At 63.8% G+C, this 115,343-nt stretch carries 99 protein-coding genes and 1 tRNA gene (2 of these 100 cut by a window edge); 47 read left to right on the top strand and 53 right to left on the bottom strand.

From position 1 onward, the window contains the following. Positions 1 to 163, bottom strand: partial view of a sugar transferase gene (locus tag J2X53_RS07435; RefSeq protein WP_349036841.1) — the 5' portion only. The gene continues 521 nt to the left of window position 1, outside the view; the window shows 163 of its 684 coding nt (coding positions 1-163); its start codon is at positions 161 to 163; the stop codon falls past the left edge of the window. 947 nt (positions 164 to 1,110) lie between these two features. On the opposite strand from J2X53_RS07435, the gene J2X53_RS07430 reads away from it, so the two are divergent. From J2X53_RS07430 to J2X53_RS07350, 17 genes are all read left to right on the top strand, one after another. Then, positions 1,111 to 2,250, top strand: coding sequence for a glycosyltransferase family 4 protein (locus J2X53_RS07430; protein ID WP_349036840.1), 1,140 nt, complete (start codon positions 1,111 to 1,113; stop codon positions 2,248 to 2,250). A 68-nt stretch (positions 2,251 to 2,318) separates the two neighbouring features. Next, the gene (locus J2X53_RS07425) at positions 2,319 to 3,419 is read left to right on the top strand and encodes a polysaccharide biosynthesis/export family protein (protein WP_349036839.1); all 1,101 of its coding nucleotides are present in this window, start codon (positions 2,319 to 2,321) and stop codon (positions 3,417 to 3,419) included. Further along, on the top strand, positions 3,416 to 4,735 hold the full coding sequence (locus tag J2X53_RS07420) for an oligosaccharide flippase family protein (protein WP_349036838.1): 1,320 nt from the start codon (positions 3,416 to 3,418) through the stop codon (positions 4,733 to 4,735). Before J2X53_RS07425 ends, J2X53_RS07420 begins: the two co-directional genes overlap by 4 nt. Then, positions 4,728 to 5,705 carry a glycosyltransferase family A protein gene (locus tag J2X53_RS07415; protein ID WP_349036837.1) on the top strand — a complete coding sequence of 326 codons (978 nt, stop codon included), beginning with the start codon at positions 4,728 to 4,730 and terminating at the stop codon, positions 5,703 to 5,705. Before J2X53_RS07420 ends, J2X53_RS07415 begins: the two co-directional genes overlap by 8 nt. After that, on the top strand, positions 5,702 to 6,760 hold the full coding sequence (locus J2X53_RS07410; RefSeq protein ID WP_349036836.1) for a glycosyltransferase: 1,059 nt from the start codon (positions 5,702 to 5,704) through the stop codon (positions 6,758 to 6,760). The genes J2X53_RS07415 and J2X53_RS07410 overlap by 4 nt, the downstream gene beginning before the upstream one ends. Before the next feature lie 19 nt (positions 6,761 to 6,779). Further along, positions 6,780 to 7,823, top strand: coding sequence for a UDP-glucuronic acid decarboxylase family protein (locus J2X53_RS07405; RefSeq protein WP_349036859.1), 1,044 nt, complete (start codon positions 6,780 to 6,782; stop codon positions 7,821 to 7,823). Then, the gene (locus J2X53_RS07400; protein WP_349036835.1) at positions 7,816 to 8,649 is read left to right on the top strand and encodes a sugar phosphate nucleotidyltransferase; all 834 of its coding nucleotides are present in this window, start codon (positions 7,816 to 7,818) and stop codon (positions 8,647 to 8,649) included. The genes J2X53_RS07405 and J2X53_RS07400 overlap by 8 nt, the downstream gene beginning before the upstream one ends. Then, positions 8,646 to 9,545: an NAD(P)-dependent oxidoreductase gene (locus J2X53_RS07395; protein ID WP_349036834.1), complete on the top strand. Its 900-nt coding sequence runs from the start codon at positions 8,646 to 8,648 to the stop codon at positions 9,543 to 9,545. Before J2X53_RS07400 ends, J2X53_RS07395 begins: the two co-directional genes overlap by 4 nt. Continuing rightward, complete coding sequence (gene rfbG, locus J2X53_RS07390; RefSeq protein WP_349036833.1) at positions 9,542 to 10,651, top strand: CDP-glucose 4,6-dehydratase; 1,110 nt, start codon at positions 9,542 to 9,544, stop codon at positions 10,649 to 10,651. The genes J2X53_RS07395 and rfbG overlap by 4 nt, the downstream gene beginning before the upstream one ends. Then, the gene (locus tag J2X53_RS07385) at positions 10,638 to 11,888 is read left to right on the top strand and encodes a DegT/DnrJ/EryC1/StrS family aminotransferase (RefSeq protein ID WP_349036832.1); all 1,251 of its coding nucleotides are present in this window, start codon (positions 10,638 to 10,640) and stop codon (positions 11,886 to 11,888) included. Before rfbG ends, J2X53_RS07385 begins: the two co-directional genes overlap by 14 nt. Next, the gene (locus J2X53_RS07380; RefSeq protein ID WP_349036831.1) at positions 11,888 to 13,090 is read left to right on the top strand and encodes a glycosyltransferase; all 1,203 of its coding nucleotides are present in this window, start codon (positions 11,888 to 11,890) and stop codon (positions 13,088 to 13,090) included. Before J2X53_RS07385 ends, J2X53_RS07380 begins: the two co-directional genes overlap by 1 nt. Beyond that, positions 13,087 to 15,126 (top strand): hypothetical protein, encoded by a 2,040-nt coding sequence (locus J2X53_RS07375; protein ID WP_349036830.1) that lies wholly within the window; start codon positions 13,087 to 13,089, stop codon positions 15,124 to 15,126. The genes J2X53_RS07380 and J2X53_RS07375 overlap by 4 nt, the downstream gene beginning before the upstream one ends. A gap of 10 nt (positions 15,127 to 15,136) precedes the next feature. Further along, a complete protein-coding gene (locus J2X53_RS07370) occupies positions 15,137 to 16,144 on the top strand; it encodes a glycosyltransferase (RefSeq protein WP_349036829.1) in 1,008 nt (335 codons plus the stop codon). Beyond that, positions 16,145 to 18,247 carry a hypothetical protein gene (locus J2X53_RS07365; protein WP_349036828.1) on the top strand — a complete coding sequence of 701 codons (2,103 nt, stop codon included), beginning with the start codon at positions 16,145 to 16,147 and terminating at the stop codon, positions 18,245 to 18,247. Continuing rightward, positions 18,244 to 19,710, top strand: a complete 1,467-nt coding sequence (locus J2X53_RS07360) for an O-antigen ligase family protein (protein ID WP_349036827.1) — start codon at positions 18,244 to 18,246, stop codon at positions 19,708 to 19,710. The genes J2X53_RS07365 and J2X53_RS07360 overlap by 4 nt, the downstream gene beginning before the upstream one ends. Next, positions 19,707 to 20,747: a glycosyltransferase family 2 protein gene (locus tag J2X53_RS07355; RefSeq protein WP_349036826.1), complete on the top strand. Its 1,041-nt coding sequence runs from the start codon at positions 19,707 to 19,709 to the stop codon at positions 20,745 to 20,747. Before J2X53_RS07360 ends, J2X53_RS07355 begins: the two co-directional genes overlap by 4 nt. Beyond that, complete coding sequence (locus J2X53_RS07350) at positions 20,744 to 21,808, top strand: acyltransferase (RefSeq protein ID WP_349036825.1); 1,065 nt, start codon at positions 20,744 to 20,746, stop codon at positions 21,806 to 21,808. The genes J2X53_RS07355 and J2X53_RS07350 overlap by 4 nt, the downstream gene beginning before the upstream one ends. Positions 21,809 to 21,863: 55 nt before the next feature. Here the strand turns inward: J2X53_RS07350 and J2X53_RS07345 are convergent, their stop codons facing one another. The 4 genes from J2X53_RS07345 to J2X53_RS07330 are packed head-to-tail and all read right to left on the bottom strand — an operon-like array spanning position 21,864 to position 26,581. Next, complete coding sequence (locus J2X53_RS07345; protein WP_349036824.1) at positions 21,864 to 23,318, bottom strand: FGGY family carbohydrate kinase; 1,455 nt, start codon at positions 23,316 to 23,318, stop codon at positions 21,864 to 21,866. Next, positions 23,315 to 24,277 carry a transketolase C-terminal domain-containing protein gene (locus J2X53_RS07340; RefSeq protein WP_349036823.1) on the bottom strand — a complete coding sequence of 321 codons (963 nt, stop codon included), beginning with the start codon at positions 24,275 to 24,277 and terminating at the stop codon, positions 23,315 to 23,317. The genes J2X53_RS07345 and J2X53_RS07340 overlap by 4 nt, the downstream gene beginning before the upstream one ends. Further along, positions 24,277 to 25,101 carry a transketolase gene (locus J2X53_RS07335; RefSeq protein WP_349036822.1) on the bottom strand — a complete coding sequence of 275 codons (825 nt, stop codon included), beginning with the start codon at positions 25,099 to 25,101 and terminating at the stop codon, positions 24,277 to 24,279. The genes J2X53_RS07340 and J2X53_RS07335 overlap by 1 nt, the downstream gene beginning before the upstream one ends. A 13-nt stretch (positions 25,102 to 25,114) precedes the next feature. Then, positions 25,115 to 26,581 carry a fucose isomerase gene (locus J2X53_RS07330; protein ID WP_349036821.1) on the bottom strand — a complete coding sequence of 489 codons (1,467 nt, stop codon included), beginning with the start codon at positions 26,579 to 26,581 and terminating at the stop codon, positions 25,115 to 25,117. Between the two features lie 339 nt (positions 26,582 to 26,920). Here J2X53_RS07330 and J2X53_RS07325 point away from each other — a divergent pair, with 339 nt between their 5' ends. The 5 genes from J2X53_RS07325 (at position 26,921) to J2X53_RS07305 (ending at position 32,088) form a co-directional block, all read left to right on the top strand. Further along, positions 26,921 to 27,862 (top strand): D-ribose ABC transporter substrate-binding protein, encoded by a 942-nt coding sequence (locus tag J2X53_RS07325; RefSeq protein ID WP_349036820.1) that lies wholly within the window; start codon positions 26,921 to 26,923, stop codon positions 27,860 to 27,862. A 60-nt stretch (positions 27,863 to 27,922) separates the two neighbouring features. Then, positions 27,923 to 28,567, top strand: a complete 645-nt coding sequence (locus J2X53_RS07320; protein ID WP_349036819.1) for a DUF2291 family protein — start codon at positions 27,923 to 27,925, stop codon at positions 28,565 to 28,567. Next, positions 28,564 to 30,126, top strand: coding sequence for a sugar ABC transporter ATP-binding protein (locus J2X53_RS07315; RefSeq protein ID WP_349036818.1), 1,563 nt, complete (start codon positions 28,564 to 28,566; stop codon positions 30,124 to 30,126). The genes J2X53_RS07320 and J2X53_RS07315 overlap by 4 nt, the downstream gene beginning before the upstream one ends. Further along, positions 30,123 to 31,202, top strand: coding sequence for an ABC transporter permease (locus tag J2X53_RS07310; protein ID WP_349036817.1), 1,080 nt, complete (start codon positions 30,123 to 30,125; stop codon positions 31,200 to 31,202). Before J2X53_RS07315 ends, J2X53_RS07310 begins: the two co-directional genes overlap by 4 nt. 76 nt (positions 31,203 to 31,278) lie before the next feature. After that, positions 31,279 to 32,088 (top strand): DeoR/GlpR family DNA-binding transcription regulator, encoded by an 810-nt coding sequence (locus J2X53_RS07305; protein WP_349036816.1) that lies wholly within the window; start codon positions 31,279 to 31,281, stop codon positions 32,086 to 32,088. 285 nt (positions 32,089 to 32,373) lie between these two features. On the opposite strand, the gene J2X53_RS07300 is transcribed toward J2X53_RS07305, so the two are convergent. After that, positions 32,374 to 32,449: transfer RNA gene (locus J2X53_RS07300), tRNA-Lys, on the bottom strand. A 97-nt stretch (positions 32,450 to 32,546) separates the two neighbouring features. On the opposite strand from J2X53_RS07300, the gene dapF reads away from it, so the two are divergent. Together dapF and mtaB are read left to right on the top strand one after the other, a co-directional pair. After that, the gene (gene dapF / locus J2X53_RS07295) at positions 32,547 to 33,389 is read left to right on the top strand and encodes a diaminopimelate epimerase (protein ID WP_349036815.1); all 843 of its coding nucleotides are present in this window, start codon (positions 32,547 to 32,549) and stop codon (positions 33,387 to 33,389) included. After that, complete coding sequence (gene mtaB, locus J2X53_RS07290; protein ID WP_349036814.1) at positions 33,386 to 34,654, top strand: tRNA (N(6)-L-threonylcarbamoyladenosine(37)-C(2))-methylthiotransferase MtaB; 1,269 nt, start codon at positions 33,386 to 33,388, stop codon at positions 34,652 to 34,654. Before dapF ends, mtaB begins: the two co-directional genes overlap by 4 nt. 63 nt (positions 34,655 to 34,717) lie before the next feature. On the opposite strand, the gene J2X53_RS07285 is transcribed toward mtaB, so the two are convergent. From J2X53_RS07285 to J2X53_RS07260, 6 genes are all read right to left on the bottom strand, one after another. Next, complete coding sequence (locus tag J2X53_RS07285) at positions 34,718 to 35,827, bottom strand: glycoside hydrolase family 88 protein (protein WP_349036813.1); 1,110 nt, start codon at positions 35,825 to 35,827, stop codon at positions 34,718 to 34,720. Further along, positions 35,821 to 37,293 (bottom strand): glycoside hydrolase family 28 protein, encoded by a 1,473-nt coding sequence (locus J2X53_RS07280; protein ID WP_349036812.1) that lies wholly within the window; start codon positions 37,291 to 37,293, stop codon positions 35,821 to 35,823. Before J2X53_RS07280 ends, J2X53_RS07285 begins: the two co-directional genes overlap by 7 nt. Before the next feature lie 62 nt (positions 37,294 to 37,355). Continuing rightward, the gene (locus J2X53_RS07275) at positions 37,356 to 38,612 is read right to left on the bottom strand and encodes an ABC transporter substrate-binding protein (RefSeq protein WP_349036811.1); all 1,257 of its coding nucleotides are present in this window, start codon (positions 38,610 to 38,612) and stop codon (positions 37,356 to 37,358) included. A 12-nt stretch (positions 38,613 to 38,624) separates the two neighbouring features. Further along, positions 38,625 to 39,725, bottom strand: coding sequence for a sn-glycerol-3-phosphate ABC transporter ATP-binding protein UgpC (ugpC, locus tag J2X53_RS07270; protein WP_349036810.1), 1,101 nt, complete (start codon positions 39,723 to 39,725; stop codon positions 38,625 to 38,627). Positions 39,726 to 39,729: 4 nt separating this feature from the next. Continuing rightward, the gene (locus J2X53_RS07265) at positions 39,730 to 40,584 is read right to left on the bottom strand and encodes a carbohydrate ABC transporter permease (RefSeq protein ID WP_349036858.1); all 855 of its coding nucleotides are present in this window, start codon (positions 40,582 to 40,584) and stop codon (positions 39,730 to 39,732) included. 63 nt (positions 40,585 to 40,647) lie between these two features. Beyond that, entirely contained in the window at positions 40,648 to 41,523 is an 876-nt protein-coding gene (locus tag J2X53_RS07260) for a sugar ABC transporter permease (protein WP_349036809.1), read from the bottom strand. A 255-nt stretch (positions 41,524 to 41,778) separates the two neighbouring features. Between J2X53_RS07260 and J2X53_RS07255 the strand changes: the two genes are divergently transcribed. Continuing rightward, a complete protein-coding gene (locus tag J2X53_RS07255; RefSeq protein WP_349036808.1) occupies positions 41,779 to 42,726 on the top strand; it encodes an AraC family transcriptional regulator in 948 nt (315 codons plus the stop codon). A gap of 6 nt (positions 42,727 to 42,732) precedes the next feature. On the opposite strand, the gene J2X53_RS07250 is transcribed toward J2X53_RS07255, so the two are convergent. The 11 genes from J2X53_RS07250 to J2X53_RS07200 all read right to left on the bottom strand — a co-directional run bounded on the left by J2X53_RS07250 (position 42,733) and on the right by J2X53_RS07200 (position 55,562). Beyond that, entirely contained in the window at positions 42,733 to 43,869 is a 1,137-nt protein-coding gene (locus J2X53_RS07250) for an OpgC domain-containing protein (RefSeq protein WP_349036807.1), read from the bottom strand. Next, the gene (gene mdoH / locus J2X53_RS07245; protein WP_349036806.1) at positions 43,859 to 45,637 is read right to left on the bottom strand and encodes a glucans biosynthesis glucosyltransferase MdoH; all 1,779 of its coding nucleotides are present in this window, start codon (positions 45,635 to 45,637) and stop codon (positions 43,859 to 43,861) included. Before mdoH ends, J2X53_RS07250 begins: the two co-directional genes overlap by 11 nt. Before the next feature lie 3 nt (positions 45,638 to 45,640). Further along, complete coding sequence (locus tag J2X53_RS07240) at positions 45,641 to 45,838, bottom strand: hypothetical protein (RefSeq protein WP_349036805.1); 198 nt, start codon at positions 45,836 to 45,838, stop codon at positions 45,641 to 45,643. Positions 45,839 to 45,852: 14 nt separating this feature from the next. Then, on the bottom strand, positions 45,853 to 47,454 hold the full coding sequence (locus J2X53_RS07235) for a glucan biosynthesis protein G (RefSeq protein ID WP_349036804.1): 1,602 nt from the start codon (positions 47,452 to 47,454) through the stop codon (positions 45,853 to 45,855). Between the two features lie 322 nt (positions 47,455 to 47,776). Further along, positions 47,777 to 49,312 carry a M81 family metallopeptidase gene (locus J2X53_RS07230; RefSeq protein ID WP_349036803.1) on the bottom strand — a complete coding sequence of 512 codons (1,536 nt, stop codon included), beginning with the start codon at positions 49,310 to 49,312 and terminating at the stop codon, positions 47,777 to 47,779. A gap of 3 nt (positions 49,313 to 49,315) precedes the next feature. After that, a complete protein-coding gene (locus J2X53_RS07225; RefSeq protein ID WP_349036802.1) occupies positions 49,316 to 50,287 on the bottom strand; it encodes an ABC transporter ATP-binding protein in 972 nt (323 codons plus the stop codon). Beyond that, the gene (locus tag J2X53_RS07220; protein WP_349036801.1) at positions 50,271 to 51,260 is read right to left on the bottom strand and encodes an ABC transporter ATP-binding protein; all 990 of its coding nucleotides are present in this window, start codon (positions 51,258 to 51,260) and stop codon (positions 50,271 to 50,273) included. The genes J2X53_RS07225 and J2X53_RS07220 overlap by 17 nt, the downstream gene beginning before the upstream one ends. Next, positions 51,260 to 52,141 (bottom strand): ABC transporter permease, encoded by an 882-nt coding sequence (locus tag J2X53_RS07215; RefSeq protein ID WP_349036800.1) that lies wholly within the window; start codon positions 52,139 to 52,141, stop codon positions 51,260 to 51,262. The genes J2X53_RS07220 and J2X53_RS07215 overlap by 1 nt, the downstream gene beginning before the upstream one ends. Beyond that, positions 52,138 to 53,064 carry an ABC transporter permease gene (locus J2X53_RS07210; protein WP_349036799.1) on the bottom strand — a complete coding sequence of 309 codons (927 nt, stop codon included), beginning with the start codon at positions 53,062 to 53,064 and terminating at the stop codon, positions 52,138 to 52,140. Before J2X53_RS07210 ends, J2X53_RS07215 begins: the two co-directional genes overlap by 4 nt. Before the next feature lie 6 nt (positions 53,065 to 53,070). Then, positions 53,071 to 54,636: an ABC transporter substrate-binding protein gene (locus J2X53_RS07205; protein WP_349036798.1), complete on the bottom strand. Its 1,566-nt coding sequence runs from the start codon at positions 54,634 to 54,636 to the stop codon at positions 53,071 to 53,073. A 41-nt stretch (positions 54,637 to 54,677) separates the two neighbouring features. Then, positions 54,678 to 55,562 carry a MurR/RpiR family transcriptional regulator gene (locus tag J2X53_RS07200; RefSeq protein ID WP_349036797.1) on the bottom strand — a complete coding sequence of 295 codons (885 nt, stop codon included), beginning with the start codon at positions 55,560 to 55,562 and terminating at the stop codon, positions 54,678 to 54,680. A gap of 155 nt (positions 55,563 to 55,717) precedes the next feature. Here J2X53_RS07200 and menC point away from each other — a divergent pair, with 155 nt between their 5' ends. Both menC and J2X53_RS07190 read left to right on the top strand, forming a co-directional pair. After that, entirely contained in the window at positions 55,718 to 56,851 is a 1,134-nt protein-coding gene (gene menC / locus J2X53_RS07195) for an o-succinylbenzoate synthase (RefSeq protein ID WP_349036796.1), read from the top strand. After that, entirely contained in the window at positions 56,848 to 57,552 is a 705-nt protein-coding gene (locus J2X53_RS07190) for a GNAT family N-acetyltransferase (RefSeq protein WP_349036795.1), read from the top strand. The genes menC and J2X53_RS07190 overlap by 4 nt, the downstream gene beginning before the upstream one ends. A gap of 21 nt (positions 57,553 to 57,573) precedes the next feature. Here J2X53_RS07190 and J2X53_RS07185 read toward each other — a convergent pair whose 3' ends face one another. The 9 genes from J2X53_RS07185 to J2X53_RS07145 form a co-directional block, all read right to left on the bottom strand. Next, complete coding sequence (locus J2X53_RS07185) at positions 57,574 to 58,632, bottom strand: sn-glycerol-3-phosphate import ATP-binding protein UgpC (protein WP_349036794.1); 1,059 nt, start codon at positions 58,630 to 58,632, stop codon at positions 57,574 to 57,576. Then, positions 58,633 to 59,502, bottom strand: coding sequence for a sn-glycerol-3-phosphate ABC transporter permease UgpE (gene ugpE, locus J2X53_RS07180; protein ID WP_349036793.1), 870 nt, complete (start codon positions 59,500 to 59,502; stop codon positions 58,633 to 58,635). It abuts the gene before it with no gap. After that, positions 59,495 to 60,376, bottom strand: coding sequence for a sn-glycerol-3-phosphate ABC transporter permease UgpA (gene ugpA / locus J2X53_RS07175; RefSeq protein ID WP_349036792.1), 882 nt, complete (start codon positions 60,374 to 60,376; stop codon positions 59,495 to 59,497). Before ugpA ends, ugpE begins: the two co-directional genes overlap by 8 nt. Positions 60,377 to 60,451: 75 nt before the next feature. After that, a complete protein-coding gene (gene ugpB, locus J2X53_RS07170) occupies positions 60,452 to 61,747 on the bottom strand; it encodes a sn-glycerol-3-phosphate ABC transporter substrate-binding protein UgpB (RefSeq protein WP_349036791.1) in 1,296 nt (431 codons plus the stop codon). Between the two features lie 306 nt (positions 61,748 to 62,053). Next, positions 62,054 to 62,878: a sulfate ABC transporter permease subunit CysW gene (cysW, locus tag J2X53_RS07165; RefSeq protein WP_349036790.1), complete on the bottom strand. Its 825-nt coding sequence runs from the start codon at positions 62,876 to 62,878 to the stop codon at positions 62,054 to 62,056. After that, a complete protein-coding gene (gene cysT / locus J2X53_RS07160; RefSeq protein WP_349036789.1) occupies positions 62,878 to 63,720 on the bottom strand; it encodes a sulfate ABC transporter permease subunit CysT in 843 nt (280 codons plus the stop codon). Before cysT ends, cysW begins: the two co-directional genes overlap by 1 nt. After that, positions 63,717 to 64,718, bottom strand: a complete 1,002-nt coding sequence (locus J2X53_RS07155) for a sulfate ABC transporter substrate-binding protein (RefSeq protein WP_349036788.1) — start codon at positions 64,716 to 64,718, stop codon at positions 63,717 to 63,719. The genes cysT and J2X53_RS07155 overlap by 4 nt, the downstream gene beginning before the upstream one ends. Then, entirely contained in the window at positions 64,715 to 65,812 is a 1,098-nt protein-coding gene (locus J2X53_RS07150) for a sulfate/molybdate ABC transporter ATP-binding protein (protein ID WP_349036787.1), read from the bottom strand. The genes J2X53_RS07155 and J2X53_RS07150 overlap by 4 nt, the downstream gene beginning before the upstream one ends. 221 nt (positions 65,813 to 66,033) lie before the next feature. Beyond that, complete coding sequence (locus J2X53_RS07145; RefSeq protein ID WP_349036786.1) at positions 66,034 to 66,669, bottom strand: helix-turn-helix domain-containing protein; 636 nt, start codon at positions 66,667 to 66,669, stop codon at positions 66,034 to 66,036. A gap of 159 nt (positions 66,670 to 66,828) precedes the next feature. Here J2X53_RS07145 and J2X53_RS07140 point away from each other — a divergent pair, with 159 nt between their 5' ends. The 3 genes from J2X53_RS07140 (at position 66,829) to J2X53_RS07130 (ending at position 70,037) form a co-directional block, all read left to right on the top strand. Then, positions 66,829 to 67,788, top strand: a complete 960-nt coding sequence (locus J2X53_RS07140; protein ID WP_349036785.1) for a dihydrodipicolinate synthase family protein — start codon at positions 66,829 to 66,831, stop codon at positions 67,786 to 67,788. Further along, positions 67,779 to 68,705: a proline racemase family protein gene (locus tag J2X53_RS07135; protein WP_349036784.1), complete on the top strand. Its 927-nt coding sequence runs from the start codon at positions 67,779 to 67,781 to the stop codon at positions 68,703 to 68,705. Before J2X53_RS07140 ends, J2X53_RS07135 begins: the two co-directional genes overlap by 10 nt. A gap of 66 nt (positions 68,706 to 68,771) precedes the next feature. After that, positions 68,772 to 70,037 carry an FAD-dependent oxidoreductase gene (locus J2X53_RS07130; RefSeq protein WP_349036783.1) on the top strand — a complete coding sequence of 422 codons (1,266 nt, stop codon included), beginning with the start codon at positions 68,772 to 68,774 and terminating at the stop codon, positions 70,035 to 70,037. A 21-nt stretch (positions 70,038 to 70,058) separates the two neighbouring features. On the opposite strand, the gene J2X53_RS07125 is transcribed toward J2X53_RS07130, so the two are convergent. After that, positions 70,059 to 70,409 (bottom strand): DUF1304 domain-containing protein, encoded by a 351-nt coding sequence (locus J2X53_RS07125; protein WP_349036782.1) that lies wholly within the window; start codon positions 70,407 to 70,409, stop codon positions 70,059 to 70,061. Between the two features lie 189 nt (positions 70,410 to 70,598). Here J2X53_RS07125 and J2X53_RS07120 point away from each other — a divergent pair, with 189 nt between their 5' ends. The 6 genes from J2X53_RS07120 to J2X53_RS07095 all read left to right on the top strand — a co-directional run bounded on the left by J2X53_RS07120 (position 70,599) and on the right by J2X53_RS07095 (position 76,316). Then, entirely contained in the window at positions 70,599 to 71,393 is a 795-nt protein-coding gene (locus J2X53_RS07120) for a UDP-2,3-diacylglucosamine diphosphatase (RefSeq protein ID WP_349036781.1), read from the top strand. Continuing rightward, positions 71,390 to 72,520 carry a ceramide glucosyltransferase gene (locus J2X53_RS07115; protein ID WP_349036780.1) on the top strand — a complete coding sequence of 377 codons (1,131 nt, stop codon included), beginning with the start codon at positions 71,390 to 71,392 and terminating at the stop codon, positions 72,518 to 72,520. The genes J2X53_RS07120 and J2X53_RS07115 overlap by 4 nt, the downstream gene beginning before the upstream one ends. A gap of 4 nt (positions 72,521 to 72,524) precedes the next feature. Then, complete coding sequence (locus tag J2X53_RS07110) at positions 72,525 to 73,097, top strand: VTT domain-containing protein (protein ID WP_349036779.1); 573 nt, start codon at positions 72,525 to 72,527, stop codon at positions 73,095 to 73,097. Then, positions 73,094 to 73,894: a glycosyltransferase family 2 protein gene (locus J2X53_RS07105; RefSeq protein ID WP_349036778.1), complete on the top strand. Its 801-nt coding sequence runs from the start codon at positions 73,094 to 73,096 to the stop codon at positions 73,892 to 73,894. The genes J2X53_RS07110 and J2X53_RS07105 overlap by 4 nt, the downstream gene beginning before the upstream one ends. Positions 73,895 to 74,026: 132 nt before the next feature. Then, positions 74,027 to 74,923 carry an NAD(P)-dependent oxidoreductase gene (locus J2X53_RS07100; protein WP_349036777.1) on the top strand — a complete coding sequence of 299 codons (897 nt, stop codon included), beginning with the start codon at positions 74,027 to 74,029 and terminating at the stop codon, positions 74,921 to 74,923. A 136-nt stretch (positions 74,924 to 75,059) separates the two neighbouring features. Then, positions 75,060 to 76,316: an MFS transporter gene (locus J2X53_RS07095; protein WP_349036776.1), complete on the top strand. Its 1,257-nt coding sequence runs from the start codon at positions 75,060 to 75,062 to the stop codon at positions 76,314 to 76,316. Here the strand turns inward: J2X53_RS07095 and J2X53_RS07090 are convergent. After that, the gene (locus tag J2X53_RS07090; RefSeq protein WP_349036775.1) at positions 76,313 to 77,365 is read right to left on the bottom strand and encodes a DUF4424 family protein; all 1,053 of its coding nucleotides are present in this window, start codon (positions 77,363 to 77,365) and stop codon (positions 76,313 to 76,315) included. The two genes, J2X53_RS07095 and J2X53_RS07090, sit on opposite strands and share 4 nt — an antisense overlap. Before the next feature lie 150 nt (positions 77,366 to 77,515). On the opposite strand from J2X53_RS07090, the gene J2X53_RS07085 reads away from it, so the two are divergent. Further along, a complete protein-coding gene (locus J2X53_RS07085) occupies positions 77,516 to 78,682 on the top strand; it encodes an MFS transporter (protein WP_349036774.1) in 1,167 nt (388 codons plus the stop codon). 111 nt (positions 78,683 to 78,793) lie between these two features. Then, positions 78,794 to 79,816 carry an aspartate-semialdehyde dehydrogenase gene (locus J2X53_RS07080; RefSeq protein ID WP_349036773.1) on the top strand — a complete coding sequence of 341 codons (1,023 nt, stop codon included), beginning with the start codon at positions 78,794 to 78,796 and terminating at the stop codon, positions 79,814 to 79,816. A gap of 59 nt (positions 79,817 to 79,875) precedes the next feature. Here J2X53_RS07080 and J2X53_RS07075 read toward each other — a convergent pair whose 3' ends face one another. From J2X53_RS07075 to J2X53_RS07065, 3 genes are read right to left on the bottom strand one after another with little or no spacing between them, the layout of a single operon-like run. Then, a complete protein-coding gene (locus J2X53_RS07075) occupies positions 79,876 to 80,184 on the bottom strand; it encodes a transcriptional regulator (RefSeq protein WP_304876304.1) in 309 nt (102 codons plus the stop codon). A 3-nt stretch (positions 80,185 to 80,187) separates the two neighbouring features. Further along, positions 80,188 to 81,168: a sodium-dependent bicarbonate transport family permease gene (locus J2X53_RS07070; protein WP_349036772.1), complete on the bottom strand. Its 981-nt coding sequence runs from the start codon at positions 81,166 to 81,168 to the stop codon at positions 80,188 to 80,190. 51 nt (positions 81,169 to 81,219) lie between these two features. After that, on the bottom strand, positions 81,220 to 81,864 hold the full coding sequence (locus J2X53_RS07065) for a carbonic anhydrase (protein ID WP_349036771.1): 645 nt from the start codon (positions 81,862 to 81,864) through the stop codon (positions 81,220 to 81,222). A gap of 144 nt (positions 81,865 to 82,008) precedes the next feature. On the opposite strand from J2X53_RS07065, the gene J2X53_RS07060 reads away from it, so the two are divergent. The 3 genes from J2X53_RS07060 to J2X53_RS07050 all read left to right on the top strand — a co-directional run bounded on the left by J2X53_RS07060 (position 82,009) and on the right by J2X53_RS07050 (position 84,705). Continuing rightward, positions 82,009 to 82,398, top strand: coding sequence for a hypothetical protein (locus tag J2X53_RS07060; protein WP_349036770.1), 390 nt, complete (start codon positions 82,009 to 82,011; stop codon positions 82,396 to 82,398). A 77-nt stretch (positions 82,399 to 82,475) separates the two neighbouring features. Continuing rightward, positions 82,476 to 83,867 carry a leucyl aminopeptidase family protein gene (locus J2X53_RS07055; protein ID WP_349036769.1) on the top strand — a complete coding sequence of 464 codons (1,392 nt, stop codon included), beginning with the start codon at positions 82,476 to 82,478 and terminating at the stop codon, positions 83,865 to 83,867. 13 nt (positions 83,868 to 83,880) lie between these two features. After that, positions 83,881 to 84,705, top strand: a complete 825-nt coding sequence (locus J2X53_RS07050) for an NlpC/P60 family protein (RefSeq protein ID WP_349036768.1) — start codon at positions 83,881 to 83,883, stop codon at positions 84,703 to 84,705. A 56-nt stretch (positions 84,706 to 84,761) separates the two neighbouring features. Here the strand turns inward: J2X53_RS07050 and J2X53_RS07045 are convergent, their stop codons facing one another. Both J2X53_RS07045 and J2X53_RS07040 read right to left on the bottom strand, forming a co-directional pair. Next, a complete protein-coding gene (locus J2X53_RS07045) occupies positions 84,762 to 85,109 on the bottom strand; it encodes a DUF2794 domain-containing protein (RefSeq protein ID WP_349036767.1) in 348 nt (115 codons plus the stop codon). A 261-nt stretch (positions 85,110 to 85,370) separates the two neighbouring features. Beyond that, positions 85,371 to 86,363, bottom strand: a complete 993-nt coding sequence (locus J2X53_RS07040) for an asparaginase (protein ID WP_349036766.1) — start codon at positions 86,361 to 86,363, stop codon at positions 85,371 to 85,373. A gap of 172 nt (positions 86,364 to 86,535) precedes the next feature. Between J2X53_RS07040 and J2X53_RS07035 the strand changes: the two genes are divergently transcribed. The 4 genes from J2X53_RS07035 (at position 86,536) to J2X53_RS07020 (ending at position 90,864) form a co-directional block, all read left to right on the top strand. Beyond that, a complete protein-coding gene (locus tag J2X53_RS07035; protein ID WP_349036765.1) occupies positions 86,536 to 87,060 on the top strand; it encodes an invasion associated locus B family protein in 525 nt (174 codons plus the stop codon). A 162-nt stretch (positions 87,061 to 87,222) separates the two neighbouring features. Then, complete coding sequence (gene rlmN, locus J2X53_RS07030; RefSeq protein WP_349036764.1) at positions 87,223 to 88,410, top strand: 23S rRNA (adenine(2503)-C(2))-methyltransferase RlmN; 1,188 nt, start codon at positions 87,223 to 87,225, stop codon at positions 88,408 to 88,410. A gap of 144 nt (positions 88,411 to 88,554) precedes the next feature. After that, positions 88,555 to 89,601, top strand: coding sequence for a fatty acid desaturase (locus J2X53_RS07025; protein WP_349036763.1), 1,047 nt, complete (start codon positions 88,555 to 88,557; stop codon positions 89,599 to 89,601). Positions 89,602 to 89,652: 51 nt separating this feature from the next. Then, positions 89,653 to 90,864, top strand: coding sequence for a crosslink repair DNA glycosylase YcaQ family protein (locus J2X53_RS07020; protein WP_349036762.1), 1,212 nt, complete (start codon positions 89,653 to 89,655; stop codon positions 90,862 to 90,864). Here the strand turns inward: J2X53_RS07020 and uvrC are convergent. From uvrC to J2X53_RS06965, 11 genes are all read right to left on the bottom strand, one after another. Continuing rightward, positions 90,848 to 92,722: an excinuclease ABC subunit UvrC gene (uvrC, locus tag J2X53_RS07015; RefSeq protein ID WP_349036761.1), complete on the bottom strand. Its 1,875-nt coding sequence runs from the start codon at positions 92,720 to 92,722 to the stop codon at positions 90,848 to 90,850. The genes J2X53_RS07020 and uvrC overlap by 17 nt on opposite strands. Positions 92,723 to 93,042: 320 nt before the next feature. Further along, complete coding sequence (locus J2X53_RS07010) at positions 93,043 to 93,816, bottom strand: SDR family oxidoreductase (protein WP_349036760.1); 774 nt, start codon at positions 93,814 to 93,816, stop codon at positions 93,043 to 93,045. Between the two features lie 3 nt (positions 93,817 to 93,819). Next, a complete protein-coding gene (locus J2X53_RS07005; RefSeq protein ID WP_349036759.1) occupies positions 93,820 to 94,002 on the bottom strand; it encodes a hypothetical protein in 183 nt (60 codons plus the stop codon). Next, positions 94,003 to 94,797 carry a S49 family peptidase gene (locus J2X53_RS07000; RefSeq protein ID WP_349036758.1) on the bottom strand — a complete coding sequence of 265 codons (795 nt, stop codon included), beginning with the start codon at positions 94,795 to 94,797 and terminating at the stop codon, positions 94,003 to 94,005. A 60-nt stretch (positions 94,798 to 94,857) separates the two neighbouring features. Further along, complete coding sequence (locus J2X53_RS06995) at positions 94,858 to 95,067, bottom strand: hypothetical protein (RefSeq protein WP_349036757.1); 210 nt, start codon at positions 95,065 to 95,067, stop codon at positions 94,858 to 94,860. A 102-nt stretch (positions 95,068 to 95,169) separates the two neighbouring features. Continuing rightward, positions 95,170 to 95,790 (bottom strand): 4'-phosphopantetheinyl transferase superfamily protein, encoded by a 621-nt coding sequence (locus J2X53_RS06990; protein ID WP_349036756.1) that lies wholly within the window; start codon positions 95,788 to 95,790, stop codon positions 95,170 to 95,172. Continuing rightward, a complete protein-coding gene (locus J2X53_RS06985; protein WP_349036755.1) occupies positions 95,783 to 100,288 on the bottom strand; it encodes a MupA/Atu3671 family FMN-dependent luciferase-like monooxygenase in 4,506 nt (1,501 codons plus the stop codon). Before J2X53_RS06985 ends, J2X53_RS06990 begins: the two co-directional genes overlap by 8 nt. A gap of 24 nt (positions 100,289 to 100,312) precedes the next feature. Continuing rightward, a complete protein-coding gene (locus J2X53_RS06980) occupies positions 100,313 to 101,290 on the bottom strand; it encodes a glycosyltransferase family 2 protein (RefSeq protein WP_349036754.1) in 978 nt (325 codons plus the stop codon). Positions 101,291 to 101,292: 2 nt separating this feature from the next. Beyond that, positions 101,293 to 107,700 (bottom strand): beta-ketoacyl synthase N-terminal-like domain-containing protein, encoded by a 6,408-nt coding sequence (locus J2X53_RS06975; protein ID WP_349036753.1) that lies wholly within the window; start codon positions 107,698 to 107,700, stop codon positions 101,293 to 101,295. Positions 107,701 to 107,776: 76 nt separating this feature from the next. Beyond that, positions 107,777 to 109,069: a glycosyltransferase family 4 protein gene (locus J2X53_RS06970; RefSeq protein WP_349036752.1), complete on the bottom strand. Its 1,293-nt coding sequence runs from the start codon at positions 109,067 to 109,069 to the stop codon at positions 107,777 to 107,779. Further along, positions 109,066 to 110,541 (bottom strand): hypothetical protein, encoded by a 1,476-nt coding sequence (locus tag J2X53_RS06965; protein ID WP_349036751.1) that lies wholly within the window; start codon positions 110,539 to 110,541, stop codon positions 109,066 to 109,068. Before J2X53_RS06965 ends, J2X53_RS06970 begins: the two co-directional genes overlap by 4 nt. A 177-nt stretch (positions 110,542 to 110,718) precedes the next feature. Here J2X53_RS06965 and J2X53_RS06960 point away from each other — a divergent pair, with 177 nt between their 5' ends. Further along, the gene (locus J2X53_RS06960) at positions 110,719 to 111,018 is read left to right on the top strand and encodes a hypothetical protein (protein ID WP_349036750.1); all 300 of its coding nucleotides are present in this window, start codon (positions 110,719 to 110,721) and stop codon (positions 111,016 to 111,018) included. Between the two features lie 48 nt (positions 111,019 to 111,066). Here J2X53_RS06960 and J2X53_RS06955 read toward each other — a convergent pair whose 3' ends face one another. The 3 genes from J2X53_RS06955 to J2X53_RS06945 all read right to left on the bottom strand — a co-directional run bounded on the left by J2X53_RS06955 (position 111,067) and on the right by J2X53_RS06945 (position 114,552). After that, positions 111,067 to 112,365 (bottom strand): MATE family efflux transporter, encoded by a 1,299-nt coding sequence (locus J2X53_RS06955; protein WP_349036749.1) that lies wholly within the window; start codon positions 112,363 to 112,365, stop codon positions 111,067 to 111,069. 183 nt (positions 112,366 to 112,548) lie between these two features. Beyond that, complete coding sequence (locus tag J2X53_RS06950) at positions 112,549 to 113,202, bottom strand: GntR family transcriptional regulator (RefSeq protein WP_349036748.1); 654 nt, start codon at positions 113,200 to 113,202, stop codon at positions 112,549 to 112,551. A 99-nt stretch (positions 113,203 to 113,301) separates the two neighbouring features. Further along, on the bottom strand, positions 113,302 to 114,552 hold the full coding sequence (locus tag J2X53_RS06945; RefSeq protein ID WP_349036747.1) for an enolase C-terminal domain-like protein: 1,251 nt from the start codon (positions 114,550 to 114,552) through the stop codon (positions 113,302 to 113,304). 160 nt (positions 114,553 to 114,712) lie between these two features. On the opposite strand from J2X53_RS06945, the gene ugpC (J2X53_RS06940) reads away from it, so the two are divergent. Continuing rightward, positions 114,713 to 115,343, top strand: the 5' portion of a protein-coding gene (gene ugpC, locus J2X53_RS06940; RefSeq protein WP_349036746.1) for a sn-glycerol-3-phosphate ABC transporter ATP-binding protein UgpC. It continues 473 nt past the right edge of the window; only the first 631 of its 1,104 coding nucleotides appear in the window; it begins with the start codon at positions 114,713 to 114,715; its stop codon lies off the right edge, out of view.

Here is a 115,343-nt window from a genome sequence, read left to right as displayed (position 1 = left end):
TAATAAGCATGATCGGGCTGACTGCAATCAAAGCCGCGATTGCAAAGACCCTGTCAAACCACGGCTTGAGATAGACCCAAGTCCCTGCATTCACATGAGCGAAAGAGTCATAAGCGTGGCGTGATGCACCCGGTATAACACCGAGGTTATCTTCTCTGAGCATAACTTTATCCAGCGTGACCGGAAACCATTTTTAAATATGCCCTAGGTTATCGGTAGATGCGCGTGAGTCAAGGAAATGTTAACCAAATCTTAACGATCATTAACCGTAGATTGATTGCATAAGCTTTGCTCACCTTAAAGCTGTGTCATGACTTTGTGGTGTAGCCACGCAGACAATATCATTGGTATAGGGATCGCTACATTAGTATGCCCTTTTACCAATGCCAACCTAGGCTGTCTCGTGTCCATCGTGCATGCTGCCTGGCAACCTCAACAGCCGTTCACACCTGCGCCCCGTAGTAAAACCGTTTTAAAACAAGTACTAAGATGGCTATACCTGCACGAAGTATCCGAAACTTAATACACGCGATCTCCAAAAGTACGCCATCGCGCCTGACGTCTCAGGATTTTCCCGTATTATCGACGGTCTGAGTGCAGGTTCGCCCGGCGTCACCCTGCGAAGAAATGGCCGATCAGAAACTTCGACTCAAAGATTCACTGATTCGTATAGCCCATACCCAGGAGCTGGCATTCAACCACAGCATGTAATTGCATTCTTGGCTTCACCTGACTTTGAAACGCGACGCCATGCCCGTTCGGTGGCAGGAATGCCCAAGATGCAGATCGACGTGACACTGAGGAAGACATGTAGAATCAAAGATGTCTGGCAGGGGATGCCGCAAAAGCGGGTTTGTGGCAGAGCCTTTGATGAGCAATAAGTTTTATTGATCTCCATCCCTGCACCGCCCAGGAACAAATGAAGTACATAAAAACTGTTTTGCAGAAAATGAATAAAATGCTACTGTTGTTAAAATAAGATCACATAAGAACGATTCCATACGCCAACCTCCCGGAGCCAAACACTCTTGGGGAACGATACCGAATTTCTTTCGAGCCGTGCATTTTAACGCGGTCACTCAATTTTAGATTGCATCAGGGCAGTCCTTCATGCGCTTTGCTATTACCCATCCTACTTCCTGGCCTTGGGTTCGGAGAGGATCTGAAAGACTTTTGAATGATTTGTCAGTCTATCTGGCAGCGCGGGGGCATGATGTCACTGTCATTACCTCGTCCCCGGAGGGTGCGGGGGAAGATTGCACTGGTGGGATCAGGCGTATTCTGTTGCCTCAACGGCTTGGAAAGCTCGGAAAATTCAGGCAAATCAACGGCTTTCATGCCTTTGCCTTTGATTGTGCGCGTGTGGTGCGCGAGGGCAACTTCGACAGCGTTCATTGCCTCGGATATCATGAGGCGTGGGGGATTCTGCGACAGTATCGCGGCAAACCCCGCCCCCGGCTTGTCTATCAGATGACCGGCATTCCACTGGCGCGGTATTTTCGCGCGGTTCCGTTTGACCGTATCATGTTTGACCAGGTGATGCGCGGGGCGGATGAGGTGATCTGCCTTTCTGAATTCGCGCGTGACAGCATGAAACGTGACTTTGGGCGCGACAGTATTCTGATACCCTCACCCACCGACACGGCCCCCTTCAACGCACAGCAGCGCATCATACCGGACCGCCCTCGCATCCTGTTTTGCGGCGATGCTGACGAGCCGCGAAAGGGCGCGATCCTGCTGGCGAGGGCGTTTGCTCGGCTGGACCACCCGGATGTCGAGCTTCATCTGTCGGGACGCTGCTCGCCAGAGACAGAGCGCCGTATCAGGGCCTGCCTGCCGATGGCCATGCAAAACCGCGTTATCTTTCATGGTCTTGGGAAGGTTGAAGATCTGCCTGCGCTTTATGCGTCGGCGGCAGTCGCCGTAAATCCGGCGGTGTGGGAGGCGCTGGGGAATGTACTGATCGAAGCCTTGGCGACGGGAACGCCGGTGGTTGGCTGCGATCACGGTGGCATTCCTGACATCATTACCACCGATGAGGTTGGTGCGTTGTTCGCGCCGCAAATGCAAAAGGGTGTCGCAACAGACGCCCGCGCGCTGTGCAAAGCGCTGGCGCATGGGCTGGACCTGTCCACACGGCGGAAAACGACAGCGATCTGCCGCGCCCGCGCCGCCGCATTCAGCTGGGAGCGGCTTGGACCGCAGTACGAAGCAGCCTTGACCGGCAACCGGGCAGAGGTGGCCGCATGAGGCATCTGAAAGCAACATTTGCATTTTGCAGTCTTCTGCTGGCGGAAGCCGCACAGGCACAGGAACACATGCCACGCCTTGCTCCCGGTGATGTGCTGACCATCCGGGTGGCGCGTCTGCCCGAACTGGACCGCGACGCCATGATCGGGCCGGATGGCAGCATCCGCATTGCAGGGCGCGCAGTGGCCGTGTCCGGGCTGGATCTCGACGCCGCGCACAACGCCATTGTGGCCGCTGTAAAGCAGGAAACCGGGGCCGAACCGCCTTTCGTTCTGGTCGATGTGCTGGAATGGCGGCCGGTGGCGATTTACGGTGCCGGGGTACGCAGCGGGGATGTTCCCTGGCGGCCCGACATGACCGTGCGCCGCGCCGTTGCGACGGTTGACAGCCGCCTGCGCGACGACGACAGCCCGCAGCTGATCGAAATTCTCGAAGGTCAGCGGGCAGCAACCCGGATTCTGGATGAAACCGACCGGCTGGCACGCGCGCTGGTGCAGATCTCTATCCTCAGGGCTGAGTTGGGCGATACGTCTGCCTTGGCGGATGCGGGCGCAGATGAGCTTGATCCCGCCGTGCTGGACCGGATCCGCGTGATCGAAGCCGAGGTTCACGCCCTGCGGCGCGAGCGTCTGGCACAGCAACGGGAAAACCTGTCCTCGCAGCGGCTTGCGGTCACCCGCCAGATTGAGTCGATGGCCGAAGAACTGGATCTGCAGCGCAGTCGCGTCGGCCTGTTCGAAGAGCAGCTGGTGACGGCGGAAACCCTTTCCGCACGTGGGCTTTCCACTCAGGATCGCGTCAGCAACCGTCAGGCAGACCTGATGAACGCCCAGCTTCTGGTGGTGCGTCTGATATCTGAACGGGCCGAGGCCGAGTCGCGGCAGATTCTGATCGACAGCCTGATCAATGAACTGGGCACAAACTGGACCCTCGATCTGACGACCGAGCTGAATACGGCGCAGGCAACCGCGATCTCTGCACGCAACGCACTGGCGCTTGCCCGTCAGGATCTGGCGGCCAGCGAACAGATCCTTGGAACGGTCATCCTTGAACCCGCCAGGACGGCCTATGCGATCCATCGCAAGGGCGACTCCGGGTTTACGGCACTTGCCGCAGATCCTGACACAGCGGTTCAGCCGGGCGATATCATTCAGGTCATCCGCAAATGACCGCCCGGACCGGATCCGCGCGGGCCGGGGCGCTGGCGTTGATCGCCAAACTCGCCGGCGCGGGCCTCGGGATTGTCGTGAACATCGTCCTTGCCCGCCTCATGGGGCCCGAAAGCTTTGGCCTTTACGCCTTGGGCATTGCCTTGGGGACTGTGGTGGCCGTCGTTGCGTCGGGCGGAATGCCCTTTGGTGCGGTTCGGTTCCTGCCGGACTATCTTGCGCGCGGCGATTTCGCGGCGTTGCGGGGGTTCTTGCGGGCCAGCCTTGTGGTCACGGTTCTGGGCGGGGCGCTTTGCATGGCTGCGATGCTGCTATCTGCGTCGCTACTTGATCAGAACACCCTGATGGTGCCGGTCCTGCCATGGGCGGCACTCATGGTGGTGCCCGCAGCGCTGGCCCAAAGCCTTGCGTCCCTGCTGCAAGCCCGCAGTCACGTGGCCGGGCCAGAGATCGTGCAAAGTCTGGTGCGGCAAGGGGCCACTCTGGGTCTGATCGGGGTGTGGATCGCGCTTGGCGGGGTGCTGGAGTTCCGCAGCGCCCTCGGGCTTGCGGCCTTGGCCGTCGCGCTGGCCGCCCTTGCGCTGTGGCTGCACCTCATGCGGCTGGGGCGCGACGAGCCACGCCCTGCCGCAGCCACGCGCGAAGGCCTGCGGCTCTGGATGGGCGCAGGGGCCGGGATTCTGGTGATCCTGATTATGGCCGCGCTGAATGAACGGGTGGATCTGTTTGTGCTTGGCTGGCTGGCAACCCCCGCCGAACTGGGCATCTACTCCGCTTCCGTCCGAATCGCATCGGTTGCGATCCTTGCACTGGCCGGGCTGGGCGCGGCCTACACGCCGCGTATCGCCGCCGCGTGGGCAAGGCGTGACCGCCGTGAAGTCGAACGGCTGTGCCGTGAATGCGCGCTTGCAGGCACCGCGCTGACGGTTGCGATGACGCTTGGCGCATATGTTGCCGGCGGATTCGTGCTGTCGCTGTTCGGACCAGAGTTCCGGGCAGGCGCCACAGTGCTGACGATCCTGCTGGCGGCGCAGGTCGCCGTCGGGGCAATGGGCATGGCCAGTGGTCTGGCGGTCATTTCCGGAAATTCACACATCGCTCTGACCGGGGTGGCCATCGGGCTGGTGGTGAACGCGGTGACCGGCGTTCTGCTGGTTCCGCAGCTTGGAATGACTGGCGCGGCAATCGGCGTGGTTGCCGGGTTTGCGATGTCTCAGGCGGTGATCGGCATCTGGTGCAGTCTGCGTCTGGGCTTGCGCGCCACATTGCTGCCCATTGGCCGCAGGGTGTCAGGCGTGGGGGTGGGTCATGCCTGATCGTCCCCCCTTTGTCAGCGTGATCGTGCCCACCCATAACCGGCGCGAGTCGCTTGTGGCCTGCCTGAACGGTCTGCTTGCCCAAGACTACCCGTCTGACCGCTTTGAGATCCACGTGGTGCACAACTGGAGCGATGACGGGACGGATGCCGCCGTCGCCGCCATCGCGCAAACCACCGCTGTGCCGATCCACTACGCCCGCCGCAACGGTCGCGGTCCGGCCCCGTCGCGTCAGTTCGGGGCGCAGGCGGCGATCGGATCAGTTTTGGCCTTTGTTGACGACGACTGCGTGCCGCTACCGGGCTGGATCACCGCCGGGGTTGCCGGATTTGGCACAGCAACGGGCTTTGTGCAGGGGGCAACCTACCCAAACCCGGCACATCGTCGGCGGATCTTTGAAAAAACGGTTCATATCCCTGCACCATCCCCATGGTTCGAAACCTGCAACATCTTTTATCTGACCGAAGCCTTTCAGGCGGTTCAGGGCTTCACCGGCCCCTTTGGCGACCTGTTCTACGGCGAGGATACCGATCTTGGCCGCCGGGTTTTGGCGGCAGGCTATGTCGCAGGCTTTGCGCCGGATGCCGTTGTGTATCACGACATCACCGCCCAGTCCGTTCGTCGCTGGCTGATGGAATGCTGGCATCTGCGCAATATCCCGATGCTGGTGCGCCGCTGGCCGGGGCTGCGTGACGCCCTGTTCCTGCGGATCTTTCTGAACCGGCAGACTGCGGCCTTTGATCTTGGTCTGCTGGGTCTGCTGTCGGTTCCGCTGACCGGCACGTGGGGCCTGCTGGCGTTTGTGCCGTTCTTCTTCGTGCGGATGCTGGAACCCGGGCGGTATCGGAACCCGGTCGTGGTCGCATTGCGGGCGGCCTTTGGTCTGCCGCGATCCGCCGTGACCTTTGCCGCGCTGGTGACCGGATCGCTGCGCCACGGCTCCCTTCGCGCGGGGGGGATCGTGCTGTGACGCAGGTGCTTTTGATCCACGAACGCTTTGCGCCAGACAGTGGTGGTGGGGGCGAATATGTGGCGCTGGAACGTGCCCGCTGGCTGATGCGCAGCGGCTGTCAGGTCCGGGTGCTGTGTGCCGGGGATCCGTCGATCACCGAAGTTGACGGAATTCCGACGTGCCGTTTTGCGGTGCCGCGTCAGGCCATGCTGCTGTTGCTGCCACAGGCGGTGGCCGAGGCGCGGCGCGCCGACATCGTGCATGCCTTCACCTTTCACGCAGCGCCCCTTGCCTATGCCGCCGCCCGCCTCGCCCGGCGTCCGGTAGTGTGTGAACAGCTTGGTCTGTTCGGCCCCGCGTGGCGCGACATGCGCGCGGGGCTTGCGGGGCGCGTGCTGGAACAGGTCGAGCGCTGGCAGCTGCGGCTCCGGTTTGACGATCATCTTTTCCTCAGCCCGGCCTCGTTTGATCTGGCCCGCCGGCTCGGGTTCGGCGGGACCGGCAGCATCGTCACGCCGGGCATAGATGCGTCCTCTGCTGTGGCGGGGGACAAACCTGCAGCGGCCCCGGTGCTGTTTGCGGGCAAACTGGATCGGCGCAAGGGGTTTGACCGTCTGTGCGCCGTGGCAGAGTCGATGCCTGACATCCGGTTCGAGGCGGTCGGCTGGACAGACGGCACATTGCCCTGTGCGCCGGGTAATGTCGCCATCATCGAAGGGCGCGGCGCAGTCTACCATGCCGCTCTGGCGCGGGCGTCGGTGCTGTTCATGCCGTCGCGGGCCGAGACCTTTGGCCTTGTCATCTTCGAGGCGATGCAGGCCGGGTGCAGCATCGTGTCGACCATTCCGGCGGATTACCACGGTGTCCTGCTGGACCCATGGGATCACGACGCAGCGGTACGCGCGATCCGGGCCCGCACCGATGACCCCGGGCTCGCCCTGACCGAAGGGCACCGCAACCGAACCAAAGCCAAAAGCCTGTCGTGGCAGGCCAGCAGCGATGCTGTGCTCGCCATCTACCGAAAACTTCTTTCAGAACCCAAATTCAAAGGATCAGCCAATGAGCCCCAATGATAGCGGCGATATTCGTGCGATGTCACGGCCTGACACACGCTGGGTGAACGGAGCCTCTCGCAAACGCATTCTGGTCACCGGCGGGGCGGGTTTTCTGGGCAGTCACCTTTGTGAACAGCTGTTGAGCGAAGGCCACGAGGTTCTGTGCGTCGACAGCTACATTACCGGCCGGCGCAGCAACATCGCCCATCTGATGGAGCATCCGCATTTTGACACGCTGCGCCACGATGTCATCAATCCGCTCTATGCCGAGGTGGACGAGATCTACAATCTGGCCTGTTCCGCCTCGCCCATGCATTACCGGGCCGATCCGGTGCAGACGACAAAGACCTGCGTGCTGGGGTCGATCAACGTGCTGGGTCTGGCAAAGCGGCTGAAGGCAAAGGTTCTGCAAGCCTCGACCTCCGAGGTATACGGCGATCCTGTCGTTCACCCGCAGACCGAAGACTATTGGGGCAACGTCAACCCGATCGGCCCCCGGTCCTGCTATGACGAAGGCAAGCGCTGCGCTGAAACGCTGTTTTTTGACTATCACCGCCGACACAATGTCGAGATAAAGCTGATCCGCATTTTCAACACCTACGGGCCGCGCATGCACCCCAACGACGGGCGCGTGGTGTCGAATTTCATCGTTCAGGCACTGACCGGGCAGCCCATCACCATCTTTGGTGATGGCAACCAGACGCGGTCGTTCTGTTACGTCGATGATCTGATCCGCGGCATGATCCGGCTGATGAACACCCCCGCCGACGTGACCGGGCCTATCAATGTCGGAAATCCCAACGAGTTCACCATGAACCAGCTGGCATCGCTGGTGCTGGAGATGACCGGCTCGCAGTCGCAGATCATTCGCATGCCGCTGCCAGAGGACGACCCGGTGCAGCGGCGCCCCGACATCACCCTGGCAGGCCGCACCCTCGACTGGGCGCCCACCATCGAGCTTGCCGAGGGGCTTCAGCGCACCATCGACTATTTTGACGGGCTGCTCTCAGCCCCACACGAAATGCTTGCCTATCAAGACACGTCCAAAACCACTTTCAACGCAGGAGCTCATCATGGCTAAGCCCGTTTCAAAGGAGCGTTCCGACATCCCCGTGGTCATTTTGTGTGGCGGCGAAGGGACGCGCATGCGCGAAATGACCGATCGCATTCCCAAACCGCTGGTCGATATCGGCGGCAAGCCGATCCTGCTGCACATCATGGAAATCTATTCCCGCCAGGGCTTTACCAACTTCATCCTCTGCCTCGGCTACAAGGGTATTCTGATCAAGGAATCCTTTCTGGATTACGAAGTCCGCAGCCGCGATATGGTGCTCGATTTCCGTCAGGGTGAACGCAAATTCATCGGCAATGAAACGTCGGCCTACAAGGATTGGCGCATCACCTTTGCGGAAACCGGCGAAACCACCCAGACCGGCGGCCGTGTCGCACGCATCGCGCCCTATGTAACGGGCGACCGCTTCATGCTGACCTATGGCGACGGCCTGTCGGACATTGATCTGCATGCCGCACTGGATTTTCACGAAGCCCATGGTCGCGTCGGCACGGTCACAGGCGTGCAGCCGTCGTCGCAGTTCGGGGTCATGGCGGTCGAAGGCGACCGGGTTAAATCCTTCGCCGAAAAACCACGCTCGCCAGAGATGGTGAATGGCGGCTTCTTCATTTTCGAGCGCCGGTTTCTGAATTACGTGAAACCCGAGGTGAACTGCATTCTGGAGCGTGAGCCGCTGGAGCGGCTTTCGGCGGATGGCCAACTCAAGGTCTATACCCACCGTGGCTACTGGCGCTGCATGGACACCTTCAAGGATTACCGCGAGCTGAATGATGGCTATGCGGCCGGGGTGACTCCATGGCTGCCCGCAGTTGCCCAGCAAAGCGTCGCCTCATGAAGACTGCGATTGTCACCGGGGCTACAGGGTTCATCGGCAGCCGGCTGATCGCTGCGCTGGTGCGTCGTGGTGTGTCGGTCACCGCCATCTCGCGGCGATCCTCCGGCCCATGGCCGGGGGTGATCCGGGTGGTGGCGCAGGAGTCAGACCTGAGCGCTCTGATCGCCGGCACCAATCCAAATGTGGTGTTTCATCTTGCGGGCATTTCCGAAGAGGCGGCGGCGCGCAAAGACCCTGCGCTGGCGCTGGAGGTCAATGGCCGGGCGGTCTGGCAGCTGATGAACGCCGTTCTCCAGTCCGGGCGGCGACCGGCGATTGTGTTGGCGTCATCCATCGCTGTTTATGGCGAAAACAGGGGTACCCCCGCGTCAGAGACAGACCGGCTGCTGGGCGACGGCCCCTATGAGCTGTCAAAGATCGCAGGCGAATGCGGCGCGCGCGCCTTTGCTGCCCTTGGACTGGGCGCACGCATCGCCCGGATCGGAAATGTCTACGGCCCGGCAGATCGCAAGGTGGGGCGGCTGATCCCCGATACCCTGGCCGCAATCCGCGACAACCGTGCCCCGGTTCTGCGTGCCCCGAATTCCTTGCGCAGCCATCTGCACGTCGAAGACTGCGTCAGGGGGCTGATCGCGCTGGGAAGCGAGCGGGGTCTCGCGCTCGACGGCCGGGCGGTCAACATCTGTGACGAGCATGGCATCACGAATCTGGATCTTGTGTCTTTGCTGCTGGCGCAGGCCGGGCGCGAAGATCTGCATCCAGAGCTTTCCAACAACGCTCAGGCCCAGTCGGTCCGGCTGGCCAGCGCGGCCTTTGCCCGTCAGGCCCTTGGCTGGCAGCCGGAAATCACGCTGGAACAAGGGCTTGGGGATCTGCTTGAAAGGTCGGCAGCATGACGAAGGCCTCGCCAATTGCACACACATACAACGGCTTGCGGGTCTTTGTGACCGGACACACCGGGTTCAAGGGCGCGTGGCTCTCGCTTTGGCTGTCCGAAATGGGCGCGCATGTGGCCGGTTTCAGCACGTCGGTTCCCACCACGCCCTCCGCCTTTGAGCTTTTCGGTGCCGGTGCCGTAAAGCGGGATCTGCGCGGCGACATCACCGATGCGCCCGCCGTCCTTGCCGCCATGCAGGACTTTGCGCCGGATCTGGTTTTTCACCTTGCCGCCCAACCCATTGTCCGGCGGGCGGTGCGTGATCCGCTGGAGAGCTTTTCGGTCAACGTGATCGGCACCGCTGCCGTGCTCGAAGCGGTGCGGCAAACGCCCTCGGTGCGGGCCTGTCTGGTGATCACCAGCGACAAGGTTTACCTCAACGACAATGCCGGCCGTGCCTTTACCGAAGACGACCGCCTTGGCGGGCACGAACCCTATGGGGCCAGCAAGGCGGCGGCTGAGATTGTCACCGCAACCTATCGGTCCGCAGGGTTTCATCGCGGTGCCGGGTCGGTCAACCCTTGTGTCGTTGCCACCGCGCGGGCGGGCAATGTGATCGGGGGTGGCGACTGGGCCGCCGACCGGCTGATCCCCGATGCTGTGCGCGCGATCACCGAGGGTACACCGATCATCATCCGCAATCCGCGCGCCACCCGGCCTTGGCAGCATGTTCTGGAACCCTTGGGCGGATATCTGTTGTTTGCGGACCGGCTGTTGTCATCGCCGGAAACGATGCCACCCGCGCTGAACTTTGGCCCCGGCGCCGAGGCGGAACAGGATGTCGAAACCGTGGTGCGACGCTTTCTGACCGAAATGCAGCCCTTTGCTGCGGACCTGCGGATCGAGCCGGACACATCCGGCGCCGAGGCCACCAGACTGATGGTCGACTCTTCGCTCGCGCGGCGCAGCCTTGGCTGGGCCCCGGCGTGGTCATGGGACCAGGCCATCGCCCGGATCGCAGACTGGCACCGCGCCCTGCTGTCGGGCGATGCCGACATCGCTGCACTGACACGTGACCAGATCAGGGCATACCGCGAGGGAGGAACCGTTGATGCGTTTAGATGACTGGCGCGGTGCTAAAAAGCACACCGTTGCGATGCCGGGCGTTACAGATCCGGCTCCCGGACCAAAGACACCCGTATATGTGGAGTATCCGCTTTGCATCGCCGATATCGGGCGCAAAGAGCGGCTGAATGCCTATAAATGTATGCAAAGCGGCATGGTCGGTCCCGCCGGGCCGTATCGGGATATGTTCGAGGCCCGTTTTGCCGACCTTGTAGGTGCGCGCCACGTTCTGGCGACATCAAACGGCACCACGGCGCTGCACCTTGCCTTGCTGTTGATGGGTGCAGGACCGGGGGACGAGGTGATCGTCCCGTCCATGACCTATGTGGCCACGGCCAATGCCATCCGCCATACCGGGGCGACACCTGTATTTGCAGATGTGTCACCATCGACCTGGTGCCTTGACCCAAAAGATGTCGCGGCAAGGATCACCCCGAACACCAGAGGCATCCTGCCGGTTCATCTGTATGGCAACATCGCAGATACAGAGGCACTGGAAGCCCTGGCCAAAGCCAGAGGGCTTTGGGTGGTCTACGACGGGGCCCATGCCGCCCTGTCCAGCCGCGACGGGGCCGGAAGCGGATCATTCGGCGGGCTTTGCACTTATTCGTTTCATCTGAACAAGACGATCACCTGTGGCGAAGGCGGGGCGATTGCCATCAATGACGACGCGCTGTTCGAACGCGCCCGCCGGTTGCGTAGCCACGGAATGGATTATCACACGCGCCACCTGCTGCATGAGGTGGGGTATAACTACCGCCTGTCGAACCTGCATTGCTCCATCCTTTGTGCGCAACTCGACCATGTCGAAGACATCCGCGACAGCCGTGACGCCGTGGCCGCCGCCTATAGCGCCGAGCTGGCAGGAACGCCCGGATTGCAGCTGCAACCGGTTCTCGCGGGCCAGCGCCGGGAAACATGGATGTACAGTCTGCTCTGCGACAAAGCCGCTGGCATCCCCCCGCGCGACGCCATCATCTCAGGACTGGCCCGGCTGGGAGTCGAGGCGCGGCCGTTCTTTCCGGCAATCCACCGGATGGCGTTTCATGGCCCGCCCAAGGGCCAACCCCTCGCCCACCTGCCCGTGACCGATCGTCTGGCGCGGGATGGCTTCAGCTTGCCGACATACAACACCATGACGCCCGAACACGCCCGCCAGATTGCGCGCCGCCTGCGGCACGTCCTCGCCGACCCCGCGCTCCGGCAAGGCGCGCCCGACCAGAGCGGGGTCGCTTGATGGCGCGGATCGCCCTGTATTACCCGTGGATCTACCTCAAAAGCGGGGTCGAGCGCACGATCCTTGAAATCCACCGGCGGTCGCGCCACGACGTGATCATCGTGACATCGCACTATGACCGCCACGTCACGTTCGAAGAGCTGGCCGGGTGCAACATCGTCCAGCGCGGGCAGGTATCGGTCAAACGCACCTATCTGCAGGCCGCCAAGGCGGCGCTGACCATGGCAACCCTGCGGTTTGACCGCGCCGAGCATGACGCGCTTGTGATCTGTTGCGACGGGCTTGGGCCGCTGCTGACGTTTCGCAACCGCGATATGCCGCTGATGAACCTGTGTTTCACGCCGCTGCGCGCGGTCTATGACATGGAGTATCGCGACCGCCTGTTGTCTCGCAACGGGCCACGGATGGCAAAGCTCGTGGCCGAACGCCTGTTCCGGCTGCTTGACCGCGCCGCATGGCGCAGGTTTGACAGCGTGATCTGCAACAGCCGCACCACACGCGCCCGCGCTGTTGATGGCGGCCTGCGCGCCAAGGGCGAGATGATCGTGGCCTATCCGGGCATCGCTGCTGCAGCGATCCGCCCCGCAGGACAGGTGGGTGACTACTTTTTCCTGCCCGGCCGCATCATGTGGACCAAAAATATCGAACTGGCGATTGACGCCTATCGTGACTACCGCGCGCGGGGTGGAACCCTGGGGCTGGTGATCGCCGGCATGGTCGACCGCAAAAGCCGTCCCTACTATGACTCCCTGCAAGCGCAGGCTGCGGATCTTGAGGGCATCCGCTTTGAAACCGAGGTCAGCGATGCCCGGATGCAAGAGCTGTACAGCGGCTGCCGCGCGGTTCTGCTGGCCGCCTTCAACGAAGATCAGGGGCTGACCCCGCTTGAAGGTATGGCGGTCGGCAAACCGACCATCGCCATCGACCGGGGCGGGCCACGCGAGTCTGTCATCAATGGGCAGACCGGCTTTCTGGTGGAACCCGAGCCGCAACCCTTTGCAAACGCCATGCTGCATCTGGACAAAAATCCCGACCTTGCCCGCACGATGGGTCAGCGCGGGCAGGACAGGGTAGCCCTGTTCACATGGGAAAACTTCATCGCCGTCTTTGATGACGAAATCGACCGGATCGTCGCCCAAAGGGCCACGGTCCGGTCGCCACAACGCGAAACCCCAGCGGAGAGTGTCAGGGCCGAGCAATGAATTATTCCCCGAACGAACCCATCACCACACCTCTGGAACATCGCATCGCCCAGCTTCAGGCGCTGACCCTGCACGATGTCATGTTCTGGGTCCGCAAATGGAAGTGGGAGTTTCTGGCTGTCACCGGCGCCACCATCCTTGCGACATTGCTTTATATCATGATCTTTCGCGATCCGGCCTTTGTCAGCGAGGCGCGGCTCTTTGTCCGGCTGAGTCAGGAACAGACCGCACCAAGAACGCTGGTGACACAGGAAGGCACCACGTTGCTGACCCCGGCGACCAGTGATGTCACGTCCGAGATTGATCTGTTCCTGAACTCTGATCTGGCCAATCAGGTGATTGATACGGCCCGTTTGCTGGAAGCGATGGAAACGCCGCCGCCGCCGCCGGAGACGTTGGTGGATCATCTGAAAGCCGCCTATAAATCGGCGTCTGAAACCCTGCGCAGCTCGGTCAACGAGGTGGCCTATGCTCTGGGCGTCAAGGTCAGGCTGACCCCGCGTGAAGCCCTGATCCGTCAGATCCGCATGTCGCTGGGGGTCGAAAACAGCCGTGGGTCCAATGTGGTTGTGGTCAGCGTGACATGGCCCGACCGCGACGTGCCCAAAGCGCTGCTGCAATATTACATTGATGCCTTCATGACTTTTCGTCTGAATGCCTTTCAGGGTGGCGATGCCGCGTATTTCGAACGTCAGGCCGATCTTGCCCGGAGCCGGGTCAATGAGCTGGAATCCCGGATCGTGTCTTTGCGCACCGGCAGCGGGATCGAAGATGTCACGGTTCAGCGCGGATTGTTGATCGGCGCGCGTGAACAGGCGCTGAGCCAGATCCATGACATCGAACAGTCCCTTGCCCGCATCCGCACCCGGATGACAGCGCTGGAGGCGCGGGGCGATGCGGGCGCGCCACTGGTGCTGGCCGATCTGCCCGACAATCCGATCCTGCGGCTGCTGGATGAACGCTCCATCGCCCTGCGCGACGAACGGCTGCGGCTTCAGTCCCAGCCCAGCCTTGATGGGGCGGCGCTGGCGGCACTGGATCAGTCCTTTGCCTCGCTGACCCAATCCACCCTGCAGTCGATCCGCGACCACGAGGCCCGCGTCACTGAAGATCTGGCGAGTGCGAGGGCCGGACTGGCCGAGACCGATGCCCGGCTTGCCGCGCTTTCGGAAAACGAGGCTGAATGGAACGCGCTCCGGGTCGAGCTTGATCTTGCCTCTGAAACCTATGAGGACACCGCGCGCCGCCTGTCCGAAGCCCGGCGCGCCGAGGATCTGCACAGCGAGCGGATCAGCAACGTCGTGATCATTCAGGACCCCACCGAACCCCATCTGGCGACAGGAACGCGCAACGCAGTGGTGCTTGGTGTCGGCGGGGTGTTTGCCTTGCTGCTCGCCGCCTCTTGGGTGGTGCTGCGTGAGGCATTGGATTCCAGAGTGTGGCGCCCTCAGGATATCAAAGAAATCAATGGCGTGTCATTGCTGGGCACCACCCGGCGACGCTGGCGCGGACCGGTGCGGGAAGATATGGCCCTGACCGCGGCCAGCATCGGATCGGTCTGTATCCGCCGTGGCTATCGCTCTGTCGCCTATATGGCCGTCTCAAGGGAAAGCCATAGTCCCGCGTTGCGGACCTGCGACCTTGCCAAAGGGCTGCGGTCCATGGGCCTGTCAGAGGTGCAGATCATCAACGCGGGCCGGTGGGACAAAGGCAAAGCCCCCTTTGATCCTACCGCATCTGTCAATGTCCGCGACATGACCCCGGATGATCTGATGAAGGAACTGGCAACCCTGTCAGACGAAGACAGCACCGCCTTCCGGGTGATCGCCACGCCACCTTTGTTCTCCAGCGTCCATTCGATGAAAATCGCGTGGACGGTGGATGCGGTCGTGTTCGACATCGCCGCCGGTTCCGAAGATCTGGCCAATGTCGAAGCCGCCGCGCGCTGGATCAAGCTGAACAACGCCCGCTCGGTCGGAATGATCCTGGCCGACGCACGCCCCTATGCGGTCTACGGACCGGCAGTCACCGTCTGAGGAGACGAAGATGGATACCGACATCAAACCCGATGTGACCATCGTTGTGCCCGTGCGCAACCGGATCGGGATGCTGACCGATCTGCTGGACAGCCTGATCGCCCAACAGTTTCCGCCCGGGCAGATGGAACTGATCGTCGTTGACGGCGACAGTGCAGAGCCGGTGCAGGAAACCGTGCTGGCCGCCGCAAGCCGTGCCCCGTTTGTCATCAGATACCTGAAGGTCGAAGAAGATCACGGCCCGGTGTCCAAGCGCAATCTGGGTGTGGCCAATGCGAGGGGTGCAATCATCGCGTTTACCGACAGCGATTGCCGCGCAACACCCGGCTGGTTGCAGGCGCTGACCGCGCCCATGGCCGATCCGGCGGTGGGGTTCGTGTCCGGGCCGGTGACCTACAAACCGGAACAGCCAAAGACGTTTTTCTCTAAGCTGACGGCGGAAACGCTGATCGAACATCCGACCTATCCCACGGCCAATGTCGCCTATCGCCGCGACCTGTTTCTGCAGATGGGCGGCTTTGACGAACGTCTTGGCGTGCGCGACTTTCTGGGTCGGGCCACGGAATGCGGTGACACGGATCTGGCGTGGCGGATCCGCAAAGCTGGCTGGAAAAACGTCTTCGCGCCAAAGGCGCTGATCCTGCACGAGGTCGAAGACCTGTCACCCCTGCAATGGATGCTGGAACCGACGCGGCTGATCCTGCTGCCGCTGCTGATCCGGCTGCACCCGGAAATCGCGCCGCGCCTGCTGCGCTGGAACATCATCTTTTATCCGGGCACATTGCGGGTCTACGGCGCCTTGATCCTGTCGCTGGTTCTGGTGCTGATTGATCCGTGGCTGTTTCTGACGGCTGTCGTCGTCGGTGTCTTGCTGCTGGCGCTGCTCAAGGCCCGCAGCCCCGATCCCCGGCGGATTTTTGCGGCCTTGCGCGATATCGGCCTGCATTTTTCGCGGATGGTGGTACTGGCGGCGACCTTGATCGCTGGCAGTCTGCGCTATGGTCGTCTGGTGCTGTAAATGCTGGCACGCTTCCTCCGCTTGACCGTGATCCTTGCCGGGCTGGTCCTGCCGGGCTGTGCCGGAGAGGGACAGGCCGGCACATTGGCAAACGGGGACTTCGCCACGGTCGAAAAGGATCGCCCGACCGGCTGGTCGCTGTCAGACGTGGCCGCAAGCAAGGGCACGGTTGCCGTGGTCGAAGGCGCCCTGATCCTGCAGCCCAACGACCTCAACACCCCCAGCGACACCCCCTTGGGCCTCGGGCAGGCGATCGACGCCACAGTGCTGCGCGGCCAGCGGCTGACCTTGTCGGCCCGGCTGTCGGGCGCTGATGGGGCGGTGGCCGTGGTCGGGGTGGCGGCATTGGACACGGCGGGGCAGGTCGAACGCTTTGTGGTGCTGCGCGCCGCGCCGGGCGATCCGCAAGACCAGACAACGACCGATGCAGAACCGTTGAGCGAGTCTGTGAAGACGCTGATCGTCTTTGTCTCCGCCGAAGGAACGACGGGAACCGCGACGATAGATGACGTGACCGTGGGCGGCCTGGCCGCGACTGCAGCAGCCGTGCAAGGCGAGGCTGCAGTCACTGTCTTTGCCCTGCAAGCCGACGGCACGGGCCGCACGATCCCGGGCGACATTCTTGGAACCAATGTGGAATGGATCCGCGACGGCAATGGATTGTGGAACAAGGCGCAGGGTCAGCTGGACACTGACATCATCGCCATGTCCGCGCAGGCCGGCATCCGGATGATCCGGTTTCCGGGTGGCGTGTGGTCTGACACCTATGACTGGCGCGACGGCATCGGCCCGCAATCCGCCCGCCCCACCAAGCGCCACATTCCCGATCAGGACGAAACCTCGCGCCATGCCATCGGCACGCCGGAAATCGTGAGCTTTGCCAAGCAGATCGGCGCGCAGCTGATGATCACCGTCAACGCAGGCCATGGCACCCCGGAACAGGCCGCCGCCTGGGCCGCGCATATCCGCGACACGCACGGCCCTGCCATCGCCCCGGTGTGGGAGATCGGCAACGAGCTGTACATGGAAAACGACATGTCAGGCGGCTCGATGACGCCCGAGGCTTATGCCGGAAAACTGCGCTCCTTTGCGGCTGCGATCCGCGCCGAACTGCCTGCTGCACGGATCGCCGGGATCGGGTTGGTGAACTATGGCCCCTATCGCTTTAACGCCCATGCCGACTGGAACCGGATCGTACTGGAACAGGCTGGCGATGTGATAGATGTGTTTGCCGTTCACAACGCCTATGCCCCGCTGGTGGTAGAGGCATCTCCCCGCAGGTGGGCAGAGGTATACCGGGCCATGCTGGCCGCGCCGGTGACGATTGCACAGAACCTGTCCGATACCGCAGCGCTGATAGATGCCAGTGTATCGCAAGCCAAACGCGGCAAGATTGCTATCGCGGTCACCGAATGGGGGCCATCCTATTCCTACGATCCAAAGAACCCGTACTTCGACCATGTAAAGACCATGGGCTCGGCTCTGTTCGTTGCCCGCACCCTGAATGTGTTCATGCGCGATGCGCGGGTAGACTCGGCCCAGTTCTTCAAACTGTCGGACTGGCTGAACATGGGGTGGATCGGTCCGGTCAAGGGCGGGGGCTGGCGCGAAACTCCGGCGCTTCTGGCACTTGGGCTGTACCGCGACGCGCCGGGCGCCACGCTGCTGCCGCTCGACCGACGTGACGGGCCGACCTTTGCCTCTTCCCACCTCGGCTTTCAGCCGGCGGTCGAGGCAGCGCCCTTGGTTGATGCCGTGGCATTTCGGGACCCGGCCGGAAAGATCACCATCATCGCCAGCAATGCTGACCTTGAGCACCCGCGCGAGGCCCGTTTTATCCTTGCCGGTGGCGCAGCGGACTACAAGATCACCGCGCAGAGCCTGTCTGGCCCGAGCGCTGTCGCCCACCGTGACACCATACATATCGACGTGCCCGGCGTTCCGTTTGCCGCACCGGGCCAGTTCGGCGACGGGGATTGGTTTGCCCGCGCAAGCGCCAAGAGCATAACATTGGATACCGGCACCGCCGGGTGGGCTGACGGCACGCTGACCGTGCAGCTTCCCGCTGCCGGGATCATGGCTGTCACAATGGTGTCCCCATGACGTGGGGCGCACAATCCCTGCGCCTGATCGCGCCGCTGACCCTGCTCTCGGTCGCGGCCTTTGGCACGGCGGCACTGTCTGCGCTGGCGGTGCAATCTGGCAGCCGTGCCATCGCGGCGGTCGGTCTGGTCTTTTGCCTGACAATCGCCGCGATGCTGGTGCGCAACCTGCTTGCGACGCTGCTCTTCACGCTCTGCATTGCACTGTCCTACAATCGCCAGTTCTACAGCTTTGACAACTTGTTGGGCGATTACGGGTCGTTTGGCCTGTTCTGGACCCTGTCCGATGCGATGATGCTTGTGATCATGCTGGCGGCTCTGGCCCGGCGCGGCGTTGGCGCGCGCACCTTGCCCAGCCCGCCGCGCCAGCTGAGCATCGAGATCCCGCTGCTATTGCTCCTCACCGTGATGGCGCTGTCGACCTTGCAGACCGATCCCCTGCCCCCCGCCGTGTTCGAAACGCTGCGGATCGGCAAGTATCTGATCTACTTTCTGGTTTTGCGGGCGGTTCTCGACAGGGATCTGGCCCGGGTGCTGCTGGTGGGGTTGGGTCTGATGGTGGCGCTCCAGTTCGCGCTTGGCGCGGTGCAGGTCGCCCTTGGCGCGGGCGGCAGCGGGATCGGGTCGCTGGATGAACAGACCGGCGAGCTGGCGCATCGGGCGACGGGCACCACGGGGCACCCGAACATGTATGCCCCTTTCCTGCTGATGCCCGCCCTTGGCTTTATCGCCATCGGGGCCAGCGGGCGCAGCCTGCTGGTGCATCGTCTGTCGCTGGGCCTTGGCGGGGCCGGTGCGCTGGCCATCGTGCTGTCGCAGTCGCGCGCGCCGGTCGCTGCCCTCTTGGTCGGTCTTGCCTGTCTTGCGGGCATGTTTCTGACCCGCCGCATCCTGCCCGCGCCACGCGTCATCGGCGCTGTGGTGATCTGCGCCATGCTCGGCCTGCTGGCTGTGGCACCCCTCGCCGGAAAGATCATCGACCGGCTGACCGGCGATCTGAAAGGATCGGTCGAATTCCGCGCCGATTACAACGCCGCCGCCATCGGAATCTGGCGGCTGGACCCGGTGCTGGGCGTCGGCCCCTCCGGGTTTGTGCCGAACCTGCCTGCGTTTCACCCAGATTACGCCCGCGTCAATGCCGACATCCAGCCCGCCCGAAAGGTGGCAAATGTGCGGGCGATTGCGCCGGTCCATAATGTCTATCTGTGGATCCTGGCCGAGCTTGGCATTCTGGGCCTGTCAGCCTTTGTGCTGTTTCTGGCATCAGCGGCCCGGTTGTTTTTGCAAGCCGGGCGGGGGGAGCGACCCGTGAACCGGTTTTTCATCGGCGTGTTCTGGGGGTTTCTGGGCCTTTGCGCCGTTCAGTTGACGGATTTTTCGCTGTGGTGGGATCACCAGCTGATGATCCTGACCTTGCTTTTGGCCCTCGCCGGCTTTGTGCGTGACGAAAGGAGAGTATCATGATCCGTGTTTCGGTGATCATTCCGACCTATAACCGTGCCGGTGATCTGCCGCGGGTTCTGGATGCGCTGGCCCGCCAGACCATGGCGGATTTCGAGGTGATCGTCGTTGACAACGGCTCGACCGATGGCACCGCCGCCCTGCTGTCGGCGCGCGCGCAGACAGACCGCCAGCCGCTGATCCACCTTCCGATTGCCCCAAGCGGGCCAGCGGGTGCGCGCAATGCCGGGATGAAGATTGCAAAGGGCGAATACCTTGCCTTTGTCGACTCCGATGTGGCGCTGGCCCCCGACTGGCTGGATCTGACACTGGCCGAACTGACCCGCACGCCATCGGTTCCCGCCGTGGGCGGGGTCGTCACCTATGAAAACGACCGCGATTTCGTGAACGCCTATGGCGGACAGCTCAGCCGCATCGGCCTTGCCTGGGACGCATGCGAAGGCGAGCCGGTCACCAGCCTGACTGCGCCCGCGACGCGGCTCTGGATCAACTGTTCCGCCCTGCTGGTCCGGGCGCAGGCGGCGCGCGCCGTCGGTGGCTTTGCGGCCGACTTCTTTTACGGGTTTGAGGACAGCGATTTTGGCTGGCGTCTGTCGGTGGCCTTTGGGCCGCAGCGGGTCATCCCGGCTGCGCGCAGCTATCACAACGTCGGCGACACCATCGGGCGCGCGGCTGGTCCGCTGGTGTTTCATGGCTGCAAGAACCGCCTTGCCTCGCTGATCGCGAACGCCCGCGCGCGCCATCTGGCATGGGCGCTTCCGGTGGCGGTGACCTATGGCGTCGCCGATGCCGTGTTGCGCGCGCCGCATGGTCCAAAATGGCGGGCGCTGCTGTGGAACCTGACCCATCTGCCCGCCACACTGGCGCGTCGGCGCGCGCTGGCCCCGCTGCGGCGGCATGACACTGCCCTTCAGGCGTTGTTCGCGGACAGCTGGTTTCCGGCGGTGCGGCTGAAAGGGATGCGCCGAAGACCAAACCGGCGGCAAAGCGTATCGGACTCTGCCCTGCGCGATGACCGTCTGACCGGGGGTGCGCGATGAGCGCCCCGGTGCAATCCCGGCTGGCCTGGCTCGACGCCCTGCGTGGGGTCACGATTGTCCTGATGGTTGCGGGCCATGTGGCGCGCGGTCTGTGGGCCGCTGGCAGGATCGATTCGCCCGAGTATCTTTTGTGGGATATGGCGCTTTATGCCTTTCATGGGCCGATGCTGTTCGTTCTGGGCGGTTTCACCTTCGCCTATTCGACCACGACCTCGCCCTATCTTGCAAACTGGCGCGCGCGTCTGCGCCGCCTGATCCATCCCTATGTCGTGTGGACCGTGATCGCGGCGGGGCTGACCCTTGCCATGGCAAGAGTCGTGAACCAGCCGCTGGGCACAAGTGACTTTCTGCGCACGGTCCTGGGCATGGTCATCTGGCCCTACAGCATCTTCTGGTTCCTGTATGTCTTTGCCATGTGCCAGATCGCGGCGGCCCTGCTGCGCGAGCGTGTTGGTCTGGGCAGCGGTCAGTTGCTGGCCGTTTCTGTCTTTGGCCTTGGCATCGGCTATATGTTGCGCGCTCGGTTCGGACCGATCGACGCGTTTCAGGTCTCGATGTTCCTGCTGTATTTCTTTTACTTCTGCTGGGGCAACTGGCTGAGCACACGGACCCATATTCTGGATCTGAACGTCCTTGGTGTTACGGCAATCGTGTCGCTGCTGTGCTGGTATGCGATCATCGGTCATGGCTGGAGCATTGATACGCCCTTTGGCGCGATCGCCGGGATCAGCATGACCACGATGTTTCTCGCCATCTTTCGTCTGGGCGAAAGCCGCGCGCCACGCGTTCTGCTGGTCCCTGCGGTCTATGCCGGTCTGCTCAGCATGGAAATCTATGTGATGCACCATATGGCAGCGGGCATCATGCGGATCGCGCTCGATCGGATGGGGCTGGAAACGTTGTGGATTTACGGGGTGGTGGGGTTGATTGCGGGCGTTTTTGGGCCGGTGGTCATGTTGCTGATCTTCCGCCGTCTGGGGTTGGCCGGGGTGCTTGGACTGGCAAAGTCACAAGCCCGGCCCCGCCCGCCGTCATCCACAACATCAATGGCTGTGCGCTGAGACGGGCCCCGACCGGACCGCAGGATCTGAGCGGTGGCCAAACAGGCCCGCCCCCTTAGCCGCGCGCCTGCGCGACGGCATGGGCCCAGCGCTGACGCGCAGCATCGCGGCGGGCAGCTGGCACGTCTGGCGCAAAGACGGTCACGCGTTCCGCTTCTGCAAGCCGTTCCGCGCCAAGCGCCGCAAATGCCATTGCGGCAACGCCCAATGCGCCCACCTCTTCGACCTCGGCCCGCAACACCGGGCGGCCCAGAACATCGGCCTGAAGCTGCATCAGAAACGCATTGCCCGTCGCCCCGCCATCGGCCCGCAGATCGGTCAGCGGGTGGCCAACATCGGCTTCCATCGCGGCAAAGACATCGGCGATCTGATGCGCAATCGCCTCAAACGTGGCGCGGGCCAGATGCGCGGGCGTGGTGCCATGGGTCATGCCGGTTATGATCCCGGTTGCACGGTCATCCCAATGCGGCGCGCCCAGACCGGCCAGCGCGGGCACAAAGGCCACGCCACCGGAATCGGGCACGCTTTGCGCCAGATCCGACAGCGCGTTGGCATCCCCAACCCCCAGCAACCCCGCCATGAATGCCGCCGCCTGAGCCGAGACCGTGATATTGCCCTCCAGCGCATAGGCGGTGCCATTGCGGTCACGCCAGGCAATCGTGCCCGACAGCCCATGGGCCGACGCCACCCGCGCAGGCATCAGCGTCATCAGCGACGACCCGGTGCCAAAGGTCGCCTTGACCGCACCGGGCGCACGTACGCCATGGCCATAAAGCGCTGCATGGCTGTCGCCCATCATCGCACGAACCGGAATCCCTGCGGGCAGCGCGGTCGTGTCAGCGGTCACCCCAAAGTTTGCATCCGATGCCAGAACCGTTGGCAAGGCCCCGACCGGCACCCCGAACAGCCCGCAAAGCTCAGCGCTCCACTCCAGCCTTTCCGTATCGAACAGCTGCGTGCGCGAGGCGTTTGAGGCGTCGGTCGCAAAGCTGGCCCCGCCGGTCAGGTTCCACAGCAGCCAGGCATCCACCGTGCCCGCGCGCAGATGGCCCGCCTGCGCCAGACCGGGCACGCCCGGCACCTGCGCCATCGCCCAGCCGAGTTTTGATGCCGGAAACAGCGGGTTGATGCCCAGCCCGGTCAACTCGACCACACGCGCGTCATGCCCCTGCGCCAGCAGATCCGCGCAGGCCGCAGCCGTGCGGCGGCATTGCCACAGGATCGCGGGCGCAACCGGTTGACCGGTGCGCGCATCCCACAGGACCAGCGTTTCGCGCTGGTTGGCGATGGCAATGGCCGCGATGCGCCCCGCCCCTTGCGGGGCCAGCGCTGCGATCACCGCCTTGACCGAGTCCCAGATCGCGCTGGCCGATTGCTCGGCCCAGCCGGGCTGTGGGTAATCGGTGGTCAGGGGTGCGGCGGCCCGGGCGTGGATCACGCCCGCCGCATCCACCAGCACCGCCTTGGTGTTGGTTGTGCCCTGATCAATGGCAAGGACGAGCGCGCTCACCGCTTTGCCCGCTCCAGCCCGGCAATAGCGCGGGCGGCGATGTTGTCAGCCGTCAGCCCGTATTCCGCAAACAGCCAGTCCGCCGATCCGGTGACGACAAAGCCGGGAAAGCCCACCCGTTCCAGCGGCACCGGGCGGTTGGCAGTGATCAGCTCCGCCACCGCGCCGCCCAGACCCCCGCGCACCGAGGCTTCCTCGACCGTGACAATCGCCCGGGTTTCATCTGCCGCCGCCAGCACGGCCGCGTCATCCAGCGGGTTGATGGTCGCCATGTTCAGCACCCGCGCCGAAACACCTTTAGCCGCCAGCACCTGTGCCGCCGCCAACGCAATATGGCTGGTGGTGCCCGCGCCGATCAGCGTCACATCGCTGCCCTGCTGCAGCAGCTCGGCCTTGCCGGGGCGGAACACCCGGTTTTCGACCACCAGATCCGGCACCGGCATCCGGGACAGGCGCAGATAGACCGGGCCATCGTGGCCAGCCGCCCATTTCACCGCCTCGGCGGTTTCCCAGGCGTCGGCGGGGGCAATCACGATCAAATTGGTCAGGGGCCGCAGCCAGGCAAAATCCTCGATCGAGTGATGCGTGGCCCCCAGCTCGCCATAAGCCACGCCCGAAGACTGGCCGACCAGTTTGACGTTGAAATTGGCGTAGGCAATGTCGGCCTTGACCTGCTCCAGCGCGCGCCCGGTCAGAAAGCAGGATGCCGCCGAAACGAATGGCACCTTGCCGCCATTGGCCAGCCCCGCGCTGACCCCGACCATCACCTGCTCGGCAATCCCCACGTTTATCAGCCGGTCTGGAAATTCCTTGGCAAAAGCATCCAGCTTGGACGAGCCAACGGAATCGTTCACCACGGCGACAATCCGGTCATCCGCCCGCGCAAGATCGGCCAGCGTTTTTGCCCAGGCATTGCGGCAATCCGACAGCCCGGCGGCGGTTTGGGTGGGCGCAGCCATCAGACCAGTTCCTCCATCGCTTGCGCGAATTGTGCGGCATTTGGCACGCCATGGTGCCAGCTTGCCTTGTTTTCCATGAACGACACGCCCTTGCCCTTGACTGTGTTGGCGATCACGCACAGCGGCTTGCCCCGCCCCTTGGGCGAAGCCGACAGCAACCGGTGCAGGGACGCCACGTCATGGCCATCCACCATTTCCACATGCCAGCCAAAGGCGCGGTATTTGTCATCCAGCGGGTCCAGCCCGATCGTCTCTTCCGTTCCCGCCCCCTGTTGCAGCCGGTTGCGGTCGATGATCAGCGTCAGGTTTTCCAGCTTGCGGTGCCCGGCATTCAGCGCGGCCTCCCAGTTGGAGCCTTCCTGCTGTTCGCCATCGCCGGTCAGCACAAAGGTGCGGAACGCCTGCCCCGACATCTGCCCGGCAATCGCGATGCCCAAAGCCACGGGAAAGCCATGCCCCAGCGGCCCGGTATTCGTCTCCACCCCCGGCAGATAATTGCGGTTCGGGTGGCCGTTGAGCATGGACCGTGGCTGCATATAGGTCGGCAGCCAGTCTTCGGGGAAATATCCGGCGGCGCACAGCACGGTATACAGCGCGCCGGTCGCATGGCCCTTTGACATGATGAACCGGTCCCGCTCCGCCCAGTCGGGCCGGGCCGCATCATACTGCATGACCCCGAAATACAGCGTGGCCATGATGTCGATGGCGGAAAAGTCGCCGCCCGGATGGCCAAGCCGCGACTCATACACCATCTGAAACGCGCGGCGGCGCATCCACAGCGCCTTTTCGCGGATCAGGTCGGTCGGGTCATTTGCGTGCGTCATGTGAGTCACTCGGTCAGAAACGGTTCGGATGGAAAAGCTGCGGCTCGGGCTCGGCGCCGTGATGATAGATCGGCCAGCGTAGATAGCGGGTGACAGCCTCGTTTACCACGTCGGCATGGGTGCCACGCACCATGGCGACGTGATGCTCGAACCCGTTCTGGCTGACAAAGCGCATCAACCGGCGCAGATCCGGCACGCGGGTCACGGCAATGCCGCCATCCATCGGAAAGGGATGGTCGGTGAACTCGCCTTCGCCCAGATAGCATTTCATCGTGCCCGCCCGGTCATCGGTGGACAGGCGGAAATAGGTCATCGGGCCGGGTTTGACCTTGCCCTTGACCGCGCCAAAGCACTTTGACTTGCCAATGGTCGCACCCAGCACATCCAGCTCGCTGATTTCCGGCGTATCGCCGATGAACGACTTGGGGTAATTGCCGCAATGGGTGCAGACGCACAGATCGGGTTCGTGGCCGTAATTGTTGTTCCAGTCAAGCAGCGCCGGCGGCGCGCCGGACGCCAAGGCCAGCGCATACATCGACACAGCACCAATCACATCGACCTCGCAGGCCGAGGGCAGCAACTCTTCGCCCATCATCGACATGGTGACACAGGTGGCGCAGCCGAAATTGTCCTGCAACGACCGCCAGCATTGAATGGCACTGGCATCGCATTCGTTTTCCTCGATCCAGCGGTTGACGGCGAGGGTCCACTTGGCCTGCCGGATGATCTGCTCGGGCTGGATATGGGCGGGGATCGTGCCATAGGCCTTGATCCGCTCCATCTTTTCGATCATCGCCGGGTCAGTGTCGGCAATCGCGCCCGCTGCCTGCATCATCTCGGACAGATCCACCGTCACCACCGTCAGCCCGGACGCCTGCAGCAGCTTTTCCGAATAGCGCATGGTCTGAAACGCGCCGGTCCGCGCGCCGATAGCGCCGATGCGGGCATTCGTCAGGCCCCGCACCGTGCGGCAGACACGGGCAAACCGGTCAAGATCGCGGCCAAATTCTTCGCCCCAGGTATCGCAGGTGTGGTTGGTGGTTTCGGTAAAAGGGATGCCATACTGCCAGAAGTTGTTCGACACCGACAGCTTGCCGCAAAACGCATCGCGGCGTTCCGCGACCGAAACCTTGTCCACCTCGTCGTTTGAGGCCTGCAACAGGATCGGCACGTTCAGCCTGGCCCGGTTGACCAGTTCGGCCACCGCAATCTCGTCACCAAAGTTCGGCAGGCAGATCACCAGCCCGTCAATGCTGTCGCGGTGCTTCTTGAAGTGCTCTGCATACAGCTGGGCATCGGCAATCGACTGCACGGCCCCGTTCGCCGTCGCCTCGAACGGCAGAATGACGGCGTTGACGCCAAGGCGCTCCAGCTGGGCCAGAACCTCGTCACGCGCGGCTTTGCACGGTGCGGGGCTAAAGAACGCCCGGCTGCCGATGACCACGCCAAGGCTGACCTTGCGGCGGATGGTAAGTGTCATGTCGCTCCTCCGAAAAGCGGCGCACCCCTCATGCACCGCGCGAAAGTTTCGATTACTTTCGATTGATGTGTTTTTAATCCGAGTCGCAATCGTGATGCAAGCGAAAGCTGCGCAGGGATATCCGAGCAACGCCCCGCCAAAGAATCGCAACACCCTGTATTTATTGCCGCGCATGCAGCATCTTTGGCTGCACATGCAGAATGCGGCCAATTTCGATCCGGGGGTTAACCGAAATAAATACGCATCAAACGAAAACACTTGACGCGAAACGTAAACGAGTCGCAGAAATACGGCAGAGGAGTCGCCCCCAGTTCCGGGGGCATAAGGGAGGAAAACCACATGAACCTGAAACGCCGCCTGCTGGTGTCGACTGTTGCGCTTGCCTTTGCCGGGGCGCTGCCATCCTTTGCTGCTGCCGAAGGCACCATCGCAATCATCACCCCCAGCCATGACAACCCGTTCTTCAAGGCCGAAGCCGACGGCGCTGCCGCCAAGGCGGTCGAGCTGGGCTATGAGGCCATGATCCTTGTGCATGACGACGATGCCAACAAGCAAAGCCAGCTGTTCGACAGCGCCATTGCTGCGGGCGTCAAGGCGATCATCCTCGACAACGCCGGCGCCGATGCCTCGGTTGCGGCCGTGCAAAAGGCCAAGGATGCGGGCATTCCGTCGTTCCTGATCGACCGCGAAATCACCTCGACCGGCGTGGCCGTCAGCCAGATCGTGTCGAACAACTATCAGGGCGCGCAACTGGGCGCCGAAGAGTTCGTCCGCCTGATGGGCGAGGGCGGTGAATATGCCGAACTGCTGGGCCGGGAATCCGACACCAATGCCGGGATCCGCAGCCAGGGCTACCACGACGTGATCGACCAATATCCTGATCTGAAGATGGTCGCTCAGCAAACTGCCAACTGGTCGCAGACCGAAGCCTATACGGTCATGGAATCGATGCTGCAGGCCAATCCGGGCATCAAGGGCGTGATCTCGGGCAATGACACGATGGCCATGGGGGCCTGGGCCGCGCTGGAAGCTGCGGGGCGCACGGACGTGATCGTGGTCGGCTTTGACGGCTCGAATGACGTGCGCGACAGCATTCAAAAGGGCGGCATCAAGGCCACCGTGCTGCAGCCTGCCTATGCTCAGGCCCAGATGGCGGTGATGCAGGCCGACCAGTTCCTCAAGACCGGGGCGACGGGTCTGGATGAAAAGCAGCTGATGGATTGTGTGCTGATCACCGCGGACAATGCCGCGAAACTGGAAACCTTTGCTCTGGCCGAGTGAGGACAAATGCCGGCGCGCGCACCTTTGCGCGCGCCGGTGCTTTTACAGTGACGGGGTCTCATGAAACAGCTTGCCCTTACCGCAGCCTGCGTGGCGGCGGTCCTTTCGCTTTCCGCCTGCAAGATCGTCAAGACCGGCAGCACTGAAGGCAGCGCCCCTGCGGCCGATGCCAGCGGCGACGATGCCCGCATCGCCGCCCTGATGGCTGACACGTGGGAGCCAAAGCTGATCCCTGCGATCACCGAACGCGCCCTGACCCCCGCCGCCTTGCGCAATGCCATCGCGGGCGGGCTGGACGCCGCCGGGGCTGCGCATGGCAAGCCCGGCTCGGGGGCCGGGGCCGCCTGGAATTTTGCCGTCACCGGCGAGGGTGTCGTGACCGCCGCCAATCTGGAAAGCCGCGCCCGCATGCTGGAGGTGGATACCGATGCTGATGGCACCGCCGATCTGACCCTGCAACTGGGCCCGGTGGTGCGGGGCAGCGCTTTGCGCGACTTCTCCCCGTTCTACGATTTCTCCGGCTTCCGCGATCAGATCGAGTTTGCCAAACTGGGCCGCGCGCTGAACGACGCCGCCAGTGCGCGCCTGACCGTGCCCGACGGTGACCCCACCGGCAAGACGGTGAGCTTCACCGGCGTTCTCGCCCTGAAATCCCCGACCGAAGCCTGGCTGTTGACACCGATCGCGGTCGGGGTGATGCGATGACCGGGGCCCATCCGATTGGCCTGACCATTCGCGGCGGCGTCAAGGTCTATCCCGGCACCCGCGCGCTGAAAGGCGTGGATTTCGATCTGCGCATGGGCGCGGTCAATGTGCTGGTCGGCGAGAATGGGGCGGGCAAATCCACGCTGATGAAGGTGATCGCCGGCGTCGAAGATCTGACCGAGGGCGAGGTTTTCCTGAACGGTCAGCCGGTCAACTTCCGCACGAAGGCCGAGGCGGTGGCGGCGGGCATCGGAATCGTGTTTCAGGAACTGAACCTGTTTCCCAATCTGACGGTGGCCGAGAATATCTTCATCGGGCGCGAACCGACCCGCGCGGGCATCGACATTGATCGCGACAGGCAGCGGCGCGAAACCGCCGCGCTGATGCAACGGCTGGAACAGCCGATCGACCCCGACACCCCGCTCGGGCATCTGCGCATCGGCCAGCAGCAGATTGTCGAGATTGCCAAGGCCTTGGCGCAGGACGCGAAAATCCTGATACTTGATGAACCCACCTCGGCGCTGTCAGCTGCCGAATGCGAAGTGCTGTTCCGCATCATTGATGACCTCAAGGCGCAAGGCGTCGGCATTGTCTATATCAGCCACCGGCTCGAAGAGCTGATCCGCGTCGGCGATTACATCACCGTGCTGCGCGATGGCGAGATCACCGGCGCGCGGGCGATGGCGGGCGTGGATATTCCGTGGATCGTACAGGCAATGATCGGCGGCAGTTCCAAGGAATTTGGCCGAACCGAAGCCGCCGCCTTTGGCGACGAGGTTTTCCGCGCCGAAGACATCACCCTGCCGCGAAAGGGTGGCGGCTATGCGGTGGATCACCTGTCGCTGTCGATCCGCGCCGGTGAAATCGTCGGACTTTACGGGTTGATGGGCGCGGGGCGCACCGAATTTGTCGAATGCATCATGGCCCAGCACCCGCATTCCGGCGGCCGGTTCTTTGTCGAAGGCAAGGCCCTGACCGAAAAGGATGTGACCGGCCGGATCAAGCGCGGCATCGCGCTGATCCCCGAAGACCGCAAACGCGACGGGCTGGTGCAGATCATGGCGATCCGCGAGAATATCACCCTGTCCGCGCTGCAACGCTTTGCCCGGGTCTTCCATCTGGATCTGAAAGCCGAGGCCGAAACCGCCCGGCAGTTCATCAAGGATCTGACCATCAAGATCGCCAGCCCGGAAAACCCGGTCTCCAGCCTGTCGGGCGGCAACCAGCAAAAGGTGGTGATCGGCAAGGCGCTGATGACCAACCCGAAAATCCTGCTGATGGACGAACCCTCACGCGGGATCGACATCGGGGCCAAGGCCGAGGTGTTCCGCCTGATGCGCACACTGGCGGCGCAGGGTCTGGGCATCCTGTTCGTCACGTCAGATCTGGATGAGGTTCTGGCCCTGTCGGACCGTATCATCGTCATGGCCAATGGCCGCATCACCGGCGAATTTCCGGCGGGCACCGATGCCGCGCGGGTCATTGCCGCAACCTCGCCCAAATCCGCCCAAGCCCCTGACACGACCGCCCGGAACAAGACCAAGGAGTCCGCCGCATGACCGCCGCCCCCGTTTCCGCCCCCGCGATCAGCCCCGGCACCTCTGCCCTGTTGTTCCTGCTGCGCGCCCGTACCTTTGTCGCGCTGATCCTTGTGTTCACCTATTTCGCGGTGATGGCGCCGAATTTCCTCAGCCTCGCCAATGCCGTGATCATCTCGAAACACGTCGCGCTGAATGCCTTTCTGGCCATCGGCATGACCTTTGTCATCATCACCGGCGGTATCGACCTGTCGGTTGGCTCCATCGTCGGCTTATGCGGCATGGTGGCGGGGTGGCTGGTGATCAACGGCATTGATCTGGGGATGCTGGGGATCGGCTATTCGATCCAGTTCAACTCTCTGGAGGTCGCGGTGCTGACAGTGATTGTCGGCATGTTCGTCGGGCTGATCAATGGGCTGCTGATCACACGGCTGAACGTCGCCCCCTTTATCGCGACCCTTGGCACGCTCTATGTCGCGCGCGGGGCTGCGCTGTTGTCGTCGGGCGGGCGGACCTTCCCGAACCTGCAGGGCAATGCCGAATACGGGTCTGACAGCTTCCCCTTTATCGGGTCGGGCACGGTTCTGGGCCTGCCCTTCATGGTCTGGCTGCTGATCGCCGTGGCGCTGGTCGCGGCTTACCTCGCCAACCGCACGCCGCTGGGCCGCCACATCTACGCCGTCGGCGGCAATGAGCGTGGCGCGGCCCTGTCGGGGGTAAAGGTCAATCAGGTCAAGATTTTCGTCTACGTCTTCTCTGGCTTTTGCGCGGCATTGGTCGGCGTCATCATCGCCAGCCAGTTGCAGGCCGCGCACCCGGCCACCGGCGAGACCTTCGAGCTCAATGCCATCGCCGCCGCCGTGCTGGGCGGCACCTCGATGGCGGGCGGGCGCGGGCGGATCGGCGGCACCATTGTCGGGGCGTTTGTCATCGGCATCCTGTCCGACGGGCTGATCATGATGGGCGTCTCATCCTTCTGGCAAACGGTGATCAAGGGTCTTGTCATCATCGCGGCTGTGGTGATTGATCAGGCACAAAGCAAGCTGCAGGCCCGCGTCGCGCTGCAACAAGAGGCGGCGGCCAGCCGCGCCGCGTGACGACCCTTTGCCAAATGGTCTTGATGGCGTAGAACCCGGACGGATCCTGCATTCATTCTGAACGGAGCCTGACCTCGTGCAGCAAAAGCCCATCATCGCACGCGACGACTCGATGGTCGGGCTGCTGTCTGAACCACGCCGCCGCCGGATTCTGGAGTGGATTCAGGAAGAGGGTGCCGCCCGCGTCCGCGATCTGGCCGCCGCCTTTCAGGTGTCCGAGGCGACGATCCGGCAGGATCTGGAAAAGCTGGACCAGGAGGGGCATGTCACCCGCGAACATGGCGGGGCCTTTCTCAACTCCATGCCGGTGCAGGTCCAGAGCCTTGTGCTGCACCATCAGGAAAACATGGACAAAAAGCGCCGCATCGGGGCGCTGGCGGCTTCTCTGGTCAAGGATGGCGAAACCCTGATCCTTGATGCCGGCACCACCACGACCGAGGTGGCGTTGCGTCTGGTCAACCGCAAGAACCTGACGGTCATCACCAATGCGCTGAACATCGCCATCACCCTCGGGGCCGTGCCGGGGTTTCAGGTGCATATGCCCGGGGGTCAGTTCAAGGCACCGACCCTGTCGCTGTCGGGCGACAAGTCGGTGGATTACTTCCGCAACATCTTTGCCGGAAAACTGTTTCTGGCCACCGCAGGCGTCGGGTTGGATTCGGGGCTGACCTATCCCAGCTTTGCCGATCTGCAACTGAAAGAGGCCATGATCCGCGCCGCCTCGCATGTGTTTCTGGTGGCAGATTCGACCAAGATCAACAAAAGCTCTTTCACCCGCCTTGGCGCGCTGGAGGTGATCCACTCTTTCATAACCGATGACGGCATCTCGGATGCCGATGCCAAGGAGTTCGAGGCCCGCGGCATCGCCCTGCTGATCGCGAGCTGACCGCGCAGCCCCGTCTCCGGGCTCAGCCCGTCGCTGACCGGACCCCACACGCACAAACCAGCCGCATGCCCGCGGTCTATGAAGTGCATCTGATGCAGGGCGATCAGTGATAAGGCCCCAGATCAGCCTGGAATATGCTTTGGCGCGGAGAAACGCGCGCACCTGAGGGTCGCTCGGGCATGACAACAACGCTGTCTTTGTCAGCGACGCCTTTGTCTGCAAGGACTGAACGCAGTACGCAATGCCAATGCGTACCTGTGGTCTTGCAACAGAAGATATTAAAAGTGGTGAGCCGGACAGGATTCGAACCTGTGACCCGCTGATTAAAAGTCAGCTGCTCTACCAACTGAGCTACCGGCCCACAACTTGGGCGCTGATTAAGGTCAGCAACGGGTGGGGTCAAGGGCAAAAGATGCAGGCTCTGGCAAATATCCCTGATCGGGCGTATATGCCGCCGCATGGACCATATGACCCCGCCAACCGGCCTGCCCTTTCTGAAAATGCACGGCGCAGGCAATGACTTCGTGGTGATCGACTCGCGCGGGCGCGGGGCGGTGACGACACCTGCGCTGGCGCGGGCTTTGGGCGACCGGAATCGCGGGGTCGGCTTTGACCAGCTGGCCGAAATCCGCGATGGTGCGGCAGGGGCCGACTTTACCCTCGATTTCTGGAACAGCGATGGCAGCCGTGCCGGGGCTTGCGGCAATGCCACGCGCTGTGTGTCAGATCTGGTGATGCGCGGGCTGGGGCAGGATGCGGTCACCCTGACCACCGCGCGTGGCACTCTGGCGGCGGTGCGCCTGCCCGATGGCCGGGTGTCGGTCAACATGGGCCCGCCACAACTCGACTGGCCGTCGGTGCCACTGTCCCATGCTGTGGACCCCCTGCATCTGCCGTTGCCCGGCGATCCGGTCGCGGTCGGCATGGGGAACCCGCATTGCGTGCTGTTTGTCGCCGATGCCGAGGCGGTGGATGCGGCGGGCCTTGGCCAACGTTACGAGCATGACCCGCTGTTCCCCCAGCGCACCAATGTCGAATTTGCCTCGCTCATCGGCCCCGATCACCTGCGCATGCGGGTGTGGGAGCGTGGCACCGGGATTACCCTTGCCTGCGGCTCGGGGGCCTGTGCCACCGCTGTGGCCGCGCATCTGCGCGGGTTGACCGGGCGTCAGGTGACGCTCGACCTTGATGGCGGTGTGTTACAGGTAGACTGGCGCGACGATGGCGTCTGGATGACCGGGCCGGTCGCGCATGTGTTTGACGGCTGGCTCACGCCCGATTTTCTGACGGCCTACCGATGACCGCCCCGGTGTTCGCCACCCTTGGCTGCCGCCTGAACGCCTACGAATCCGAGGCGATGAAGGAACTGGCCGATGCTGCCGGTCTGCAAGGCGCGGTGATCGTCAACACCTGCGCCGTCACGGCCGAGGCCGTGCGCAAGGCCAAGCAGGAAATCCGCCGCCTGTCGCGCGAAAATCCCGGTGCGCCGGTGATCGTGACCGGCTGCGCGGCGCAGACCGAACCCGAAACCTTTGCCGCCATGGCCGAGGTCACCCGCGTGATCGGCAACCATGAAAAGATGCAGCCCGCCACCTGGACCGGCCTCGCCGGTCCGGATTTCATCGGCCAGACCGAGCGCGTTCAGGTCGATGACATCATGTCGGTGCGCGAAACGGCAGGCCACCTGATCGACGGCTTTGGCCGCCACCGCGCCTATGTTCAGGTGCAGAACGGCTGCGACCACCGCTGCACCTTCTGCATCATTCCTTACGGTCGCGGCAATTCCCGCTCTGTGCCCGCAGGCGTGGTGATCGACCAGATCAAACGGCTGGTGGACAAGGGCTTTAACGAGGTGGTGCTGACCGGCGTTGACCTCACCTCCTGGGGCGCTGACCTGCCCGCCACGCCACGTCTGGGCGATCTGGTGATGCGCATCCTGCGGCTGGTGCCAGACCTGCAACGCCTGCGGATTTCGTCGATCGACAGCATCGAGGCGGATGACAACCTGATGCTGGCCATCGCCACCGAACCGCGCCTGATGCCGCACCTGCACCTGTCCTTGCAGGCGGGCGACGACATGATCCTGAAGCGGATGAAGCGCCGTCATCTGCGCGACGATGCGATCCGCTTCTGCGAAGATGCGCGCCGGTTGCGGCCCGACATGGTGTTCGGGGCCGATATTATCGCGGGCTTTCCGACTGAAACCGAAGCGATGTTCGACAACAGCCTGAAGCTGGTCGATGACTGCGGCCTGACCTTTCTGCACGTGTTTCCCTTCAGCCCGCGCAAGGGCACGCCTGCCGCCCGGATGCCCCAGCTCAAGGGCCCCGAGATCAAGGCCCGCGCCGCGCAGCTGCGCGCCAAGGGCGAGGCAGCGCTGACTCGCCACCTGCAGGCGCAGCTGGGCCAGACCCACCGCATCCTGATGGAAGGCCCGCGCATGGGCCGGACCGAGCAGTTTACCGAGGTGGATGTCAGCACGGATCAGCCCGAAGGGCAGATCATCACCGCGCGGATCGACGGATTCGGCACCACGCGCCTGGTGGCGCACACCGGGCTGGCCTGAGAGCCTCCGGCGGGAGTATTTTGCAAGCAGCAACCGGGGGCGCGGGCCTGTACCTGCCGGGATTTATCCCGCCGCAACCCGGTCATCAGCCTGCGCCTTTGCCACCCCGGACAGCGCCACCGCATAGGCCATCATCAGTGGCCCGGTGCCCTTGGCATCATCGCTGACCAGCTTTTCGGTCAGGTAGTATTCCGGGCTGCCATCACGGTAAGTGCCGGAAAATCCGCCCAGACCCGCCACATGGCAGATCCCGGTCAGCTGCACCTGATCACCAGCGGCCCAAAGATGACCGCGCAGAAAGCCCATCGCCCGGTCACGTGCCGCCCCAAGCCCCTGCACCGCCATGCCCTGCGCTTGGGCCGCGCCAAAGGCATAGGCGAACATCGCCGTTGCCGAGCTTTCCGTGTAATTGCCCGGCAGATCCGGCATGTTGATCACCTGCAACCAACCTCCATCTGCGGCCTGCAACCCGATCAGCCGCGACAGAAGCGCCTGTGTCGGGGCCATCAGGCCAGCGCGGTCAAACGCATCCGGTCCGACCAGCGCCGCGCAATCGACCAGCGCCATCGCCTGCCAGCCAAGGGCGCGCGCCCAGACACTTGCCGACTGCCCCGACCCGGCATCGGCCCATTCCTGCACCCGCGCCGCATCGTAGCCATGCGCGTAAAGCCCGTCGCCGCGCAGGGTCAGATCCAGCGCCGAGCGCAGTTGGGCCAGCGCATCACGCTCCAGCTCGGGCGCCTGCGCGGCCTGCGCATATTCAATCTGAAACGGCAGGCCCATGTACAGCCCGTCAAGCCAGACCTGATGCGGATAGCGCAGTTTGTGCCAGTAATTGCCACTTTTGGTGCGCGGATGCGTCGCCAGCTGCCGCGCCAGCAGGGTTGCCGCCCGCATCCAGCGCGGATCTTTGGTCCAGCGGTCCAGCGCAAACAGCACCCGGCCCGACAGGATGTTGTCGATGTTGTACTCATCAATGCGGTAACCCGACAGCGCGCCGTCCGCCGCGACCTGCGGCCCTGCCAGCCGCAGCAGATGGTCACGCCAGCGCGCCTCTCCGGTCGCCTCGTCCAGCAGCAGCAGCCCGCGATAGATGCAGCCATCTTCATAGCACCAGGCCCCATCCTTATAGGGCTGATAGCGCGCGGCGAAGGCGTCGAAATACTCTAGCATGGCAAAAACTCCTTCACCGTCAGCGCCCCGCGCACCAGATGCTCCGGCGCGTCAATCTCGCAATGCTCAGCCAGCACCCCGGCCCCCGACACCGCCGCCACCCCGTCCGCCATCAGCGGCGGCGCAGGCGCGGCCTCGGCAAAGCTGACACTGGCCTCGGTGATACGCACCCCCAGCACCGGCGCTTCCGGCAATCCAAGGCAGGCGGCAAAGGCCAGCCGCACCCTGCGCGCGTCGATCCGCTCCAGCGTGATGTTGCGTACGGCCGGAGTCAGCTCCGTTACCGGCAGCGCCGCCCGTGATTGCACGGCAGCGGAATGCCCGTCATGGTCACAGAAATAATGCATGTTGATCGCCAGCACGGTATCCACCCGGTCAAAGCTCACGTCCGACAGGTGAATGCCCGACACCACGCCGCCGCGCCCGCGCCGGGTCTTGATCCGCAAGCCGCGGTCGGTGCCCGCCATCTCGCATTGCGACACCCGCACATCCGATACCCCGCCCGACATTTCCGAGCCGATGACCACGCCGCCATGGCCGTCCTCCATCCGGCAATGCCGGATGCGCACGTTGCGCGTCGGGTGCAGATGCTCTGCCCCGCCCGCATCGGTCCGCTTGCCCGCCTTGATGGCGATGCAATCGTCGCCGGTGGAAAAATGCACGCCCTCGATCACCACGCCGTCGCAGCTTTCGGGGTTCAGCCCGTCGGTGTTGGGGCTGTCGGCGGGGTTCTGCACGGTGATCCCGGCAAAGGTGATGCTGCGGCACAGATAGGGATGCAGCGTCCAGCTCGGGGAATTGGTGAACACCGGGCCAAGCACGGTGATGTCCTCGCAGCCGATCAGATGCAGCAACCGGGCCCGGCGCGCGCCGTTGCGCGTCTCTTTCGGCCATGACCACCAGTCGCCGCGCGCGCCGCCGCCATCGACAAGGCCGGGGCCGGAAATGGTGATGCCCTGTGCGTCGATTGCCGTCAGGATGCCGCGATAGCAGGCATCGGGCAGACCCTCCCAGCTGCCACCCTGACCGGCGGTCAGGATCGGAAACCGGTCACGCTCCGCCGGGGCCAGCAGCTCTGCGCCGGATGCCAGCCAGATATGCCGGTGCGACGGGATCAGCAGCGGGTCGATCTCCCATTGCCCTGCCGGAATGATCAGCGTGCCGCCATCGGGCAGACCGTCCAGCAGCGCTTGCGCCTGTGCCGGATCGTCCAGCGTGACGGCACCGGCGCAAGGCGGCGTGGTAAATTCCAGCGCGGCAAACCCCGCCGCCTCCATCCGCAAGGCACAGCCCGGCGGCAGATCATGCAGCACGGTGATGGCGCGGTCTGTGGCGCCGCGCCGGTCAACACCCGCGCCGGTCAGATGCCACTCCACCGTTTTGGGCAAAGAGTACTGGGCGCCGGGCATGTCAAAGCGCAGGGCCACCGCGCGGGGCGTGACGGCCACAAGGTCAATGGGTCGCATCGGGGTCTGATCCTGTTGGGGCCGGGGCGCGCATGGGCGTGCGCCCCGGCAGATGTCATCGGTTACTGGAACTGACGCAGGCCACGGTTGATATCGTCAATCATACCCTCGGCGGCATCTTCGGCACTGATCTGGTCATAAGCCATGTTTTCCAGATAATCGGCAAAGGCCTCGCGCACGCGCGGATGCTCGTTGAACGGCGACACCACCGGCCCGGTGCCTTCCAGAACAATGCTGTTCGCCGCCGCCACATTCGGGTGGATCAGGTCTTTCTCGGACAACAGGTCAAAGGCCACCTTGCTGGCCGGAACGCCGCGCGAATCCGACAGGATCTCGATGGCCTGCGGGTCGTTCAGCAGGCAGTTGACCACCTCGGCCGCAGCCTTGGGGTTCTTGGAATTGCGCGAGATCGAAAACAGCATCGACGGCTTGCTATAGGTCGCCTCGGTCACCGCGCCGTCGATTTGCAGCATCTTGACCGGCACCAGCTCCTGTTCGGCCCCCAGCGGGTCGGCATATTTGGCATAGGCCGAGTCCCATTCATAGGTGCCTGCGATCCGGCCATCGGCCCAGGGGCGCATCTCGAACAGCTCGATATTGCCTTCGCCCGCCACCTGCTTCCAGTCGCGGATCGCGCCCGCTTCGACCAGCGACTGATAGAACTGAATGCCCGCCAGCAGCTCTTCCGGCGTCCAGGCCACGGTGTTGGCTTCCGGGTCGATCAGATCCTTGCCGGTAGCCTGAGTGACCGCCATCGACACCAGAAAGATCGCGTTCAGACCTGCCGCTTCGAACGGGTAAACATCCGCCCCCAGCTTTTCGCGCAGCACCGGGGCGGCGGCGATCACCTCTTCCCATGTGGTCGGCACAGCCAGCCCGGCTTTGTCAAAGGTGGTCTTGTTGAACATGTAGACCCGCCCGGTGGTCGAGACCGGAATGCCGTTCAGCACGCCATTCATCTCGCCGCCCGCAAGCTGCGCTTCGGTGAACTGTGTCAGGTCAATCACATCGGCATGCTCGCGCAGATCGGCAAAACCGCTGCCATCGGCCGAGAACAGCGGCAGCCAGGGCCAGTTGATCTGCATGATGTCCGCCTCGGTCCGCCCGGCGATCTGGGTGGTGATCCGCTCCTGGTGGCCGGACCAGCCGGTGAATTCCGCCGCGACCGTGTGGCCGAATTTCGGGCCGCAATAATTCAGCGCCTCCTGCGTCTGCAGGTGGCGGGCATCGCCGCCCCACCAGGACATGCGCAGGTCTTCGGCCTGTGCCGTGGTCGCCAACAGGCCGGTGGTCAGGATCGTGGTTGCAAGAAGTCTCATTGAATTCCTCCCTCAGTGAGATTGCGACAGCGAGATATTCTCGCCGGTCTGGTCGAAAACATGGGTCATGCCGGGGTCGAGGGTCAGGCTGACATCCGCCCCGCGGTCCAGCCCGGCGTAGTCGGCGGCGGGCAGCACAGCGACCAGCCGCGCGCCATCCACCGCCAGATGCAGCACCACCTCGTGCCCCATGAACTCGGCACCGACGAGCTGAGCCTGCAGGCCGGGGCCTTCGTTTATGCCCAGATGTTGCGGGCGGATGCCAAGGGTCACGGTGCCGGAATGCGGCTTCAACCGCGCCATCAGCTCATCCGGCAGCGCCACCGACTGCGCCCCCAGATGGAAGGTCGCGCCGTCCAGCCGCCCCTCGATCAGGTTCATTTCCGGGCTGCCGATGAACCCGGCGACAAAGGCATTGGCGGGCCGGTCGTACAGCGTTTTGGGGTCGGCCACCTGCATGATATGGCCATCCTTCATCACACAAATCCGGTCGCCCATCGTCATCGCCTCGGTCTGGTCATGGGTGACATAGACCACCGTGGAAGACATGCCCTCGGCCTTCAGCCGCTTGTGCAGATCGGTGATCCGCACCCGCATCGACGCGCGGAGTTTCGCATCCAGGTTCGACAACGGCTCGTCGAACAAAAACACCTCCGGCTGCTTGATCAGCGCCCGGCCCAGCGCCACCCGCTGCGCCTGCCCGCCCGACAGCTCTTTCGGCAGACGGTCCAGCAACGGCTCGATTTCCAGAATCCGCGCCACCTCCGCCGTCTTGCGCTCGATCTCTGCCTTCGGGGTCCGCATCAGCCGCAGGCCAAAGGACAGGTTCTTGCGCACCTTCATATGTGGGTAGAGCGCATAGTTCTGGAACACCATCGCAATGCCGCGCTTGCCCGGTTGCAGCCGGTTCACCACCTGGTCGCCGATCACGATCTCGCCGCCCGAAATGCTTTCCAGCCCGGCAATCATCCGCAGCGTGGTGGATTTGGCGCAGCCGGACGGGCCAACCAGCACCATGAACTCGCCGTCTTCGACATCCAGATTGATGCCATGCACCGCCTTGAACGTATTGGCATAGGTTTTCTCAAGGTTGCGGATCTGAAGTCTTGCCATTGGATTATCCTTTCACTCCACCAGCCGAGATGCCCTCGATGAAGTAACGTTGTGCGATGAAGAACACGATCAGGGCAGGCAGCAGCGCCAGCACCGACATGGCCAGAATGCGGTTCCAGTCAAAGGCTTCGGTCGTGTCGATCGACAGTTTCAGCGCCAGACTGACCGGGAAGCTTTCGACCGATGACAGATAGATCAGCGGCCCGAGGAAATCGTTCATCGTCCACATGAACTGGAACAGCATGACCGAGATCAGCGCGGGCAGCAGCATCGGCACCACGATGTAGATCAGGGTCTGAAAGCTGTTGGCCCCGTCCACCCGCGCCGCCTCTTCCATGTCGCGCGGAATGGCGCGCAGGAACTGCACCAGCATGAAGACAAAGAACGCATCCCCGGCAAACGCCGACGGCACCCAGAGCGGCAGATAGGTATCCAGCCAGCCCATTTCGCGGAACAGGATGTATTGCGGGATCCGGGTGACCACGTTGGGCAAGAGCAGCGTGGCGATCAGGCTGGCAAACAGGATCTTCTTGCCCGGAAACTCGAACCGGGCAAAGCCGTAAGCCACAACAGCACAGGAAATCGCGGTAAAGATGGTCTTTGGCAGGATGATCAGAAACGTGTTCCAGAAAAACCGGCCAAAGGTATAGGGGGTCGAGGTTTCCCAGCCCTTGCGATAGCCATCCAGCGTCGGCTCCTGCGGGATGAACCCGATGGAGCCGAAGATCTCGGCATTGGTCTTGAACGAGGCTCCCACCAGCCAGAGCAGCGGATAGAGCATGATGAAGCCGACCACGGTCAGCAGCGTATAGCGGACAAAGGTCTGGATCTGTTCGGCGCGGCGGTCTTCCTGCGTCAAGGCAATTGCCTTGGACGGGGTGACCGCGCTCAGCGGCGGGTGGGTGTTTACGTTGCTCATGGCTCAGCTCCTCTTGTCGCCGGCGTAATAGACCCACTTCTTCGATGACCAGAACGCGGCGACGGTCAGCACCATGATGATGATGAACAAAACCCATGCGATGGCCGAGGCGTAGCCCATGTTGAAGTTCTTGAACGCCTCGTCATAAATATACAGCGGCAACAGATAGGTAGACTTCAGTGGGCCGCCGCCGGTGATGACATAGGGGCCGTTGAACTCTTGAAACGCCTGCACCATCTGCATGATCAGGTTGAAGAAAATCACCGGCGTGATCAGCGGCAGGGTGATGTGGTAAAAGCTGGCCCATTTGCCCGCGCCCTCGATCGACGCCGCCTCGTACAGCGATTTGTCCACCGCCTGCAGCGCAGCCAGAAAGATCACCATGGCCGACCCGAACTGCCAGGTCCGCAGCAAAGTGATGGTGAACAGTGCGTTGACCGGATCACCGAACCAGTTGACCGCGTCCATCCCGAGCGAGGTCAGCACCAGATTGACCAGCCCGGCATCGGCAAAGATATAGCGCCACAGCACCGCCACCGCGATCGAGCCGCCCAGGATCGACGGCACATAATAGGCGGTGCGGAAGAACCCGATGGCGCGCAGCTTGTAGTTCAGGATCACCGCGATCAGCAGCGCAAAGGCCAGCTTGAACGGCACGGTCAGGAACACATACAAGAGCGTCACATTCAGCGACCGCTTGAAGGTGCGGTCCGTGGTCAGGTCACTGAAATTCGCCCAGCCCGACCAGACCGGCGCATTGATCAGGTTATAGTCGGTAAAGCTCAGGTACAGCGACCCCAGAAACGGGATCATCGTGAATACCAGCAACCCGATGATATAGGGTGCCAGATAGGCCAGCCCCATGTAGCGGCTTTCCATCGCTCACTCCTCCGTAAACTTGTGCAAGGTCTGATGATCCTGCCCCGGGCCGGCATAACCCGCAGAGGTGCCGCTCCGGCACTGTGTACCGGGATGTGATCGGGTATCATCAGGAAGGCGCTTCGCGCGCTGAAATCCTGTCATCAAATCGCTCCTCCCTCGATCCGATTGACTGTGCGGGATAGGCTCCGCAGTATGTGGTCAACTGATATGCCAGTTTGCAGGGCGTGGAAATTGACGAATCCACAGAAAAAGATGGACGAAATCGAACATAATTCTGATGCGTCCACCCCCGCCACCGGCGTGCTGGCCGGGATTCCCGTTCGCGCGCTTGACCTTACCCTGACCCGGTCGGCGATCCGCATGCGTCATTCGCACAGCTGGCTCATCGACAAGGTCAATACGGTGCATGATCTGGTGATCTGCCTTTCGGGAACCGGCGACTACCTGCTTGATGACGCGCCCGTCCGCCTGACCCCCGGCATGGCGATGCTGATCCCCGCTGGCACCCGCTTTGTCGGCCGCAACCCCGACCCCGATCAGCTGTATACCGGGCTGGCGCAGCATTTCCGGCTGGACCTGTTCGGCACGCATGATCTGTTCGCCCGGATGACCTGTCGCCGGGTGGTCACGCTGTCGCGCTGGCCGATGCTGGAGCCTCTGGTCCGCCACTACCGCGCCACCGCCCCTGCCAGCTCCACCACACTGGTGATGCACCACGCCTTCATGGTCATTCTGAACGAATTCATCGAAGATGCCTTTGTGTCATGGAACACGGCCCAAACCGGGGCGCTGGACAATTCCGAAGGCCTGCCGATGGCCGTCACCATGGCAGCGACCCAGATCGCCTCTGACCCGCTGCAACCGGGGCTGGCCGACCGCGTGGTGGCAGGTGCCCCCTACAGCGACGTGTATTTCCGCCGCGAATTCCGCCGCCGTCTGGGCGTCACCCCCGCCAAGTATCAGGAATTCAAGCGGATGGAGATTGCGATGCAACTGCTGGAAGCAGGCTATGGCATCACCGAAACCGCCCGGCGCGTCGGCTTTACCGACAGCTACTATTTCTCACGCCTGTTCAAACGCCATATCGGCATCAGCCCCCGTGGCTGGCAGGATCAGGTCAGCCAACGCCGCGATGGCCGCTGGCCCCGCGGGCAAGAGGATGGCGAGCAGATCTATCCCCTGCGCCCCCCGCCCGGCTGACCGGGTTCAGCCAACCATCCGGCGTGGCTTGCGCCCGCGCTGCCACCCGGCAATCGCAAACAGCACCACAAGGCCACAGCCGATCAGCACCGAATCCAGCACAAACGACGGTCCCGCCATCACCTTTGCCACCTGCGCGCCATAGGCCAGTACCGTACTGACTGCAAAGACCGGCAGCGAATGTTGCCCCAGCAGGATCAGCGGCGCCACCTTGGGGCTTTCGGAAATCTGCGTCAGCACGGGCAACGCGCTCAGCACATAGGCCAGCGCCAGAATGTGCAGCAGGCGCGGCAGATGGACAAAGCTCTTGTCAAACGAGGTGAACACCGACGGCGCCCCCGCGTATTCATACAGCAGCCACAGCCCATGCCCCCCGGTTGCCGCAACCACCGGCACCTGCACCCAGATCGCCGCCAGCACCAGAAAGCCGACGGCCAGCCAGAATGCCCAAGGCATGAACGGCAGCCACCGCCGCCTTTGCCGCATCGCAAGCCCGGTCAGCAACCCGGCCACAAAAATCACCTGCCATGCCAGCGGATTGAAAAACCAGCCGTAATCCAGCGGCCAGGTCGGCATCCTGATCTTGAACAACCCAACGCAGAACCAGACCAGCAGCGACCCCACCATCACCCCGCGCGGCCAACGCACCGCCGCCCACAGCAACGCCGGCGCCGCCAGCAGCAGCACGATATACAGCGGCAGAATATCGGCATAGGCAAACTGATGGCCAAGCACGATCAGCCCGGGCAAGAACAGCTCCGGGTTTTCCAGCGCCGGGGCAATGTTGCGCTTTTCCGCCATCACCGCCACTGCCGGATGCTGCACCGTCAGTGCAAACAGCGCCACGATGCACAAAACGACCACCACATGCACCCACCACAGCGTCAGCACCCGCCGCCATGGCCGCAACGCCTCGGCCAAAGGCGGGCGCGCGCTGCGCAGAAAGATCGGCCCATAGGCCAGCCCGGTGGCAATCCCCGACATCAGCACAAACCCCTCTGCCGCATCGGAAAACCCGAAATTGCGCGAGGTGACATGCTCCCACAGCGTGCCCGGAATATGGTTGATGAATATCATGATCAGCGCGATGCCGCGCAGCAGATCAACCCGGTAATCCCGTCTGTGTGCGGGCTCAGGCGACATCGGCTTGCGCAAGATCGCGGCTCCACTCGGCCAATACCGCCTCATGCCCGGCGACAATCGCGGGCAATCCTCTGTCTTCCGGCACCGGAAAACGCCCCGGACGAACAGGCCGCGATGTCCACCAGATCAGCACCGGCGCCAGCAGCATCGGCAGCGCCACCGGCAGCAGCCACAGCGTCAGCTCTGGCGCAAACACATGCGCCACGCCCAACCCGACGATACCCCAGCCGCTGATCCAGCGCCCTGCCGCCCAGGCATCAGCAAAATCAAGGCCCCCGTCGCCCCGGTTGTTGGGTGGCCAGCCGCCATCGCTGCCCATCAGAACCTGCACCACAGACCGGCTCTGAAACGCCAGCAATATCGGCGCGATCAGCGACGACAGCAGCAATTCTGACAGCATGGCCCGGAAACTGGCCCAAGCGCCGCCAAAACCCGCCGCGCGGCCCGATGCCACCGCATCCAGCACCACCATCAGCTTGGGCATCACCAGCAGCCCGAAAATCCCCAGCGCCAGCCCCACCGCCTTGGCGGTCTGGTCATAGGGAAACACCGGAAACGGCCAGTTTTCCAACGGAAAGTAATCCGGCCCGATCGCAGTTGCCGACGCCATCACCGACGCGGCAATGAACCCCAGCCAGATCAGCGGCGCGATATAGGCAAAGATACCCTGAAAGAACACAAACCGGCTCCAGCCTTTCAGGCCGGGCGCGCCGATCACCTTGGCATGTTGCAGGTTGCCCTGACACCAGCGCCGGTCCCGCTTGGCATGGTCGATAATGTTCTCCGGCCCTTCCTCAAAGCTGCCATCCAGATCATCATCCAGCCGCACCACCCAGCCCGCGCGCGACAGCAGCGCCGCCTCGACATAGTCATGGCTCAGGATATGCCCGCCAAAGGGCGGCGGCCCCGGCAGTTCCGGCAAGCCACAGCTCTCGGCCCAGGCGCGGATGCGGACAATCGCGTTGTGGCCCCAGAACGGCCCTGTCCGCCCCTGCATCGCCGCCAGACCATGCGCAAACACCGGCGAGTGGAACGAGGCCGCAAACTGCATCGCACGGCCAAACATCGACCGCGCCCCGATCACACGCGGCAAGGTCTGCAGCAGGCCCAGCTTTGGGTCGGCCTCCATCCGGCGGATCATGGTCAGGATCGTCGTGCCTTCCATCAGGCTGTCGGCATCCAGAATCACCGCGTAATCCCAGGCCCGGCCCGAGGCCACGATGAATTCCTCGATATTGCCCGCCTTGCGCCCGGTGTTCTGCACCCGGCGGCGGTAAAAGATCCGCCCCGCCCCGTGCTGCCGGGCCAGCAGCCGCGCGCACCACACCCGCTCGGCCGCCGCAATCGCCTCATCGCGGGTATCCGACAGAATGGCGAAATCGACCTGTGCGCCGTTGCCGGTTGCGCGCAGGGAATCGTCCATCGCGGCAATACGGGCAAAGGTGACAGCCGGTTCTTCGTTATAGACCGGCACGATCACCACCGTACGGCCCCGGATCTCGCCCTGCACTTCCGCCCGCACCGGTCGTTGCCGGGCGATCAGCCCAAGCATCGCCGTCGCCGCCCCCCAGGCCAGCCACCATGTGGAAAACACAATCAGCCCGGCCCGGATCATATCGACCACAGTGATCCCGTCGGCCGCGCCATAGATGTGAAACACCATCCCCGCCGCAGCCGCAGCCAGCACGCTGAACGTGATGGCAAAGGCCCGCGCGCGGGTCGTGCGGTCTTTGGGACCAGGCGGTAAGGCGGCCGCGAGCGCGGTCATGCCTTAGCCCGCGCGCCCCAGATCACGCCGCAGCAGCGACAGAAGCGCGCCCAACCCGCGCCACATCGGGCGCGCCCGACGCGTCAGCACCTGTTTCGGCATCGCCAGCGGCGCCAGCGGCGGTTCGGCCGCGCGCATATCCATCCCGGTCATCAGATCCGCAATCGCGCGATCTTTGACCAACGTGTCTGTAATCGTCATGGTCTCTGCAATCATCATGCGCTCAGCCATTGATAAAGCCAGTTTTCTGTCAACTTGCGACCATAACCCGCGACATGGGCAACCAGTTCCACAGTCTTTCCCGCCTCGGGGCGGACATCGACCACCAGACGCCACACGCCATTGGCATCAACCTTTGACAGGGTCTGCACCACAATTTCGCCGCCGATGATGGTCACAACACCCTTGACCTCTGCATCCGCAGGCAGCCGCGCCAGCAATCCACCCGCGAAATCAATGACGAATTTCCGGGTGCCTTCGGTGTTCTCTACCCCCGACACGCCGCCTGTACCGGCACGGGTTTCCTTGACATAGGCCACATCTGCCGCCGGATCGACCGGCAGCGCGCCCCAATGCAGGCGGTAGGAATACTCCAGCATCTCGCCCGGCACCGGCTTTGCTTCGGGCACCCAGAAGGCGACGATGTTGTCATTCACCTCCAGCGGTGTGGGAATCTCGACCAGACGCACCGCGCCCTTGCCCCATTCGCCCATCGGCTCGACCAGAAGGGACGGGCGACGCTCGTAATGCGAGACCGCATCCTGATAATTCTCGAAATCCCGGTCGCGCTGCATCAGACCAAAGGCCAGCGGATTCTCTTCGGCAAACCACGATTCCGACAACCGGCTGGGGTTGTTCAGCGGCCGCCAGTTGCGGTCGCCGTCGCGGCGGTGAATGGCAAGCCCGTCGCTGTCATGCACGCTGGGGCGGAAATCATCAAACTGCGTCCGGCTTTTCTCGGAAAACAGGTACATCGAGGTCAGCGGCGCGATGCCGATCTGATCCACCTGCGTGCGGAAAAACAGTCGCGCGGTGACATCCATTTCCGTATTCGTGCCCGGACGGATCGCAAAGCGATAGGCCCCGGTGCAGCTTTCGCTTTCCAGCGCGGCATAGACCACCACCTCACGCGCAAAGGGCGCAGGCGTTTCCAGCCAGAACTTTGAAAAGCGCGGGAACTCTTCGGGCTTGCCCAGCCCGGTGTTGATCGCCAGTCCGCGCGCCGACAGGCCATAACCCGTGTCACGCCCCACCGCGCGGAAATAGCTGGCCCCCAGAAACGCCACCACTTCGTCAAACAGATCGGCCCGGTTCAGCGGCGCATTCAGCCGGAACCCGGCCACCCCCGGCAGCGGCTCGTGCGGCGGCACGCGGTCGCGGATACGGTCGTAGTAGCGGAAATCATCGGTCGTAAAGACCATAGGCCGCGCAACACCGCCCTCAACCTCGAACATCGTCACCGGTTCGGCAAACAGCCAGCCCAGATGGAACGCATGCACATGGAACCCGGCCTCGGTGCCGGACCAGCGGGCTTGTTTGGGGTTGAACTGCACCGCCTGATAATCATCATAGCTGAAGTCGCTGAAAAACCCCTCCGCGCGGGCCGGAGCCACATGCGGCGCGGCGGCAAGATCGCGCATCGCGGCGGTCAGACGGTCGAAATCAAACGGCTCACCGGCAGCCTGAACATCGGCTCCGGTCTGGGCGTTCGCGGGGCGCACAAGGCTCGTGCTGCAATGCAGCAAGGCGCTAGCCCCAACCAGCCCTAGGAACGAGCGTCGTTGCAATACAATAGGCAGTCCCGGAGTATCCGGCATTTTGGCTCCCGCACGTCGATTCGGTGAAAACTCAATAAAGTTCTCAGGTTATAAGGGGTCACGCCAGAGCGAGTGCCATGCGCAAATCGCAAACCTGCTATGCTGCAGGTGCAAAGCACAGCCCGCGCAACCCCTGTCTACATCAGTGGCGGAGATGGGGTATTCGACCGGGCAGCGTCAATGCCAGTTTCACGTTCCGTGATGATCTTATGCATTTTATGGCTGGTTTCCGCCGAAATCTGACCGCATCCGGTCAAATGCGGTCGCGCCCCGCCGGCACCATGCCAAAGCCAGCCCGGATGCCGAACTCTCCCGGCTGATCTTACCCGCGCGCAGGCAGAATCGGGCGGAATCCCTCCGGCATCTCGTCCAGTGGCCAGATCGGGCGGCGCACCTTTTCATAGCGACGCTTGGAATAATCCGGCGTCGCCAGCCCGCCACAATCACAGACGATCACCGCTGCCGCAATCGGCTCGAACGCAGCGCGGAAATGCTGCTGTGATTTCAGCCCCAGGACCGTGCAGGCCTCGGGTGTGATGCCAAACGCCTTGAACTGTTGCAGATCATAGGCCTGCCCGCGCTCGGTCACGATCAGAACGTCAATCCCGTTGACCCGCAGCACCGCCGTCGGGCCAAAGCGAAAGGTGATGCCGCCAATCACCGGCCCGTCGCCCACCAGCACGCCCTCTGCCGACAGATGGCGGATCTCGCCAGTCACCGTGATCGGCCCGCCGCCATACCGGGGGTCAGCCTTGCCGCCGATGGCCAGCGTCACCGTCTCGCCCACGCGGTGCCGTTGCAGCTCTGCCGCTGCCCCGGGGTCGATCAACGGGCCAAAGGCGGCATCCCGCAGCCCCAGCCCCAGCAGCCCCGCCAGCAGATTGGTCGCATCGCCATAAGCGCCAGAGCCCGGATTGTCGGAAAAGTCGGCAATCACCAGCGGCCCGGGACGGTCGGCGCGAAAATCGCGCACCGCCTGACAGGCCTGCTCGACCGTCAGGAATCTATTGGCGCAAGAGTGGCGCGCCTCCCAGATCGCCGTCCCCAGATCCAGTGCAATCGCCTCTGCCCGCGCTTCGGCCCCGTTCAGGCTGGCGTCATAGCTGACCAGAACCGACGGCCCGCAATGATAAATATCGGCGTCCGAGAACCCGGCATTCACCGACACCGCCATGATCCCCGGCTCGGTCTCATAGCGCCGGGCGCGGTCATAGAATTCCATCGTCGGCAGTACGTCCGACCGGCCCGAGTTCGCCTCGTCCAGCATCGGCACCGCCAGCCGCAGCGTGCGGCCCTGCGCCCGGCCCGCCATCATCACTTTCAGCGCCTGTGCGGCATGCACGGCAGTTTCCACCGGGTCGACATGCGGATAGGTCTTGAACGACACGATCACATTGGCCCCCGCCGCCATTTCGGGCGTGGTGTTGGTGTGCAGATCCAGCGTCACCGCAATCGGCACATCCGGCCCCAGAATCGCGCGCAGCCGGGTCAGCAGTTCGCCCTCCGGGTCTTCGACCCCTTCGGCCACCATCGCGCCATGCAGCGCCAGCAGCACGCCGTCCAGCTTGCCCGCCGCCTGTGCGGCATCGGTGATCATCCCCGCCAGATGCGCGAACGCCTCTGCCGTGACAATCGGACCGGGTGTCGCGGTGGCCGACAGCGCATGTGTCACCCGCCAGCCCTCGGCCTCGGCCACATCCATGAACCCCTTGATCTCGGCCACCGCATGCCGCCGCTTTGACAGCGCCTCCTCTCCCGAGGCCAGAATCTCGACCCGATATTGCTCCAGCCCGGTCCGGCCCTTCTGAAAGGTGTTGCACTCTTGAATCAGTTCAGCGGTCAGCACGTGAAAGCTCATGGATCAGGCCTCGACAGGGTTGAAACAGGCGACCTTGCTGGCACCTGTGGTCTGGGTCAGCGCGGGGCGGCTGGTGCGGCACCGGTCCTGCACCCGCGGGCAACGGGGGGCAAAGGGACAGCCCGGCGGCAGGGCAAAGGGCGACGGGATCTCGCCCTCCAGCGGCACGATCTGCGCCCGCTCGGTCGGGTCGGGCACAAAGGACGACCCCATCAGCGCCGCCGTATAGGGATGGCGCGGCGCGGCATCCGGGTCGGCCATCTCTTCGACCACCGATCCCAGATACATCACCACGATCCGGGTGCAGAAATACCGCACCAGACCCAGATCATGGCTGATGAACAGATAGGTCAGCCCCGATGTGCGGTGCAGCTCCTGCAACAGCGCGATGATCTGCGCCTGAATCGACACATCAAGCGAGGCGGTGGGTTCATCCAGCACCACCACCTCGGGCCGGTAGGCCAGCGCGCGGGCAATCCCCACCCGCTGGCGCTGCCCGCCCGACAGCTGATGCGGATAGGCCCCGGCAAAGCTGCGGTCCAACCCGACCTGATCCAGCAGCGCCTCCACCCGGCCCGGCGGCGCGGTCTCGCCCAGCGCGGCAAACGGCTCCAGCAGGCACTCGCGCAGGGTAAACCGTGGGTCGAGCGAGGAATACGGATCCTGAAACACCATCTGCAGCTTTTTGCGCAGCGGGCGCAGGCGCGCGCCGTGGTCCTGCGTCACATCGCGCCCCTCGAACAGCACCCGCCCGGCACTGGGGTCGATCAGCCGCATCGCCAGCCGCGCCAGCGTGGACTTGCCGCAACCGCTTTCGCCGACCACGCCCACGATATCACCGGCGGCAACGCGCAGCGACACGTCGCTGACCGCCGTCATGCTGCGCCCCTTGCGCAGCAGCCCACCGCCGGTGGTAAAGGTCCGCACCAGACCGTCAAGCTCCAGCACCGGCACAGCGTCAGCGGTCATCTGCATCTGCGGCCTCCGTAACCGGGGTATCGACGGGGTGGTGACAGGCCAGCATCCCGCCCGTCCCGGTCGCAACAGGCAACGGTTGTTGCGTCGAGCAAAGCGCATCCGCCCGGCAACAGCGCGGGGCAAAGCGGCAGCAGTCGGCTCCGTATTGCGACACCGCCGCCACCGTGCCCGGTATCCCGCGCAGACTGCCCGGCGCCATGCCATCACGCGGGATGCAACCGATCAGCGCCTCGGTATAGGGGTGGCGCGGGGCGGCAAAGATCTGCCGCACCGGCCCGCTTTCCGCCACCCGCCCGGCATAGAGCACGCAGACCTTGTCACAGATCTGCGCCACCACGCTCATGTCATGGGTGATCAGGATCAGCCCCAGATCGCGCTTGCGCACCAGATCGGCCAGCATCATCACGATCTGCGCCTGCACCGTCACATCCAGCGCCGTTGTCGGCTCATCGGCGATGATCAGGTCCGGGTCCGCCGCCAGCGCCATGGCAATCACCACCCGCTGTTTCATCCCGCCCGACAGGTTGTGCGGATAGGCCCGCGCCACCACCTCGGCCTCAGGGATGCGCAGCCGCGACAGGATCTCCACCGTATGCGCCCGCGCGGCCCGCTTCGACAGGCCCAGATGCAGGCGCGACACCTGATCGACCTGATCGCCGATCGTCACCAGCGCATCCAGCGCGCTCATCGGGTTCTGGGTGATGAACCCGATCCGCTTGCCCCGCAGACGGCGATAGGCGCTTTCCTTCAAACCGACCAGATCAGTGCCGTCAAACACCACCGACCCGGCGGTGATCGTGGCCCCCATCCGCGCGGCCAGCCCGGTCAGCGCCAGCGCGGTCAGCGACTTGCCCGACCCGCTTTCGCCGACCAACCCCAGCACCTCGCCCCGGTCCACCGAAAAGCTGAGGCCATCCAGCAGCCCCACGGTGCCGATACGCAAAGACAGATCGCGGACATCGAGCAACATCACACCACCCTCAGCCGGTCACGGATATCCAGCTTGGCCAGCAGAACATCGCCAAACAGGTTGATCGCCACCACGGTCAGCGCGATGCACAGTCCGGGGAACAGGATGATCCACGGCCCCTTGAACAACAGCCCCGAGCCGGATGACATCATGCCACCCCAGGACGGCGTCGGCGGCTGCGCGCCCAAACCGAAAAAGCCCAATGTCGCCTCCAGAATGATCGCATCCCCGGTGGCCAGCATCCCCGCCACCAGCACCGGCCCCAGACAATTGGGCAACAGGTGCCGGAACAGGATGAATGCATGCGATGCTCCCAGCCCCCGCGCCGCCTCGACATAGGTTTCGCTTTTCAACGCCATCACCTGTGACCGGGTCAGCCGGGTGAACTGCGCCAGATAGGCGACACAGATCGCCACCAGCGTGCCCGTCACCCCCGGCCCGATGATCGCCACCAGCATCAGCGCCACCAGAATCTCGGGGAACGACCATGTCAGATCGACCACCACCATCACCATCCGGTCAAACCGCCCGCCGAAATAGCCCGCTGCCGCGCCCAGCGTCATGCCGAACACCAGCGAGATCGAGATGGCCACCACCGACACCGACAGCGAGGTGCGCGCGCCATACAGGATCCGGGTCAGCACATCGCGGCCAAATTCATCCGTTCCCATCGGATGCGCCAGCGATGGCGGCTGAAAGGCGTTGGTCAGGGCCTGAATGTCATAATCATAGGGCGTCAGCACCGGGGCAAAGATCGCGCCCAGCACCACCAGCAGCAAAAAGCCGCCCGCCACACCGCCCTTGATCGTCGCCAGCGCACGCCATGCCACCGAGCGGCGGATCGTGCCCAGCATACCCGTCTTTTGCACCGCCGCGCTCATGTCAGACTGTCCCGGAACCGCGGGTCCATCGCCGCCTGCAACAGATCGCCCATCAGCGTGCCCAGCATCACCGCCATGGCGAGGATCAAGAGCGAGGCCTGCACCACCGGGTAATCATGCTGGTTCAGCGACTTGATCAGCAATGACCCCAGACCGGGGCGCGCAAACACCACCTCGACCGTGACCGCGCCACCCAGGATCCAGCCGATCCGTAGCGCCAGAATGGTCACCACCGGGATCAGCGCATGGCGCAGCACATGGCGCACCTGAATGGTCAGCGGATGCACGCCCTTGGCATGCAGCAGCAGCACAAAATCCTTGCCCTGCGTGTCGATCATGGCAATCCGCGTCACCCGCGCCACCAGCGCGGTGCCGCCCAGCCCGATGGTCAGCACCGGCAGCACCAGACTTTCCCAGCCCCGCGCGCCCGACACCGGAGTCCAGCCCAGCGACACCGAAAACACCAGGATCATCAAAAGCCCGATCCAGAAGTTCGGCAGCATCGAGCCAAACAGCACGCCGCCCATCAACCCCTGATCCAGCCACGATCCGCGCCAGGACGCCGCGATGGTTCCCACCACGACGCCCAGCACGGTCGAGAAACACAAGGCCAGCCCGCCCAGAGACAGCGAATAGGGCAAGGCCTGTGCCACCAGCTGCGCCACCGGACGGCGCTGCACGATCGCGGTGCCCAGATCACCGGTCAGCACATTGCTCATCCACAGCAGGTATTGCTCGACCAGAGGCCGGTCGAGCCCGTATTTCGCCGTCAGCGCTTCGCGCTGTGCCGGGCTAGACCCCACACGCAGCAGATTCTCGATCGGGTCTCCCGGCAGCATGTGGATCATCGAAAAGATGACCACCGACACCGCAAAGAACACCGGAACCAGCATCAGCACCCGTCTGGTGACATAGCCCAGCATCTGGCCTTACTCTTTCACGTCAAGTTCAAGGAACCCCAGCGTGTTGAACCGGGGCGCATGCAGCACCTCGGGCATCACCAGCCGTTCGGCGTTGTAGCCGATGATCTGCACCGGCTCGTAGATCGGCGCATAGGGGAACTGCGAGTTGATGTATTCGTGATAGGCGACAAAGGCCGCCTCGCGCTCGGCCGAGTTCTTGGCCCCCGTCATCGCCGCATCCTTCAGCGCTTCGGCCTTTGGGTCATCCAGCATCGACACGTTGGGATAAAACGGCCGGGTGGCGGAAAAGAACCACTCCAGAATATCGGCGTTGTCCCACAGATAAGACCGCACCGCGACCTGATGCGCGCCGGTCTTGTACTGGTCGCGGATCGCCGCGCTGTCAAAGGTGACCAGCTCTGCCTCCACGCCCACGGCCTTCATCTGGGCCTGCACCACTTCGGACAGGCGGCGGAAAAAGCTGTCGGATTGGGTCCACAGTTTCACCGACAACCGGGTGCCGTCCTTGGTGCGCACGCCATCGGTGCCCATGACCCAGCCGGCATCATCCAGCGCCTTGTTCGCCCGCTCGGGGTTATAGGAGATGCGGAATTCCTCCGCGATCTTCGATTCCGGCAGGGATGAGATCAGGAACCCGTCCGCCACCTTGCCCATGCCGGCAAAGACGGCATCCAGAATTTCCTGCTGGTTGATCGCAAAGGCCACGCCTTCACGCACCTTGATGTCGTCGAACGGCGCTTGTTTCACGTTCATCGGCATATAGACCAGATCCTGCCCGGCCAGTTGCAGGATCGACAGATCCGACGCCCCTTCAACCTCGCCCACGAAATCGGTCGGCACGTTCAGCAGCATGTCCACGCCGCCGGTCTTCAGCTCCAGAAACGCCGTCGAGGATTCCGCGATCTCGCGCAGGGTCAGGCGTTCGATCTTTGCCGGTTTGCCCGTAGCGTCACCCGGACCCCAGGCGTAATCATCGTTGCGCACCAGCACCGTCTGCTGACCGATCTCAAAGCTTTCCAGCCGGAACGGCCCGGTGCCGACGGCATCAAACACGCCGTAATCTTCGCCCGCCTCGGCATAGGCCGCCGGATCGGGGATCGAAGCGAACACGGTGGACAGGTTGTACAGCAGGTTCGGATCCGGCCGCTTCATCACAAAGCGCACTTCCAGATCCGACACCACTTCCGCCCGCTCGACCGCGTCGAACAGATAGGCGTTTTCGGTGCCCGGATACAGCGCCAGCCAGTCCACAACCGTTTGTGCCGCAAACGGCGTGCCATTGTGGAACGTCACCCCCGGCTTCAGGGTAAAGGTCCAGGCCATGCCGTCATCGGCCTCGACCCAGCTTTCGGCCAGCTGCGGCACATAGGCCAGGTTTTCATCCTTGGCGATCAGCCGGTCATAGATCAGATAGGTACCGACCGACTGCATCGACGACGCCACCGGGTTATACGATGTGGCCCCGACCTCGTTCGAGGCCATCACCACCGTCACCTCCTGCGCAAAGGCAGACAGGGCCAGACAAGACCCGATGGCGGTGGTGGCAAGCAGGGTGGACAGGTTATATTTCATTATTATTACCCTCATTCTGTTGGAGAAATCCCTTTGTCCGGCTAGCGCTGATGCCCGACAAAGGTGCGGTAGTTTTCGGCGATCCGGGTCATGCGCTGCTCAACCTCGGGGCCAAGCTGTTCAAAGACCTTGATCACCAGCAGGTTGATCAGTCCGGCGATCTGGCCGGTCGCATCCCAGAAATGCGAGAAATCGGTATCGACGCGCAGCACCTCGGTCGCCAGCTCCGGGGCCCAGCCGCAATAGGGGTCGGTGATCACGGTCACCGGAATGCCCTCGGCCTGCGCCTTGGCCACCAGCTCCACCGCCAGCCGCGAATAGCGCCGGGTCTCGATCACCACCAACGCGGTGCCCTGCGGATCATCCAGAAACAGATCGGCAAAATGCCCGCTCTCCAGTGACAAGGGACGGACCGCCGGACGCAGATAGCTCAGGTTATGCGCCAGATAGGCCGCCAGCCCGCGCTCGGTCTGGAACCCGGCAACCAGCACCTGTCGCGCCGTCGCCAACCGCTGCACACAGGCCGCAAACTCCGGCGTGGTCGCCAGCTGGTGGTTGCGCATCACCGCGCGCAATTCCCGTTCCAGCGCCGCACCGCCGACCCCCTCCCCGGCGTTGAAATGGGCCCGCAACGCCGATCCCTGCAACCAAGGGCTGTCCCCCACCCCGGCAAAGGCCGCCAGATCGACATCGCTTTTCAGCGCCTCTTTCATCTCTTTCAGGTTGCGATAGCCCAGCGCACGGGCGAACCGCCCCACCGACACCTCTGACACCCGGATCGCCTGCGCGATGCTGGCCGAGGTTTCGAACGGCAGCCGCGCGATGTTTTCCAGAAGATAGGCCGCAATTGCCCGCTCGTTCGGCGTGCCACTCGACAGCATGGCCTCCAGCCGGTCTTTCAGATCGTTGCCAACGTCGTCCTGCATGGATTTCCCTTGGAAAATAGTCATGCCTTTCGGCTGCGACTCCATCAGTGACAGTTAAATAACATTCCGTCAATCTTGACTGTAAACTAAAATTGCCGCATCAAATCTGTACCTGACCCGGCAGAAAGACCCCCGGCGTCGTTGCAGGAGCGTATATGTCCGTCCCGCCCATCCGCCCGCCATTGCGCATTGATCACGCCGAGCTGCGCCTGATCGAACTGCCGCTGATCCAGCCCTTCACCATCGCGACCGGCACCATGACCCGAAAGGTCTTTCCCCTCGTCGTGCTGCGCGGCGAAGGGTGTGAGGGCTATGCCGAAGGCGTCGCCGATGTGCTGCCCGACTATCTGCCGGAAACCATCGCCAGCTCGATGATGATGCTGCGCGATGTGTTCCTGCCGCAGCTGGTGGGCCACAGCTTTGAAAATCCGCAGGCGGTGGAACGGCTGATCCGGCCGTGGCGCGATCACCAGATGGCCAAGGCCACGGTGGAAATGGCGTTCTGGGATCTTTGGGCCAAGGTGCAGGGCCTGCCGCTGCGCTCGGTCCTCGGCGGCACCAAGACCGAGGTCGAGGTCGGCGTCTCACTCGGCATCCGCGACATTCCCCGCACGCTGGCCGATGTGGCGCTGCATGTTCAGCAAGGCTATCGCCGCATCAAGCTCAAGTTGATGCCCGGCCACGACCTGCGCCTGCTGCACGCCGTGCGCCACGACTTCCCCGACATCCACCTGACCGTGGATGCCAATTGCTGCTACACTCTGGCCGATCTGCCGGTGCTGCGCGCGATGGATCAGTTCGGGCTGGATTACATCGAACAGCCCCTTGCGTGGAACGACCTGCACGATCACGCAAGGCTTCAGGCCATGCTGTCCACCCCGATCTGTCTGGACGAATGTATCCGCTCCGTCGCCGACTGCCGCAAGGCGCTGGTCAGCGACGCGGGCCGGGTCATCAACATAAAGGTCGGCCGTCTGGGCGGCCATACCGAGGCAAAGCGGGTGCATGATCTGTGTCAGGCCTGGGATGTGCCGGTCTGGTGCGGCGGCATGCTGGAGGCGGGGATCGGCCGCGCCCACAACATCCACCTGTCGACGCTGGAACAGTTCACCCGCCCCGGCGACACCTCATCCTCGTCGCGCTATTTCCACCGCGACATCGTGGCGGAAAAACTGGAAACGACAGACGGCCTGATGCCGGTGCCCGCCAACGGCGCGGGAATCGGCGTGACGCTGGACTGGGATTTCCTGAACACCGTCACCACCACGACCGAAACCTTTGCGCCATGACGATCCAGTACCGCGATCTGGCCGGTCTGGCCGAATTCCGCGCCGCACAGCAGATGCAGCAAACCGTCTGGGGCCATGATGACCAGCCCGACCCCGCCGATCTGATGATGGTCGTGCAATCCGAAGGCGGCATCTGCGCCGGGGCGTTTCAGGGTGACCGGCTGGTGGGCTATGTCTTTGGCTTTGCCACCGGCGATCCGCAGGTGCAGCACAGCCACCGGCTTGCGGTGCTGCCAGACTGGCGCGGCGCGGGCATCGGTGTCGGGCTGAAGCTTTATCAACGCGCGTGGTGTCAGGCGCGCGGCATCCGCATCCTGCGCTGGACCTATGATCCGTTGATCACCCGCAACGCCCATCTGAACATCGCGCGGCTGGGCGGCATCGGCCAACGCTATCTGGTCAATTACTATGGCGCCGAAGGCAGCTATCAGGGCGGCATCGACAGTGACCGTGTCGTGGTCGAACTGCACCTGACCGCCCGTCCCGCCACCACGGCAGAGGCCCGCGTCAGCATCCCGCGCAATTTTTCCCTGTTGCTGCGCACCGATCCCGCTGCTGCCGCCCAGACCCGGCTGCAAACCCGGCAGGCGATGACCACGCTGTTCGATCAGGGGCTGGTGATCACCGGCTTTGACGCCACCACCGGCAGCTATGACTTTGGCCAGACCGACGCCCCGGCCCGCCACGCAAGTCAAGCGTGACAGGCGCGGGGGCGCAGGCGCTTACAGCCGCTTGCCGGTATCGCTTGCGAACAGATGAAGACGCCCCTCGGGCGGGGCCACCCGCAGCCGCTGACCGCGCGCCGCACCCGTGCTGCCCGGCAGGCGCAGCGTAATCGCCACGTCCGACCCTTCGATCATGCCATAGCCAAAGGCATCTGCCCCCAGCCATTCGACCGAGCGCAGCACCACCGGAATCCCCGGTGTATCGTCGCCCACGATCTCCATATCCTCGGGCCGCAGCCCCAGCCGCACCTCACGGTCCGCAGGCAGCCCGGCCAGCGGCAGCCGGTGCCCGCCCGGCAGCACCGCCACGCCCGCCTCGACCTGCACGGTAAAGATGTTCATCGCCGGTGATCCGATGAACCCCGCCACGAACTCGCTGGCGGGGGTCATGTAGACCTCATGCGGGGTGGCGATCTGCTCGGCCACGCCTTTGTTCATTACGATCAGCCGGTCGGCGAGCGTCATCGCCTCGACCTGATCATGCGTCACATAGAGCATGGTCTGCCCGGTGGTCTGGTGCAGATCCTTGATCTGCAACCGCATCTGAACCCGCAGCTTGGCATCCAGGTTCGACAGCGGCTCATCCAGCAGAAACGCCGACGGCTCCCGCACCAGCGCGCGGCCCATCGCCACCCGCTGGCGCTGCCCGCCAGACAGGGCGCGCGGCTTGCGATCCAGATAGGGCTCCAGCTCCAGCATGGCGGCAGCCTTGGCCACCCGCTGGTCAATCTCGGCCTTGGGCATCTTGGCGATCTTCAGACCATAGGCCATGTTTTCCCGCACGCTCATATGCGGATACAAAGCGTAGTTCTGGAACACCATCGCGATGTCGCGCTGGCGCGGTTCCAGATCGTTCACCACCCTGTCGCCGATCTCGATGGTCCCCGCGCTGATCCCCTCCAGCCCCGCCACCATGCGCAGCAAGGTGGATTTGCCGCAGCCCGAAGGCCCGACAATCACCACGAATTCGCCATCGGCGATGGTCATCGTGATCCCATGGATCACCTCTTGCCCGGCATAGCTTTTGCGCAGGTCGTTCAGAAAGATATTGGCCATTTACTTCTCCGTCTCGACAAGACCCTTCACGAACCAGCGCTGCATCAGCACGACCACAAGGATCGGCGGCAGAATGGCCAGCACCGAAGTCACCATGACGAGGTTCCAGGGGGTATCGGCATCGGCGAAAGAGATCATCTTTTTCAACGCGATGACGATGGTGTTCATTTCATTCGAGTTCGTGACCAGCAGCGGCCACAGATATTGCGTCCAGCCATAGATGAACTGGATCACAAAGATCGCCGCCACATTGGTCAGTGACAGCGGCCACAGGATATCCTTGAAAAACCGCCACGGCCCCGCGCCATCGACCCGCGCCGCCTCCAGCAGCTCATCGGGAATGGTCATGAAAAATTGCCGGAACAGCAGCGTCGCGGTGGCCGAGGCGATCAGCGGCAGGATCAGACCGGCATAGGTGTCGATCAGACCAAGATCGACCATCACCTTGTAGGTCGGCTGAATCCGCACCTCGACCGGCAGCATCAGGGTGATGAAGATCAGCCAGAAACACGCCATCCGCAGCGGAAACTTGAAGAACACGATCGCATATGCCGAGGCCATCGAAATCGCGATCTTCCCCAAGGCAATTCCCATCGCAATCAGCGTGGTGTTGCCCAGCAGACGCCACAGGCTGACCCCGCCGATCTGCCCGATCTGCCCGGAAAACGCGTCAGAATAGTTCTGAAACCCCTCGGACCCCGGCAGCAACGGCAAGGGCGGGCGCAGGATGGTCGATGTCGAATGGGTGGACGCGATGAACACGTAATACACCGGAAACGCCACGATGATCACGCCGAGGATCATCCAGAAATGCGCCGTCAACCGCGCCGCACCCCGCGCTGCCAGCGGGCTTGTCGTTCCGTTATCCATAGTGCACCCGCTTTTCAATGAACCGGAACTGGAACGCGGTCAGCACGATCACGATCACCATCAGGATCACCGATTGCGCCGCGGAATCGCCCATGATCAGGTTCACGAAGCCGTCGTTGTAAACCTTGTAGACCAGCGTTTCCGTCGACCGGCCCGGCCCGCCACTGGTCACGGCATGGATGATGCCGAACGTGTCGAACAGGGCATACACCGTGTTCACCACCAGCAGGAAAAACGTGGTCGGTGCCAGCAGCGGGAACACGATGGTCCGGAACGCATGCCCCCGGCTCGCGCCGTCAATCGCCGCCGCCTCCAGCAAGGATTTCGGAATCGCCTGTAGCCCGGCCACAAAGAACAGGAAGTTATAGCTGATCTGCTTCCACGTCGCCGCCGCCACCACCAGCGCCATCGCCTGTTCGCCATCCAGCAACGGGTTCCAGTTGATCCCCAGCTGGCGCAGGGGCCAGGCCAGCGTGCCAAAGGACGGGTTGAACATGAACAGCCACAGCATCCCCGCAATCGCCGGGGCCACGGCATAGGGCCAGATCATCAGCGTGCGGTAAAACCCTTTGCCCCGGACGATCTTTTCCACCTGAACCGCAAGGAACAGGGCAATCGTCATCGCAAAAAATGCGACCAGCAGCGAGAAAACCACCGTGACCTGCATCGCGTTCAGATAGGCGGGGTCATTCAGCACCTTGCGGAAATTGGCCAGCCCGACAAACGTGCTCGACAGCCCGAACGGGTCTTCGCGCAGCACAGACTGACGAAACGCCTGCGCGGCAGGCCAGTAGAAAAAGATCAGCGTGATCGCCAGCTGCGGCGCCAGCAACAGCCAGGGCAACAGCTTGTGCGGAAAGACGGTGCGGCGCATCCACATTCCTTGCTTTGCGTCAAAAGAAAAGGCGCACACCGGCCCTATGCCGGTGTGCGCCTGATGGAAACGGCCTTAGCCGCCAGTGGCTTCCTTGATCGCCGCGTTGCCGCGCGTCTTGGCCGAGGTCAGCGCCTCTTCTGCGGTCTGCTGACCGGCGAGCATCTTCTCGAACTCTTCGTTCAGAATGTCGCGGATCTGCGGCAGGTTCGGGGCGCGCACACCCTTGGAGTTTGCGGTCGGTTCCTTGCCCGACATCTGCAGGATCGGCACTTCGCGGGCCGGGTTGGTGTCATAGAACCCCGACGCCTTGGTCGCCTCATAGGCGGCCAGCGTCACCGGCAGATAGCCGGACTGCTCGTGCAGGTATTGCTGCACCTCGGTCTGCGACAGGTAGTTGAAGAACGTCCCAACCCCTTTGTAGGTCTCATCCGACTTGCCACCCATCACCCAGAGCGAGGCACCGCCCGGCGTGGTGTTCTGTGGCGCGCCTTCGGCGGTTTCGTCATAGGGCAGCTGGCCGATGCCATAGTTGATGCCAGCCTTGACGATATCGCCCAAGCCCCCCGAGCTTTCGGTCAGAATCCCGCACTCACCCGAGGTAAAGTTCTGCTTGGCTTCCGAGGTGCGGCCGCCATAGACAAACACGCCCTCTTTGCCCAGATCCGCCAGCTCCTGGAAATGCTTGACGAACAACGGCCCGTCAATCGCCAGTTCCGGCACGCCCGCCAGACCGTTTTCGTTGCTGGCCCAGGACACGTTGTTCCAGGCGGCAAAGTTCTCGGTGTGGATCCAGGTCAGCCAGGTCGAGGTATAGCCGCAGGTCGCAGCGCCGCTTTCCTTGATCTGCCGCGCCGCAGCCCAGACCTCAGCCCAGGTTTTCGGCGGGGTGTTCACATCAAGGCCCGCTTTCTCGAAGATGTCCTTGTTGTAATACAGGATCGGCGAGGACGAGTTGTAGGGGAACGACAGCATCTCGCCTTCGGGGCTGGAATAATAGCCGACGATGCCCGGCAGATACTGGCTCTTGTCAAAGCTGAAGCCTGCTTCGGTCAGCACTTCGGCCACTGGCTTGATCGCGCCCTGCGCGCCCATCATCACCCCGGTGCCAACGTCAAACACCTGAATGATATCTGGCGCTTGTCCGGCACGGAATGCGGCGATGCCTGCGTTGAGCGTCTCGGGATAGGTGCCTTTGAAGACCGGCTGCACCACGTAATCCGACTGGCTTGCGTTGAAATCTGCGGCGATCTTGTCAACCACTTCAGAATTCGCGCCAGACATGGCGTGCCACCAGGAAATCTCGGTCTGGGCCTGCGCTGCCAATGGCAGTGCCACAAAGCCTGCAACCAGCAGGTTTACGGTTTTCATGTTTGTCTTCCTCCTAGGGATATACTGACCGGGCACCTATTCCCGAAAGACATGACATCCATGTAACATTCGGCCTCCCTGGCACCCTTTCATGACAAACTTAGCAAGATATTTTACCGGAAAGTCAATTCTCAAGACCTGCATTCCGGATTTTTGCCCTGACGGCCCCGGTTCCACCCGCAAGCCGCACCGCTCCGGGCGGGGGGCCATGCCCCCGCGAAGGTGTTAAAAATCCGTAAATCCACTCAGGTCAAGCCATTGAAATCAAAAGGCTCAACCCCGTGTAACACAGGGGGAAGAGGGGGCCTAAGCCCGCCGCGCCTCCAGCCCCGCCTTGACCACCAGCGCCACCAGCGCCAGCAAGGTCAGGACCGAGGCCGCCGCAAAGGCCCCCGTCGCGTTCAGGTCGTTGAAGAGCAGCTCCACATGCAGGGGCAAGGTGTTGGTCTGGCCCCGGATATTGCCCGACACCACCGACACCCCGCCAAACTCCCCCACCGCCCGGGCGGTGCAAAGCACCGCCCCATACAGCAGCGCCCAGCGGATGTTCGGCAGGGTCACGCGGGTAAACACCTGCCACCCGCTCGCCCCCAGCGTCACCGCCGCCTCCTCCTGCTCCGACCCTTGGGCCTGCATCAACGGCAGCACTTCGCGGGCAACAAAGGGCGCGGTGACGAACAGCGTGACCAGCACAATGCCGGGCAGCGCAAACATCACCTGCAGGTCATTGGCCTGCAACCATGGCCCCAAGAGCCCCTGCCGCCCATAGAGCAGCAGATAGCAGATCCCCGCGATGATGGGCGAGATCGAGAACGGGATCTCGATCGCCGTCACCAATATCCCGCGCCCCCAGAACCGGAACCGCGCAATCGCCCAGGCGGCCGCGATGCCAAAGCCGATGTTGATCGGCACCACGATCAGCGCCACAATGCTGGTCAGCCAGATCGCATGCACCGTTGCCGGATGCTTCAGGTTCGCGGCATAGACGCGCCACCCCTCGGCAAAGGCGCGGGCAAAGATATAGGCCAGCGGTGCCACCACGATCAGCAGCGTCAGCGCCACCGCCACCCCGATCAGCAGACGGGGCACCACAGCGCGCTGGTTCGGGTTCAAAGTCGCAACAGCCTGCATCACGCCCCCCTGTGCCGCGCGGCCCAGGCCTGCAGCCGGTTCGACACCACCAGCAGCACCAGCGCAAAGAACAGCAGCACCAGCGCGATGGCAGCGGCCCCGTTGTAATCAAACTCCTCCAGCCGGATGAACGCCAGCAGCGCTGCAATCTCGGTCTTGAACGGCAGGTTGCCCGCGATGAACACAATGGCCCCGAACTCACCCAAGCTGCGGGCGAAAGCGATGGTGCAACCCGCAAGCCACGCCGGCAGGATCTGCGGAAACACCACGCGGGAGAAAATCGTAAGCTCTGACGCGCCCAGCGTGCGGGCCGCCTGTTCAAAGGCCGGGTCCAGATCCTCCAGCACCGGCTGTACGGTGCGCACCACAAACGGCACCGAGGTGAACGCCATGGCCAGAGCGATACCCCAGATCGTGTAGACCACCGAAATCCCCTGCGGCTCCAGCCAGGCACCGATCCAGCCATTGGCCGAGAACAGCGCTGTCAGCGACAGCCCCGCCACCGCCGTCGGCAGGGCAAAGGGAATGTCCATCAGCGCATCCAGCAGCCGCTTGCCGGGAAAGTCATAGCGCACCAGCACCCATGCCATCAGCAGGCCGTAGACCGCGTTGAACGCCGTCGCGATTGCGGCGGCGGTCAGGGTGATCTGAAACGCGGCCACTGCGCGGGGGGAGCTTACAATGGCCCAGAACCGCGCCGGGCCAATCTCGGCCCCTTTCAGGATCAGCGCCAGAACAGGGATCAGGATGATCACGGTCAGGTACAGCAGCGTGGTGCCGAGGCTCAGTGTGAACCCCGGCAAGACACGCTTGGCGCGGATGGGCGCGGCAAGGGTGGTCATTGGTTGACAAAGACCTGATCGAGGATCGCGCCATCGGCCAGATGTTCAGCCCGGATCGCATCCCAGCCGCCAAACACCTCATCCACCGTGACCAGCCGGACCTCGGGGTAGTCGGCGGCGTATTTCGCGGCCACTTCGGCATCGTTCACCCGGTAGAAGTTCTGCGCCAGAATATCCTGTGCCTCAGGCGAATACAGCCATTCCAGATAGGCCGTCGCCACCTCGGTCGTGCCTTTGCTTTCAGCATTTTCCGTCACCACCGCCGCCGGGAAAGCGGCGAACAAGGACAGCGAGGGCGTCACGCGCTCGAACCCCTTGTCGGCATATTCGCGGGCAATCCCGCCGGTTTCGGCCTCGAACGTCACCAGCACATCACCCAGCTCACGCTCGGCAAAGGTCTGGGTGGCCGCGCGACCGCCGGTGTCGAACACCGGCACCGAGGACAGGATCGCCTTGACGAACTCCTGCGCCTTCGCGTGGTCGCCGCCGTTCTGTTCCAGCCCGTAGGCATAGGCGGCAAGGTAGGTGTAGCGCGCGTTGCCGCTGGTTTTCGGGTTGGGGAAGATCGGGGCCACGTCTTCGCGGGCAAGGTCAGACCAGTCCTGAATGTTCTTGGGGTTGCCCTTGCGCACCAGAAACGCGGGAAGGGAGTAATAGGGCGAGGCGCCGTTCGGCAGCTTGTCGCGCCAGTCGGCGGGCAAAAGACCGCCCTCGGCCAGCACGTCGATGTCGGTCTCCTGATTGAAGGTCACCACATCGGCAGACAGCCCTTCCAGAATGGCGCGGGCCTGACGCGACGATCCGCCATGGCTCTGGTCGATGGTCAGATCGCGGCCGGTGTCGGCCTTCCACTTGGCGGCAAACACCGGGTTCAGCGCTTCGAACAGCTCGCGGCTGACATCATAGCTGACGTTCAGGATGCTGTCCTGCGCGGCGACGGGGGCGGCGGCCCCAAGGCTGGCGGCCAAAATGGCGGCCTTGATCAATCCGTGTTTCATTGGCGTTTCTCCTTGAGACTGGGAAGCGGACGGGGCGTATCGTTCTGTGCGATGCCGTCCAAAGGAAAGACCGCGCCGGTCAGGGGGCGCAGGCGGTAAGCGGTGCCAAGGGTCAGATCGGGCGCGGAATGGCGCAGCAGATCGACCGGAACTTCGGTGCCATCCGCACGGCGCAAGCTGGCGCGGATCATCGCCCCGTTGCTGGCCTTGTGCGCCAGAACCCAAGGGCTTGCCGGGTCTGCCTCCAGCGCAATAGCATCGGGGCGCAGAAACAGGCGTGCGGGGCCATCGGCCATCGCCCGCCGTTCCAGCGCGCGGGCATCCAGCCCTGCAGCCTCGGCCCGGCCCGCGCGCAGGGTGACGGGCAGTTCGACCACGGCCCCCATGAAGCGGGCGACAAAGGGCGAGGCCGGGCGGTCATGGATCTGGTCAGCGCTGCCGATCTGCTCGATCCGGCCCTCGCCCATCACCACCACACGGTCGGCGAGTTCAAACGCCTCTTCCTGATCATGGGTCACGAACAGCGTCGTCGATCCGGTCTGTTGATGCACTTCGCGCAGCCATCGGCGCAGGTCGCGGCGGATGGCGGCATCCAGCGCGCCAAAGGGTTCGTCCAGCAGCAGCACCGCCGGCTCAATCGCAAGCGCCCGGCCAAGCGCCACCCGCTGTCGTTGCCCGCCCGATAGCTGGGTGGGGTAGCGGTCAGCCAGATGCGGAATCTGCAACAGCGCCAACAACTCGGTCACCTTTGCCGCGATCACCGATTTACCGGGCCGCTCGGCGCGGGGGCGCACGGTCAGGCCAAAGGCGATGTTGTCGCGCACGGTCATGTGCGGGAACAGGGCGTAATGCTGGAACACAAACCCGATGCGCCGCTTTTGCGCGGGCAGATCCAGCCAGTTCTGGCCGTTGACGACAAGCCCGCCCGCATCGGGCCAATCCAGCCCGGCGATGATCTTGAGCAGCGTGGTTTTGCCAGAGCCCGATGGCCCCAGCAGCGCCACCAGCTCTCCGTCGTTGATGGTCAGGTCAATGCCACGCAAGACCGGAGTCGGCCCGAAGCTTTTGGTCAGCGATGAGATGGCGATTGTCATACGGATATTCCCAGGGTCATCGGGAAATAGTTCCGCATTCCGCGCGATTCAATCTCTTTTACAGCAAGATCAACTCATATCACAGGCATCACCCGGAACGTATTTCCGGGATCCATTCAGGCTATCGCTGTGCCGTCCGCCCGCTGCTGTATCTGTCGGAATTCTGTGCCGCTTGAACCGAACGGATGGCAAGGCGGTTCTTTTCGCAGAAGCGCCCCGCTTCAGTTCACGACATCGGTGTAGGTGCAGGCCCAGAACACCTTGGTTTCGGTGTCATCCAACGCGCGCAAACCGTGTTTCAGCGTGCTGTCGAAATAGGCGCAATCACCGACATCCAGAATCACCGGCTGATAATGTTCCACCGTCAGCTCGACCCGGCCGGACAGCACGTAAAGCGTTTCTTCGCCGGTATGCGAGTCCAGATCGGCGGGTGTCAGCGGCGCGCGTTTTTCCACCCGCGTGACCAGCGGGATGATCTTTTTCTCGGCCAGCGCATTGCACAGCACTTCGTATTCGAAGTTCCTGGAGCGCACCTTGCGCCCTTCGCCGGCCTTGGTCACGGTCAGTCGTGTGGTCGGCGCTGCCTCGTGATCCGCCGAGAACAACCGTTCCATGCCGATTTCATAGGCGCGGGCGATCTTTACCAGGTTTTCATAGCTGGGCGACACCCGGCCGTTTTCAATCTTGTGGATCGTTGACAAGGCCAAGCCAGAGCGGTGTGCTGCTGTCTCCAGCGTGAAACCGCAGGACTGGCGGACCGCTTTCATCCGCGCGCCCAGATCCACGCGCAGTTGCTGGCGCTCCTTGTCCCAGGCCTGCGGGACCGCAGAGCCTGAGGTATTTTTCACTTCGCTCATGATTTTTCTTTTATTACCATTTTTTGCCAATTAAGATCAGCTTTGAGCCAACCATAGCACCAGTGTCTTCGCGAATCCAAGACTGGATGACACACCGCGCGGACGATCCCAAAGGCTGACGGACCCATGCCGCCAGACACTGACCAACAGGAGTTTTTCATGAACCAGGACGTCTTTCACGGCACCATCCCTGCGCTGCTGACCCCCTGCACCCCCGACCGCCGGCCCGATTTCGATGCGCTGGTGCGCAAGGGGCAGGAGATGATGGCGGCAGGTATGTCGGGCGTGGTCTATTGCGGATCCTGCGGGGACTGGCCACTGCTGAGCGACGCCGAGCGGATGGAGGGCGTGGCGCGACTGACACAGGCGGGCGTGCCGGTGATCGTCGGCACCGGCGCGGTCAACACCAGATCGGCCGTGGCCCATGCGGCCCATGCGCAGGAGATCGGCGCGGCGGGGTTGATGGTGATCCCGCGCGTGTTGTCGCGTGGCCAGTCGGTCGCGGCGCAGCGCAACCATTTTAAAGCCATTCTGGACGCGGCCCCCGACGTGCCCGCGATCATCTACAACAGCCCGTATTACGGCTATGTGACCAAGGCGGATCTGTTCTTTGCCCTGCGCGCCGAGCATCCCAATCTGATCGGGTTCAAGGAATTCGGCGGCAAGGCCGACATGAGCTATGCGGCAGAGCACATCACCTCGCAGGATGACGAAGTGATCCTGATGGTGGGGGTTGATACCGAGGTCTATCACGGCTTTGTCCGCTGTGGCGCGGTCGGGGCAATCACCGGGATCGGCACGATCTTTCCCAAGGAAACCCTGCTTCAGGTCGCCCTGTCGCGCCGCGCCGCCGGGGGATGCGTCGAGTCCGATCTGCGCGCCCGCGAGCTGGCCGAGGCATTCTCGGTGCTGGCCAAATTCGACGAAGGCGTTGATCTGGTCCTGTATTTCAAACACCTGATGGTGCTGAAGGGCGAAGAGCAGTACCGGCTGAACATCTATGAGACCGACACCTTGTCGCCCTCGCAGGCCGGGTTCTGCACGGCGCAGTTCCACCAGTTCAACGCCTGGTTTGCCAACTGGTCAAAGCAGGGTGGAGTGATCGCTGAATGCATGTGATCGACAGCCATACCGGGGGCGAGCCGACGCGGGTGATCCTGACCGGCGGGCCGGAGCTTGGCCTTGGGTCGCTGGCGGATCGCGCGGCCCGGTTGGCGCAGGATCATCGGGCGTTTTGCCGCGCGGTCTGTGCCGAGCCGCGCGGTCAGGTCGCGATGGTCTGCGCGCTGCTGGTGCCGCCCGTGGATCCGGCCTGTGTGGCAGGGGTGATCTTTTTCGACGCTGCAGCCGTTTTGGGCATGTGCGGTCATGGCACCATCGGGCTGGCGGTGACACTGGCCCACATGGGGCGGATCGGTCCGGGTCGCCATCTGATCGAAACGCCGGTGGGGGTGGTGGCCGTGAATGTGGCCGACGCGCATACCGTGACCGTCACCAATGTCGAAAGCCGCCGGCTGCACCAAGGGCTGACCGTTGCGGTGGAGGGATTTGGCGCTGCCCCACACCAGATCACCGGTGATGTGGCTTATGGCGGCAACCATTTCTTTCTGGTGGACCCCAGCCCCATTCCTGTCGTCCCCGCCAACATCCGTCAGCTGACCGATCTGAGCGTTGCCCTGCGCACGGCGGTTCTGGCGCAAGGCATCACGGTGGATCACGTGATCCTCTATGGCCCTGCCGACAGCCCCGCCGCGCACAGCCGCAACTTTGTACTGTGCCCCGACGATAGCTATGACCGCTCCCCTTGTGGCACCGGCTGTTCGGCGCGGCTGGCCTGTCTGGCCGCTGACGGGCGGCTGGCCGAGGGCGACGAGATTGTGCAGGAAAGCATCATCGGCAGCACCTACCGGCTGTCGTGGCGGCAGGGGCCGACGGGCGGTGTGATCCCGCTGATCACCGGGCAGGCCTTTGTAATGGCCGAAAGCACGCTGATCTTCGACCCCGCCGATCCGTTCAAGGACGGCATCGGCGCCTGACACCCGGTCCGGTGCCGCTGTGGTGCCGGGCCCTCCCCTTCCCTTCGCGCAGGTTAGATCCGCAGCATGGCCGCGACTGACACTCTGGACATCATCGTCATCGGGGCCGGAATCATCGGCGTCACCACCGCGCTCGCGTTGCAGACGGATGGGCACCGGGTGCGGATTCTGGACCGCAAAGGCGTGGCTACTGAGACCTCGGCTGGCAATGCCGGGGCCTTTGCCTTTACCGATATCGAGCCGCTGGCCAGCCCCGGCATCCTGCGCAAAGCGCCGTTGTGGCTGCTGGACCCGCTGGGGCCGTTGTCGCTGCGCCCGCGCTATGCGCTGACCATCGCGCCGTGGATGCTGCACTTCTGGCGCGCCACGCGGGCCGACCGCTACGCCGCAGCGGTCGCTGCGCAAGCCAGCCTGATGCAGCATTCGCGCGCCGCGTTGGAGCGGCTGATCCCCCGCGTCTCGGGGGAGGCGATGATGCGCCGCGAGGGGCAATTGCAGCTGTATGAGGGGCAGGCGCAGTTCGACGCCAGTCTGCCCGCGTGGGATTTGCGCCGCCACCACGGCGTGGCCTTTGATCTGCTGGACAGCCCCGGCGCGATTGCCGAGATTCAGCCCGGCCTGTCGCCCCGCTTTACCCATGCCGGATTCACGCCGGACTGGATCAACACCACCGATCCCGCGCGCTGGACGCAGCATCTGGCACAGCAGTTCACAGCTGCGGGCGGCGAGATCGACATCGCAGAGGTTCGCGCGCTGCGGCAGGAGGGCGCGGGCGTGACGCTGGAGACCACCACCGGACCGATGCGGGCGGCGCAGGTCGTGCTGGCAGCGGGTGCCTGGTCGCATCATCTGGCGCGCACGCTAGGCGAGCGTATTCCGCTGGAAACCGAGCGCGGCTACAACACCACCTTTCCCACCGACAGCGTCGGTCTGCGCACGCATCTGACCTTCCCCAACCACGGCTTTGTGGTCAGCCGCATCGGTGCGGGGCTGCGGGTGGGCGGCGTGGTGGAGCTTGGGGGGCTGACCCTGCCGCCCAACTACCGGCGGGCCGAGGTTCTGGTGCAGAAGGCCGCGGCCTTTCTGCCCGGTTTCGATCCGCAGGGCGGCACGCAGTGGATGGGCTTTCGCCCGTCGCTGCCCGACAGCCTGCCGGTCATTGCCCGGGCGCGCCGTGCGGACCGGGTGATCTATGCCTTTGGCCATGGGCACCTTGGCCTGACCCAATCGGCGGGCACGGCAGAACTGGTGGCCGCCCTTGCCGCACGACGCGCGCCCGCCATTGCGTTGACCCCGTTTGAGGCGGGGCGGTTTTCAGGGGCAGGCCGCTGACCTCACCCGACGCTGACGGCGTCAGCCGAAGTGGAGTGCGGCAATCGCCAGCACGGCTGGCACGGTCTGGATAAACAGGATTTTCCGGCTGGAGGTCGCTGCGCCAAAGATCCCGGCGACGGCGATGCAGATCAGAAAGAACAGCTTGAAGGCGTAGCCCTCGGCCCCTTGCAGCAGCCCGACGATCAGACCGGCCGCCAGAAACCCGTTATACAGCCCCTGATTGGCCGCAAGCGTGCGGGTCGCGGTTGCAAACTCCGGCTTCAGGCCAAAGGCGCGCAGCCCGGCGGGTTTGTCCCAAAGAAACATCTCCAGCACGAGAATCCACAGATGAAGCGTCGCGATCAGGGCAATCAGGATATCGGAAATCATAGGGGCTCCCAGGCGATGCCCCAAAATCATGCCCGTGTTGCAGGGCCTGTGCAATAGCAACAAATGGTGGCACATCGGTCAGTCTGTCCGGCCTTCCGCCGCAACTGTCGCCGCAATGCAGCAAATCCTTCATACGCCCGTCGCGTCTTTGCGCGAGAGAGGGGGCAAAGGGTGGCGCGGAGCAGTTGCATGACCAGATCAATCCGGCATCACAGGGGTCTGTTTCTGTCGGACCTGCATCTGGGCACACTGGGCAGCCGGTCTGACCTGATCTTGTCTTTCCTGCAGCACAACCGCGCCGAAACCTACTTTCTGGTGGGGGACATTCTGGACCTGTGGCAACCGTTGCTGCCGCACTGGACCGAGGATGCGCAGCGCGTGCTCGACCATCTGCGCGACCGGCAGCAGGCCGGGGCGGTGATCCACTATCTGCGCGGCAACCACGACCCCGACCCGACGCTGGCCCCAGAACCGAAATGTCTGGATGTGGCGGCGGTGGATGAGCTGATCTATCACGCCGGAGACCAGCGCCGCTATCTGGTGCTGCATGGTGACATTGCCGATGCGCGTGTCGTGCGGTCCCACGTCATGACCCGACTGGGCAGCCGGATCGACCATATCCTGCGCCGTCTGGATCGTGGCTTGTCCGTGCTGCGGCGGGGCAGTTCGGCGGAAGCCCGCAGCACGATCGAAGCCTTGCTCGCCGGCGTGAACTCGCTGTTGTACCGCGGCCGCAAGCATGAGCGGCGTCTGGTGGATCTGGCCCGGCAAAAGGGCGTGCATGGCGTGATCTGCGGGCATTTCCATATTGCCGGGCTGCATGATGACCATGGGCTGACCTATGCCAATTGCGGCGACTGGCTGGACAGCATGACCGCCCTTGCCGAGGACCATGACGGCACCCTGCGGCTGCTGTCCTGGCGGCCGGTGGCGGCGGCGATCCATGCCGGAATGGCCTCAGCGGAGCCGGAGGGCGCGACATGATGGCAATGGGGTTCGCGGCAGCGGCTGCGATTCTGATGCTCGCGCATCTGGTGGCAGTCTGGCTGTATCTGCGCCGACTGGACCGCCCCCAGCCAACCGGCGGGGTGATCGGCCAGCCCTTTGTGACGCTGCTGCGCCCGGTGTGCGGGCTGGACCCGTTTGACGAAGAAACGCTGCAATCGTCATTTGATCAGGACTATCCGCGCTACGAGATCATCTTCTGCGCGCAATCCCCGGATGATCCGGCAATCGGGCTGGTCAACCGTCTGATCGCCCGCAATCCCCGGGTGCCTGCCCGGCTGCTGGTGGGCTATGACCGGATCTCGGGCAACCCGAAGCTGAACAACGTCTGGAAAGGCTGGAATGCCGCCAGCGGCGACTGGGTCTGCATGACCGACAGCAACCTGCTGCTGCCGCCGGACTATCTGGCCACGGTGGTCGGCTCCTGGGGGCCTGCAACCGGCATCGTGTCGTCGCCCCCGCTCGGCATTCGTCCGCAAAACCTTGGCGGCCATCTGGAATGTGCGTTCCTCAACAGCAATCAGGCGCTTTTGCAGTTTGCCGCCGGCAGCGTCGGGCCGGCCTATGCGCAGGGCAAGACGTTGTTTTTCAACAAACCCTTGCTGGAACATGCCGGAGGTCTGCGCGCCTTGGGGCAGACGCTGGCCGAAGACGCCGCCGCCACGCGGATCACGCGCGACATGGGCCGCGAGGTGACGCTGACGCCGCTGCCCTTTACGCAGCCCATCGGTCGGCGCACCCTGGCGCAGGTCTGGAGCCGCCAGCTGCGGTGGAGCCGGGTGCGGCGCGATGCCTTTCCGCTGCTGTTTGCCTTTGAGGTGCTGAACGGGGGCGTGGCCCCCATTACCTGCGTCTTTGCGGCCCTGACCCTGTCCGGGGCCGATCTGGCGTTTGGTGTTGGCTACATCGCGCTGTGGTATCTGGCAGAGGTGTTTCTGGCCGCCCGCGCCGGGTGGCCGATGGGGGTGCAGGGGCTGTTCCTGCTGATCCTGCGCGATCTGATGATGCCGGTGATCTGGCTGACCACCTTCCTGCGCCGTGGCTTTGACTGGCGCGGAACGGCGATGACCGCACAACCGGCGGCCAGTGCCGTGCCTGCCGAGTGACCCCATGACAGAGGCCGAAGTCGGCGCGTTGATCCGCGATTATGGAATGCTGATCATCGCTCCCCTCGCCGTTCTGGAGGGCCCGGTCGTTTCCGTGATCTCTGGCTATCTGGCCAAAGCGGGGCTGGTGTCGCTTCAACTGGTGTTTGGCGTGCTGGTGGTGGCCGATCTGGCGGGTGACATCCTGCTTTATGTGCTGGGCCGAAAGGGGCGCGCCGGAATGGCGCTGCCCTGGCTGGCACGCTTTGGTGTGACCCGGCGGCGGCTGGCGCAGGTCATCCGTGCGTTTCGCAAGAATGATGCGCGCATTCTGGTGATCGGCAAGCTGACCCATTCGGCGGGGTTCGCGGTCTTGCTGGCCGCAGGCATGGCGCGGATGCCATTCGTGCGGTTTCTGGCGCTGAACCTTTTGGCGACCGTCCCCAAAGTGATGATCTGTCTGGCGCTTGGCTGGTGGTTCGGCGCGATTTCGGACCGGATCGGCAACTGGCTGCTAGGCGGCACGCTGATGGTTTTCTTCTTTGTTGCCGTGTTTGCCGTCTACCATCTGAAATCCCGCCAGCGGAGTGAAAAATGACCCGTGCCGTTACCTGCCTGATCCCCGCCCATAACGAGGCTGCCCGTATTGCCGGAGTTCTGGCCGCAGTTCAGGATCATCCGATGATCGGTCGGGTGATCGTGGTGGATGACGGTTCGCAAGACGATACGGCAGCGATTGCCGGGGCAGCAGGTGTCGAGGTTTTGCGCCTGATGCCCAATCGCGGCAAGTCAGCCGCTCTGGCCGAAGCCTTGTCGCGGGTCAGGACCAGCCATGTGCTGCTGCTGGATGCCGATCTGACCGGCCTGACCGCTGCAGACCTGTCGCGCCTGATCGCCCCGGTGGTGGCAGGCGGAGCCGATGTGTCGCTGTCGCTGCGCGGCAATGCCCCGTTTCTGTGGCACTGGCTGGGTGTGGATTATATCACCGGCGAGCGGGTGTTGCCGATGTGGCTGATCACGCCGCTGCTGCGAGACATCAGCACTTTGCCGCGCTTTGGTCTGGAGGTGTTTCTGAACACCCATATTCGGGCCGCTGGCCTGTCGGTCGCGATTGTCCGTTGGGCGGGCGTTGCCAGCCCGTCCAAGGCGCAGAAAAGCGGGTGGCGCGCCGGTATCCGGGCAGACATCGGCATGTTGCGCGACATCTTGCGCACTGTGTCAGCCGCGACCACGTTTGAGCAGATTGCGTATCTGCGGCGGGCAGCGCCCCAGCTTGGGTCACAGCCGCGCCCGGTGCGACATTCCGTCCTCGCGTTGCGCGACGGAGTTCTGCGTGTGATCAAAGGCGTACAGCGGCAGAGGGGCCGTGAAACGCACTCCGACGCGACCCGCTAGCCCCCGGCCGCCCGGATATTTATGACGCCCCCGTTGGTTTAAGGGTGGAAATTCCACAGGACTTGCCAGCACAGTCTGAACGAAAATCAAAGGGGGCATCGGGTGCAAGGGATAGCGGGCCAAAGGGTTCTGGTGACCGGAGCGGGGGGTTTTATCGGTGGCCACGTGTTGGCAGCTCTGGTGCAGTCAGGTGCTGTGCCCATCGGGCTGGTGCGACGCCTGTCCCCTGTGCAGCAGGAAAATGGCTTTGAATGGGCCGGCGCTGATCTGGTCACCGACCCGCTCGATGAGCTTCTGGCCGGTCTGCAACCGGATGCGATCATTCACTGCGCCGGGCGCACTGCGGCCCCGGATACCGATGCCGGGCGGGAGGCTTTGTTTGCCGCCAACCTGACGGCCACGGCCCGGCTGATTGCGGCGGTGTCGCGGATGCGTCAACCGGTGCGGCTGGTCATCGTATCATCGGCGGCGATCTGGGCCCCGATGCCACCCGGTCTGGCAGCGATTGACGAGGCCCACCCGATGCGCCCCGTGGCAGCTTACGGGGTAAGCAAAGCGGCAGCGACCCTGCATGCCCTGACCGAGAGCGAACGTCTTGATCTTGATCTGGCGGTTGCGGTGCCGTTCAACGTGATCGGCCCCGGGCAACCCGGGCGGCTGGTGCCTCAGGTCTTTATCGACCGTCTGCGCGCAAACCCTGCCCCGCTTGCACTGTCCAACGCAGAAACGGTGCGCGACTGGATTGATGTGCGCGACGTGGCAACAGCGCTTGCTGCGCTGTCACAGCCAAAGGGCCCGCGCGGCCTGCTCAACATCGCCTCAGGCATTGGCGTCAGCCTGAAAGAGATGGCACAGGCCCTGTGCCGCATCGGGGGTTGGGCCCCGGTATTGCGCGAGGATGCAACGCATGGCACCGCTGGCGTCAACCGAAGCATCGGCGACGCCCGGCGGCTGACCGCGGCGACCGGGTGGACACAGCGGATCACGCTGGAAGCCAGCCTGCGCGACATGATCAGCCCCGCCTCCTGAAAGCATCATTACCCTCTGTCGCCTTGGCAGCCACCGCACTGCCTTGTCACGCCGCTTGATTGTGCGGATCACAAAACAGCATTTGACGCCGGGAGGTCACAGGCACATCGTCCGCCCCCGAACAGGAGTGTGCCCCATGACAACCAGCGCCAAGGCCCCCGCGATAGCCCCGATCCTGACCCCGGTTGTGATTGCAGGCTGCGTGATCCTGATGCTCGGCTTTGCCATCCGCGCCAGTTTTGGCGTGTTCCAGATCCCGATTGCCGAAGAATTCGGCTGGGCACGGTCAGAATTTTCTCTGGCGATTGCGATTCAGAACCTGGCATGGGGGATCGGCCAGCCATTGTTCGGCGCGATGGCCGAGCGGTTTGGCGACCGCAAGGCGATCATTGCGGGCGCGCTGACCTATGCCGCCGGGCTGGTGCTGTCATCCTATGCCGTGACGCCGGGGCAGCACCAGTTGCTGGAAATCCTCGTCGGCTTTGGCATTGCCGGCACCGGCTTTGGCGTGGTGCTGGCGGTGGTGGGCCGCGCGGCCGCCCCCGAACACCGCTCGATGACGCTGGGGATTGCCACCGCCGCAGGCTCTATGGGGCAGGTGTTCGGCGCGCCTCTGGCTGAGTTCCTGCTGCAATCCTATGCGTGGCAAGAGGTGTTCGTGATCTTTGCCGCGATTATCCTGTGCAGCCTGTTCGCCCTGCCCTTCATCCGCTCGCCGCATGTGGCAACGCGGGCGGAGCTGGAGGAAAGCATGGGCACGGTGTTGGTCCGCGCGTTCAAGGATCCGTCCTTCAGCCTGATCTTCCTTGGTTTTTTCAGCTGCGGCTATCAGCTGGCCTTTATCACCGCGCATTTCCCGGCCTTTGTGACCGAGCTTTGCGGCCCGATTGACCCCGGCGGCATGCTGGCGGGAATGGGGATCAACACCACCTCGGCGCTGGGGGCGGTGGCGATTTCGGTGATCGGGCTGGCCAATATCGCGGGCACGCTGACGGCGGGGTGGCTGGGCAAGCGCTATACCAAGAAATACCTGCTGACCGGCATCTATGTCGCCCGCACGATCGCCGCTGCCGCCTTTATCCTGCTGCCGGTCACGCCCGAGTCGGTGCTGATCTTTTCCGCCGTGATGGGGTCTTTGTGGCTGGCGACGGTGCCGCTGACCTCGGGTCTGGTGGCGCATATCTACGGGTTGCGCTACATGGGCACGCTCTATGGCATGGTGTTTCTGTCGCATCAGATCGGCGGGTTTCTGGGCGTCTGGCTGGGCGGCAAGATGTATGACATCACCGGAGACTACACGCTGGTCTGGTGGATCGGCGTGGGGGTGGGCGCGTTTTCGGCCATCGTCCACCTGCCGATCCGGGAAAAGCCGCTAGTGGCGCTGCCCGCTTAGTCGTTGATCGGGGCGACGATCAGGATCTCCAGATCTGCCTCCGGGGTGAAATCGCGCTTTTCCACCACAAAGGTGGTGGGCCCGGTCTTTTTCACTCCTTCGGCGCAGAGCGACAGGGTATGATCCTCATCGCCCTTGTCCACCGTCAGCCGAAACCGCCCGATCGGGCCGGCCCAGGAATTGGCGGTGCGCAGCACATAGGCGATGTGCCAGGCCACGCCGCTCACCATCCCGTCCGCCTCTGACCCGGCCAGCTGTTTCGCCAGCCCGCGCGAGGTGGCGGCATCAATGCAATACTGCTGGCGCAAGCCCGCCAGCCATTCGGCCCTTGGCGGGTCCTGCCAGACAAAGATGCCCCCCGGTGGCCGGTTGTCATAGCTGTGCGAGACCCGCAGCGGCTGCCCCGCCGGAAAGGTCTGGGTCCAGTGATAGCGCAGGATGACCGACCACAGCGGCATCACATCATTGCCGGTCAGGTCAGGCCCGTCATTGAACGCCTCCAGCAGACCGTCATCTGCCATGGCGCGCAGCGTGGCGGCATCCATCTGCTCCAGCGCTGCCAGCACCGCCTCGGCATCGGGTACCACTGGCATGCCGTAGTGCAGCAAGCGCGCGGTTACATCCTCGCCCGGCGTGTCATAGTGCTCTGACAGCGGGCGGCCCTCTTCCCACATCGGCTCGATCACCGCGATCCGGTCGATGCTGACCGGCACATCCGCCCCGTCGACCACGGCGCGAAAACTGACCAGATCCGGCCGGCTGGGATCATCGGGCAGGTTGTATTCAGAGTTCATCAGAGTGCTGAGGGCAATCGGCGGCAGCGGAAAGATCACCTCGCCGGTCACATCGGCATCCGTCAGGTTGCGGAACACATAGTCGACCCGCACCTGATCGCGGCTGATGAAAAGGTCTTCCTCCTCCATCGCGATGGCGTCGGTCTGGCCAAAGGTCAGCCCCGTCGCGCTTAGGCCGCCAAAGCCGTCATTGGCCTGCGCCACGGGCGCGACCGCCAGTGCCAGACCCGCCGCCAGAACAGCCAGAAAGCGCATCTCAATTCTCCGATCCGATGTGCCCCCACTCTGCCCGCCGCGCGGGGCTTCGGCAAGGGCGCTCCTTGGCCTCCGGCCTTTGATTTCCGCAGGTTGACCCGCCTTCGCGAGCCTGCAATGGTCGCGCACCACGGGGGAGGATGAGCGGAGATGCGCGCCGGAATTGCAGCCCTGCTGGCGGCCTATGTGCTCAGCCAGTTCTACCGCGCCTTTCTGGCGGTGCTGACCCCGGTGCTGCAGACCGATCTGGGGGCGAGCCCCAGCGATCTGGCGGCCGCCTCTGGCCTTTGGTTTCTGGCCTTTGCCGTAATGCAGATCCCGGTGGGCGAGGCGCTGGACCGGATCGGCCCGCGCCTGACCACGGCCGCGCTGGTCGGCATCGGCGCGGTCGGAGCGGTGATCTTTGCCATGGCGGGCGGACCGGGGGCAATCAAGCTGGCCATGGTGCTGATTGGGGTCGGCTGTTCCTCGGTGCTTATGGCATCGTATTACATCTTTGCGCGCAGCTATGCGCCTGCCGTCTTCGGCACGCTGGCCGGGGCGACCGTGGGCATCGGCAATCTGGGCAACATCGGGTCGTCGCTGCCGTTGTCACTGGCGGTCGAGAGTTTTGGCTGGCGCGGTTCGCTCTGGGGGCTGGCCGCGATCACCGCGCTGGTGGCGCTGGCGATCCTGACGCTGCTGCGCGATCCGCCCCGCACGACGGGCGGGCAAAAGGGCAGCCTGCTGGATCTGTTGCGCATGCCCGCGCTCTGGCCGATGCTGATCATGATGGCGGTGTGCTACGCGCCCGCCGCCTCGATCCGTGGGCTCTGGGTCGGGCCGCTGTTCCGCGATGTGTTCGGCGCGGATGCGGCCCGGATCGGGCAGGTCAGCCTGATCATGGGGCTGGCGATGGTGGCGGGCAGCTTTGCCTATGGCCCGCTGGAACGCGTGCTTGGCACCCGTAAATGGCTGATCATGGGTGGCAATCTTATTGCTCTGACCTGCCTCACCGGGTTGTGCCTGTCGCCGCAAAGCCCCGCGCTCACCATCGCCCTTCTGGCCGGCCTCGGCTTTGCCGGGGCCTCGTTTCCCATGGTCATCGCCCATGGCCGCGCCTTTATCCCCGCGCATCTGACCGGGCGCGGCGTGACGCTGCTGAACCTGTTCGGCATCGCGCCGGTCGGCCTGTTGCAATTCGCCACCGGCCGTATCCACGCCAGCACCCTGGCAGATCCCGCCTCAGCCCCCTATGCCGCGATCTTCGGCTTCATCGCCCTTTTCCTCGCTGCAGGCCTCCTGGTCTACGCCTTCTCCAAAGACCGCACCGACTGAGTTCATCTTGGCGAAAATACTCCGGGGTGCGGGGCAGAGCCCCGCTCTTTCTCTTTCCACTCCCCCCCCTTTGCGGTAAGGAACCCCGTCGTTTGACGCATGGAGGGCCGGATGGGCTATAAAGTCGTTGTCGTAGGCGCGACGGGGAATGTGGGCAAGGAAATGCTCAATATCCTCGCCGAGCGTGAGTTTCCTGTGGATGAGATCACCGCACTTGCCAGCCGCAAGTCGCTGGGGACCGAAGTGTCCTTTGGCGACAAGACTCTCAAGACCAAGGACCTCGACACCTTTGACTTCACCGGCTGGGATATCGCGCTGTTTGCCATCGGCTCGGACGCGACCAAGATCTATGCGCCAAAGGCTGCAAGCCAGGGCTGTGTGGTGATCGACAACTCGTCGCTCTACCGCTACGACCCCCAGATCCCGCTGATCGTGCCCGAAGTGAACGCCGATCAGGTGGTGCATTACAAGAACAAGAACATCATCGCCAACCCCAACTGCTCGACCGCGCAGATGGTGGTGGCGCTGAAGCCGTTGCACGACCGCGCCCGGATCAAGCGGGTGGTGGTGTCCACCTACCAGTCCGTCTCTGGCACCGGCAAAGAGGCGATTGACGAGCTGTGGAACCAGACCAAGGGCATCTATGTGCCGGGTCAGGAAGTGAAGCCGTCGGTCTACCCCAAGCAGATCGCCTTCAACGTGATCCCGCATATCGACGTGTTCCTCGACAGCGGCGACACGAAAGAAGAGTGGAAGATGGTGGTCGAGACCAAGAAGATCCTCGACCCCAAGATCAAGGTCACCGCCACCTGCGTCCGCGTGCCGGTGTTTGTCGGCCATTCCGAGGCGATCAACATCGAGTTTGAAGATTACCTCGACTGGGAAGAAGCCACCGACATCCTGCGCGAAGCGCCGGGCGTGCTGGTGGTCGATAAGCGCGAGGCGGGTGGCTACATCACGCCCATCGACTGCGTGGGCGAATATGCCACCTACATCAGCCGCATCCGGCAGGATGAAACGATTGAAAACGGTCTGAACATCTGGGTCGTGTCCGACAACCTGCGCAAAGGGGCTGCGCTCAACGCGGTGCAGATCGCCGAATTGCTGGGCAGCCGCTGCCTGAAAAAGGGCTGATCGTCCCAGCTATGTTACCTAAAAGCCCGCCACCCGGCGGGCTTTTTCATGGGCTCAACTCAGAACCGCTCGGCCCGCAGCACTTCGCAATCGCTGACCGACACCACCCCGATATGCCGCTCGACCACGGCAAAGGCGGCGTCCAGCAGATGCTCCAGCCGCTCTGGCCGGATCAGGCAGACCACAGCCACCATGCCGCCGCGCCCGACCTGACCCTCACGAGTCCATTCCCCCGATCTTCCCGATCCGCCCAGAACCGGCAGCACGGTGTATCCCGTGACCCCGGCACGGGTCAGCGCATCGGTCAGGCGGCTTTGCATCGGGGCTTCGATGATGATCTCGACACGTTTGGCGGCATGGGTCTGCATGTTTCAGCCTCCGGTCACGGCTTGGGCAATGGCAACATAGGCCGGAATCCCAAGCGTCAGGTTAAACGGAAAGGTCACGCCCAGTGACAGCGTCAGGTAAACTGACGGGTTCGCCTCTGGCAGCGCCACCCGCATCGCGGCGGGCACCGCGATGTAACTGGCCGATGCTGCCAGCACCATCATCAGCGCGACACCGCCGGTGGACAGGCCCAGGATCAACCCCGCCGCCAGCCCTGCCCCCGCGCCGATCACCGGCATCACAAAGCCAAAGGCCACTGCGCCAAGGCTCAGCACCCCTTTTGACGCCCGCAAACCGCGCCCGGCGACCAGCCCCATATCCAGCAGGAACAGGCACAGCACCCCCTGAAACGGCGAGACGATAAAGCTTTCGATCCGCACCATGCCCTCTTGCCCGGTCACCATGCCAATCACAAACGACCCGACCAGCAGCACGATGGACCCGTTCAGCAGAATCTCGCGCCACAGGTCGGCATCCATCCGCTTTGCTCCGTTGCCCGCCCGGCTGACCAGCCACAGCGCCGAGATGATGGCAGGCGCCTCCATCGCGGCGGCCACCGCCACCATATAGCCTTCCGATGCAATGCCCTGGGCCGTCAGCACAGAGGCCCCGGTGACAAAGGTGACAATCGAGATCGAGCCATAATGCGCCGCCACCGCCGCCGCATCGGTGACTGACAGCCGCGTCATGCCGCGCAACAGGCCAAACGCCACCAGCGGCAGCGCGAATGACAGCACCACCCCGGCCGCCAGCGCCGCGATCAGCCGCGCATCGACGCCGTGGTCGGCCACCGCAACCCCGCCTTTGAAGCCGATGGCGAACAAGAGGTAAATCGACAACGCCTTGGCCGCCGCCTCGGGCACCGTCAGCTCTGACCGCGCCAACGCCGCGAACAGCCCCAGCGCAAAGCACAGAATCATGGGTGACAGCAGATTGTCTGCCGCCAGAGAAAGAATATCCTGCATCGACTGCCCCCTGTTCGCGCCGATATGGGAAACGTTTAAACTATGACAAGATCAGACCGACACAAATCCGCGCGCCGGGTCATAGTGTTCCAGCATGCCTTCGCCGGTGTCGTTCCACAGCCCGTGCAGCGTCAGCCGGTCCGCCGCCACCGCCTCGCGCACAAAGGGGAACGTCATCAGGTTTTCCAGACTGACCAGCACCGCCTCTTTTTCCAGCGCGCGCGGGCGCTCGTCATCGGGCAGATGCTTCACCCGCTCGAACCCGGGGCGCAGAATGTCCATCCAGCGCCCGACAAACGAGGTCTTTTCCTCCAGCGCCGGGGCATGGCCCATGCACATGTCATCGCAGCCCTTGACCCCGCCACAGTTCGAATGGCCCAGAACCACGATATGCGCCACGCCCAGCGACGTGACCGCATATTCCACCGCTGCCGAGGTGCCGTGATAGGTGCCGTCGGGCGAAAACGGCGGCACCAGATTGGCTACATTGCGGTGAATGAAGAACTCGCCCTCATCGGCGCCGAAGATCGAGGTGACATGCACCCGGCTGTCACAGCAGGAAATCACCATCGCCCGCGGATGCTGCCCGCTTTCGGCCAGACGGCGGAACCAAGCCTTGTTGTCCTGATAGGTGGTCGCGCGCCAGCCATGAAAGCGCTGGATCAGATAATGGGGAAGGGGGCGGGCAAGATCCATAGCCGACAGGTCTCCGCAAATGGGCAACAGACCTAATACGCAGCAATCGCAGAAAATTCGAGAGGGATTATTCTGCAACTGCAACCTTTTCTTCAGGATGACGGGCGCACTCTGTCTTTGGGTGTGAAACAAGAGGTGTGGGCCATGCAGGCTGACAATGTGTTACGGCTGCGTCCGTCAGAACGGGTGCGGCAGGATGCCGGGCCAATAGCAACGATCTATCGCGATCTGGGCACGGAACCGGCGGAAGAGGTGGTGACGCGCGCTTTGGGCCAGTTGGCGCTGACCATGGCGGGTCTGGCCAGTCAGGTGCGGGCGCATGATCTGACCGATCTGACGCGCCATCTGCGCCGGTTGCAGCACCTGTCGGAAAATCTGGGCATGGTGTCGCTGGCTCTGGTGGCTACCGATCTGCGCGCCTGCCTTGCCTCTGGCGATTCCACCGCCTTTTCGGCGGTCTGGGCGCGGCTGATCCGCATCGCCGAACGCTCGCTCGCCCCGGACAAGGCATTGCTGGACCGGTCGCTGATCTGAAGCGGCCCGGTGCGGCAGGGGTTGCAGGTGGCACCGGAACGGCTAGGCTCTGGCCAACCCCGAAAAGGAACCGTCCGATGACCGCCCTTCCCGAGTTTGCCCCCGCTGAAGCCGACTCCCTGCCACTGCATGTGTTCTCGCCCGACGATCTGCCCGACTGGCTGGCCGGGCCCGGCGCGGGTTGGGCAGGATGGCTGGGCGCCGCAGGGTTCAAGGCAGCGTTGGGAGAGGTGCAGCTGCTGCCCGGCACCGATGGGCTGGCTGGCGCGGTCATCGGCACCGGCACCGCGCAGGCCCGCGCCCGTGGCCGCTTTGGTCTGGCAAAGGCCGTTGCCGCTCTGCCACCGGGCGACTGGCATCTGTCGGGCGCGCTGACCGAAGCCGCCGCGAAAGAGGCGGTGCTGGGCTGGCTGCTGGCAAGCTACCGCTTTGACAGCTATCGCCCCGGCAAACCCGCCCCTGCCCTGCCCCGGCTGAAACTGCCCGATGGGCTGGATGGCGAAACCCTGCTTGCCATGGCGGCAGGCGAATTTCTGACCCGCGACCTGATCAACACCCCGGCCAATGACATGGGGCCAGAGCAGTTGCAGGCGGCATTCTTCGCCTTGGCCGAAGCGCATGGCGCGACGGCCAGCGCAATTGTCGGCGATGATCTGCTGGCGCAGAATTTCCCGATGATCCATGCCGTTGGCCGCGCCTCGCCCCGTGCGCCGCGCCTGCTTGACATGCGCTGGGGGTCTGAGGGCCCGCCGCTCACACTGGTGGGCAAGGGCGTGTGCTTTGACACCGGCGGGCTGGATCTGAAGCCATCGGCGGGGATGCTGTTGATGAAAAAGGACATGGGCGGCGCGGCCACGGTCATGGGCCTTGCGCTGATGATCATGCGGCTGGGCTTGCCGCTGCGGCTGCGGGTGCTGGTGCCTGCGGTGGAAAACAGCGTCTCTGGCGCGTCGATGCGCCCGCGTGACATCCTGACCAGCCGCAAGGGGCTGACGGTGGAGGTGAACAACACCGATGCCGAGGGCCGGTTGATCCTGGCGGATGCCCTCGCCTATGCCAGCGAAGATGCCGATGCCACGATCATTTCGATGGCCACGCTGACCGGTTCTGCCCGCGTGGCGGTGGGGCCGGACCTTGCGCCCTATTTCACCGATGATCCTGACATGGCCACCGCCATTGCCGCCGGGGCGGCGACGGGGTTTGATCCGGTCTGGCGTCTGCCGTTCTGGGACGCGTATGAACCGATGATCGAACCCGGCATCGCCGATCTGGACAATGCGCCGTCGGGTGGGTTTGCCGGGTCGATCACCGCCGCGCTGTTCCTGCGCCGCTTTGTGGCCACACCACGCTATGCGCATTTCGACATCTACGGCCATATCCCCGCCGATCTGCCCGCCCGGCCAAAGGGTGGCGCGGGTCAAGGCGCGCGGGCGCTGCTATATGCACTGCCCGAAATGCTGGGTCTTTGAGGGCTCCGCTGTGATGGACCGACGCAGCACCCCGTTTTCCGGCCGCATCGCCCTGTCCAGCTTGCGCGGGCGGGTCGAGGCGACGTTTACCGATGGCGAACCCGCCACTGTCACCCGACCGCTGGCCGATCTGCTGGCGCATCCGCACGGCGCGCGCGACCGGCAATTGCTCTTGGGCGATGCGGTCACGGTGATCGACCTGCGCGACGGTCAGGCCTTTGTGCAGGCGGCCAAGGATGGCTATTGCGGCTGGCTGGACGCCGGTGCCATCGGCCCGGCGATCACGCCGACCCATTGGGTCAGCGCCCGGTCCAGCCATCTGTATTCCGCGCCAAAGGTGCAGGCGCCCCAGAGTGCCGCCCTGCCCTTTGGGGCACGGTTGGCGGTCACGGCCACACAGGGCAGCTTTGCCGAAACCGCGCAGGGGTTTGTGCCACTGGCACACCTGAATGGGCTGGAGGACCGCCCGACTGATCCGGTCCGCGTCGCCGAAGGCTTTGTCGGCGCGCCGTATCTTTGGGGCGGCAATTCGGCGGCGGGCCTGGATTGTTCGGGGCTGGTGCAGGCGGCGATGCTGGCCTGCGGCCTGCCCTGCCCCGGCGACAGTGACCAGCAAAAGGCATTGGGTCAGGCGCTGAGCGATTCCACACCCTTGCAACGCGGTGATCTGTTGTTCTGGAAGGGCCATGTGGCCTGGGTCGCTGACAAGCGGCGCATCCTGCATGCCAATGGCCATACGATGAGCGTGGCGTTCGAGCCGATCGCCACCGCCATCGCCCGCATTCTGGCACAAGACGGCGGCCCGGTGATTGCCCGCAGGCGCGTCATCACTCCCTGACGGTCGTTCTTCCGCGCCCCCCGCCAGCGGCAACGCCCGTCAGGAGGGAGCGGCTCCTAGTCAATCGGCCGGATCAGCTTGCGTTCCAGCACCCGCAGCACCTGCGCCAGATCACCGCCGCGCCGCAGGATCTGGCCATCCATCCCGACCACCGCATAGATCCCCTGCTTGCCGCGCAGCTTGGGGCGCTTTTCGATCCGGTACAGCGGGTTTTCCGCCGTCCGGCGGTAAATCTCGAACACCGCAAAATCGCGCAACGTGGAAATGCCGTAATCCCGCCACTCCCCCAGCGCGACCATCCGGCCATAGAGGCCCAGAATCGCCGACAGCTCATGCCGGTCGAAACAGACCTGCTCGGGCAGGGATGTGGTAAAGGGGTAGTGGCTCGGGGGTTGAACCGTCATGCCGCCAGCTTACCGCCCGGCGGCGGTAAATCAAGCCCGCTTGCGCCGCCACAATTCCACCGTGAAATCACCCCGCAAGTGCCGCGCCCTCACCTGAATGCCGCCACACCGACCGGCGATACAGATCCTACGATGTGTGAGTAAGGTCCGGGGATCGGGTGTTGACTGCCCCCGCCCAGATGCCCGGCCTCCGGACCAACACGCAGCGACAGAGGGCCCCCGTCATCACGACGGGGGCTTTTTTTTTGTTGCGACCGCTCGTCAGATAAACCCGTCTGCCAGCCGCAATCCCCCGGTCTCGATCCCGCGCCAGTTGCGCTGCACCCCCGGCAGGCGCTTTTGCGCCATCGGATGCGAAGGCTCCAGCACACCCAGTCGCACCAGAAGCGCCACCACCGCAGCCTCGGCAGCGCGGGTGCCGCCATCGGCGATTTTCAGCGCGATCCCCAGCTTTTGCGCGGGCAGCATCGCCACAAACACCGCCTCGGCCCCGGTCTTGATCGCCACCCGCCCGCCCATGGCGCGCATCAGCTCGGTGCAGGCCCGGCCCTCGCCCGCCACCATCTCCGGGTGCGTCGCCATCGCGTCGCGCAGCCGTGCCATGGCCCGCTGCCGCCCGTCGCCGGTGTCGCGCGCGGCGGCAAAGCTTTGCATTGCGCGCGCCAGCCCGGCCAGCGACATTGCGAAATTCGGTGCCGAACAGCCGTCGATGCCATAGCCCGCCACCGTCTCGCCGGTCACCTCTTCCGTCGCCTGCCGGATGGCGCGTTGCAGCGGGTGATCGACCTCCACATACTCCGGCCCGGCCTTCATGTGCTGTGTCGCGGTCAGAAAGCCGCAATGCTTGCCCGAGCAATTGTTGTGCAGCTGGCACGGCGCATCGCCCGCCCGGATCAGCCGGTTGCGCTCGTCCCGGTCATAGGGTTCGTGCGATCCGCAGCGCAGATCAGCCTCGCCCAGACCCAGACCCTCCAGCCAGCGCCCGGTCGCTTCGACATGCAGCGCAGCACCCTGATGGCTGGCGCAGGACAGCGCCAGTTGCCGGTCGGTCAGGCCCGCCGCATCCGCCGCCCCGCTTTCCACCAGAGGCAGCGCCTGGATCATCTTGCACGACGAACGCGGGTAAATGATCGTGCCCGCATCGCCCCAGCTTTCCACCGCACCGCCCTCGCCCCAGATCACGGCATGGCCCGCGTGCCAGCTTTCCAGCCGGTCGCCGCGCCACAACTCTACCATCGGCTGCGCCTTCGACATCCTGTTCTCCCGTCACAGATGCGCGATTTGTTGCCCATGGGGCTTTCGCGGATTGGTCTTTTTGCGTATTGGATGGGATATCGGGTTGAACGCCCCCATGCCACAGAAAAGCCGTATGCAAAGACGGCGGCAAACGGGGGGAGGCAAAGGACAGCTTGGAGGCTGTAATATTATGACATCCATCTTCGTGCGCACCGCACTTGGCGTTGCCATGGCCTTGGCCGCATCGTCCGCCACTGCACAGGAATCCACCAACCGCGTCGCGACCAAGACGGATTGGAGCGTCTTCACCGAAGAAAGCCCAAAGGAATGCTGGGGCGTGTCCAGCCCAAAGGAAACCGTGAACAGCCGTGACGGCCAGCCGGTTTCGGTGCGTCGGGGCGATATCCTGCTGTTCGTCACTTTCCGGCCCGGCGCAGGCGCGCGGGGCGAGGTGTCGTTTACCGGCGGCTACCCCTTTGCCACCGGATCGACCGTCAAGGTCGAGATTGACGGTCAAAGCTACGATCTGTTTGCCGATGGCGAATGGGCCTGGCCGGCAAGTGCCGAAGCGGACAGCGCACTACTGACCGCGATGAAACGGGGCTCAACAGCCGTGCTGACCGCAGCCTCGGGCCGGGGCACCCAGACCAAGGATACGTTCAGCCTGCGTGGCTTTACCGCCGCCATGCAAGAGGCTGAAACCCGCTGCAAATAAGCGGGCGGCACAGGCACGACACGGCGCCCCGGACCCTCCGGGGCGTTTTGCGTTTCCCGCTGCTGTGCTGCGATGCTTTGATTCGCACGGTTTCGTTTGCCCGGTTCCGTTTTGGCACCGAATCCCCTATATGAGTGCCTTACCCCGCCAATGGATACGCCGATGACCCCGACCGCCCCGATCACTCAGGATGTGCTGACCCTGCCGCGCAAGCTGGCCGAAGGGGGGCTGACCAATATGGTGGGCCTGACCCGCGACCAGTTGCGCGAGGCGCTGATCGCCGCTGGCACCCCGGAAAAGCAGGCCAAGATGCGGCTGGGGCAGATCTGGCAATGGGTCTATCACTGGGGCGTGCGCGACTTTGCTCAGATGACCAATCTGGCCAAGGATTACCGCACCCTGCTGGCCGATCACTTCGTGATCGAGCTGCCGCAGGTGGTGACCCGCCAGATTTCCGAAGACGGCACCCGCAAGTATCTGGTGCGCATCGCCGGCGGGCATGAGGTTGAGGTGGTGTATATCCCCGAAACCGACCGTGGCACGCTGTGCATCTCGTCTCAGGTCGGCTGCACGCTCACCTGTTCGTTCTGCCATACCGGCACGCAAAAACTGGTGCGCAACCTGACAGCGGGTGAGATCGTGGGGCAGGTCATGCTGGCCCGTGACGATCTGGGCGAATGGCCGGTGCAGGGCGCGCCAAAGGATGAGACCCGTCGGATCAGCAACATCGTCCTGATGGGCATGGGCGAGCCGCTGTATAATTTTGAAAACGTCCGCGACGCGATGAAAGTGGTGATGGACAACGAGGGCATTGCCCTTGGCCGTCGCCGCATCACCCTGTCGACCAGCGGCGTGGTGCCGGAAATCGCCCGCACTGCGACCGAAATCGGCTGCCTGCTGGCGGTGTCGTTCCATGCCACCACTGATGAGGTGCGCGACCAACTGGTGCCGATCAACAAGCGCTGGAACATCGCCACCTTGCTGGATGCCTTGCGCGCCTATCCGGGTCTGTCGAATTCCGAACGGATCACGTTTGAATATGTGATGCTGGATGGGGTGAACGACACCAAGGAAGACGCGCATCGTCTGGTCGAGCTGCTGCGCGGCATTCCGGCCAAGGTCAACCTGATCCCGTTCAACGAATGGCCCGGCGCGCCTTACAAACGCTCCAGCGGCAACCGCATCCACGCTTTTGCCGACATCATCTATCAGGCCGGCTACGCCAGCCCGATCCGCACCCCGCGCGGCGAAGATATCATGGCCGCCTGTGGCCAGCTGAAATCGGCGACCGAACGTGCCCGCAAATCGTCACGCGCCATCGCGGCCGAGGCGGGCCTTGCGCATGGATAACGCGGGTCGGGCATTTTGCCGCGTCCGTTGTCTTGTTCAATTTTCTGTAGCTAATTTATGTTACCCGACATACCAGTCTGGGACCGCTGTTTTGCGGTCCACACTCACCGGAACAGCAAAGCGAAAAGCCGCAAAGGCCCCTGAATGACGATGATGCAGAACGATCTGGCGCAAGCCCAGGAGGCAAGCGCCAGAAAATGGGTGCCCTTGCTGGCCAAATACCGTGACCCTTCGACCCCACGCTCGCTGTTTGAACTGGCCGTGACCATGGCGGGCTTTCTCGCCTTCTGGGCGCTGGCCTGGGTGGCGCTGTCGGTCAGCCCCTGGCTGGCGCTGGCGATTGCCGTGCTCAACGGGTTCTGGCTGGTGCGGTTGTTCCTGATCCAGCACGATTGCGGTCATCAGTCGTTTTTTGCCAACCGCGATGTGAATGACTGGGTCGGTCGCGCCATCGGCGTACTGACGCTGACCCCCTATACCGTGTGGAAACGCACGCATTCGATCCACCATGCCCACGCAGGCAACCTCGACCGGCGCGGCATCGGCGATGTGATGACCCTCACGGTGGAGGAGTATCATCAGCGCAGCTGGCTTGGTCGGCTGATGTATCGCGCCTATCGCCACCCGATCGTGATGTTCGGCATTGGTCCGGCCTATCTGTTCGTTCTGGAATACCGTCTGCCGCTGGGTCTGATGACGGCGGGCTGGCGCTACTGGCTGTCGGCCATGGGCACCAATCTGGTGCTCGCGGCGCTGCTGACCGGCCTGTTCCTGCTGGGCGGCTGGCAAGTGCCGGTGCTGATCTTCCTGCCCACAGTCGTCTCTGCCGCCACCATCGGCGTCTGGCTGTTCTTTGTGCAGCACCAATTCGAAGACACCTATTGGGATCAAGAGACTGACTGGCAAATGCATGATGCGGCGCTTCTGGGCAGCTCGCATTACAAACTGCCGCAGCCTTTGCGATGGATGACCGCGAATATCGGCATCCACCATGTGCATCACCTGTACAGCCGCATCCCATTCTACCGCCTGTCCGAAATCCTGCGCGACTATCCCGCGCTGGCGGAAGCACAGGTGCTGACCCTGCGCGAAAGCCTGTCCTGCGCCCGTCTGCACCTGTGGGATGAGGCGGGACGACGGCTGATCACCTTCCGCGAGGCGCGTCAGGTCCGGGCAGCACAGACGGCCTGAGCCTGTCCAAAGCTCTTGACCTTTCCGGCATGGCGCGGTCCCACTGTCGCCATGCACCTGCCCAACGCCACCGCCCGACACCTGTTCCTGCACCACCACGCCCTGACCGAGCCGCGCCATGGCCCGGCCAAGGGCGAGCCGCTGTCCGCGTTGATCGACCGCATCGGCTTTGTGCAGGTCGACAGCATCACCACGGTGGAACGCGCGCATCACATGATCCTCTGGGCGCGCCGCCACGGCTATCGCCCCCCGGCGCTGAAACCGCTGCTGGAGCAAAAGCGCGCGCTGTTCGAACACTGGACGCATGACGCTTCGATCGTCCCCACGGCCCTGTTCCCGCAGTGGAAACACCGCTTTGCCCGCGATGCCACCCGCCTGCATGCCAACTGGCAGCGCTGGTTCCGCGACGGGTATGAGGCGCAGTTCGACACGATCCTGAACCGCATTGCTGCGCACGGCCCGGTCAGCAGCGCCGATGTGGGTGAGGGCGAGGCGCGCGGCAAGGGCGGCTGGTGGGACTGGCACCCGTCAAAAACCGCGCTGGAATGGCTCTGGCGGACCGGGCAGATATCCGTCACCCGGCGCGATGCCTTCCGTAAGGTCTATGACCTGACCGAAAACGTCATCCCCGCCGAGCTCTACCGCGCCGAAACTTCGCCCGAACAGCACCGCGACTGGGCCTGCAGCACCGCGCTTGCCAACCTCGGTTTTGCCGACGAGACGGAAATCGCCCGCTATTGGCATGCCGTCGACAAGCCGGCGGTGCAGGATTGGGCGCGGGAGCAGCTCCTCGCCGGTCGGCTGATCCGCATCACCGTGGAACAGGCCGACGGCAACCTGCGCGCCGCCGTCGCCCGCCCCGATCTGGCCGCGCGTGTGCAGGCCCTGCCCGACGCCCCCACCGGGCTTCGCATCCTGTCGCCGTTTGACCCCGCGCTGCGCGACCGCGCCCGGATTGAACGCCTGTTCGGCTTTCACTACCGGATCGAGGTTTTCGTGCCCGAGGCAAAGCGTCAATACGGCTATTACGTGTTTCCCGTGCTGGAGGGCACCCAACTGATCGGCCGCATCGACACCAAAGCGGACCGGAGCTGTGCCACCCTGCGCGTCCGCGCCTTCTGGCCCGAACCGGGCATCCGCCACACCAAGGCCCGCCATGCCAAACTCGCCCGCGAGCTGGACCGGCTGGCGCAGTTCGCCAATTGCAACACCTGCGAATTTGCCGCCGACTGGCAGTGCGAACCGCTTAGCCGCGCACGTTGAAATAGTCGTAGATCACCTGCGCCATCGCTTCGGAAATGCCGTCCACCGCCGTCAGATCCGACAGACCCGCGCGCGACACCGCCTTTGCGCTGCCGAAATGCGCCAGGAGCGCCCGTTTGCGCGTGGCCCCCACGCCTGGAATGTCATCCAGCGGCGTCACGCCGACCTGCTTGGCGCGCTTGGCCACATGGGCGCCATTGGCCCAGCGGTGCGCCTCATCGCGCAGGCGCTGCACGAAATACAGAACCGGGTCATTGCGTTGCAGGGCAAAGGGCCGCTCGCCCATGCGGTAGAACTCTTCCTTGCCCTGATCGCGGTCAATCCCCTTGGCCACACCGACAAAGGGCACATCTTCGACTCCCAGCTCGGCCAGAATAGACCCCACCGCAGAAATCTGCCCCGCCCCGCCGTCAATCAGCAACAGGTCGGGCCACATATCCGATTTCCGCTCCGGGTCTTCCTTGATCAACCGCTCGAACCGCCGGGTCAGCACCTCTTTCATCATGCCGAAGTCGTCGGAATTGGCCCCCGCCGCCGATTTGATGTTGAATTTGCGGTACTGCGATTTCACAAACCCCTCCGGCCCGGCCACCACCATGCCGCCGACCGCATCAGACCCTTGGATATGCGCGTTGTCATAAATCTCGATCCGCTGCGGCGGGGCGTCCAGATCGAACGCCTCGGCCAGTCCGGCCAGCAGTTTGTTCTGAGTGCTGCTTTCCGCCATCTTGCGCGCAAGGCTTTCGCGGGCATTGCGGGTGGCATTTTCCACCAGTTCCGCCTTTTCGCCCCGCAGCGGCACCGCCAGCTCAACCTTGCGCCCGGCGCGATCTGACAGCGCCTGCACCACCAGATCCTCATCCTCGACCGCATGAGACAGCAGGATCAGCCGGGGAGGTTCTTTGTCATCATAGAACTGCGTCAGAAACGCGGTCAGAATCTCCGCCTCCTCGGCCCCCGCGCCGGTGCGCGGATAGAAATCGCGGTTCCCCCACGACTGGTTGGCGCGGATGAAGAACACCTGCACACAGGCCTGCCCGCCCTCCAGATGCAGCGCCACGATGTCCGCCTCGGTCACGCCACGCGGATTGATGCCCTGGGTCTGCTGCACTTGCGTCAGCGCGCGGATGCGGTCACGCAGCGCCGCCGCCCGCTCAAACTCCATCTCCTCCGACGCTTTCGCCATCTCGCCTGCCAGATTGGCCTGCACCGTCGTCGTTTTGCCCTGCAAAAACCGCTCTGCATCGGCGACCAGCTGGGCATACCCCTCGGCACTGACCTTGCCGACACAGGGCGCAGAGCATCGCTTGATCTGATACTGTAGACAGGGACGGGTGCGGGATTCAAACATCGCATCGGTGCAGTTGCGCAGCAAGAACACCTTCTGCAACTGGTTCAGCGTCCGGTTCACTGCGCCGGCAGAGGCAAAGGGGCCAAAATAGGCACCCTTTTCGGTCTTTTTCCCCCGGTGCTTTTTCAATTGCGGATAGGCGTGAGTCTTCGAGATCAGGATATTGGGAAAACTCTTGTCGTCCCGCATCAGCACGTTGTAGCGCGGCTTCAGCTGCTTGATCAGGTTCTGCTCCAAGAGCAGCGCCTCCACCTCGGTGCGGGTGGTCAGGAACATCATGCTGGCGGTTTCGAAAATCATCCGCGCGATCCGTGCCGAATGCCCGGCCCCGCGCGCATAATTCGACACCCGCGCCTTGAGGTTGCGCGCCTTGCCGACGTACAGCACTTCGCCCTTGGTGTTCAGCATCCGGTAGACGCCGGGCGAGGCGTCCAGCGTCTTCAGATAGGCCTGAATCACCGCCTGCCCGGTCGGTCCGGCCCCGGTTTCTGTGCTGTCGTCGGTCACCGCGCCCCCCCTGAAAGTTCGTCGATCTGAGTCATCGATTCTGCCCTACCGCTGCAATGATATGGCCCGGGGGGCAAGCGTTAAGAAGTCCACCGTTTCTGTGGATAAACCTGCGGACAAACTTTCCCGGGAGCCGGATTTCCCTTGTTTTTCGCCCATTTCGTTAAGATGCCTATTTTTTAGGCATAAACATAAGATGTTGAAATCAAATGGTATATTTTTGTCAGTCTCGTAATTCCATGCAAAATCAGGGGCTTGTGTAACGCATGTGTGAATGCTTTGCGAAAAGTGGACAACTTGCCGGTGCATACGCGTCAGTGTCACTCGACACCCAGCACATCGGGGGTTTTCCAGCCCAGATGCTGCCCGCCATCTACCGCGATCATCTGGCCGGTCACACCGGGGGAATCGAGGAAAAATCCCAGCGCCGCCGTCACATCCGACGGGTGCGCGCCGCGGCCCAGAATGGTCGCCGCCCGCTGCCGGGCAAAGTGCTGATCCGACTGCCGCGCGCCCTGCAGCGTCGGTCCAGGCCCGATGCCGTTGACCCGCACATGCGGGGCCAGCCCCTGCGCCGCCGTCCGGGTCAGCGCCCAAAGGCCCATCTTGGCAATGGTATAGCTGGCAAACTCCGGCGTCAGTTTCAGCACCCGCTGGTCGATCATGTTCACGACCAGCCCCTGCGCCACCGGCTCGCCGTTTTCATCCGGCACCGCTTGCGGGCATTGCGCCGCGAAGCCCTGCATCAGCACCAACGGCGCGCGCAGGTTGCTCTCGATGGCGCGGTCCCAACTGGTGCGCGTGCCGCTCTGCACCGTGTCATATTCAAAGATCGAGGCATTGTTGACCAGCACCGTCAGCGGCCCCAAAGCCGCCGCCGCGCGGGTCACCACCGTCTCGACCTGCGCCTCGTCCAGCAGATCGGCCTGCACCGCCACAGCGCGCCGGCCCAGTGCTTCGATCTCGGCCACCACGGCGGCCGCCTCTTCCGCCGATGACGCGTAATGCACCGCCACATCATGCCCACGCCCGGCCAGATACAGCGCCATCGCGCGGCCAAGCCGCTTGCCTGCCCCGGTCACCAATGCCGCCATGTCTCAGCCCTTTTTCCCGCAATCACAGCTTTTGCCGATGATATAGCGCCCGCAACTCCGGCACACAGGCCCCCGGCCCAGCGCCTTGTTCTTCATCCGGTCAATCGCCGACGGAAACACCAGTTTGCCCACCATTCCCACCAGCACCATGGCCAGAAGGAAAATCAGGATGATCTTGAACAGCATCTACAGCCCGTAGCGCGCCCAAAGCGCGCGCTCCTCGACCGATGCCATCAGCGTGTCGCTCATCGTCAGACCAAAGCGCTGAAACAGGCTCCGGCGGATGCCGTAGGGCACCAGCCGCACCTTGTCGCCGAACAGCTCTTTCATCTTGGGCACCAGATGGCCAACGCCGTCGGTCAGCCCGTTTTCCACGCTCGCACGCCCCACCCAGATATCGGCGTTGAACAGATCGGCATCCAGCTTCAGCCGCGTCCCGCGCCGCGCCTTGACCTGTGCGATGAAATTCTGGTGCAACGGGGCCAGCATCTTGTTGATGCGCTCCACATCTTCCGGCCGTTCCGGTTTGAACGGATCGGCAAAAGATTTCGAGCGGCCCGCTGTGTGCACCCTGCGTTCCACCCCGTTTTTCTGCATCAGCTCGTGAAAGCCAAAGCTGGCGTAGATCACGCCGATAGACCCCACCAGCGACGATGGGTCCACCCAGATCTGATCGGCCGCCGTTGCCAGCCAATAGCCACCCGATGCGGCGACATCTTCGACAAAGCAGTGCACCGGCACCTTTTTCTCGTCCGACAACCGCCGGATGCGCGAAGCGATCAGCGACGATTGCACCGCCGACCCACCGGGGGAGTTGATGACCAAAGCCACCGCCGCCGGTTTGCCACGGGAAAACGCCCGCTCGAACAACGGGGCCAGCGTCTGATCCGACAGGCTGCGTGCCCCGGTGCCAATCGCGCCTTGCAGGCGGATGACAGGCACTACGGGATGTTTTGGCAAAAAGGGGATGAGGTGCTTCATGGTCCAGAGGTAAGTCGGACCATGCCCCCGAACAAGAGCAAAGCGGCGTTTCGCCCCGGTTTAGCCGTGCCGGACGCGGGTGTAGCTCTCCGGCTTGTCACGGGCCAGCCTGATATAGGCAAAAACCCCGCTCACAAACCCAAGGGCCGCCAGCAGACTGGCCACCAGAATCTGGCTCTGATCGTGAATGTCTGCCGACAGCGCCAGATAGCCAAAGGCCCAGAAGCCCGACCAGCTGACCACGCAGATCAAAGCGACAAGTTTGTTCATTGCGTCCTCCCAAACACGCATCCCCTCCTCCGGGCGTGCGTTTTTGGGCAGGATAGCGCAAATCCCTCACCTGTCGCGACAATTCGTCGCCGCGTCGCAGCATCAGATCTGCGCCAAGGCCAGCACATGGCCCGCCGCCCGGACAATCCGCCCTGCAATCTGGTCACCGCTGGCAAAGGGCGGCACTGGTTGCACAAACACCGCTGCAAAGCGGTCGCCCTGCATCTGGACCCGCATCGCGTCAAAGCCATAGAGGGTGCGGCTGATCGCGTATTGCGCCTTGTACGCAGCCTCTTTGGCGCAAAACACCGATTTAGCCTGCGCCCCGGTCATCCCTATGCGTTCTTCTGGCCGCAGGATCGCCTCCCACAGCTCGGGCTCCAGCGGGGTATCGGCTTCCAGATCAACCCCGATCCCCCGGCATCTGGCAGCGGACATCACCACAGCCAGACAGGCCGCCCGGGTATGGCTGATAGACCCGACCAGCCCCCCAGGCCAGACCGGGGCACGATCTGCCCCTTGCGGGATTGCCTGCGCTTGATTGCCCATCGCCATCCGCGCCGCAAAACGCCCTGCCGCGAACTCCCGCAGCCGCGCGGGCACTGCCCCCGGCAAAGCCTCGCCCGGCCTCAGCGGATACACGGCACAAGGGTCGGCCCAGCCCAGGCCCGCGCCATCTGGCGCGATGCCGCGCAACGCCGCCAGCAGGCCCGCGTCAGGCATCCACGCCCGTCCGGCCTGCCCGCATCGCCCGCCTGCGCGCCATGGCATCAGCGCGCGCATCGGCTTGCGTCGCCAATGTGGCAGGCTTGGCCACTACGGCGGCAGGCTTCGGCCCGTCATCCAGATGCGCCGCCAAGGCCGAGAGCGTGGGAAAGCGGAAGATGTCGGTGATCGACAGCTTCGTGGCCCCCAGCGCTTCCCTGATTTCCCGATGCGCCTGCACCGCCAGCAAGCTGTGCCCGCCCAGCGCAAAGAAGTTGTCCTTGGCCCCCACCTTTGGCACACCCAGTACCCGCGCCCAGACCGCCGCAATCTGCGCTTCCACGTCCGAGGTCAGCGCAACAAAGGCAGTCGCCTCGGCCACCCGCACCCCCGGCACTGGCAGCGCCTTGCGGTCCACCTTGCGGTTGGGGGTCAGCGGGAAAGTCTCCAGCGTCACGATATGCGCCGGCACCATATGCTCTGGCAACACTGTCGCCAGCGCCGTGCGCAGCGAAGTTTCCTCAGCCGTGCCAGTGACATAGCCCACCAGACGCACATCACCGGGGCTGTCTTCACGCGCCATCACCACGGCTTGCCGCACGCCCGGTTGCGCCTCCAGCACCGCTTCGATCTCGCCCAACTCGATCCGGTAGCCGCGCAGCTTGACCTGATGGTCGGTGCGGCCAAGGAAATCAATCTTGCCATCGGCGCGCCGGCGCACCAGATCGCCGGTCCGGTACATCCGCGCGCCCCAGGGGCAGGCGCGGTCTGCCGTCACGAACGGGTCCGCCACAAACCGCTCTGCCGTCAGATCATCGCGCTGCCAATAGCCGCGCGTGACGCCATCGCCGCCGATCCACAGCTCTCCCGGCGTGCCCACCGGCACCGGCTGCTGCGCGTCATCCAGCACATACATTTGCTGATTTGCCAGTGGCGTGCCGATGTTCGACACACCTTCTGTAGTGGCAACCTCCTCGACCGAAGACCAGATCGTGGTTTCCGTAGGCCCGTACATGTTCAGAATCCGCGCCGATGACGCCGCCCGCAGATCCTGCACCAAGGCCCCCGGCAGCGCCTCACCACCGACCATCACGGTTTTCACCCCGGCCAGAGCGGCGCGCGAGTCGTCATTCATCGCAATCATCCGCGCCATGGATGGCGTGCATTGCAGATGCGTGACGCGGTGCCGGATCAGCTGTGCCGCGATGGAATAATCATCCGACTCTACGCCCCCCCCGGCGTTTGCGCGCCGCACCACTTCGGCCAGCGGATAGAGGCCCTCCATCACCTGCTCGGGCGCGATGCCGTAGTCGATCAGACAGGCAACCTCACCCACGCCGATCCGTTTCAGCTGTTCCACCCGCATCAAGGCATCCTCAACCGTGCCGAACAGGCCCGAATCCTCAAAGTAGCGCTGGAAGGCGAAATCCAGAATTGCCTCGTTTTCCTCGGCACTTAGACTGCGCAGGTCGATGTCCATCGGGTTGGTCACACCCTGCGGCTTCTTGAACGCCGGGAAGGCCCAGGCGTATTGCTTCACCAGCCCCACCGCCGCCGCGAGATAGGCCTTCATCGGCCCTTCCGCCACCCGCCGCACCTGCGCCCGGTCGCGCCCGACATAGGAATGCAGCATCAAGGTCACCACGCCCGCCTCGGGGTCGTGGCCCGCTTTGGCGCGCGCTTCGCGGTAGAGCTGGATCTTGCCCGCCACCTCGTCCACCGACTGGCCCAACAGGTGGGTCAGCACATTGACCCCCATCTCGCCCGCCTCGCGCCAGGTGTCGGGGTTGCCCGCCGTCGTCACCCAGAGCGGCAATTCGGCCGACACCGGGCGCGGCTGGGTCACCACGGTGAACATCGAGCCGTCAGCCTTGGGGAACTCCACGCCTTCGCCGCGCCACAGACGGCGGACCTGATCTGCCGCCGCGTACATGGCTAACTTGTTGTTTGGCGGCGTATTTTCCGGTCGCAGCACAAAATCGTCCGGCTGCCAGCCAGAGGCAATAGCCATGCCCGCCCGCCCGTTGGTCAGGTTGTCGATCACCGCCCATTCCTCGGCAATCCGCGCCGGGTGGTGCAGGGGCACCACGCAAGACCCGGCCCGCACACCGATGTTCTTGGTGACCGCCGCCACCGCCGCGCCTGTCACCGACGGGTTCGGATAGGGGCCGCCGAAGGCATGGAAATGTCGCTCGGGCGTCCAGACCGCGACGAAGCCATGGGTGTCGGCGAACTTTGCGCCTTCGAGCAGCAGCTCATATTTCTTTGGGCCGACGCCATCGTCATTGCCCCAGTAATACAATGAAAAGTCTATACTTTTTTCAGATCTGATCCGACCCGACGACACCAGTGCGCGGTTGTCATCGGACGAGATCACCACCTTGAACCCGCGCGCCAGCGTCCAGAACAGCTCCAGCACCGAAATGTCGAACGACAGCGAGGTGACGGCCAGCCAGACCCCCGGATCGGTGCCGATGCGCTGATCCATCCCGGTGAAGAAGTTGGCGACGTTGCGATGTTCCACCATCACGCCCTTGGGCCGCCCGGTCGAGCCAGAGGTATAGATCATATAGGCCAGATCACCCGGCGTCACACCAGAAATGGGGTTTGTATCTGGTGCGCCCGGAATACGCCCATCGGTGTCAAGACACAGCGCCGCCACTTGTTTCGGCAGATTGTCCGCCAGATCGCTGGTGGTCACAATCACCGGGCAGGCGGAATCTTCAATAAAAAGCGCTGTGCGTTCAACAGGATAGGCCGGGTCCATCGGAACGTAGGCCCCGCCCGCCTTTTGAATCGCCAGAGCCCCCACCAGCATGTCGAGCGAGCGGCGGATGTGCAGGCCGACCAGAACCCCCGGCCCCACCCCCAGCCCGCGCAGCACATGCGCCACCCGGTTCGCCCGGGCGTTCAGGGCGGCATAGGTCAGCTCCACCGACTCAAAACTGATCGCCGGGGCGTCTGGTGTGCGCTGAACCTGCGCCTCAAACGCCTGATGCACACAGTATGATGCGCGTGTGGCCAGCGTCTGGTTCACGTCATGCAGCACAGCATGACGTTCGCGCGGCGACAGCATCGGCAGGGCGGAGACCTGCGCCGTGTCGGTGGCGGCCCCGGCCACATAGGAAAGGCGCTCTGCCAGCGCCAGCGCCTCGGGTTCAGAGATCCGGGACAGGTCGGCATGCAGTGCCCCGTCACAAAGCGTGATCACCGTGCCCGGCACCGGCTTGCCGTGCAGCGACACGCCGACCTGCGGCATCGCCAGATCGGCAAGCGCCGCATCGCGCGTCATCAGATCCAGCGCAAAGCCGGACGCGCGTTCTGCCAGCAGCGCCGCTTTTGCCGCCGCCACCGTGCCATCGGTCGCGATCCGCACCGGCACCCAGTCGCTGCTGTAGCCCGCCAGCCCCGGCGCCACCGACAGCGCCACATCGGGCGCGTCCTGCCCCGACACCCGCGCCATCGCCACCGCCAGCGTAGCCGCATCGCCCGCGACCTCGACCCGTAGCCAGCCGTGACCATCGCCAGCGCCGGTCACCGTTGCCGGGGACATCGCCGCCAGCCGCTTCCTTAGCCCCGGCTCGAACGGCACCAGTGCCGTGAGGGCCGCCGTCAGCGCCTCTGCATCGGTCAGCGCTGCCACATCGCGCACCGTTGACGGGCACACCGCCAGCCCGCGCGTTTGACAGGTCAGCCGGTGCAGGCGCACCGCGCCCTGCCCGCATGCTACTATGACCCCTTCTGGCGACGACGACAGCACTTGGCCCGGCGCACCCGACCCCTCCACCACATCGGCAGCGCCCACATTCAGCACGCCGAACGATCCGGCAATCTTGGCCGTGGTCAGCGGGTTCCAGTAGCGGCCATGGTCCAGCGCCCGCACCCTGCGCGCGACGGCTTCGGCGGGGGCAGAAAAATCCAGCCGTCCAAAGGCTGCTGGCCGGTCGGAGCGCGCAAACACCCGGCGCTGGGAAAGATCCTGCGCCACAGGGCGCAGACCCGACTCCATCTGCGCCATCACCGCCGGGAAACTCTCTACCCCAGCCTCAAAGCAGCGGGTGTTCAGGGTCAGCGCGGTGTCGGTCGGCGCCACGTCAAACAACCGCTGCTCCAGAGTGTCGCCCTCATCCACGCCATCGGTCATCAGATGCCAGGAGATGCCATGCTGCGCCTCACCGCCGAGCAAGGCCCAGACCGGCGCATTCAGACCCGCATAGCGCGGCAGCGGCCCGTCGTGAAAGTTCACAGCACCCCGCGCGGCCATCGCGCGCACGCCCGCAGGCACCAGCGACAGGTTGGCGACCGACAACAGCCAGTCACACGACAGCCCCGCCAGCCGCTCTGTCAGCCCCGGCCCCGGCGCTTCGACCCGCAGCCCCTGTGCCATGGCCCAGGCCCGCACCTCGGGCTGGCGGGTCACCACTGCTGCCAGCCGATGCCCGCGCGCCAGCCACGCCGCACCGCAAGCCTGCGTCAGGCTTTCATTGCCGATCAAAAGCGCACTCAGAACCATCATACTCTCCTTACCGCCGCAGCGGCCTTACTTTCCCGCCACAGGCCGAAACCCGGAAAACGCCCAAGCCAGAGCATGGGCCGACATGTCAAAAAGGTAATGCCTGGGGTCGATCACATCCTTGCGCTGGATCAAGGCCCGCGCGCGCCAGATCAGCCCCCCGGTCACATGCGCCGCCGTTGCCAGCAGCGCATAGGCCCGGCCATGCGATTTGGTGTAATAATACATCCGCGATTCCAGCCAGAAGCGCGGCACCCGCTGCCAGCGCTTCATCCCGGTCGATACCGAGCCGATATGCGCGACGCGGCTTTCCACCACGTAATCGGTGGGGAACCCGGCCCGCGCCGCCCGCAGGCACAGTTCGGTTTCCTCGAAATAGAGGAAGAACACCTCGTCAAAGAGGCCAATCCGCTCCAGCACCGAGTGCCGCATCATCAGGCTGGCCCCGGCAAGCCAATCCACCCGCCCGGTAACGGTGGGCAAGGGTGGTGCCACGATTGCCCCGCGCAGCAGGCGCGAGATCGGGCCAAAGCGCGCCGCCTGTTCAAACTCGCCCGCGATGGTGGGAAAGCGGAACGCGGTGTGATGCGGCGCACCATCGGTTCCGTGAATAGAGCTGCCGGCAAAGCCGGTTTGCGGATGCGTCTCCAGATGCGCCAGCAGCGCGGCAATCGCATCCGGCGCGGGAAAGGCATCGGAGTTCAGGAGATACACATAATCGGGCCGCGCGCCGCCCGGCAGACCGGCGCGGATGCCAAAGTTGTTGCCCGCGCCAAAGCCGCCGTTATGCCCCGATTGCAGCACCCGCACCCGGTGCGGGCCATGGTCCCAGCCCCGCTGGGCCACCGCTGCCGACATCTGGTCGAAACTGCCATCGCCCGAGTCGTTGTCAACGATCACTACCGCGCCGTCGATGCCCTGCATCGCGACCAGCGCCGCTTCGGCAGCGCGCAGGGTCATCTCTGCCGTCCGCCAGTTCAGGATCACCGTCAGTACCGTGGCCATGGCTATTCCGCCGCCTGTGCCAGCCGCGTCACCGGGGCAGGCCCTTCGGCCGCCGCGATCACCGCGCGCATCCGGGCCGACAGCACACGCACATTCGGCTCCAGCACCATGGAGTCATGATCCCCCGGGACCTCGATCACCTCCAGCGCGGGCGCGAACTGGCTCAGGTCATTGTCATGCAGCACAAACTCCCGCGCCGCACTGACCCAGCGGCCACCCGTCACCTGCCAGCGTTTGTCCAGCGGCGGGCGGAACAGAACCACCGCCCCCTGACGCGGGGCCATGTCGTAGACAGGCAAGGCCGCGCGGAACGCCGCCTCGATCGCCTGATTGTGGAAGGCGCCGTCATCCTCAGACACCGCGCCCTGTGCCTGCTTCCACGCCTGTTTTTCGCGCCACCAGCGGGTAAGGAACGCCGGGCCCTCGGCCCGCAGCTCCGCCACCCGGATCATCAGCTTGTCTCGCTTTGACAGCGTGGGGCGCAAGGGCACCGGGGTATCCAGCAGCACCACCAGCGGCACCGCCTCGCCTGCCGCTTCCAGCTGCCGCGCGATTTCCCAGGCGATCAGACCACCGCCGGAGAAGCCGCCCAGAAGGTAAGGACCATGCGGTTGCACTTGCCGCATCTCGGCGATGTAGTCGCGGGCGGCCGTCACGAAATCGGAATGCGGCGTCGCATCGCCATACAGCCCGCGCGCCTGCAAGCCATAGAAAGGCCGGTCGCCGCCCAACAGCTGCGCCAGGTGGCGCAGGTTCAGCACGTTGCCGAACATGCCTGCGACAAGGAAGAACGGTGTCTTTGCCCCGCCCTCCCCACGCCCTTCGCCTTTGTGCATCGGCACGATATGGGTGAACCGGCGCGGCGCGACCCTTGCCACCTCCGGCTTGGGCTCGCCGCTGTCCTGCGGGCCGATCTGGTCTTCGATCAGGCCGGCGCAGGCCGCAATCGTCGGGGCCTCGAACAGCACCGAGATCGGGAAATCGACGCGATAAGCCTTTTTCACCATTGCAAACAGCCGCACCGCGATCAGGCTGTGGCCGCCAAGGTCAAAGAAGCTGTCATTGACCCCGACCTTTGCCACCCCCAGCAGATCCTGCCAGAATCCCACCAAGGTGCGTTCAATGTCGTTGCGCGGTTCGACATAATCGCTGTCCAGATCGGGCCGCTCAAAGCTGGTGCCTTCACTGCGCGCCGCCTCAGTCACCGCCGCGCTACGGATCAGCGCGGGCAGGTCCAGCGACGAGACGATGATCTGGCTTTGGCCCAGCGCCACCGCGCGGCCAAAGGCCATCGCCCCTTCGGCGGGGCGGATGCCTTGCGAGAAGGCATGCAGGAGGCGTTCTTCGGCGGGCGACTTTGGCTTGTCCTGCACCGTGTCAAATTCCAGACTGCGCGGGTCGGGCGGGGACAGGCGCAGGCCCCCTTCAAGGCGATGAATGGTAAAGCCCTCTACCTCGATGCAGACCTCGCCCTCTGGCGTGGCCAGCGTCACGTCAAACATCGCCGTGCCGCGCGCGGCCGTATTGGCCCCGGCATTGCGCATATGGCTGACAATGCTGGCTGGCAGCGGGCGATAGACCCGCACCCGGGCATAGGACACCGGCACCCAGAGGTGACCCGGCTGGTAGCCGTCGATCAGCCCCATGGCCCAGCCGGTCGCCAGATCCATCAACGCCGGATGGATGCGCCAGCCCTGATCCGGCTCGCGCTTGAACGGCTCTGGCAAGGCCAGATGCGCCAGCCCTTCGCCCGCGCCGATGCTGCGCTGTGATAGCACCCGCCAGCGCGGGCCAAAGTCCAGATGTGCCTCTTGCGGGCTGGCCAATCCCTCGCCGACCTCTGGCTCTGGCAACCGCGCCGCAATCGCCGCCACGTCGACCCGCGGCGGCGTTGCGGTCAAGGGCAGCATCTGGGCAGAGGCGTGCAGCAGCCAACCGGTGCGGCCCTTTGTCGTCAGGGCGGAGTGCAGGTCGAACCCGTAGCCCTCATCACTGCGCAGCATCCGTGCCCGAACGGCGCGCGGCTCTGCCACATCCAAGGCGCGGAAGAATGTAAGATCGCGGATTTCAAACCCGTCGCCTTCGCCCTGCGCCGCCCATGCTTCGGCCATCACCTCGAGATAGCCGGTGCCGGGGATCAGCGCGGTGCCGTCCTTGGTGCGGTGGCCGTCGAGCACCCAACGGTCCAGCCCGTAGGTCGCGTGGAACACCCGGTTGCCATCGCGGTCAAACCCGGACTCATCGAGCATCGGCGCGTTGACGGGCAGGCGTGGCGCTTCGACCCGACCGGCGCGGTCGGCGAGGGCCTCGGCGGCCATGCCGACGCCTTGCCAGATGCCCCAGTTCAGCGCGACAACCTTGGTCTTCCCGCCCGCCCGATGCTTGGCATAGGCGTTCAGGTATTCATTCGCCGCCACATAGTCGATCTGCCCCGCAGGTCCGGTCACGGTGGAGGTGGAAGAGAACAGCACCAAGAGCGTAATCGTGCCGTCGGGGAACAGCCGCTCCAGCACCTGCGTGCCGTGCAGTTTGGGGGCGAAGACCTCTTCCACTTCGGCCGGGGTCTTGACCATGAGCGGGCCGTCATCGACCACGCCCGCCGCGTGGATCACGGTATGCACGGGACCAAAGCGGGTCTCACCCGCCGTCTTTGCCGCCTGCATCTCCACCACATTGGCCACATCGGCGCGGGCCACCAGCACTTCGCCGCCCAGCGCTTCCAGCCGTTGCAGCGCCAGAATGCGCCGCGCCAGCGGATCACCGGGGCTGGCCTTGGCCAGCAGCGCGGGCCACAGCCCGCGTTCGGGCAAGGGCCGCCGCGCGATCAGGGTGATCTTCACACCAAACCGCCGGATCAGATCTTCGGCCACGGTCAGCCCGATGCCGCCAAAGCCGCCGGTGATCAGCACATGCGCGCCCTGCGGCAGATCGAGCCCAGCCTCGGGCAAGGGGACGGGCCGGACGCCGCACTCATACCGCCGCCCCTTGCGCCAGGCGGCAATCGCGGGCTGGTCTGACAGCACTTCTTCCAGCACCATTTCCGTGGCGTCGCCCGGCCCCAGATCCAGAGTGCCCACCAGCACCCCCGGCACCTCACGCGGGATGACCCGCGCCGGGCCAAGCACCATGGCTTTCTCGGGATAGGCCAGCGCCTCGCCCTTGACCTGCGCCGCCCCTGTGGTCAGCACCGTGATGCGCATGGGGCGCGGCAGGCTTTCTTCGGCCAGCGCCTGACCGAGGAAGAGCAGGGCGTAAAAGCCCTGTTCGATGTTGCGGTGCAGGAAGCTGGAGCCGGGGCGGAAGGTTTCCTTGCCGGTCACCAGCCAGCCGTGGATGATCCGGCTGGGCGCCAGCCCTCGTGCCACCAGATCGCGGATCAGACTGTCATAGCCTTCGCGCCCGCGCTCTGGCGACAGGCGGTAATCGCCCTGCGCATCGCGGGCAAAGGCATCGCCCGCCCGGACGCGCACAACGCGGTGCCCGGCCTGCGTGAGCCGGTCGGCGACGGTGGCGCATAGGCCGGTGTCATCGAGGAAGATCAGCCAGGTTTCCGGCGTGGTTTCGGCCAGATCGTCCAGATCAAAGCCCGCCGCGACGGAGCGCCAGTGCGGGCGCCAGCCCCAGCCGGCCAGATCGTCGATCCGCATCGGCAGCGCCTCGGCCTCCACCGTCTGCCCCTCGGCGGGCGCGATGAAATAGGGTTTGCGCTGGAACGCGTAGCCCGGCAACGGCACCCGCTGACGCGGGCCGATCCCCCAGACCGGCTGCCAATCCACCGCCACGCCGCAAGCCCAGAGGCGGGCGAGCGTGACCATGTGCCAGGCGTCATCCGCCATTTTTTGCTCGGGATGGCGCAGGGCCGGGATGACCTGGCCCGAGGCCAGACCATTGGCCTGCGCCAGCGACGACAGCGCCCGACCCGGCCCCATTTCCATGTAAACCCGCCCCGGTTCCGCCATCAGATGCGCCATGCAGGCGCGGAAGTTCACCGTGCCGCGCAGGTGCTGCACCCAATAGTCGGGGTCTGTGGCCTGTTGTGGGGTCAGTTCAATGCCGGTCCGGTTGGAGATGATGGGCAGGGTCGGCGGGTTCAGCGGAATGGAGCGCAGGTATTCGCCAAAGCGGGCGAGGATCGGCTCCAGCATCGCGGAATGGGCGGCGATGTCGATGGCGATGCGCTGGGTCTCTGTGCCTTCAGCCGCCAGTTTTTCTGCCAGCGCCACAAGCGTGGCGTCGGGGCCGGAGACAACGCAAAGGTCGGGCGCATTTATCGAGGCGATGTCCAGCGGGGCCGTCGGACCGGGGGCCAGCCCCCGGACCCCCGGGATATTTTTGCCAAGATAAAAGCCAAGGTGCGGAAGAGTTTCGCGCAAGGCGTCTTCTGACAGTGGGATGGAGAGCATGCCTCCGGGGGCGATGGTATCGAACAGGGTGCCGCGCAGGTGGACGAGGCCGATGCAGTCTTCAAAGCTGATCACTCCGGCCAGAGCGGCGGCGGTGTTTTCGCCCATCGAATGACCGACCAGAGCGGTGGGGGTGACGCCCCAGCTCTCGAACAGTTTGGCCAGCGCGTATTCGGTGATCATGATCAGCGGCAGCTGGACAGACGGCTTTTTCAGCGCCTCGGATGCGGCGGGTTCTGCCCCCGGTGCGGGCAGCCAGAGCGCGCGGATATTGTAATCCAGCTTTGGCTCCAGCACCGCGAGGCCGCGGTCCATCCAGTCGGCAAACACCGGCTCGGTTTCATAAAGATCGCGCGCCATTCCCGCATATTGCGCGCCGCCGCCGGGGAACATGAAGATGACCTCCGGGTCATCGCCCAGATGGTCATGGGTGAAGACGCGGCGCGGATCGTTGCTGTCCAGCAGGTCAGCCGCCGCCGCGTGGCTGTCGGCCACCAGCACCCGGCGCTTGTCAAAGGCGCGGCGGCCGTGTTTCAGGGTCCAGGCGACATCGGCGAGGGGTTGTTCGGGATGGCTGCGCAGATGCGTCGCCAGCCGGGCACTGGCGCTGTCGAGCGCCGCTTTGCTGCGCGCGGACAGCACCAGCGGCTGGAACGGCCAGTCGCTTTCCCCCGAAGGCGCGCGCGCAGGGGCGGCCTCCAGCACGGCATGGGCATTGGTGCCGCCCACGCCCAGCGAGTTGACGCCCGCCCGCAGCACCGGGGCCTGCCACGGCGTCAGCCGGTCATTGAGCCGGAACGGCGAGGAGTCAAAGTCGATTGCCGGGTTCGGGGACTCGTACCCCAGCGAGGGCGGCAGTTGGCGGTGATGCAGGGCGAGCGCCACCTTGATCAGGCTGGCGACACCCGCCGCCGTGTCCAGATGGCCGATGTTGGTCTTGACCGAGCCGATCCGGCACGACCCTACCGCATCGGTGGTTTCGCGGAAGGCGGCGGTCAGCGCCGCCACCTCGATCGGGTCGCCCAGATAGGTGCCGGTGCCATGGCATTCGACATAACTCACCGAGTCAGCCGACACCCCTGCCACCGCCTGCGCCTCGGCGATGCAGCGGGCCTGACCGTCGACCGACGGGGCCAGATAGCCCGCCTTGGCCGCGCCGTCGTTGTTGACCGCTGATCCTTTGATAATCGCCCAGATATGGTCGCCATCGCGCACCGCATCTTTGGCCCGGCGCAGCACCACGCAGCCCGCGCCGGAGCCGAACACCGTGCCCTGCGCCCGGTGATCGAAGGCGTGGCAGTGACCGTCGGGCGACAGGATCTCGCCTTCGGTATAGAGATAGCCGCGCGCGTGGGGCAGCTCGATGGTGACACCGCCCGCCAGCGCCATATCGCATTCGCCGTTCAGCAGCGCTTGCGCCGCGTAATGCACCGCCACCAATGACGTGGAGCAGGCGGTCTGCACGTTGATGCTCGGGCCCTTCAGATCAAGGATATGACTGACGCGGGTGGCCAGAAAATCCTTGTCATTGCCGGTATGGCGCAACAGGAACATGCCGGTCTGGTCCACCAGATCGCGGTGCGAGCACAGGTTGAAATAGAAATACGAGCCCATGCCGCAGCCAGCCCACACGCCGATGGGGCCGGGGAAGGATTCAGGCGGGTGACCGGCGTTTTCCAGCGCCTCCCAGGCCACTTCGAGGAATTGACGGTGTTGCGGGTCAAGGATCGCGGCTTCTTTCGGCGAAAAGCCGAAGAATTCGGCGTCGAAGGTTTCAAAGCCATCCAGAACCGCTGCTGCAGGCACGTAATTCGGCTTTGCCATCCGGGCCGCAGATTCCCCCGCCGCCAGCAAATCCGCCTCATCCAGCACCCGGATCGATTCAACCCCGTCGCGCAGGTTGCGCCAATAGGTTTCAATATCTGCCGCCCCCGGCAGATGCGCGGCCATGCCGACAATCGCAATGTCGGTATCGGAAAACTCAGGCGGCAACAGGGAATCGGACATATGGGAAACACTCGGCAGGCAAAGGTGGCCCTTTGTCTATGTATCAAACTTGACCAAAATAAGGAACCGGGCCGCGTTACTCCTGCCCGAAAGGGTCTGGTTTCGGCATGTCCGGACGAAGCACCCAGTCGTAAACACTGGCGATCTGGGCTGCCTTACGGTCCCAGGTGAACAGCAGCTGCACCCGCGCGCGGGCGGCATGCCCCCTGGCTGCAACCTCTTCGGGGTGGTCCACGCACCAGCCCAGCCGCTCAGACAGCCCGGCGATCACGCCTTCGCGCCCGGTGATCGGCACCTTCCAGCCGGTCGTATCGGTCACCAGCTCGGCAGGCCCGGCGTAATCGACCACGATGGGCGCAAGGCCCAGTGCCATCGCCTCGAGCACCACGCCGCCACCAAATTCGCGGATCGACGGAAAGGCCAGAAGCTGGCAACGCGCGGCGATGTCCTGCACCTGCGCATGGGCTTTCCAGCCGTGGAACAGGACCGCATCGCCAAACTCTGCCGCCTGCGCCCGAAGCGGGTCCATCATGTCGCCGTCGCCGATGATCTCGAGCACCAGACGGCCCTGACGCAGCAAGGGAGCCGCCGCTGCGATCAGCATATCGACGCCCTTGAGCGGCACCAGCCGCCCGATGAAGCACGCCCGCATCGGGCCCGGGCCGCCATGCTGGGCAACGGCGTTGAACCGGGCGGGGTCGATGGCATTTTCCGGCAGATAGATCACCCGGGCGTGGTGCTGCGCCGGGATGTCGCGCAAGGTCTGGCGCGAGCCGGCAAGGATCGCATCGGCCCGAAGGGTGGCCCGCCGACCCGGCAGCGCGCGATAGAGGCCGCGCACCTTGGACAGCCATTCGCGTTCACGCTTCATCTCGGCCTCGAACCCTTTGGGCCAGGGCACGCCGCCATTGATCGGGCCAAGCACGAAAGGCACCCCGGCGGCCCGGCATTTCGCCGCAATCAAGCTTTGCTGCACCGGCGACAACGGGGTGACGCGGTGCACCAGATCATAGCGCCCGGCGCGGATGTCCGCGCCAAAGCGCTGCCAGACCAGATGCTCGAAATACGGATAGCTGATCGTCGCCACCGCCTGCTGAATGGTCCAGCCGCCGCGCCCGCCCGACAGAAAGCTGCCCAGCTTCCACAAGGGCCGCGCCAGCGCCTCGGAGTCGATGGCGGTGAAGTCCACGCCCTCGACCATGCCCGCGCGCAGGAACGCGTCGCGGTTGCGCACCTGTGTCACCACATGCACATCGGCCACCTTTGCCAGCGCCCGCACCAGCGACCAGCCGACCAGCGGCACCGAAACCCATTCCGGGTTTGCCGCTTCGGCCAGCAGCAGCACACGCGGGCGGGAAATGCTGTTCATAGGACTGTCCTTCCCGGTTTCAGCATCGGATCGTCGCGGCGCTGCGCCGCCTTCCACCCTGCCCGCAATGCCTCGGCATGGCCCAGAACCGCGCCAGCCATCAGCCAGGTGAACGGGATCTGTGTGTCATTTGGCAACAGATCGAACAGGTTCACCGCCAGAATCAGGGTCACTGCGCAGGCGAACGGCGACAAGGCGGCAGAGCTCTGGCGCAAAGCCTCACGCGCCATCAGGGCGACGGGCAGGGCAAGCAGACCGAAGGCGGCGATATACCCGGCCCAGCCAAACGTGCCCAGCGCGATGATCCAGCCACCATCGGCAATCACATTGATCTCGCCTGTCACGGGGTCATGCAGCAATCCGCGCCCGTATAGCCCCCAGCCAAACCACGGCCGCGCCGCCGCGTGGTCCAGCAGCAGCTCTTCATTCAGAATACGGAACTGCAGCGAGGCCCCGCGTTCGGGGTTCAGCCCCATGGCAAAGCGCATGATCTCGTCCACCGGCACCAGATGCAGGCCGCGCAGCAGCGGATAGCTGATCACCACCGCTACAATCGCCCCGGCCACCAGCAGTTGCATCCGGCGTGACAGCACCATCACCACCGGCACCAGCAGTATTGCGTAAACCACCGGCCCGGCACTGCGACAGAACAGCAGCACCACCAGCAGATAGAGCGCAATCATCAGATAGCGAGGCCGCGCAGGCGCAGGCCCTGCGCGGAACAGAGTGACCGTCGCGATGAAACACATCATCGCAAAGAACGCGACCCACAGCCCGTGGGGCATGAACACAAAGGGCCGGAAGCCGCCAAAACGGATCGCCTGACTGAAATCATGTTGAAAAAATCCGTAAACCATCAGGTTCAGCTGCGGTGACAGCCGCGACTCCACCAGCATCGGCAACGAATAGATCAGCCCCGCCACCATCAGCGCCACCAGAATCGCCCGCATCGCCTGGTCTCCGGCCAGAAACCGGCGGGCCAGAAAAAACGGGATCAGCGCGATGACCTGATTGCCGACAACCGCAAGACTGTCATAAATCCGCAGCGCTGGTAGCGTCGCGCCCGGAAACCAGATCGCATCACTGTTGGTCAGCACCGTGGCAAACGGACTGAGGATATACAGCACGATCAGCCCGCGCCCGACCCATGACTCCGGCCAGATCCCGAACCGCTCGCGCAGCAGAAACAGCACAGCGGCCAGCGCCGCCAACCCGGCTGCCGCATCCTTGTCGATGTCCGGCACCAGCGGCAGATCCAGCGCCACCACCGGGGGCAGCAGCATATAGGCGCCAAGAACCGTCCAGATCAGCGCGCGTGCCGGATCCATCTTCGTGAACAGCATCCACGAAGCCACCGGCCACAGGGCCAGCATCAGATAGGCAAGCGGGTTTGCATCGGGCATCGGGGTCTGGCTGTCACTCTCCGGGGTCAGGCGATAGCATGGATCGGTGACGCTGTCGTGGCCCCTCAAGACGGCAGGATTTGGCCGGGAATGCGGCAGGTGAGGGGCGGGGCCCTGCCATACGCGTCAGGACGGCGGATGCGCCCGACCGGTAAATGCAGCCCTCTTGTCGCGGGGCAAGTTCCCCGGCACACTCAGGCACCAAGGGTTTCCCAGTTGTTTCATGTCATCCTTTTGGGGAAACTCATGTCAAACCGTACCTTTTTGATGTGCCTTGCCCTGCTGACCCCGGCGGCGGCTCTGCTGCTGTGGCTGCTGCATGGTGGGACGGATACGCCTTCGGTCGGGGGTGGCGGGTATGATCTGGGGCCGTTTATCTACAGCTGGTTGCTGACCCTGCTCAGCGGGGGCTGGACAGTCGGCGCGGGTCTGGCCGGGCTGGCGGGACAGGACCGCGAGGCAGGGTTGCGGGCGTTTGCCCTGGCCGCTGTGGGGCTGGCTGTGCTGGTGTTTACCCTTGTCCTGCACGGGTCTGATCTGACCTGATCCGCGCCAGTGACCGCCCTGCCTGCAAGCGGAAACGGCGGATTGTCATCAGCCCGAGATCGTTGACCGCTTCCAGTCGCCCCGTGCGAGGCGGCGGTGAAAGGCCGGGAACTTCAGCAATTCCTCCCACAGAAGAAACGACAGCACCCAGACGGCGGAGAGATCAAAATACAGGATCGCCACGGCGGTGGCCGGCACCCGGAACAGCCACTGTGCCCAGATGAAGATGTGCATGACATAGATCGTGTCGCCACTGGCCCGAAGGGTATTGCCACAGATCGCATTGGACCCTTTCGGAAAGGGCAGAACCAGCAGGACAGGCAGAAACGCCAGCAAGAGCATGCGTGTTTCCACGTTCAGGTCGGCATAGAGGGCATTTGCCGACAGACAGACGGCAAGCAGCAGCGCGGCCACGAGGGCGGATGCGACATTCGCCCCGCGCCACGCGCTTTTCAGAAAGCGGTCCAGCACCGCTGCCTGTTCTTTCTGGCCCAGCAGTTGCGCCACGATGATGCCGGTTGCCTGCGCCCATTGCATGCCGACAGTGCCGGTCACCATGATCCACGGTGCGATAAGCGTCATGGCGGCAAACTCGTTCACGGTGAGCTTTGCGTAGATCAGGGTGCAGATATGGGTCGCAATCGTCGCGCTCAGAAACGTTGCGGCTATGGGCAGGGAAAAGCCGATGTGCCGTTTGAGAGAGCCTGCGAAACTTGGCTGCCGCCACCCGGGAATACGCAGCAGATGGCCGTTGATCCGCAAGAACCGCAGGGCGAGAAACCCCACCTGAACCACAATGGCAATCACGCTGCCCATGGCCGCGCCGACAACGCCAAAGGCGGGCAGGCCCCAATATCCATGGATCAGCATGATACTGGTGACGACATTGATCGGCAGCGACAGACAAAAACTGTACAGCGGGGTGCGGGTTTCACCGCAGCCGTTGAAATAGCTGGAAAGGCATTGCCCGATGGCTTCGCCAAGGATCACCAGCGAGAATACGGCCAGATAGTCCTGTGCCAGTTGCGCAATTTCAACCGTCGGTGCCAACCAGCCGATCAACGCGCCCCCGAAAACCTGAATAGCGAGCAACCCGAGAACGCCGACGGCCAGACTGACTGTCATTCCAGAGGCCAGCGCCGATTTCAGAAAGACCGGATCGCCGGTGCCAAAGGCCTGCGCGGTACGGATCTGCATCGCATTGGCAAAGGCCAGAATCGCGCCCAGCACGAACCCTGCGATGGCCGCCGCCAGACCCATTGCGGCCAGCGCAGTCTCGCCCAGCGATGCCACCAGATAGGCGTCGATCACGACGGTGCCATGCAGAATGACTGCCTTCAGCGTCATTGGCCATGCCAGAGAAAACACATGGCGGGCTGTTGGCCCGGTCGGGAGGTCTGAGCGGTTCGGAGAAAGCGGAGAAGGCATCGGGCAAATGTTCCAAGGGGCGTCGCGGCGGCGACACCAATGCGCGGCAGGCTGTGATGCTGCAATCAGCCGGTTTGAGCGGGCTGGTATCGGCCAGCCGGGTCAGCTGTCCGGCGGCTCAAAGTAGTTGGCGTTGGTCACCGAGATACGCTCGATGGTTTTGTCCAGACGCGACAGGTGCAGCATCCCGATCTCGACTGCGCGGACCGGATCGTTTGCTTTCACCGCTTCGGCAATGGCCCGGTGATCCTGGACCAGTTCCGGCATGCGATCTTCTTTCGACAGGCCCAGCATGCACAGGCGATCAACCTTGGCCTTTTCAGCCAGAATGACATCAAAGGCGAATTCTGCCTTTGCGATATGGCAAAGCGTTTCGTGAAAGGCGTAATCAAGAGCGCCGAACCCATCAACGTTTCGATCAACGATTGCCTTTTCCTGCGCGGCAATCGCCGCATCCAAGCGCGCCGCTCCGTCTGCATCGCAATATCGGGCAGCGTGCCGCAAGACTTCGCCTTCGATTGCGGCGCGCACGAACCGGGCCTTTTCAATCTCGCGCATGGAAAAGCGCCGGACTTCGGTGGCCCGTTGCGGACGGATCACCAGCAGATCGAGATTGGCCAGACGGTTGAACGCATCCCGGACCGGCTGGCGGGATACGCCAAACCGGGCGGCCATGTCGGCCTCGGAAATCTTGTCGCCGGGTCTTAGCCGCAGAGACAGGATTTCCCCATGGAGATAATTGTAGATATCGTCCATGCATGGCCGTCGCTCGCTGGATTGAGGGGCTTGTGCCATTGCGTCATCTCCGTCCGGGTTTAGAGGCGTGCGGGACAATTCCCTGATCCATTTCTGTGATTACCAACGCGGCACCTTGCGCATATAATCGGGTTTGTATTTCAACATCTCGTCGGTGTCGTCCCGATCTTTGACCATGGCGAGATTATAAAGGGCGTGCAATTCGGCCACCGCTTCGTGGTCAAGCTCTACGCCCAGCCCCGGCCCTTCGGGCACCTGCAGGGCACCGTCTTTGAAAGCCGGGCGCCCGGCGCTGACGATTTCCTTGGTGGACCACGGGTAATGGGTGTCGCAATCATAGGTCAGACCCGGCGTCGCAGCGGCGACATGGCACATTGCAGCAAGCGAGATGCCCAGATGGGAGTTTGAGTGCATTGAAACACCCAGACCTGCCGCCCGGCAGATTTCGCCCAGGTGAATGCAGCCCCGTGGCCCGCGCCAATAGTGGTGATCGGACAGGATGATCTGAACGGCATCCTTTTTGACCGCTTCGATGATCTGTTCAAATTCGACCACGACCAGATTGGTCGCCAGTGGCATGCTGATCTGGGCCGACAGCTCTGCCATCGCATCCATGCCGCGGCACGGGTCTTCCAGATATTCCAGCACGCCATCGAGCTGATCAACAACACGTTTTGCGGTTGGCACGGTCCATGCGCCCATCGGGTCGATGCGCAAAGGGTGGTGCGGAAACGCCTCGCGCAGTTTGAGGATGGTTTCAACTTCGAGATCCGGTTCCAGCACACCGCCCTTGAGTTTGAGCGACCGGAACCCGTACTGGCTGACAAAGTCACGGGCTTGCGCGACCAAGGCGTCGGGCGTCATGATTTCGCCCATGATGTCAGGGCCAAAGGTCAGATCCTGCTTGGCGAATTTGAAGAACAGATAGCCGCCGAAAGGAATGGTCTTGCGCACGGCACCGCCCAGCAGGTCATAGAGCGGGCGGCCCGCATGTTTGCCTTGCAGATCAAGGCAGGCCAGTTCGAAGGCGCTATAGACCACATCTACCAGCTTGTGATCGGCCAGCGCCGTCGGGGCATTCACGCCGCCGGCATCTGGCAGGGCAGCTTCAGTACGCCGGCGCAGGTCGTGCAGATCATAGGGGTTCAGCCCTTCGAGAACCGGGGCTACCGTGCTCAGACCGGCCAGAGTTCGCTTTGCGCCATAGGTTTCGGCCAACCCGACCAGGCCGGTATCGGTGCGCACCTGAATCACAGACCGCAGGAAGACCGTGGAATGCACCCCCTTTGTGTTCGCAATCGGAACATCCGGAATCGCGATGGGGGTAACGGTGACTTCAATGACTTTCATGGGTTTCTTCCGGTGTTCGGATCTGACGACATGAGTCTCTTCCTACGCTATTCTAGACTAGTATACCAGATAAATTACTAGTATACCAGAATTACGGGCAAAGCGAATCGCTTGGCCCTGACTGCTGACGCTGTGGCGGCGGCATCCACAGGGGGGAAGCATGGCTGGCGTCAGTCTTACAGGAATCGTGAAAGCCTATGGTGCCCATCGGGTCGTTCATGGAATCGACCTGGAGGTGCAGGAAAAGGAATTTGTCGTGCTTGTCGGCCCATCAGGCTGTGGCAAGTCGACGACCCTGCGGATGATCGCAGGGCTGGAGGAAATCTCGGACGGGGATCTGAAGATCGACGGACGCAATGTGAACCGTGTCGCGCCGAAAGACCGCGACGTGGCGATGGTGTTTCAGAACTACGCGCTTTACCCGCATTTGAACGTTGCCGACAACATTGCCTTTGGTCTGCGTATCCGCAAGGAAAGCAAGGAAAAGATTGCCGCCTCGGTCAAGGAGGTCAGCGGCATTCTGGGGCTGACCGATTATCTTGACAGACGCCCGGCCGATCTGTCCGGCGGGCAGCGCCAGCGGGTTGCCATGGGGCGCGCCATTGTGCGGCAGCCCAAGGTCTTTTTGTTTGACGAGCCGCTGTCGAACCTTGATGCCAAGCTGCGCACCCAGATGCGGGCCGAGATCAAACGGCTGCACAAGCGGCTGGGTGCTACCTCGATCTACGTCACCCATGATCAGGTCGAGGCGATGACTTTGGCCGACCGCATTGTCGTCATGCATGACGGGC

This window comes from Pseudotabrizicola sp. 4114 (assembly GCF_031457365.1).
GTDB lineage: Bacteria > Pseudomonadota > Alphaproteobacteria > Rhodobacterales > Rhodobacteraceae > Pseudotabrizicola.
This window is presented reverse-complemented; position numbering and strand designations above follow the sequence as displayed.

Coding starts and splice junctions, on each gene's coding strand:
- J2X53_RS07430 (WP_349036840.1), top strand. CDS start 1,111: ATGCGCTTTGCTATTACCCATCCTACTTCCTGGCCTTGGGTTCGGAGA.
- J2X53_RS07425 (WP_349036839.1), top strand. CDS start 2,319: ATGCCACGCCTTGCTCCCGGTGATGTGCTGACCATCCGGGTGGCGCGT.
- J2X53_RS07420 (WP_349036838.1), top strand. CDS start 3,416: ATGACCGCCCGGACCGGATCCGCGCGGGCCGGGGCGCTGGCGTTGATC.
- J2X53_RS07415 (WP_349036837.1), top strand. CDS start 4,728: ATGCCTGATCGTCCCCCCTTTGTCAGCGTGATCGTGCCCACCCATAAC.
- J2X53_RS07405 (WP_349036859.1), top strand. CDS start 6,780: ATGTCACGGCCTGACACACGCTGGGTGAACGGAGCCTCTCGCAAACGC.
- J2X53_RS07400 (WP_349036835.1), top strand. CDS start 7,816: ATGGCTAAGCCCGTTTCAAAGGAGCGTTCCGACATCCCCGTGGTCATT.
- J2X53_RS07395 (WP_349036834.1), top strand. CDS start 8,646: ATGAAGACTGCGATTGTCACCGGGGCTACAGGGTTCATCGGCAGCCGG.
- rfbG (WP_349036833.1), top strand. CDS start 9,542: ATGACGAAGGCCTCGCCAATTGCACACACATACAACGGCTTGCGGGTC.
- J2X53_RS07385 (WP_349036832.1), top strand. CDS start 10,638: ATGCGTTTAGATGACTGGCGCGGTGCTAAAAAGCACACCGTTGCGATG.
- J2X53_RS07380 (WP_349036831.1), top strand. CDS start 11,888: ATGGCGCGGATCGCCCTGTATTACCCGTGGATCTACCTCAAAAGCGGG.
- J2X53_RS07375 (WP_349036830.1), top strand. CDS start 13,087: ATGAATTATTCCCCGAACGAACCCATCACCACACCTCTGGAACATCGC.
- J2X53_RS07370 (WP_349036829.1), top strand. CDS start 15,137: ATGGATACCGACATCAAACCCGATGTGACCATCGTTGTGCCCGTGCGC.
- J2X53_RS07365 (WP_349036828.1), top strand. CDS start 16,145: ATGCTGGCACGCTTCCTCCGCTTGACCGTGATCCTTGCCGGGCTGGTC.
- J2X53_RS07360 (WP_349036827.1), top strand. CDS start 18,244: ATGACGTGGGGCGCACAATCCCTGCGCCTGATCGCGCCGCTGACCCTG.
- J2X53_RS07355 (WP_349036826.1), top strand. CDS start 19,707: ATGATCCGTGTTTCGGTGATCATTCCGACCTATAACCGTGCCGGTGAT.
- J2X53_RS07350 (WP_349036825.1), top strand. CDS start 20,744: ATGAGCGCCCCGGTGCAATCCCGGCTGGCCTGGCTCGACGCCCTGCGT.
- J2X53_RS07340 (WP_349036823.1), bottom strand. CDS start 24,277: ATGGCTGCGCCCACCCAAACCGCCGCCGGGCTGTCGGATTGCCGCAAT.
- J2X53_RS07335 (WP_349036822.1), bottom strand. CDS start 25,101: ATGACGCACGCAAATGACCCGACCGACCTGATCCGCGAAAAGGCGCTG.
- J2X53_RS07330 (WP_349036821.1), bottom strand. CDS start 26,581: ATGACACTTACCATCCGCCGCAAGGTCAGCCTTGGCGTGGTCATCGGC.
- J2X53_RS07325 (WP_349036820.1), top strand. CDS start 26,921: ATGAACCTGAAACGCCGCCTGCTGGTGTCGACTGTTGCGCTTGCCTTT.
- J2X53_RS07320 (WP_349036819.1), top strand. CDS start 27,923: ATGAAACAGCTTGCCCTTACCGCAGCCTGCGTGGCGGCGGTCCTTTCG.
- J2X53_RS07315 (WP_349036818.1), top strand. CDS start 28,564: ATGACCGGGGCCCATCCGATTGGCCTGACCATTCGCGGCGGCGTCAAG.
- J2X53_RS07310 (WP_349036817.1), top strand. CDS start 30,123: ATGACCGCCGCCCCCGTTTCCGCCCCCGCGATCAGCCCCGGCACCTCT.
- dapF (WP_349036815.1), top strand. CDS start 32,547: ATGGACCATATGACCCCGCCAACCGGCCTGCCCTTTCTGAAAATGCAC.
- mtaB (WP_349036814.1), top strand. CDS start 33,386: ATGACCGCCCCGGTGTTCGCCACCCTTGGCTGCCGCCTGAACGCCTAC.
- J2X53_RS07285 (WP_349036813.1), bottom strand. CDS start 35,827: ATGCTAGAGTATTTCGACGCCTTCGCCGCGCGCTATCAGCCCTATAAG.
- J2X53_RS07280 (WP_349036812.1), bottom strand. CDS start 37,293: ATGCGACCCATTGACCTTGTGGCCGTCACGCCCCGCGCGGTGGCCCTG.
- J2X53_RS07275 (WP_349036811.1), bottom strand. CDS start 38,612: ATGAGACTTCTTGCAACCACGATCCTGACCACCGGCCTGTTGGCGACC.
- ugpC (WP_349036810.1), bottom strand. CDS start 39,725: ATGGCAAGACTTCAGATCCGCAACCTTGAGAAAACCTATGCCAATACG.
- J2X53_RS07260 (WP_349036809.1), bottom strand. CDS start 41,523: ATGGAAAGCCGCTACATGGGGCTGGCCTATCTGGCACCCTATATCATC.
- J2X53_RS07255 (WP_349036808.1), top strand. CDS start 41,779: ATGGACGAAATCGAACATAATTCTGATGCGTCCACCCCCGCCACCGGC.
- J2X53_RS07250 (WP_349036807.1), bottom strand. CDS start 43,869: ATGTCGCCTGAGCCCGCACACAGACGGGATTACCGGGTTGATCTGCTG.
- mdoH (WP_349036806.1), bottom strand. CDS start 45,637: ATGACCGCGCTCGCGGCCGCCTTACCGCCTGGTCCCAAAGACCGCACG.
- J2X53_RS07240 (WP_349036805.1), bottom strand. CDS start 45,838: ATGACGATTACAGACACGTTGGTCAAAGATCGCGCGATTGCGGATCTG.
- J2X53_RS07235 (WP_349036804.1), bottom strand. CDS start 47,454: ATGCCGGATACTCCGGGACTGCCTATTGTATTGCAACGACGCTCGTTC.
- J2X53_RS07230 (WP_349036803.1), bottom strand. CDS start 49,312: ATGAGCTTTCACGTGCTGACCGCTGAACTGATTCAAGAGTGCAACACC.
- J2X53_RS07225 (WP_349036802.1), bottom strand. CDS start 50,287: ATGCAGATGACCGCTGACGCTGTGCCGGTGCTGGAGCTTGACGGTCTG.
- J2X53_RS07220 (WP_349036801.1), bottom strand. CDS start 51,260: ATGTTGCTCGATGTCCGCGATCTGTCTTTGCGTATCGGCACCGTGGGG.
- J2X53_RS07215 (WP_349036800.1), bottom strand. CDS start 52,141: ATGAGCGCGGCGGTGCAAAAGACGGGTATGCTGGGCACGATCCGCCGC.
- J2X53_RS07210 (WP_349036799.1), bottom strand. CDS start 53,064: ATGCTGGGCTATGTCACCAGACGGGTGCTGATGCTGGTTCCGGTGTTC.
- J2X53_RS07205 (WP_349036798.1), bottom strand. CDS start 54,636: ATGAAATATAACCTGTCCACCCTGCTTGCCACCACCGCCATCGGGTCT.
- J2X53_RS07200 (WP_349036797.1), bottom strand. CDS start 55,562: ATGCAGGACGACGTTGGCAACGATCTGAAAGACCGGCTGGAGGCCATG.
- menC (WP_349036796.1), top strand. CDS start 55,718: ATGTCCGTCCCGCCCATCCGCCCGCCATTGCGCATTGATCACGCCGAG.
- J2X53_RS07190 (WP_349036795.1), top strand. CDS start 56,848: ATGACGATCCAGTACCGCGATCTGGCCGGTCTGGCCGAATTCCGCGCC.
- J2X53_RS07185 (WP_349036794.1), bottom strand. CDS start 58,632: ATGGCCAATATCTTTCTGAACGACCTGCGCAAAAGCTATGCCGGGCAA.
- ugpE (WP_349036793.1), bottom strand. CDS start 59,502: ATGGATAACGGAACGACAAGCCCGCTGGCAGCGCGGGGTGCGGCGCGG.
- ugpA (WP_349036792.1), bottom strand. CDS start 60,376: ATGCGCCGCACCGTCTTTCCGCACAAGCTGTTGCCCTGGCTGTTGCTG.
- ugpB (WP_349036791.1), bottom strand. CDS start 61,747: ATGAAAACCGTAAACCTGCTGGTTGCAGGCTTTGTGGCACTGCCATTG.
- cysW (WP_349036790.1), bottom strand. CDS start 62,878: ATGCAGGCTGTTGCGACTTTGAACCCGAACCAGCGCGCTGTGGTGCCC.
- cysT (WP_349036789.1), bottom strand. CDS start 63,720: ATGACCACCCTTGCCGCGCCCATCCGCGCCAAGCGTGTCTTGCCGGGG.
- J2X53_RS07155 (WP_349036788.1), bottom strand. CDS start 64,718: ATGAAACACGGATTGATCAAGGCCGCCATTTTGGCCGCCAGCCTTGGG.
- J2X53_RS07150 (WP_349036787.1), bottom strand. CDS start 65,812: ATGACAATCGCCATCTCATCGCTGACCAAAAGCTTCGGGCCGACTCCG.
- J2X53_RS07145 (WP_349036786.1), bottom strand. CDS start 66,669: ATGAGCGAAGTGAAAAATACCTCAGGCTCTGCGGTCCCGCAGGCCTGG.
- J2X53_RS07140 (WP_349036785.1), top strand. CDS start 66,829: ATGAACCAGGACGTCTTTCACGGCACCATCCCTGCGCTGCTGACCCCC.
- J2X53_RS07135 (WP_349036784.1), top strand. CDS start 67,779: ATGCATGTGATCGACAGCCATACCGGGGGCGAGCCGACGCGGGTGATC.
- J2X53_RS07130 (WP_349036783.1), top strand. CDS start 68,772: ATGGCCGCGACTGACACTCTGGACATCATCGTCATCGGGGCCGGAATC.
- J2X53_RS07125 (WP_349036782.1), bottom strand. CDS start 70,409: ATGATTTCCGATATCCTGATTGCCCTGATCGCGACGCTTCATCTGTGG.
- J2X53_RS07120 (WP_349036781.1), top strand. CDS start 70,599: ATGACCAGATCAATCCGGCATCACAGGGGTCTGTTTCTGTCGGACCTG.
- J2X53_RS07115 (WP_349036780.1), top strand. CDS start 71,390: ATGATGGCAATGGGGTTCGCGGCAGCGGCTGCGATTCTGATGCTCGCG.
- J2X53_RS07110 (WP_349036779.1), top strand. CDS start 72,525: ATGACAGAGGCCGAAGTCGGCGCGTTGATCCGCGATTATGGAATGCTG.
- J2X53_RS07105 (WP_349036778.1), top strand. CDS start 73,094: ATGACCCGTGCCGTTACCTGCCTGATCCCCGCCCATAACGAGGCTGCC.
- J2X53_RS07095 (WP_349036776.1), top strand. CDS start 75,060: ATGACAACCAGCGCCAAGGCCCCCGCGATAGCCCCGATCCTGACCCCG.
- J2X53_RS07090 (WP_349036775.1), bottom strand. CDS start 77,365: ATGCGCTTTCTGGCTGTTCTGGCGGCGGGTCTGGCACTGGCGGTCGCG.
- J2X53_RS07085 (WP_349036774.1), top strand. CDS start 77,516: ATGCGCGCCGGAATTGCAGCCCTGCTGGCGGCCTATGTGCTCAGCCAG.
- J2X53_RS07080 (WP_349036773.1), top strand. CDS start 78,794: ATGGGCTATAAAGTCGTTGTCGTAGGCGCGACGGGGAATGTGGGCAAG.
- J2X53_RS07075 (WP_304876304.1), bottom strand. CDS start 80,184: ATGCAGACCCATGCCGCCAAACGTGTCGAGATCATCATCGAAGCCCCG.
- J2X53_RS07070 (WP_349036772.1), bottom strand. CDS start 81,168: ATGCAGGATATTCTTTCTCTGGCGGCAGACAATCTGCTGTCACCCATG.
- J2X53_RS07065 (WP_349036771.1), bottom strand. CDS start 81,864: ATGGATCTTGCCCGCCCCCTTCCCCATTATCTGATCCAGCGCTTTCAT.
- J2X53_RS07060 (WP_349036770.1), top strand. CDS start 82,009: ATGCAGGCTGACAATGTGTTACGGCTGCGTCCGTCAGAACGGGTGCGG.
- J2X53_RS07055 (WP_349036769.1), top strand. CDS start 82,476: ATGACCGCCCTTCCCGAGTTTGCCCCCGCTGAAGCCGACTCCCTGCCA.
- J2X53_RS07050 (WP_349036768.1), top strand. CDS start 83,881: ATGGACCGACGCAGCACCCCGTTTTCCGGCCGCATCGCCCTGTCCAGC.
- J2X53_RS07045 (WP_349036767.1), bottom strand. CDS start 85,109: ATGACGGTTCAACCCCCGAGCCACTACCCCTTTACCACATCCCTGCCC.
- J2X53_RS07040 (WP_349036766.1), bottom strand. CDS start 86,363: ATGTCGAAGGCGCAGCCGATGGTAGAGTTGTGGCGCGGCGACCGGCTG.
- J2X53_RS07035 (WP_349036765.1), top strand. CDS start 86,536: ATGACATCCATCTTCGTGCGCACCGCACTTGGCGTTGCCATGGCCTTG.
- rlmN (WP_349036764.1), top strand. CDS start 87,223: ATGACCCCGACCGCCCCGATCACTCAGGATGTGCTGACCCTGCCGCGC.
- J2X53_RS07025 (WP_349036763.1), top strand. CDS start 88,555: ATGACGATGATGCAGAACGATCTGGCGCAAGCCCAGGAGGCAAGCGCC.
- J2X53_RS07020 (WP_349036762.1), top strand. CDS start 89,653: ATGCACCTGCCCAACGCCACCGCCCGACACCTGTTCCTGCACCACCAC.
- J2X53_RS07010 (WP_349036760.1), bottom strand. CDS start 93,816: ATGGCGGCATTGGTGACCGGGGCAGGCAAGCGGCTTGGCCGCGCGATG.
- J2X53_RS07005 (WP_349036759.1), bottom strand. CDS start 94,002: ATGCTGTTCAAGATCATCCTGATTTTCCTTCTGGCCATGGTGCTGGTG.
- J2X53_RS07000 (WP_349036758.1), bottom strand. CDS start 94,797: ATGAAGCACCTCATCCCCTTTTTGCCAAAACATCCCGTAGTGCCTGTC.
- J2X53_RS06995 (WP_349036757.1), bottom strand. CDS start 95,067: ATGAACAAACTTGTCGCTTTGATCTGCGTGGTCAGCTGGTCGGGCTTC.
- J2X53_RS06990 (WP_349036756.1), bottom strand. CDS start 95,790: ATGCCTGACGCGGGCCTGCTGGCGGCGTTGCGCGGCATCGCGCCAGAT.
- J2X53_RS06985 (WP_349036755.1), bottom strand. CDS start 100,288: ATGATGGTTCTGAGTGCGCTTTTGATCGGCAATGAAAGCCTGACGCAG.
- J2X53_RS06980 (WP_349036754.1), bottom strand. CDS start 101,290: ATGGCCACGGTACTGACGGTGATCCTGAACTGGCGGACGGCAGAGATG.
- J2X53_RS06975 (WP_349036753.1), bottom strand. CDS start 107,700: ATGTCCGATTCCCTGTTGCCGCCTGAGTTTTCCGATACCGACATTGCG.
- J2X53_RS06970 (WP_349036752.1), bottom strand. CDS start 109,069: ATGAACAGCATTTCCCGCCCGCGTGTGCTGCTGCTGGCCGAAGCGGCA.
- J2X53_RS06960 (WP_349036750.1), top strand. CDS start 110,719: ATGTCAAACCGTACCTTTTTGATGTGCCTTGCCCTGCTGACCCCGGCG.
- J2X53_RS06955 (WP_349036749.1), bottom strand. CDS start 112,365: ATGACGCTGAAGGCAGTCATTCTGCATGGCACCGTCGTGATCGACGCC.
- J2X53_RS06950 (WP_349036748.1), bottom strand. CDS start 113,202: ATGGACGATATCTACAATTATCTCCATGGGGAAATCCTGTCTCTGCGG.
- J2X53_RS06945 (WP_349036747.1), bottom strand. CDS start 114,552: ATGAAAGTCATTGAAGTCACCGTTACCCCCATCGCGATTCCGGATGTT.